Annotated in this window: 97 protein-coding genes, 1 tRNA gene and 1 pseudogene; 50 read left to right on the forward strand and 49 right to left on the reverse strand. The window is 66.7% G+C overall.

The window, feature by feature from the left end; all coding sequences use genetic code 11:
• Positions 1-55: 55 nt before the first annotated feature.
• The 4 genes from AC1RCS_RS23575 to AC1RCS_RS23590 are packed head-to-tail and all read right to left on the reverse strand — an operon-like array spanning position 56 to position 2,113.
• Positions 56-334: a phage tail protein gene (locus AC1RCS_RS23575; protein ID WP_492246420.1), complete on the reverse strand. Its 279-nt coding sequence runs from the start codon at positions 332-334 to the stop codon at positions 56-58.
• Positions 331-1,173, reverse strand: a complete 843-nt coding sequence (locus AC1RCS_RS23580; RefSeq protein WP_492246419.1) for a baseplate assembly protein — start codon at positions 1,171-1,173, stop codon at positions 331-333. The genes AC1RCS_RS23575 and AC1RCS_RS23580 overlap by 4 nt, the downstream gene beginning before the upstream one ends.
• The gene (locus AC1RCS_RS23585) at positions 1,170-1,520 is read right to left on the reverse strand and encodes a GPW/gp25 family protein (RefSeq protein ID WP_492246418.1); all 351 of its coding nucleotides are present in this window, start codon (positions 1,518-1,520) and stop codon (positions 1,170-1,172) included. Before AC1RCS_RS23585 ends, AC1RCS_RS23580 begins: the two co-directional genes overlap by 4 nt.
• Positions 1,517-2,113, reverse strand: a complete 597-nt coding sequence (locus AC1RCS_RS23590; protein WP_492246417.1) for a phage baseplate assembly protein V — start codon at positions 2,111-2,113, stop codon at positions 1,517-1,519. The genes AC1RCS_RS23585 and AC1RCS_RS23590 overlap by 4 nt, the downstream gene beginning before the upstream one ends.
• Before the next feature lie 136 nt (positions 2,114-2,249).
• Here AC1RCS_RS23590 and AC1RCS_RS23595 point away from each other — a divergent pair, with 136 nt between their 5' ends.
• Positions 2,250-2,963 (forward strand): hypothetical protein, encoded by a 714-nt coding sequence (locus AC1RCS_RS23595; protein ID WP_492246416.1) that lies wholly within the window; start codon positions 2,250-2,252, stop codon positions 2,961-2,963.
• Here AC1RCS_RS23595 and AC1RCS_RS23600 read toward each other — a convergent pair.
• From AC1RCS_RS23600 to AC1RCS_RS23645, 10 genes and pseudogenes are all read right to left on the reverse strand, one after another.
• On the reverse strand, positions 2,937-3,407 hold the full coding sequence (locus AC1RCS_RS23600; protein ID WP_492246415.1) for a phage virion morphogenesis protein: 471 nt from the start codon (positions 3,405-3,407) through the stop codon (positions 2,937-2,939). The genes AC1RCS_RS23595 and AC1RCS_RS23600 overlap by 27 nt on opposite strands.
• Before the next feature lie 104 nt (positions 3,408-3,511).
• Positions 3,512-4,006, reverse strand: a complete 495-nt coding sequence (locus AC1RCS_RS23605) for a phage tail protein (RefSeq protein WP_492246414.1) — start codon at positions 4,004-4,006, stop codon at positions 3,512-3,514.
• On the reverse strand, positions 3,990-4,547 hold the full coding sequence (locus tag AC1RCS_RS23610; RefSeq protein ID WP_492246413.1) for a DUF2514 family protein: 558 nt from the start codon (positions 4,545-4,547) through the stop codon (positions 3,990-3,992). The genes AC1RCS_RS23605 and AC1RCS_RS23610 overlap by 17 nt, the downstream gene beginning before the upstream one ends.
• 117 nt (positions 4,548-4,664) lie before the next feature.
• Positions 4,665-5,225, reverse strand: a complete 561-nt coding sequence (locus tag AC1RCS_RS23615; RefSeq protein WP_492246412.1) for a glycoside hydrolase family protein — start codon at positions 5,223-5,225, stop codon at positions 4,665-4,667.
• Positions 5,222-5,452: a hypothetical protein gene (locus tag AC1RCS_RS23620; RefSeq protein ID WP_492246411.1), complete on the reverse strand. Its 231-nt coding sequence runs from the start codon at positions 5,450-5,452 to the stop codon at positions 5,222-5,224. The genes AC1RCS_RS23615 and AC1RCS_RS23620 overlap by 4 nt, the downstream gene beginning before the upstream one ends.
• A 6-nt stretch (positions 5,453-5,458) precedes the next feature.
• Entirely contained in the window at positions 5,459-5,659 is a 201-nt protein-coding gene (locus AC1RCS_RS23625; protein WP_492246410.1) for a tail protein X, read from the reverse strand.
• On the reverse strand, positions 5,659-6,123 hold the full coding sequence (locus tag AC1RCS_RS23630; RefSeq protein ID WP_492246409.1) for a head completion/stabilization protein: 465 nt from the start codon (positions 6,121-6,123) through the stop codon (positions 5,659-5,661). Before AC1RCS_RS23630 ends, AC1RCS_RS23625 begins: the two co-directional genes overlap by 1 nt.
• 107 nt (positions 6,124-6,230) lie before the next feature.
• Positions 6,231-6,935, reverse strand: a pseudogene (gene gpM, locus AC1RCS_RS23635) (phage terminase small subunit).
• A 17-nt stretch (positions 6,936-6,952) separates the two neighbouring features.
• On the reverse strand, positions 6,953-7,963 hold the full coding sequence (locus tag AC1RCS_RS23640; RefSeq protein ID WP_492246408.1) for a phage major capsid protein, P2 family: 1,011 nt from the start codon (positions 7,961-7,963) through the stop codon (positions 6,953-6,955).
• 63 nt (positions 7,964-8,026) lie between these two features.
• Positions 8,027-8,854 carry a GPO family capsid scaffolding protein gene (locus AC1RCS_RS23645; protein WP_492246407.1) on the reverse strand — a complete coding sequence of 276 codons (828 nt, stop codon included), beginning with the start codon at positions 8,852-8,854 and terminating at the stop codon, positions 8,027-8,029.
• A 157-nt stretch (positions 8,855-9,011) separates the two neighbouring features.
• On the opposite strand from AC1RCS_RS23645, the gene AC1RCS_RS23650 reads away from it, so the two are divergent.
• The 4 genes from AC1RCS_RS23650 (at position 9,012) to AC1RCS_RS23665 (ending at position 13,032) form a co-directional block, all read left to right on the forward strand.
• Positions 9,012-10,805: a terminase ATPase subunit family protein gene (locus AC1RCS_RS23650; RefSeq protein WP_492246422.1), complete on the forward strand. Its 1,794-nt coding sequence runs from the start codon at positions 9,012-9,014 to the stop codon at positions 10,803-10,805.
• Positions 10,805-11,893, forward strand: coding sequence for a phage portal protein (locus AC1RCS_RS23655; RefSeq protein ID WP_492246406.1), 1,089 nt, complete (start codon positions 10,805-10,807; stop codon positions 11,891-11,893). Before AC1RCS_RS23650 ends, AC1RCS_RS23655 begins: the two co-directional genes overlap by 1 nt.
• Before the next feature lie 181 nt (positions 11,894-12,074).
• Complete coding sequence (locus AC1RCS_RS23660; protein WP_492246421.1) at positions 12,075-12,350, forward strand: Com family DNA-binding transcriptional regulator; 276 nt, start codon at positions 12,075-12,077, stop codon at positions 12,348-12,350.
• Positions 12,232-13,032, forward strand: a complete 801-nt coding sequence (locus tag AC1RCS_RS23665; protein ID WP_492246405.1) for a DNA-methyltransferase — start codon at positions 12,232-12,234, stop codon at positions 13,030-13,032. Before AC1RCS_RS23660 ends, AC1RCS_RS23665 begins: the two co-directional genes overlap by 119 nt.
• Before the next feature lie 476 nt (positions 13,033-13,508).
• Here the strand turns inward: AC1RCS_RS23665 and AC1RCS_RS23670 are convergent.
• From AC1RCS_RS23670 to AC1RCS_RS23700, 7 genes are all read right to left on the reverse strand, one after another.
• Positions 13,509-13,583, reverse strand: a tRNA-Arg gene (locus AC1RCS_RS23670).
• 50 nt (positions 13,584-13,633) lie between these two features.
• A complete protein-coding gene (locus AC1RCS_RS23675) occupies positions 13,634-17,977 on the reverse strand; it encodes a translocation/assembly module TamB domain-containing protein (RefSeq protein ID WP_492246404.1) in 4,344 nt (1,447 codons plus the stop codon).
• An 11-nt stretch (positions 17,978-17,988) separates the two neighbouring features.
• On the reverse strand, positions 17,989-19,923 hold the full coding sequence (locus AC1RCS_RS23680; RefSeq protein ID WP_492246403.1) for an autotransporter assembly complex protein TamA: 1,935 nt from the start codon (positions 19,921-19,923) through the stop codon (positions 17,989-17,991).
• Between the two features lie 126 nt (positions 19,924-20,049).
• A complete protein-coding gene (locus AC1RCS_RS23685; RefSeq protein WP_218295980.1) occupies positions 20,050-21,237 on the reverse strand; it encodes a vWA domain-containing protein in 1,188 nt (395 codons plus the stop codon).
• Positions 21,238-21,255: 18 nt separating this feature from the next.
• The gene (locus AC1RCS_RS23690; protein WP_218295979.1) at positions 21,256-21,858 is read right to left on the reverse strand and encodes a GNAT family N-acetyltransferase; all 603 of its coding nucleotides are present in this window, start codon (positions 21,856-21,858) and stop codon (positions 21,256-21,258) included.
• A 16-nt stretch (positions 21,859-21,874) separates the two neighbouring features.
• Positions 21,875-22,111, reverse strand: coding sequence for a hypothetical protein (locus tag AC1RCS_RS23695; RefSeq protein ID WP_218339591.1), 237 nt, complete (start codon positions 22,109-22,111; stop codon positions 21,875-21,877).
• 10 nt (positions 22,112-22,121) lie between these two features.
• Positions 22,122-22,976 carry an AAA family ATPase gene (locus AC1RCS_RS23700; RefSeq protein ID WP_218339590.1) on the reverse strand — a complete coding sequence of 285 codons (855 nt, stop codon included), beginning with the start codon at positions 22,974-22,976 and terminating at the stop codon, positions 22,122-22,124.
• Between the two features lie 106 nt (positions 22,977-23,082).
• On the opposite strand from AC1RCS_RS23700, the gene AC1RCS_RS23705 reads away from it, so the two are divergent.
• The 3 genes from AC1RCS_RS23705 to AC1RCS_RS23715 all read left to right on the forward strand — a co-directional run bounded on the left by AC1RCS_RS23705 (position 23,083) and on the right by AC1RCS_RS23715 (position 27,411).
• On the forward strand, positions 23,083-23,745 hold the full coding sequence (locus AC1RCS_RS23705) for a c-type cytochrome (protein WP_218339589.1): 663 nt from the start codon (positions 23,083-23,085) through the stop codon (positions 23,743-23,745).
• A 144-nt stretch (positions 23,746-23,889) separates the two neighbouring features.
• Positions 23,890-24,615: a helix-turn-helix transcriptional regulator gene (locus AC1RCS_RS23710; protein ID WP_218339588.1), complete on the forward strand. Its 726-nt coding sequence runs from the start codon at positions 23,890-23,892 to the stop codon at positions 24,613-24,615.
• Positions 24,616-24,642: 27 nt separating this feature from the next.
• Positions 24,643-27,411: an Ig-like domain repeat protein gene (locus AC1RCS_RS23715; RefSeq protein WP_492246402.1), complete on the forward strand. Its 2,769-nt coding sequence runs from the start codon at positions 24,643-24,645 to the stop codon at positions 27,409-27,411.
• A gap of 125 nt (positions 27,412-27,536) precedes the next feature.
• Here AC1RCS_RS23715 and AC1RCS_RS23720 read toward each other — a convergent pair whose 3' ends face one another.
• Positions 27,537-27,971, reverse strand: coding sequence for a DUF1841 family protein (locus tag AC1RCS_RS23720; protein WP_218295973.1), 435 nt, complete (start codon positions 27,969-27,971; stop codon positions 27,537-27,539).
• A gap of 219 nt (positions 27,972-28,190) precedes the next feature.
• Between AC1RCS_RS23720 and AC1RCS_RS23725 the strand changes: the two genes are divergently transcribed.
• Positions 28,191-28,412 carry a hypothetical protein gene (locus AC1RCS_RS23725; RefSeq protein WP_029413244.1) on the forward strand — a complete coding sequence of 74 codons (222 nt, stop codon included), beginning with the start codon at positions 28,191-28,193 and terminating at the stop codon, positions 28,410-28,412.
• 102 nt (positions 28,413-28,514) lie between these two features.
• Here AC1RCS_RS23725 and AC1RCS_RS23730 read toward each other — a convergent pair whose 3' ends face one another.
• On the reverse strand, positions 28,515-29,324 hold the full coding sequence (locus AC1RCS_RS23730) for an IclR family transcriptional regulator domain-containing protein (RefSeq protein ID WP_218295972.1): 810 nt from the start codon (positions 29,322-29,324) through the stop codon (positions 28,515-28,517).
• Between the two features lie 91 nt (positions 29,325-29,415).
• Between AC1RCS_RS23730 and AC1RCS_RS23735 the strand changes: the two genes are divergently transcribed.
• The 5 genes from AC1RCS_RS23735 to AC1RCS_RS23755 all read left to right on the forward strand — a co-directional run bounded on the left by AC1RCS_RS23735 (position 29,416) and on the right by AC1RCS_RS23755 (position 33,981).
• The gene (locus AC1RCS_RS23735; protein ID WP_218295971.1) at positions 29,416-30,117 is read left to right on the forward strand and encodes a 3-oxoacid CoA-transferase subunit A; all 702 of its coding nucleotides are present in this window, start codon (positions 29,416-29,418) and stop codon (positions 30,115-30,117) included.
• Positions 30,118-30,146: 29 nt separating this feature from the next.
• On the forward strand, positions 30,147-30,797 hold the full coding sequence (locus tag AC1RCS_RS23740; protein WP_218339585.1) for a 3-oxoacid CoA-transferase subunit B: 651 nt from the start codon (positions 30,147-30,149) through the stop codon (positions 30,795-30,797).
• 72 nt (positions 30,798-30,869) lie between these two features.
• Positions 30,870-32,075: a 3-oxoadipyl-CoA thiolase gene (pcaF, locus tag AC1RCS_RS23745; RefSeq protein ID WP_492246401.1), complete on the forward strand. Its 1,206-nt coding sequence runs from the start codon at positions 30,870-30,872 to the stop codon at positions 32,073-32,075.
• Positions 32,076-32,089: 14 nt separating this feature from the next.
• On the forward strand, positions 32,090-32,821 hold the full coding sequence (locus AC1RCS_RS23750) for an SDR family NAD(P)-dependent oxidoreductase (RefSeq protein WP_492246400.1): 732 nt from the start codon (positions 32,090-32,092) through the stop codon (positions 32,819-32,821).
• A 146-nt stretch (positions 32,822-32,967) separates the two neighbouring features.
• Positions 32,968-33,981, forward strand: a complete 1,014-nt coding sequence (locus AC1RCS_RS23755) for a Bug family tripartite tricarboxylate transporter substrate binding protein (protein WP_492246399.1) — start codon at positions 32,968-32,970, stop codon at positions 33,979-33,981.
• A 114-nt stretch (positions 33,982-34,095) separates the two neighbouring features.
• On the opposite strand, the gene AC1RCS_RS23760 is transcribed toward AC1RCS_RS23755, so the two are convergent.
• Complete coding sequence (locus AC1RCS_RS23760) at positions 34,096-34,698, reverse strand: short chain dehydrogenase (protein WP_218339581.1); 603 nt, start codon at positions 34,696-34,698, stop codon at positions 34,096-34,098.
• Between the two features lie 127 nt (positions 34,699-34,825).
• Between AC1RCS_RS23760 and AC1RCS_RS23765 the strand changes: the two genes are divergently transcribed.
• Positions 34,826-35,737 (forward strand): LysR substrate-binding domain-containing protein, encoded by a 912-nt coding sequence (locus AC1RCS_RS23765; RefSeq protein ID WP_492246398.1) that lies wholly within the window; start codon positions 34,826-34,828, stop codon positions 35,735-35,737.
• A 152-nt stretch (positions 35,738-35,889) separates the two neighbouring features.
• On the opposite strand, the gene AC1RCS_RS23770 is transcribed toward AC1RCS_RS23765, so the two are convergent.
• The 8 genes from AC1RCS_RS23770 to kefC all read right to left on the reverse strand — a co-directional run bounded on the left by AC1RCS_RS23770 (position 35,890) and on the right by kefC (position 44,870).
• Positions 35,890-36,345, reverse strand: coding sequence for a PaaI family thioesterase (locus AC1RCS_RS23770; RefSeq protein ID WP_492246397.1), 456 nt, complete (start codon positions 36,343-36,345; stop codon positions 35,890-35,892).
• Positions 36,342-37,031 (reverse strand): transglutaminase-like domain-containing protein, encoded by a 690-nt coding sequence (locus AC1RCS_RS23775; protein ID WP_218295963.1) that lies wholly within the window; start codon positions 37,029-37,031, stop codon positions 36,342-36,344. Before AC1RCS_RS23775 ends, AC1RCS_RS23770 begins: the two co-directional genes overlap by 4 nt.
• 118 nt (positions 37,032-37,149) lie before the next feature.
• Positions 37,150-37,794: a trimeric intracellular cation channel family protein gene (locus AC1RCS_RS23780; protein WP_369643204.1), complete on the reverse strand. Its 645-nt coding sequence runs from the start codon at positions 37,792-37,794 to the stop codon at positions 37,150-37,152.
• A 170-nt stretch (positions 37,795-37,964) separates the two neighbouring features.
• Positions 37,965-38,348, reverse strand: a complete 384-nt coding sequence (locus AC1RCS_RS23785; RefSeq protein ID WP_369643203.1) for a hypothetical protein — start codon at positions 38,346-38,348, stop codon at positions 37,965-37,967.
• Positions 38,345-39,211 carry a hypothetical protein gene (locus tag AC1RCS_RS23790; protein ID WP_369643202.1) on the reverse strand — a complete coding sequence of 289 codons (867 nt, stop codon included), beginning with the start codon at positions 39,209-39,211 and terminating at the stop codon, positions 38,345-38,347. The genes AC1RCS_RS23785 and AC1RCS_RS23790 overlap by 4 nt, the downstream gene beginning before the upstream one ends.
• A 77-nt stretch (positions 39,212-39,288) precedes the next feature.
• A complete protein-coding gene (locus AC1RCS_RS23795) occupies positions 39,289-40,443 on the reverse strand; it encodes a PepSY-associated TM helix domain-containing protein (RefSeq protein WP_369643201.1) in 1,155 nt (384 codons plus the stop codon).
• 34 nt (positions 40,444-40,477) lie between these two features.
• Positions 40,478-42,670 carry a TonB-dependent siderophore receptor gene (locus AC1RCS_RS23800; RefSeq protein WP_492246396.1) on the reverse strand — a complete coding sequence of 731 codons (2,193 nt, stop codon included), beginning with the start codon at positions 42,668-42,670 and terminating at the stop codon, positions 40,478-40,480.
• Between the two features lie 292 nt (positions 42,671-42,962).
• Positions 42,963-44,870, reverse strand: coding sequence for a glutathione-regulated potassium-efflux system protein KefC (gene kefC / locus AC1RCS_RS23805; RefSeq protein WP_492246395.1), 1,908 nt, complete (start codon positions 44,868-44,870; stop codon positions 42,963-42,965).
• A gap of 255 nt (positions 44,871-45,125) precedes the next feature.
• Between kefC and AC1RCS_RS23810 the strand changes: the two genes are divergently transcribed.
• The 4 genes from AC1RCS_RS23810 (at position 45,126) to AC1RCS_RS23825 (ending at position 48,120) form a co-directional block, all read left to right on the forward strand.
• The gene (locus AC1RCS_RS23810; RefSeq protein ID WP_218339573.1) at positions 45,126-45,764 is read left to right on the forward strand and encodes a LysE family translocator; all 639 of its coding nucleotides are present in this window, start codon (positions 45,126-45,128) and stop codon (positions 45,762-45,764) included.
• A gap of 119 nt (positions 45,765-45,883) precedes the next feature.
• Positions 45,884-46,504, forward strand: a complete 621-nt coding sequence (locus AC1RCS_RS23815) for a nucleotide-binding protein (protein WP_218295956.1) — start codon at positions 45,884-45,886, stop codon at positions 46,502-46,504.
• A 177-nt stretch (positions 46,505-46,681) separates the two neighbouring features.
• The gene (locus tag AC1RCS_RS23820) at positions 46,682-47,146 is read left to right on the forward strand and encodes a MaoC family dehydratase (RefSeq protein ID WP_094291360.1); all 465 of its coding nucleotides are present in this window, start codon (positions 46,682-46,684) and stop codon (positions 47,144-47,146) included.
• A gap of 32 nt (positions 47,147-47,178) precedes the next feature.
• Complete coding sequence (locus tag AC1RCS_RS23825; RefSeq protein ID WP_218295955.1) at positions 47,179-48,120, forward strand: LysR family transcriptional regulator; 942 nt, start codon at positions 47,179-47,181, stop codon at positions 48,118-48,120.
• Between the two features lie 84 nt (positions 48,121-48,204).
• Here the strand turns inward: AC1RCS_RS23825 and AC1RCS_RS23830 are convergent, their stop codons facing one another.
• A complete protein-coding gene (locus AC1RCS_RS23830) occupies positions 48,205-48,732 on the reverse strand; it encodes a tRNA (cytidine(34)-2'-O)-methyltransferase (RefSeq protein WP_218295954.1) in 528 nt (175 codons plus the stop codon).
• 62 nt (positions 48,733-48,794) lie between these two features.
• Positions 48,795-49,517: a ComF family protein gene (locus tag AC1RCS_RS23835; protein WP_218295953.1), complete on the reverse strand. Its 723-nt coding sequence runs from the start codon at positions 49,515-49,517 to the stop codon at positions 48,795-48,797.
• Between the two features lie 26 nt (positions 49,518-49,543).
• Here AC1RCS_RS23835 and AC1RCS_RS23840 point away from each other — a divergent pair, with 26 nt between their 5' ends.
• The 8 genes from AC1RCS_RS23840 to AC1RCS_RS23875 all read left to right on the forward strand — a co-directional run bounded on the left by AC1RCS_RS23840 (position 49,544) and on the right by AC1RCS_RS23875 (position 55,912).
• Positions 49,544-50,446: a biotin synthase gene (locus AC1RCS_RS23840; protein ID WP_492246394.1), complete on the forward strand. Its 903-nt coding sequence runs from the start codon at positions 49,544-49,546 to the stop codon at positions 50,444-50,446.
• Positions 50,447-50,599: 153 nt separating this feature from the next.
• Positions 50,600-51,076: a DUF2244 domain-containing protein gene (locus AC1RCS_RS23845; protein WP_492246393.1), complete on the forward strand. Its 477-nt coding sequence runs from the start codon at positions 50,600-50,602 to the stop codon at positions 51,074-51,076.
• A gap of 59 nt (positions 51,077-51,135) precedes the next feature.
• Positions 51,136-52,305, forward strand: a complete 1,170-nt coding sequence (gene coxB, locus AC1RCS_RS23850) for a cytochrome c oxidase subunit II (protein ID WP_218295950.1) — start codon at positions 51,136-51,138, stop codon at positions 52,303-52,305.
• A gap of 30 nt (positions 52,306-52,335) precedes the next feature.
• Positions 52,336-53,970: a cytochrome c oxidase subunit I gene (gene ctaD / locus AC1RCS_RS23855; protein ID WP_218295949.1), complete on the forward strand. Its 1,635-nt coding sequence runs from the start codon at positions 52,336-52,338 to the stop codon at positions 53,968-53,970.
• An 11-nt stretch (positions 53,971-53,981) separates the two neighbouring features.
• The gene (locus AC1RCS_RS23860; RefSeq protein WP_218296306.1) at positions 53,982-54,092 is read left to right on the forward strand and encodes a cytochrome oxidase small assembly protein; all 111 of its coding nucleotides are present in this window, start codon (positions 53,982-53,984) and stop codon (positions 54,090-54,092) included.
• A gap of 13 nt (positions 54,093-54,105) precedes the next feature.
• On the forward strand, positions 54,106-54,741 hold the full coding sequence (locus AC1RCS_RS23865; protein ID WP_492246392.1) for a cytochrome c oxidase assembly protein: 636 nt from the start codon (positions 54,106-54,108) through the stop codon (positions 54,739-54,741).
• Entirely contained in the window at positions 54,738-54,962 is a 225-nt protein-coding gene (locus AC1RCS_RS23870; RefSeq protein WP_218339572.1) for a DUF2970 domain-containing protein, read from the forward strand. The genes AC1RCS_RS23865 and AC1RCS_RS23870 overlap by 4 nt, the downstream gene beginning before the upstream one ends.
• A gap of 68 nt (positions 54,963-55,030) precedes the next feature.
• Positions 55,031-55,912 (forward strand): cytochrome c oxidase subunit 3, encoded by an 882-nt coding sequence (locus tag AC1RCS_RS23875; protein WP_218339571.1) that lies wholly within the window; start codon positions 55,031-55,033, stop codon positions 55,910-55,912.
• A gap of 115 nt (positions 55,913-56,027) precedes the next feature.
• On the opposite strand, the gene AC1RCS_RS23880 is transcribed toward AC1RCS_RS23875, so the two are convergent.
• On the reverse strand, positions 56,028-56,249 hold the full coding sequence (locus AC1RCS_RS23880) for a twin transmembrane helix small protein (RefSeq protein ID WP_218295945.1): 222 nt from the start codon (positions 56,247-56,249) through the stop codon (positions 56,028-56,030).
• Positions 56,250-56,264: 15 nt separating this feature from the next.
• Here AC1RCS_RS23880 and AC1RCS_RS23885 point away from each other — a divergent pair, with 15 nt between their 5' ends.
• The 6 genes from AC1RCS_RS23885 (at position 56,265) to AC1RCS_RS23910 (ending at position 62,534) form a co-directional block, all read left to right on the forward strand.
• Positions 56,265-57,038, forward strand: coding sequence for an SURF1 family protein (locus AC1RCS_RS23885; RefSeq protein WP_492246391.1), 774 nt, complete (start codon positions 56,265-56,267; stop codon positions 57,036-57,038).
• Positions 56,980-57,723: a redox-active disulfide-containing membrane protein gene (locus tag AC1RCS_RS23890; RefSeq protein ID WP_492246390.1), complete on the forward strand. Its 744-nt coding sequence runs from the start codon at positions 56,980-56,982 to the stop codon at positions 57,721-57,723. Before AC1RCS_RS23885 ends, AC1RCS_RS23890 begins: the two co-directional genes overlap by 59 nt.
• Positions 57,723-58,901, forward strand: coding sequence for a COX15/CtaA family protein (locus tag AC1RCS_RS23895; RefSeq protein ID WP_492246389.1), 1,179 nt, complete (start codon positions 57,723-57,725; stop codon positions 58,899-58,901). Before AC1RCS_RS23890 ends, AC1RCS_RS23895 begins: the two co-directional genes overlap by 1 nt.
• Complete coding sequence (cyoE, locus tag AC1RCS_RS23900; protein WP_218295941.1) at positions 58,898-59,800, forward strand: heme o synthase; 903 nt, start codon at positions 58,898-58,900, stop codon at positions 59,798-59,800. The genes AC1RCS_RS23895 and cyoE overlap by 4 nt, the downstream gene beginning before the upstream one ends.
• 8 nt (positions 59,801-59,808) lie before the next feature.
• Positions 59,809-60,426, forward strand: a complete 618-nt coding sequence (locus tag AC1RCS_RS23905; RefSeq protein WP_492246388.1) for an SCO family protein — start codon at positions 59,809-59,811, stop codon at positions 60,424-60,426.
• A gap of 389 nt (positions 60,427-60,815) precedes the next feature.
• Positions 60,816-62,534 carry a putative bifunctional diguanylate cyclase/phosphodiesterase gene (locus tag AC1RCS_RS23910; protein ID WP_369643192.1) on the forward strand — a complete coding sequence of 573 codons (1,719 nt, stop codon included), beginning with the start codon at positions 60,816-60,818 and terminating at the stop codon, positions 62,532-62,534.
• A gap of 18 nt (positions 62,535-62,552) precedes the next feature.
• Here the strand turns inward: AC1RCS_RS23910 and AC1RCS_RS23915 are convergent, their stop codons facing one another.
• The 4 genes from AC1RCS_RS23915 to AC1RCS_RS23930 form a co-directional block, all read right to left on the reverse strand.
• Positions 62,553-63,281 (reverse strand): Crp/Fnr family transcriptional regulator, encoded by a 729-nt coding sequence (locus AC1RCS_RS23915; RefSeq protein ID WP_369643191.1) that lies wholly within the window; start codon positions 63,279-63,281, stop codon positions 62,553-62,555.
• A 125-nt stretch (positions 63,282-63,406) separates the two neighbouring features.
• Entirely contained in the window at positions 63,407-64,429 is a 1,023-nt protein-coding gene (locus tag AC1RCS_RS23920; RefSeq protein ID WP_218295937.1) for a Bug family tripartite tricarboxylate transporter substrate binding protein, read from the reverse strand.
• Positions 64,430-64,543: 114 nt separating this feature from the next.
• The gene (rpoH, locus tag AC1RCS_RS23925; protein ID WP_369643190.1) at positions 64,544-65,485 is read right to left on the reverse strand and encodes an RNA polymerase sigma factor RpoH; all 942 of its coding nucleotides are present in this window, start codon (positions 65,483-65,485) and stop codon (positions 64,544-64,546) included.
• 564 nt (positions 65,486-66,049) lie between these two features.
• A complete protein-coding gene (locus AC1RCS_RS23930; protein WP_492246387.1) occupies positions 66,050-67,549 on the reverse strand; it encodes an efflux transporter outer membrane subunit in 1,500 nt (499 codons plus the stop codon).
• Between the two features lie 92 nt (positions 67,550-67,641).
• Between AC1RCS_RS23930 and AC1RCS_RS23935 the strand changes: the two genes are divergently transcribed.
• The 6 genes from AC1RCS_RS23935 (at position 67,642) to AC1RCS_RS23960 (ending at position 74,834) form a co-directional block, all read left to right on the forward strand.
• Positions 67,642-68,259 (forward strand): TetR/AcrR family transcriptional regulator, encoded by a 618-nt coding sequence (locus tag AC1RCS_RS23935; RefSeq protein ID WP_492246386.1) that lies wholly within the window; start codon positions 67,642-67,644, stop codon positions 68,257-68,259.
• Between the two features lie 83 nt (positions 68,260-68,342).
• Complete coding sequence (locus AC1RCS_RS23940) at positions 68,343-69,461, forward strand: efflux RND transporter periplasmic adaptor subunit (RefSeq protein ID WP_492246385.1); 1,119 nt, start codon at positions 68,343-68,345, stop codon at positions 69,459-69,461.
• The gene (locus AC1RCS_RS23945; protein WP_492246384.1) at positions 69,458-72,544 is read left to right on the forward strand and encodes an efflux RND transporter permease subunit; all 3,087 of its coding nucleotides are present in this window, start codon (positions 69,458-69,460) and stop codon (positions 72,542-72,544) included. The genes AC1RCS_RS23940 and AC1RCS_RS23945 overlap by 4 nt, the downstream gene beginning before the upstream one ends.
• Before the next feature lie 39 nt (positions 72,545-72,583).
• Positions 72,584-73,390: an oxidoreductase gene (locus AC1RCS_RS23950; protein WP_492246383.1), complete on the forward strand. Its 807-nt coding sequence runs from the start codon at positions 72,584-72,586 to the stop codon at positions 73,388-73,390.
• Positions 73,391-73,484: 94 nt separating this feature from the next.
• On the forward strand, positions 73,485-74,033 hold the full coding sequence (locus tag AC1RCS_RS23955; protein WP_492246382.1) for a PaaI family thioesterase: 549 nt from the start codon (positions 73,485-73,487) through the stop codon (positions 74,031-74,033).
• Positions 74,034-74,129: 96 nt separating this feature from the next.
• Positions 74,130-74,834: a Crp/Fnr family transcriptional regulator gene (locus AC1RCS_RS23960; protein WP_492246381.1), complete on the forward strand. Its 705-nt coding sequence runs from the start codon at positions 74,130-74,132 to the stop codon at positions 74,832-74,834.
• 76 nt (positions 74,835-74,910) lie between these two features.
• Here the strand turns inward: AC1RCS_RS23960 and AC1RCS_RS23965 are convergent, their stop codons facing one another.
• Positions 74,911-75,195: a DUF4148 domain-containing protein gene (locus tag AC1RCS_RS23965; protein ID WP_492246380.1), complete on the reverse strand. Its 285-nt coding sequence runs from the start codon at positions 75,193-75,195 to the stop codon at positions 74,911-74,913.
• A gap of 463 nt (positions 75,196-75,658) precedes the next feature.
• A complete protein-coding gene (locus AC1RCS_RS23970) occupies positions 75,659-76,234 on the reverse strand; it encodes a TetR/AcrR family transcriptional regulator (protein WP_492246379.1) in 576 nt (191 codons plus the stop codon).
• A gap of 158 nt (positions 76,235-76,392) precedes the next feature.
• Between AC1RCS_RS23970 and AC1RCS_RS23975 the strand changes: the two genes are divergently transcribed.
• The gene (locus AC1RCS_RS23975; RefSeq protein WP_492246378.1) at positions 76,393-77,286 is read left to right on the forward strand and encodes an NAD(P)/FAD-dependent oxidoreductase; all 894 of its coding nucleotides are present in this window, start codon (positions 76,393-76,395) and stop codon (positions 77,284-77,286) included.
• A 149-nt stretch (positions 77,287-77,435) separates the two neighbouring features.
• Complete coding sequence (locus AC1RCS_RS23980) at positions 77,436-77,900, forward strand: methyltransferase family protein (protein ID WP_492246377.1); 465 nt, start codon at positions 77,436-77,438, stop codon at positions 77,898-77,900.
• Between the two features lie 261 nt (positions 77,901-78,161).
• On the opposite strand, the gene AC1RCS_RS23985 is transcribed toward AC1RCS_RS23980, so the two are convergent.
• The 4 genes from AC1RCS_RS23985 to AC1RCS_RS24000 all read right to left on the reverse strand — a co-directional run bounded on the left by AC1RCS_RS23985 (position 78,162) and on the right by AC1RCS_RS24000 (position 83,795).
• Entirely contained in the window at positions 78,162-78,344 is a 183-nt protein-coding gene (locus AC1RCS_RS23985; RefSeq protein ID WP_492246376.1) for a hypothetical protein, read from the reverse strand.
• A 315-nt stretch (positions 78,345-78,659) separates the two neighbouring features.
• The gene (locus AC1RCS_RS23990; RefSeq protein ID WP_492246375.1) at positions 78,660-79,490 is read right to left on the reverse strand and encodes a hypothetical protein; all 831 of its coding nucleotides are present in this window, start codon (positions 79,488-79,490) and stop codon (positions 78,660-78,662) included.
• A gap of 636 nt (positions 79,491-80,126) precedes the next feature.
• Entirely contained in the window at positions 80,127-82,160 is a 2,034-nt protein-coding gene (fusA, locus tag AC1RCS_RS23995; protein ID WP_492246374.1) for an elongation factor G, read from the reverse strand.
• A gap of 963 nt (positions 82,161-83,123) precedes the next feature.
• On the reverse strand, positions 83,124-83,795 hold the full coding sequence (locus AC1RCS_RS24000) for a helix-turn-helix transcriptional regulator (protein WP_492246373.1): 672 nt from the start codon (positions 83,793-83,795) through the stop codon (positions 83,124-83,126).
• A gap of 69 nt (positions 83,796-83,864) precedes the next feature.
• Here AC1RCS_RS24000 and AC1RCS_RS24005 point away from each other — a divergent pair, with 69 nt between their 5' ends.
• The 4 genes from AC1RCS_RS24005 (at position 83,865) to cutA (ending at position 87,959) form a co-directional block, all read left to right on the forward strand.
• Positions 83,865-85,316: an MFS transporter gene (locus AC1RCS_RS24005; RefSeq protein WP_492246372.1), complete on the forward strand. Its 1,452-nt coding sequence runs from the start codon at positions 83,865-83,867 to the stop codon at positions 85,314-85,316.
• Positions 85,316-85,801, forward strand: a complete 486-nt coding sequence (locus AC1RCS_RS24010) for a DUF2165 family protein (RefSeq protein WP_492246371.1) — start codon at positions 85,316-85,318, stop codon at positions 85,799-85,801. The genes AC1RCS_RS24005 and AC1RCS_RS24010 overlap by 1 nt, the downstream gene beginning before the upstream one ends.
• Before the next feature lie 240 nt (positions 85,802-86,041).
• Entirely contained in the window at positions 86,042-87,424 is a 1,383-nt protein-coding gene (locus AC1RCS_RS24015; protein WP_492246370.1) for a hypothetical protein, read from the forward strand.
• A 187-nt stretch (positions 87,425-87,611) separates the two neighbouring features.
• Positions 87,612-87,959, forward strand: a complete 348-nt coding sequence (gene cutA, locus AC1RCS_RS24020) for a divalent-cation tolerance protein CutA (RefSeq protein ID WP_218295928.1) — start codon at positions 87,612-87,614, stop codon at positions 87,957-87,959.
• A gap of 78 nt (positions 87,960-88,037) precedes the next feature.
• On the opposite strand, the gene AC1RCS_RS24025 is transcribed toward cutA, so the two are convergent.
• The 3 genes from AC1RCS_RS24025 to ftsY form a co-directional block, all read right to left on the reverse strand.
• Complete coding sequence (locus AC1RCS_RS24025) at positions 88,038-89,096, reverse strand: SPM autocatalytic domain-containing protein (protein WP_492246369.1); 1,059 nt, start codon at positions 89,094-89,096, stop codon at positions 88,038-88,040.
• 117 nt (positions 89,097-89,213) lie between these two features.
• A complete protein-coding gene (locus AC1RCS_RS24030) occupies positions 89,214-91,883 on the reverse strand; it encodes an EAL domain-containing protein (RefSeq protein ID WP_492246368.1) in 2,670 nt (889 codons plus the stop codon).
• A 108-nt stretch (positions 91,884-91,991) separates the two neighbouring features.
• Positions 91,992-93,323, reverse strand: a complete 1,332-nt coding sequence (gene ftsY, locus AC1RCS_RS24035) for a signal recognition particle-docking protein FtsY (RefSeq protein WP_492246367.1) — start codon at positions 93,321-93,323, stop codon at positions 91,992-91,994.
• 27 nt (positions 93,324-93,350) lie between these two features.
• On the opposite strand from ftsY, the gene AC1RCS_RS24040 reads away from it, so the two are divergent.
• The 4 genes from AC1RCS_RS24040 (at position 93,351) to coaD (ending at position 97,574) form a co-directional block, all read left to right on the forward strand.
• A complete protein-coding gene (locus tag AC1RCS_RS24040) occupies positions 93,351-94,796 on the forward strand; it encodes a M16 family metallopeptidase (protein WP_369643186.1) in 1,446 nt (481 codons plus the stop codon).
• Positions 94,797-94,818: 22 nt separating this feature from the next.
• On the forward strand, positions 94,819-96,165 hold the full coding sequence (locus AC1RCS_RS24045; protein WP_218295923.1) for a M16 family metallopeptidase: 1,347 nt from the start codon (positions 94,819-94,821) through the stop codon (positions 96,163-96,165).
• The gene (rsmD, locus tag AC1RCS_RS24050) at positions 96,162-96,857 is read left to right on the forward strand and encodes a 16S rRNA (guanine(966)-N(2))-methyltransferase RsmD (RefSeq protein ID WP_492246366.1); all 696 of its coding nucleotides are present in this window, start codon (positions 96,162-96,164) and stop codon (positions 96,855-96,857) included. The genes AC1RCS_RS24045 and rsmD overlap by 4 nt, the downstream gene beginning before the upstream one ends.
• 216 nt (positions 96,858-97,073) lie before the next feature.
• Positions 97,074-97,574 (forward strand): pantetheine-phosphate adenylyltransferase, encoded by a 501-nt coding sequence (coaD, locus tag AC1RCS_RS24055; protein WP_218295921.1) that lies wholly within the window; start codon positions 97,074-97,076, stop codon positions 97,572-97,574.
• A gap of 90 nt (positions 97,575-97,664) precedes the next feature.
• Here coaD and AC1RCS_RS24060 read toward each other — a convergent pair whose 3' ends face one another.
• Entirely contained in the window at positions 97,665-98,615 is a 951-nt protein-coding gene (locus tag AC1RCS_RS24060) for a LysR family transcriptional regulator (RefSeq protein ID WP_218339560.1), read from the reverse strand.
• 110 nt (positions 98,616-98,725) lie between these two features.
• Here AC1RCS_RS24060 and lysA point away from each other — a divergent pair, with 110 nt between their 5' ends.
• Positions 98,726-99,988 carry a diaminopimelate decarboxylase gene (gene lysA / locus AC1RCS_RS24065; protein WP_492246365.1) on the forward strand — a complete coding sequence of 421 codons (1,263 nt, stop codon included), beginning with the start codon at positions 98,726-98,728 and terminating at the stop codon, positions 99,986-99,988.
• The last annotated feature ends 284 nt before the right edge of the window (positions 99,989-100,272 follow it).

The following is a 100,272-nucleotide window of genomic DNA, read 5'->3' on the forward strand; positions in this document are numbered from 1 at the left end:
TTGAGTGGCTTGGCCTGGTAACCACAGCTTCCCAAATCCGAGACGGATGAACAACCTATTGAGACATCACAGCTAGCAGCACGGCCGCAGCGGTGCCGCGCACCAGCAGCCAGGCTCCACCGGCGGCCAGCAGCTCGTCCGTGGTGGCGAAGTAGCGCGCGAAGGGTGCCAGCTGCAGCTCGGCGGCCAGCCAGGGTTTCACCGCTTCGGGCGTGCCTTGGCGTGGCAGTGGGAAGGCCTGGGCCGTCGCGTCCCAGTGGGGCGCGATCTGGTCCACCGCCTTTTCCAAGGCCGTGGCGTTCGGTGGCAGCAGGTGGCGGCGCGGCGCTGTCACTTCGTCACGTCCTCGATGTGCACCACGCCCAGCGTGGGGTATTCGTCGTCATCCAGGGGCGTGGACTCTGCAGGCGCTGCGGGGTCGGGGAACCGCACGGCCGCCACCTGGGCGGTGTGCAGGCGCGCGGTTATCCACGAACGCGGCACATCGCGGCCCAGGCGGGCGTATGCGGCCAGGGCGTCCGCGAGCGTGACCACCAGGCGCTGCGCCAGGTCGGCCGGCGCGCCGGCCTCGCGCTCGATGGCGGCGGTGATGTTGATGGCGCGGGGGCGTGCCAGTGCCACCGTGACAGGCACGCCCAGGGGGCGGCCGTCATCGGCATTGATGGCGGCCACCACCGTGGCCAGGGTGGCCTCGGCCTGGGCGGCATCGTGGCACCACAGCAGCAGGTGCACGCGGCCGGGGAATGGCTGGGTGGCGCGGGCGTCGCGCACGTTCTGGCTGGCCGTCATGGCCGTGAGTTCGTAGGCCTCGCGGGTTCCATTGCCCGCCAGTGACTTGATGCGCAGCTGCACGCGTGCGCGCAGGCGCTCGTCGCTTTCGCCGGCCAGGCGGGTCAGTCCATAGAACGCGGCTTTGTGGTCGAGGTCCGCGCCGGTGGCGAAGGCCAGCAGGTGGGCGCGGGCGGCCTCGTTCACGCGCTGGCGGTACAGCAGCTCGCGGTAGGCGTGGGCCTGCAACAGCTTGTTCAGTGGCTCGCTTTCGAGGTCAATCACTGCAGCGGCTGCGGGGTAGCGCTCCAGCAGGTCGGCGCGGTGCACCTGCAGGATGGTCTCGTAGTCGAGGGTTTCGACCACTTGGGGTGGCGGTAGTTGGGTGAGGTCGGGCGCGTTCATGCGTTCCTCGCTGTAACCGACACGTGCAGGGAAAGCGGGGCAGGGCGTCGGCCTTCGTGGTAGGAGCCGTGCAGCTCGATCAGGGTATAGCCGGGGCGCTCGGCATCACGCTGCACGCCCACGCGGGTTAGCCGAAAGCGGGGTTCCCAGCGCAACAGGGCGCTGGCCACCGCAGAGAACAGCCGCACCTGGCTGGTGTTGTTGTCGGGGTGGTCGATCAGCTCGGACACCAGGGAGCCGTACTCGCGGCGCATAACGCGCGAGCCGATGGGCGTGGACAGAATGTCCCCCACGCTCTGGCGCAGGTGTTCCAGGCCGGTCAGGCTTGTGCCGGTGGTGCGGTTCATTGGGGGCGTTCCGTTCTGGCCACGCCATGCTCCACGCCACCGTGGACGTGGTTCACCAGGCTGATGGAACCCGACACAACGTCAGGCGTTGCTGTCCAGCCGCTGCCGGTTAGCGATGCGGCGCCGCCGTCCGCTGCCAGCGTGATGGCGTCGGGCGTAATGACCAGCGTGGCGCCCTGCACGCGCAGCTCGATGCCCTCGCGGCAGTTGATGACCAGGCGGCCCGTGGCGCTGTCGTGTTCCATGAAGTCGGTGGCGCTCCAGTCGGTGCGGCAGGCCGTGCCGCTTTCGCTGCCCTGGGCGTTGGCATCGCTGTAAACACCGGGTATGGCCACCGCGTTCAGCAGGTCGCCACCGGGGGAGACGAGCAGGCACTGCTCGCCCACCACAGGGGGCCACCACTGGCGGCCACCGTTGCCACCGGCGCGGCCGGCGTGCCAGGGAATCCAGTTGGTGGTGATTTCACCGGAGCGAACGCGGCACCGCGCGGGCTTGCCCAGGCGCACGGCGGCGATGGTTCCAGCCCGCACGATGTTCTCCAGCCGGCGGAAGATTTCGAGGGGCGATTCGGTCTGGTCAATGGGGCGGTCCATGCAAACGATGGTGCCCGCGCGTGCGTGAGAAAGCACGCGCATTGCCTTGTGTGCGGGGGGCACACATTCAGTTCGTGCGTGCCAGCTAGACTTTCACTGCCGCCTCGTTTCTGCCCCGTATCGTTTGGAGAATTTCTTGAATGCTGCCGCCTTCCTGCGTTCTGTTCCAAAGCCCTTGAACAGGATCGCTTTTTTGTCCTTGAGCATCCTCGCAATCAAGGTTCTTTATCTCAACAATATCCCCGCGCCCGTTCGCTTTTTCTATGACTTGGGTGTTCTTACTGATGCCTTGGCCGGCTCTGTCGTCGCAAGCTACATTTTCTATTTGGTGCAGGTGCACATTCGAGAGCTTGAAAACCGGAAGCTGATAGAGCCGCTTATCGCTGCACAGGTGGAGCAAATTGTTCGCTCTTGCTCCGATCAGATCGTTGCTTTGTCGAATGCCAGCTCCTCGTCCTTGCGCTTTGATTCATTGGATTCCGCCGCATTGCGCGCCGCGCTCGCGAAAATTGAGACGAAGTCGGCTGCTCCAGGGATACTGATGCCACAAGCAGTGAAACCCGATTGGCTCCAATACTTCGGTGTAGAAATACGCCGGTCTTTGGAGTTCATTTCTAAGGCGCTCGAACATCGAAGCCATCTAGACCAACGCTTGGTGGTTTTGCTCTCTCAGATAAAGAATTGTGGCCACTTCACGGGAATTCCTCAGCAACTCGCAATGGGAATTTCTGGCCCCAAGCTCGATGTTCAGGCTCATGAGTTCTACGAGTATTGCGATTTCTGCCGCTCACTGGATCGCGTGGCGAGTGATGCCCTTTCTGGCTCATACAGCGCTTATCAGACGCGCTAGCAAATTGTCTTTCATGCGCTCTGTGAAGGCGTCGGTTATTCCAATCAGAGCACGCGTCGGGTAGTCGTAGTCCGGCCCACCAGGCTGCACGGAATCGCGCAGGCCGAAGTGATGCACGGCCGCGATGCGCGCCGCGCGGCCCATGAATTCCACAGTGGCTTCGCGCCCCTGTGCCTTGGCCTTGAGGTAGCGGGCGCCGCGTAGCTTGGTGAACATATCCTGGGCGCGGCGGCCCTTGCGCAGCTGGCCTTTTTGGTCGCGCAGCCCGCGCTTGCGTGGTGCCCATGCTTCGCCGTCCGGGCTCTGCTGGGCGCGCATGGTAGCCACGTTCTCGCGGCGCAGGTCGCGCGCCACGTCCAGGGCGAGTTTGCGGCGCTCGGCGTCTGACAGGGCCGCAATCAGCGGCTCCAGCCAGGTTTCGAGCTGTGCCAGGTCTTCGGCCATGGGTCAGCGCTTGCGGAACAGGAATGGCCGCCACTGACGGCGCCAGCGGCCACGCAGCCGCAGGTAGGCCTCCCACACCAGAAAGCAGAGGGTGAACAGGTATTTCATCGCGGCGCGTAGTCCCATTGGGCCAGCTTCTCGTCCCGCAGCCACACTTCCCAGCGCTCGGCCTGCAGGATGGTCAGCGGCCTGGGTTGTTCTTCCTTGTGGATCAGGTTCAGCGCGCCGGGTGGGCCGTTCGGCCTGGCGCGTGATAGCACCGCCTCGGTCAGCTGCAAATCAATCTGCAGGTCCACGGCGCCGCTGTTCAGGAATTCGGCCTCGAACCTGATGGCCTTTTCTCGGGTGTCGGTGTTGTCGAACACCTCGGGCTGGTGTGTCTTCATCCACATCACCAGCGGCGCCATCACCGCGTCGGCGTGGCCCGTGAAGTCGGTCAGCAGCACGCGCAGGGAATAGCGGTATTCCCAGGACAGCGCATCGGTCCCGCTGTGCACCACCCGGCCGCCCACCACAAAGATGGCGAGTTTTTCCGGGTTCTGCGCAAGATCCGGTATCGCCTTTGTCAGCGTGTCGCGTAGCTTACTGGGCTTGTCCATGGCCGGCGGCCTCCATCATGGCGCTGGCTTCGTCGTAGGCGCGCTCGCAGGCGGCGCCACGGGTTCGGGCTTCGTCAGCAGCTGCCGCGAGTTCTCCCGCTCGCTGGTCAGCGCGTCGGTGCAGGTCGGCAAGCAAATCAAGGGGGGCGGGGTCTGGCGCGCACTGGCCGGCAGCGGCGCGAGCCTGGGCGGCGGCACGGTGCTGGGTGAGGTAGTCGGCAAGTTCGCGCTGCAGCCGGTTGCGAGCCACATCAGCGCGAGCGCGGCCAGCAGCAGAAGCAGCAAGGGCGGCCTGTGCATCGGTGTCGATCTTGGCGATTTGGTCACGGTGTTTGCCTTCCAGGGTGCGGTAGCGTTCGGATGTGGTGAGCGCCGCCCGCGCGGCGGCTGTGCGCTCGGTCTGCAGGGTGGCCACGGTGTGGGCGGCTTCGAGCTGGGCTTCGGCCAGCCGCAGGGTCTTCATCAGCAGGGCAAAGCCCAGGCCCAGCGTGGCGGCGATGGCTGCGTACTTCCAGGCATTTGCGCGAAGGGTGGACAGCATGTCAGCAAATCCCGTGCGGGTGGCCACCGCAAAAGGTGAAGTAAGCGGCGGCGACTGCGGCCACCGCCAGCAGGACCAGCACCAGGGCAGCTATGGCCAGGGCTTTGATGGCGCGCTTCATTGCATCGCCATGCAGTCCGCATGCCTCTTTTGTTGCCGGGTCCACACGCCCTTGCAGCCCTTTGGCCCCCAGTTCTGCGGCAGGCGGCAGTCCCGGCCGGCCTGAAACCGCCATGCCGGCAGGGCCTGGCAGGCGCGCACGTATTCACCGGCCAGCAGGTGGCGGCGCATTGAACTGGCGCGCCAGTTGCCAATGCCATATTGGCCCACGAAGTCCATGTACAGGTCGAACTCGCCGGGGTACAGGTACACACCGGGCAGGCTGGCCTTAAACCGCGCTTCTTCCTCGGTGTGCAGGTTGCGGGCGAGCTGTTCGGCGCGCTGGCGTGTGATGGGTGGGTCCGTCATGCGCACCGGCGTGCCGTCCTCGTAGCGGGTGGACCCGTGGCCGATGGTGGGCACGTCGCCCTGGGTGGGCACGTAGGGCAGGTGCACCACCACCCCATCGGGCTGCACTTTGGTGGGGCCGTCGCCTTCGTTCGTCTTCCATGTGGCAAAGCCTGCGGCCGACAGCGAAAGCAGCGCCACGGCGATGCGCTGGCGTGTGTTGGTGGTCATTTCGGCACCTCGCACGCGTCGCGCTTGGCCTTGCGGTCTTCGCGTTCGTTGTGCCACTTCCAGGCCAAGTACGCGATTTGCAGCGCGAGATAGATGCAGGTCAGGGTGGTGATAGGGCTCAGGGTGAAGAAGCCGCCGTCTTGTTTCGCCGCTACGGCAACGGGTGGCGATGCCTTCATGGCCTCCACGCCCACGGCCTTGGCGATGTTGCTCGGGGTGTCGCTCATGGTGGATCAGTCCCACAGATTGATGGTGTTACGTGTTTTTGTGATTGCGGGTTCAACGATCTGCACCACCGTTCCGGCGGCCAGGTGCGTGCGCTCTGCAATGCCTGGGTTTGCTGTCAGCGTGGCCTCCACCACGCCGGCGGTGCGGCCCGTGATGCGCATGCACAGCTCGTCCAGGGTTTCAAGGTCTTGGGCTGTGGCCTGCATCAAATCAGCTCCACGGTGGTGCGCTGGCGGCCCAGCAGGTCGGCAATGGCCCACCGCAGGTTGCGGCGGTGTTCGTCCACCTTCACTTCGTACCGCTCGCGCATGCGCTCGGCTTTGCTGTCGTTGTGCGGGGTGGTGTCGATGTCGCGGTAAACCTCGGCCAGCTCGGCCTGCACGTGGGCATAGATGGCGCGCAGGTAGCGGCCGGCCTGTCGGCCGTCACCAGCTGCGGCCAGGTTGGCAGCGCCGGCCGCAACCTGCTCGGCCTTGTAGGCCTGCAGCTCGCGGTTCACGCTGTCCATGGCGTTGCCGATGGCTTCGCCCAGGCGTGCCGGCGTCACCGTGCCATCCAGGCGGCACACATCCCGCACCCGTGCAGCGGGCACAGCCGGAAACCACGGGTCGTTATCGACCTGGGCGTCGTCTGCGGCAATGGGCGGGTTTGCTGTGGCTACGAATGTCACGGTGGGGCCTTCGGGCTGGTGTCAAGTTGGCGGTGGTCCGGGTGCGTTGGCCGATGGGCTTGCGCCCTTGGTCGCGGCACCCGGAGCCGCCAGGGTGCGGGGTCCGCTCAGTCGGTGCCGGTGTCGGCTGCTTTCAGCCGGCGCTCCAGGCGTTCCATGTCTTTTTTCACGCCCACCTGCGCGAACAGTTCGTGGGCGCGCTGCAGCTTCTCCATAGCCAGGCGTGCTTTGGTTTCGTCCAGCGTGGTGAAGTCGGGCTCATGGGTCGGGGTCTTGCCGATCAGGGCGTAGCCGATGGCCTTGTAGAGCTTGGCGCGGGCTTGGTCTGGCGCGTCTTGCGCGGCGGTGAGCTGGTCCACCTCGGCCAGCACGCGCAGCGCTTCGTCGCCCACCAGCTGGCCTTTGGCTGCTGCGGTGGCGGTTTCGTCAATCAGCAGCGTGGGCAGGGTGCGGTTGTACTGGTCGGGCAGCACCAGGCCATGGGCGAGCGCATAGGCTGCAATTTCCAGCCCGCGCGCCCAGTTGCCCGTGTCGAGGTGTCACACCAGCACGGTGGTCAGCACCATGTCGTGGCCACCCTGGCCACCTTCCAGCGCGCCGGTCACGTAGTCCTCGAAGTCGGGCAGCATTTTGCGCTTGGCTTCGATCTTGCATTCGGTGCTTTGGATGGTTTTCAGGGTGCGCTTGTGCTCGGCCAGCTGCGCGAGCATCAGCTCGTAGGCGCTGCCCCGCACTTCGTCGCCGTGGCCGGCGGCCTTCGCCGCCAGCTCGGCCAGCACACGCATCTTGTGACGCTTTGCCGGTGTGGTCATGGTCTTGGGTTCCAGGCTCAAGCCACCAGCTCGATGTTTTCCACCAGCGCGGCGCGGTCGTTGTCTTCCACCACGTAGGCGTCGTTCGAGCTTTCGTAGTTCTCCACGCGGTCGCGCTTGGGGTTTTCTTCCATGCGGCGGCGGCGGGCGCCTTCTTGCCAGTACAGCGACAGGTTGTCGAAAGTCGTCACCAGCATGGCGTTGGGCGGGAAGTACGGCACGGTGGCCGCTTGCAGGCCGCCCACGCGCTTCTGGCTGATGACGATATCGGCCGCCAGGGTTTCGCTGGGCGCTTGGTTGACGTTGACCATGGGGAAATACTTGTCGGCCAACAGCTCGCGGCCCAGGATGACCACCAAATCAGGGTCTTGCTGATACCAGGGGGCCAGCAGGCTGATGGCGTCGTACACGGCCGCGTCGAGGTTCTTGTAGTCGTTGCCGGCGCCGGCGCCGATCTTGAGAACGCCAGGGGTCGCGCCCCCATTCATCACGTTCTCGGGTGCGTCTTCACGCAGGTGCTGCAGCCAGCCCTTGTTCACGTCCTGCAGCAGCGGGTTGGCGGCCAGGTCGGTGGTGGCGGCAATGCTGGTGCCGTTGAAGCCGATCATGATGCGGTCCAGCGCCTGGCGGCGCAGGATGGCCATAGCCACCAGGGTTTGGAAGTTCTTGAACTTCGCCCAGGCGTCCAGCTTTTGATACTTGATGTGCGTGTCGAAGTTGGTCTGCACGCACTGGTAGCCCTTGCTGTCCATGGTGGACACGTCGCGCGTTTGGCGGTCGGCGTTGTCGGTGTTGGTGCGGCTTGCCACCGGGCCAGACATACCCAGGCCCAACTTTGCGCCCTGGGATTCAACCACCGGCGTTACGTTGATCTTGCTCAGGAAGTCGCTGGACTCCTGCATTTTGGTTTCCAGCACTTGCTGGATGGATGGGGCCACGTTGAATTGCTTGGCCACATCGGCCACGCCGTTCAGGCGGGCGATTTGGGACAGCAGGGCGTTGAACACATTGCGGGTTTCGTTGCGCATTTTTTGGTTTCCTGATGGTGGATTGATTGCGGTGATTCGGGCTTGCTTTGAGCGTGGGCGGGGTTAGAACTGGGTCAGCTCCACACCGTTGCCGCCGACTGCTGGCGGGCGTTGGGTGTGGTTTCCGCTGGGCGTGTTCTCCAGGGTCTTGGCCAGCTCGTCGTGCTTGGTCTGCAGGGCTGCAAAGTCTTTGGCCAGCTTGGCGTGGTCCTTGGCCAGTGCGTCGTGGGCTGCGCTCTGGTTTTCCGCCAGCTGTGCGAACTGCTCGAAGCCGGCCAGCACTTCTTCAAAGCGCGCGTCGTCGGTCTGGCCCTTCTTCTTGAACTTGCCCAGCAGGCCTTTCAGCGCCTCGGAGAACTTGCCGGCGCTGTTGTCGGCGTCGTCGCTGTCCTCGAATTTCAGCTCGGCCTCCACCGCTTCGCTGAACAGGATGGCGGCGTTTTCCTTGCGGCCGGCAAACGGGCTGGCCTGGGGGTTCTGCGCCGCGAAGTTCAGCACCTCGGTGCCCAGGCTTGCAGGGCTGTCGGTCACAGCCAGGCCGGTCATGTACGCCTCGCCCGTGTCGGCAAAGCTGGGGTTCACCTCGATGGAGGTGTAAATCTTTTGCTTGGCCTTGGTCATGGCCACCAGCTCGGGCAGTGGTTCGATTTGCGCGAACAGTGCCAGCTTGCCGCCTTCCACCTCGCGGGCTTCGAGGGCCTTCACATCGCCGTAGGCTTTGAACAGGCCATCGGGTGCGATGCCCCGGTAGTGTTCCAGCCAGACACGGGCGCCGTACTTCGTGGGGTCGAAGTTCTTGGCCATCTGCTGAATCCACTTCTTCTCGATGGCGCGGCCATCAGTGGTTGCGCCTTCGGTAGCGACACGGAAAAAACGGGATTTGGTTGCCATGGGTTGCGGTTCCTTGAACGGTGGTGGTCGAAGTAGCCGCCATCGTCCCGCCGTCGCGCGTGCCCAGCAATCAATGCCTCCTGTGTACGGAAACAGCACATTTGAAAGGGCCTCAAAGCGTGTAGTGCTTCACAGACTGGCGGCTGAAACTCGCTCCATGTCTTCCCCAACGCTCGCGCCCGCGCTTCCTTTTTCCACCGTGCCCGCCGATGGCCTGGCCGCTGACAAGCGCCGCGCGGCGCGGCATCTGTACTGGCAAGGGTGGCGCATTTCCAGCATTTCCGAGTACATCGGGGAGCCGCGCAGCACGGTGCAGGGCTGGAAGGATGCCGAAGACTGGGACAAGGCGCAACCGGCCCAGCGCGTGGAAGCCGCGCTCGAAACCCGGCTGGTGCAGCTGGTAATGAAGGACAACAAAACCGGCGGCGACTTTAAGGAAATCGACTTGCTGGGCCGTCAGATTGAGCGCCTGGCCCGCGTGCAGAAGTACGGGGAAACGGGCAAGGAGTCGGACCTGAACCCGGCCATCAAGGCGCGCAACGACAAACCCAAGCGCCGCCAGGAGCGCAACCACTTCACGGAGGAACAGCACGAAAAGCTGCTGGATGCGTTCCGAGATTCGTTGTTCGATTATCAGAAAGTGTGGTTTCGCAATAGCGAGCTGCGCACGCGCTTCATTCTCAAGTCGCGGCAGATTGGTGCAACGTGGTACTTCGCCCGCGAAGCCCTGGCCGATGCCATCGCCACCGGCCGCAATCAGATTTTTCTCAGCGCGTCGAAGGCACAGGCGCACATTTTCAAACAGTACATCGTGGCCTTTGCAAAGGAGGCCTGCGACTTGGAACTGTCGGGCGATCCTATTGTTTTGAGCAACGGCGCCACGCTGTATTTCCTGGGCACCAACGCACTGACGGCCCAGGGCTATCACGGCAATTTCTATTTTGACGAGTGCTTTTGGACGCGCAAATTCACGGAGCTGAACAAGGTGGCCAGCGGCATGGCCATGCACAAGCACTGGCGCAAAACCTACTTTTCCACGCCGTCCAGCATCCAGCATGAAGCCTTCGCGCTGTGGTCCGGTGATCGCTTCAACAAGAAGCGGCCGAAGGACGAACGCATTGCGCTGGACCTGTCGCACGACAGGCTGGCCGGTGGCTTCACCGGTGAAGACAAGATTTGGCGGCAAATCGTCACCATCGTGGACGCCATGCGCGGCGGCTGCAACCTGTTCGACATTGACGAGCTGCGGCTGGAGTACAGCGCGGAGGAATTCGAGAACCTGCTGATGTGCGGTTTTCTCGATGACAGCTACAGCGTGTTTCCGCTGGCAGAGCTGCAGCGCTGCATGGTGGACAGCTGGGAGGCCTGGGCCGATGTGAAGCCGCTCGGCATGCGCCCGTTCGGCTGGCGCCCGGTGTGGGTCGGCTATGACCCCAGCCACACGGGCGACAGTGCCGGCTTGGTGGTGCTGGCCCCACCGGCAGAGCCTGGCGGGAAGTTCCGCGTTTTGGAGCGCCACCAGTTCCGTGGGCTTGACTTCGAGGCCCAGGCCGATGCCATCAAGAAGGTGACGGAGCGCTTCAACGTGCAGCACATCGGCATCGACACCACGGGCATCGGCCAGGGTGTCTTTCAGCTGGTGAAGCAGTTTTTCCCCGCCGCGCGGGCCTACCAGTACAGCGTGGACGTGAAAACCCGGCTGGTGCTGAAAGCAAAAAGCGTCATCAGCAAAGGCCGGCTGGAGTTTGACGCGGGCGCGGTTGATCTTGCCCAGGCCTTCATGGCTATCAAAAAGGTGCTTACCACCAGCGGTCGCCAGGCCACCTACGACGCCGGCCGCAACAACGAAACGGGCCACGCCGACTTGGCGTGGGCCTGCATGCACGCCATGGACTTCGAGCCGCTGGAAGGCGCGAGCGAAGCCACCACCTCTGTTCTGGAGTTCTCCTGATGCCCAAGCGCACACCACGCCGCGCAGATGCGCCGGCCTTTTCCAACACCGTGCCCGCGCCAGCTGCGGCCACCGGTTCGGCTCTTTCCAGTGTCTCGCAGGCCAGCGCCCAGGCGTTCACCTTTGGTGACCCGGTGCCGGTGCTGGACGGCCGCGAGATTCTGGACTACTGCGAGGCCTGGCTGAATGGCAAGTGGTACGAACCGCCCATCAGCTGGGAAGGCTTGGCGCGGTCGTTTCGGGCGGCCACGCACCACGCGAGCGCGCTCTATTTCAAGCGCAACGTGCTGGCGTCCACCTTCGTGCCCCACCGCCTTTTGAGCCGTGACACCTTCGGCAAATTCGCGCTGGACTTTCTCACGTTCGGCAATGCCTATCTGGAGCGCACGCCCAACATGCTGGGCCGTGACCTGGGCTTGCGCCACAGCCTGGCCAAGTACATGCGCAGGGGCCAGGCGCTGGACACCTACTACTTTGTGCAGGGCTTTGGAAAGGAACACGAATTCAAGCCGGGGAGCGTGTTCCACCTGATTGAACCGGACATCAATCAGGAGGTGTACGGGTTGCCCGAATACCTCTCCACCCTGCAGGCGGCCTGGCTGAACGAATCGGCCACACTGTTTCGGCGCAAGTATTACAACAACGGGAGCCACGCCGGCTTCATCCTCTACATGACTGACCCGGCCCAGGCCCAGGGCGATGTTGACGCGCTGCGCGAAGCCATGCGCAACGCAAAGGGGCCGGGGAATTTCCGCAACCTGTTCATGTACTCGCCCAACGGCAAGAAGGACGGGATTCAGGTTTTGCCCATCAGTGAAGTGGCCGCAAAGGACGACTTCACCAGCATCAAAAACGTGAGCCGTGACGATGTGCTGGCGGCCCACCGCGTGCCGCCCCAGCTGATGGGCATCGTTCCAGGCAATACCGGCGGCTTCGGTGCCGTGAAGCCAGCTGCCGAAGTGTTCGCGCGCAACGAACTGGAGCCGCTGCAGGCGCGCTTCAAGGCCTTGAACGATTGGTTCGGGGAAGAACTGGTGCGCTTTGTCCCCTATGTCATCGAAGGCGGGGAGGATAGCGCTACGAAATAAATAGCTGCTTGCGCTTGTTGTTCAAGCGCTGGGAGTGAATTTCACTCAAAAAAGACAGGGCGAATGTGAAGGGTGCGGGAACACCCAACACAAACCCCTCCGCCGTGATTGCCCACGGCATTGGCCAAGCGGCCCCGTCACCTGTGCACAGGCGGGACGCATCTTCGGCGATGCCGACACCATGGAAGAAATACGTTGTGGCCACTGCGGCCGAAAACTCGCAGAGGCCGTGTTTGAACAAATCTCGATCAAGTGCCCGCGCTGCGGGACCATGAACCACCTGCGGGCCTTGAGCCCCTCACGCGAGCGCCTGGGAGCGCCTTCACCTATGACAAACCATGAAGACTCCCAAAACCTCGAAAGCAACCAACACCCCCCAGTGCCTCACCATCGGCAACGCCACCATTTACCGGGGCGACAGCGTGCAGCTGCTGCAGCAGCTCGGCCTGCAGGTTGACGCGCTTGTGACCGATCCGCCGTACAGCAGCGGCGGCATGGTGCGCGGTGACCGCATGCAAACCACCGCTGCCAAGTACGTGCAGAGCGGGCACGCTCTCACGGCCGCCCACAACCTGAACTTTTCCGGCGACAACCGCGACGGCCGCAGCTGGGCCTTTTGGGTCAGCTGCTGGGTATCACTGGTGCGCCAGGCACTGCGCCCTGGCGGGTATGCCATGGTGTTCACTGACTGGCGCCAGCTGCCCGCGTTGACCGATGCTTTCCAGGCCGGCGGTCTGGTGTGGCGTGGCCTCATTCCCTGGGACAAAACCGAAGCATCACGCGCCCCGCACAAAGGCTACTTTCGCCACCAGGCGGAATATGTGGTGTGGGGTTCCAACGGCCCCCTGGCCATCGCAGAGCATGGCGGCCCGTGGCCAGGTGTGGTGCGTGAGCGCGTGGACCACCGGGCAAAGTTCCACATGACTGGCAAGCCGGTGGACCTGATGAAGCAGCTGTGCCAGGCCGTACCGCCTGGCGGTGTCATCCTTGACCCGTTCATGGGCTCGGGCTCCACTGGCGTGGCAGCGCTCGAGCTGGGCTATCGGTTCATCGGCATCGAACAGGACCAGCACTACTTCGACATAGCGGCCACGCGCCTGGCCAGCGTGGCCACCGAACCACAAGGCCGCGCAGCCTAACACCCATCCCCTGTCACAAAGGCCACCCATGCGGTGGCCTTTTTTGCGCCCGTATAGCGCCCCACGCCCTGGCACGTACCCACCCACACGCCAGCGCCGCGCAGCCCCTCCACGGCCGCGCCGTGGCCCCTCCCGCAGCCATCCCGCCCCCTATCGCCCCCCGGCCGAAGGGCACCCCCAGGGCGCGGCGCGCAGTCGAGACCCCGCCTCGCCCCCGGTCTAAATGGGCCTGTTTTGACGGCACCGCCGGCCCTGGGTATCGCCAGGCCTGGCGCGGCCTGGCGGCCTATTTTTGGTGCTTCCCGGATGACGAAAAATGACGGCTTTTTACAACAGTGCAGGCGCGCCGGCGGAACTGTGGACAGAAGGTGGCCGCAGGTGCCGACTTTTGGCCACTTGAAGAAGGGCTGTGAAGGGCTGTTTTGTCCCGGTCTTGTCCCGTTTTTTAAGAAATTCTTTTGAAATCAACGGGTTACTGGTCCCCTCGACAGGAATCGAACCTGTATCTAGCGCTTAGGAGGCACTCGTTCTATCCATTGAACTACGAGGAGGCAGCCGCGCATTGTAGTGGGGCCGCGCGTGCCTTCCCGGAGGTGGGGTCTCAGTCGTACTTCACCGTGTAGATGATGTCCACCGCGCTCTTCTCGCCGGTCTGCCCGCGCAGCGTGAGGCGGCGCGAGAGGTCGTAGAAGATGTACAGCGTGCCCAGCGTGCCCGACAGGCTGCGTTCGTAGGTCACGTACAGGTCCTTGGACAGGCGCTTGCCGAAGGTGAGGGCGGCGGCGCTGGCGTCTTCGCCGGAGCCGGGGCCCTTGAAGCCGATCTCGTCCAGGCCGACCCGGCTGGCCATGTTGGCCGCCGTGTTGTTGTTGCCGCCCCTCCCCAGCAGCGCCAGCGCGGCCTGCTGCAGCACGGCGGCCTCGGCGCCGCCCGCGGCTGCGTTGCGGCCCAGCACCACCCACGAGAGTTTTTCCGCGTCGGGCAGTTCGGGGTCGGAATACAGGCGCACGCGGGGGGCCTGGGCGCTGCCCGTGACCTGCACGCCCGCGCGCACGCTGATGTTGGGGCGCAGCGCGAGGATGTCCAGCGACGGGTTGTTGTACGGGCCGTTGAAGCGGATGAGCCCGGTCTCCACGTCCAGCATCTGTCCCCAGGCTCGGTAGCGGCCTTCCTCGGTGCGCACCTCGCCCGTCACGCGGGGTGGGGCGCCGGGCACGGCGCTGCTGCGGATGTCCACCTCGCCCGTCAGCCGGGTGGTGATGCCATGGCCGCTCAGCGCGAAGTCGCGGCCCAGGTTGAGGGTGACCGCGATGTCGGGCGGCTTGGCGGTTTCTGCCTGCGCCGCCACCTGGCTGGCCTTCGCGGCGGCCTGCGCCCTGGCCTGGTCCTCGCGGTCCTTGGCGGCCGAGCGCACGACGACGTCCGAGCCCAGGCTGGGGGCGTTTTCGTCGGGCAGGATGATGGTGGCCCGGTCGGTGGTGAGCTTGCCGCGCAGGCTGATCTGGCCCTGCTGCAGCTGGGCCTGCAGCTGGCCCGACACGCTGATCTGCCGGTCTGCGCGCACGAGCACCTGCAGGGCCTTGGCCTCCGCCTGAAAACCCATGGCAATGCCCGAGAGGCCGTTGGCGGCATCGCCCCAGGTGATGCGGCCGGTGCCGGTGAGGGTGCCGCCGTCCTGCGGCGCGGCCGTGCGGTTGCCGCTGAAGCCCGCGATGCGCGCGCCGCTGCCGCGCCCGCCCTGCAGGCGGAACTCGGTGATGTCGAGCTGGTTGCCTTGCAGCGTGGCACGCAGGCGGCCGCCCTGCAGGTCCACGCCGTCCACGGCGGACCGCACCGCCAGGTCGTCCGCGCCCAGGGTTCCCGACCAGCGCGGCGCGTTGCGGGTGCCCGACAGGGTGGCGCTCGCGTCCAGCGTGCCGCGCACGCGCCAGCCGGGCGGGGCCAGGGCCGACCACACGCCCACGTCGGGCAGGCGCGCGCGCAGCGTGCCAGCCAGTGGCGCATCCGGTGCCCAGGCAAGGCTTGCGGTGCCGGTGCGCTGTGGTGCGTCTGCCGCGCCCGGCCGAGCGGGTGCGGGGGGCGAGGCGGCCGCGGGCCCCGCGAGTGACAGGCGGGTGTTCACGCTGGCGTCGATCTCTCCGGCGCGCTCGCTCATCCACCGCACACGCGCCCGCAGGGCTTCGCCGTCCAGATCGAGGGTGGCCTCGGCCTCGCGCACACCCGCTGCCGTGCCCGCTCCCGCCGGTGCTGCCGAGGCCTCGGTGGCGATCGCGGTGGCGGCGCCCGCGCCCTTGCCCTGGCCGCTGCTCTGCACGGCCGTCACGGCGGTGGGGTCTCCGGCCAGGATGCGCAGGTCGCCGCTGGCCCTGCGCAGGCTGGCGCTGGCGCGCGGGTTGGCTGTGGTGGTGTCCACGTTCCACTGGCCGTCCAGCACGATGCTGCTGGCCAGGCCCATGCGGGCCAGCAGGGGCTGGGCCGGGCGGCCCGCGGCGGCAGAGTTATCTCCCGCGCCCAGCGCGTCGACCCAGGCCATGGGCAGGCCCTGCAGCGTGCCCTGGGTCTGCACCCGCAGCGCGGGCCCGGAGGCCACGCGCACGGGCTGCCAGCGCAGGACCACGGTGCCCGGCAGCGGGCCGTTCAGGCGGGCCTGGCCTGCGGAGGTTTCCACCGACAACGGGGCGGTGCCCGGGGTTCGCGCGGTGATGTGCAGTGGTTCGGACAGCTGCAGGGTCCATGGCCCGGGGCGCTGTGTGTCCTGCGCCTGCAGGCGCATCTCGCCGACCTGTACCTGCCACTGCGCGGGGGCGGCCAGCCCGCCGGTCAGGCGGGTCTGCAGCGCAAGGCGGTGGGCCTGTGCGCCCTGGGGCGCATCCATGCGGGCCTCTCCTTGCAGCGACAGCGCGGCTTGTGCGAGGGTGCCGGAAAGCTCGGCCTTCACGGCGTGCAGCTGTACCGCGGTGGCGCCCCGGCCGGTACCTGGCGCGGGCGGCAGCGACAGTTCCATGTGCGCGGTGCCAAGGGTGGCCTGCAGCTCGAAGGTGTCCTTGCCCGCTGGCGGCGCACTGCCGCCGCCGGCCGCCTGCAGCTGGCGCACCAGCGTCTGCCAGCCACCTTTCCAGCGGGCGGTGAGCTGCCCCGCGCCCTTGGCGGAGATGCCCTGCATGGCGCCTTGCAGCGTGCCGCCCGCCAGCGGCAGGCTGGCCAGCCAGCGCTGGGTGGTGTCGATGTCGCTCCACTGCACCTGCAGGTCGCCGCCACCGGCGAGCGGCGCGGCATGGCCCTGGGCACGGGCGGTGGCGCCGGGCACTGTCAGCACCATCTGGCCCTGCACGGAAGGCGGCCCGCCGAGCGCGATGCGCAGGTCGGTGGCCTCGGCGCGCGCCTGCAGGGCGTCGAGCAGCAGGCGTTCGAGCCGCAACGTGCCGCCAGTGCCGGCCTGCGGGGGCGGGGCGGGCTGCCAGTGGCCTTGCGCGGTGAAGGTGTTGATGCGCAGGGCGGAAGCCCGGCCGCCCGCCGCCCGGCTGCCCGCCGCAGCGGCGCGGATGTCCGCCGTGAAGCGCACGGTGTCGCCCTGCGCCGTCTGCGCGCTGAGGCGGCCTGCCAAAGGGGCGGCCGCGAAGGCGGTGTGCAGTGCATCGGGGCGCAGGTTGCGCACCTGGGCCTCGCCTTCCATCGCGTGGGTGGCCGGGGTGTAGTGGCCCTGCAGCGTCACCGTGCCATCGCCGGCCGAGGCCGTGGCGGCAGGCACGGTCCAGCGGGTGCCGTCATAGCGGGCGTCGGCCCGCAGGGCCGTCAGGGGCAGGCGTGCCTGGTCCCAGGGGCCTGGGAGCTCGTTGTGCAGCTGCGCTTGCACCGACCAGTGGGTGCCGCCGCCTGCCGGTCCTGGCCCCGCCTGCACGGTGCCGTGCAACTGGGTCGCCGGCGCCTGCGGCCAGAGCGCCGCGAGGTCGATGGCGTGCAGCGTGGCGCTGGCCGCCTGCAGGGGCTGGGTCGCCCAGGGCGCGAGCGTGGCCTGCACATCGGCCTGCATGGGTTGCGCTGGGGCGGGGGCGGGCGCCTTGGTGGGCGACGCTGGAGCCCGGGGTCCCCGCGTGCCCGGGGCTGGCGTGGGCGTGGAGGTGCCGGGGGAGGGGCTTACACGCGCTTGCAATTGCAAGCGCGCCGAAGCGGTGGCCAATGTGCCCTGCAGCGTGGCGTGCGCCTGCACCTGCATGGCGGGTTCGCCGCCAGGCACGGCGGTGTGCACGGTGCCATCCACGCTGGCATCCAGTGCCATGGGGGCCTGTGCGCCCAGGGTGGCCCGCGCGCTGTAGCGGCCCTGGGCCAGCTCCACGCTGTCGATGTTCAGGCGGTGCTCGCGGCCGTCAAACCGGTAGTCGCCCGCCAGGCCCAGCGCTTGCACGGCGGGCGATCCGGCCCATTGCAGCTGGTCGACACGAAACGGCACGCCGATGTGCAGCGGCAGCACAAGCTGCGTGAGGGGTGTGGCGGGTTCGGCATCGGGCGGGCTGCCCTGCGGCGTGATCTGCACGCGCGCGGCATGCACTTCGCCCAGTTCCAGCCGCCGCTGCAGCAGGGGGGCCAGCTGCCAGCCCAGGCGGATGTCGGTGACCTCGACGGCCAGGGCCGGGCTGCTCCAGCGCAGCCAGCCGATGCGCCCGCCCTGGCGCAGCGATCCGGTGACCTCGCGGCTTTCCAGCTGCTGGCCGGCAGGCAGGTAGCGGGCCGCCCGCGCGAGCGCCGTGGCCAGCGAGGTGCCGCTGCCCGTCCACCACCACACCGCCGCCACGGCGGCGATCATCAACGCCACCAGGGCCACCAGAAGCCAGCCCGCGGCCCGCGCGGCGCGGCGCGCGCGCCGGGCTGGCGGGCGCGGCCCGGAAGACGACGCCCCGGCGCTGAAGTCCGAGGAGCGGGCGTGGGGCTTGGGGGTGTCGGGGTGCATCCGCCCGGCCATCAGAAGCTGAAACCCAGCCGCAGGTGCAGCCGCAGTTCCTTGGTTTTCACGCCGTAGGCCAGATCGGCCTGCAAGGGGCCCACGGGGCTGCGCCAGCGCACGCCGGCACCCACGCCCACGCGTGGGTCCAGGTCCCCCATGCGGTCCGCCACGGCGCCCGCGTCCACGAACAGGGTGCTTTCCCAGTCGGTCATGGCGCCGCCGTAGACGATGGGCCGCTGCCATTCGACGCTGCCCACGGCCAGGTAGCGGCCTCCATAGAGCTGGCCGTTGTCCGTGCGCGCACCGATGCTGCGGTACCCGTAGCCGCGCACGGTGGTGTCGCCACCGGTCAGGAAAAGCTGGGTGACGGGAATCTGCGCGCCATCGCGCGCCACCACGGCGCCGGCTTCCGCCCGCAGCGCCACACGGGCGCTGCGGGCCACGCCCGCCGCGTCCTGCACGCGCCCCGCCGGGAGGAACGATTGCCACCGCACCAGCGTGCGCACGAACGGGTCGCGCTCGGGCCGCAGCGTGGTGCCCAGTCCCAGTTCCACGGCAATCCCGTGGCCCCGCGTGGGGGCCGTGGGGTTGTTGAAGTAGCGGCCTGTCCACCCGTAGTTCACGCTGACGGCCGTGCCCGATGGCGGGGCGTTCAGGCCCTGGCTGTTGGCGTAGTCGTACTGCAGGAAGTAGTTGCGGTCGATGTGCTTCGTGCTCTTGCTGCGCCCCGAGCGCAGGCGCCCGCTGTTGACTTCGTAGTCGCCCGTCGATTCACGCTGCAGCTGGCCGCCCGCGAACCAGCGCCAGCCCCGGTTGTCTGGCAGGTCGGTCCATTCGGTGCCCGCGAGCTTGGTCTCCCGGTCCAGCGACAGCTTGCTCACGGCGCGCCATCCCAAGCCGGGCAACTGGTTGTGGATGTGCTCCAGGGACAGGCGTGCGCCGCTGTCGGTGGAGAAGCCGGGCCCGAACACGAGCTTTTGCAGCGGGGCTTCGCGCACCTGGGCAACGATGGGCGCGGCCTGGGGGTCGGTGCCCTCGGTGTCGAGCGTGAGGAACACCGCGTCGTAGTAGCCGCTGCTGGCCAGGCGCAGCTGGGCGTCCAGCAGTTCGGCCTCGTCGTAGACCGCGCCCGTGGGCAGCCGCGCCAGGCGCTGGGCGCCGTCAGGGTCGTAGCGCTGGCTGCCATCGACCCGCAGTGGGCCGAAGCGGTAGACCGGCCCGGGGTCGTAGGTCACGCTCAGCCTGGCTTCGTGCTTGTCGGCATCCACCTGCGCGCGGCTGCTGGCAATGCGCGCGGTGGGGTGGCGGCGAGCCTGAAGCTGGCGCAGGCCGTCGGTCTTCGCCGAATCCCAGGCCGATTGGGTGAATGGCTGGCCGGGCGAGAGGGACCAGTCGCGCTGCACGCGCTGCTGCTGGCGCAGGCTGGCCTTCGTGTCGGCAGCGTCGTTTTCCTGCGCCTGCGTGCCGGCGATGGCGGGGCTGGCGGCGCCCGCGAAGTCGATGTCCGCGCTGGCGATGCGGGTCTGGGGCCCCGGCTCCACGGTCACCGTCACTGTGCGCGGCGCGGTCTTGCTGTCGGGGGTGTCGGTCAGCTCCACCGTGATGGTCGGGGCGAAGTAGCCCATGGTGCCCAGCAGTTCGCGCGCATTGGCGTCGGCCGCGCCCAGCAGGCGCTGCAGCTCGTTGGCGTGCAGGTCGGGCAGATTGCGAAAGCGCTGCAGCTCCAGGTGGCGCTCCAGCGTCTCGCGCACGCTGTCCGGGGCCTTGACCTGCACGTTGAACGACGGCGCATCCGATGCGGCGATGACCGGCGCGGGCGCCGAGGCGTCGCGTTCCTCCGCGCGGGGCAGCAGGCTGCAGCCCTGCAGGGCCAGCGCTCCGAAAAGCAGCAACGCCGGCCACGGGGCCGGCGTTGGAGATGTGGCGGTAGGGCGCGGGATGCTGAAATGCACGACAGGACGGTATATGGAGTGGAACGTGGCCCGCAGGCCTTGCCCCGCCACTATGCACCGAAAATAAGACCGCCTGTGTCAGACAGTTACGCGCGATGGACCGGTGCGCGCCGCGGGCGCCCCTGCCTACTTGGACAGCAGCCGCATCGTCTCTTCGAGCCCCTTGAGCGACAGCGGGTGCATGCGGTTGCCGACGAGCTGCTGGATGATGCTGATGCTCTGCCGGTATTGCCACACGCCCTGGGGCTCGGGGTTGATCCACGCGTGCTTGGGGAAGGCGTGCGTGAGGCGCTGGATCCACTCCGCCCCCGCCTCCTCGTTGTTGTATTCCACGCTGCCGCCGGGCTGCAGGATCTCGTAGGGGCTCATGGTCGCGTCGCCCACGAAGATCAGCTTGTAGTCCTTGTTGTACTTGCGGATGATGTCCCAGGTGGGAAACTTCTCCGCGAAGCGGCGGCGGTTGTTCTTCCACATGAAGTCGTACACGCAGTTGTGGAAGTAGTAGAACTCCAGGTGCTTGAACTCCGTCTTCACGGCGGAAAAGAGTTCCTCCACGCGCTGGATGTGCTCGTCCATGGTGCCGCCCACGTCCATCAGCAGCAGCACCTTCACGTTGTTGTGGCGCTCGGGCACCATCTTGATGTCGAGGTAGCCCGCGTTGGCGGCCGTGCTGCGGATGGTGTCGGGCAGGTCCAGCTCCAGCTCGTGCCCCTCGCGCGCGAACTTGCGCAGGCGGCGCAGGGCCACCTTGATGTTGCGCGTGCCCAGCTCCTGCTGGTCGTCGTAGTCCTTGTAGGCGCGCTGCTCCCACACCTTCACGGCGCTCTTGTTCTTGCCCGCGCCGCCAATGCGCACGCCCTGCGGGTTGTAGCCGCCGTGGCCAAACGGGCTGGTGCCGCCCGTGCCGATCCACTTGCTGCCGCCCTCGTGGCGTTCCTTCTGCTCTTCGAGCCGCTTCTTGAGCGTCTCCATGAGTTCGTCCCAGCCCATCTTCTCGATGGCTGCTTTCTGTTCAGGCGTGAGCTCGTTCTCCAGGATCTTGCGCAGCCAGTCGGCCGGGATCTCCTTGGTGAAGTCGGCCACCATCTCCACGCCCTTGAAGTAGGCGCCGAAGGCCCGGTCGAACTTGTCGTAGTGCTTCTCGTCCTTCACGAGCGTGAGGCGCGAGAGGTTGTAGAAGTCGTCCAGGCTCCAGGCATCGTCGGACTTGGGGCCCACCACGCCAGCCTGCAGGGCTTCGAGCAGGGTGAGGTATTCCTTGACCGATACCGGCAGCTTGGCCGAGCGCAGGGTGTAGAAGAAGTCGATGAGCATGGTTCTGGCCTCCAGCGGTTACTGGGAAAGCGTGTGGCGCTCTAAAAGGTATAGCAGCTGCGCCTTGGCTTCGGGCCATTCGCCCGAGCGCATGCTGTACATCACCGTGTCGCGGACGGTGCCGTCGCGGCGCAGGGCGTGGCCGCGGATCACTCCGTCCTTCCTGGCGCCCAGGCGCTCGATGGCTTTTTGCGAGGCGAAGTTGTAGTTGTCGGTGCGCCAGCCCACCACATGGCTGCCCAGCGTGTCGAAGGCGTGGCCCATCATCATCAGCTTGCACGTGGTGTTGACGTGGGTGCGCTGCACGCTCTGGCGGTACCAGGTGTAGCCGATCTCCACGCGCTTCACCGCGGGCAGGATGTCGTGGTAGCTCGTGGAGCCCAGGACCTTGCCGCTGGCATCCTCCACCACGGCGAACGCGAAGCGGTTGCCGTCCTCGCGCATCCTGAGCGCCGTCTCGATGTAGGCACGCGTGTCCTGGGGCTCGGGCACCGAGGTGACGCGCAGCTTCCACAGTTCGCCATCGGCGGCGGCGGCGGCCAGGCCGTGTTCGTGGGACAGCGCCAGGGGTTCCAGGCGGATGCCGCGGTCGCGCAGGGTGACGGGTTCTACAAAGGCCATGTGTCGTTGCCCTTCATCAGTCCTTGGAAGGCTTGTTGCGCCGGTGCGTCTGCCAGCGCCGTGCCGCATGCAGGCCCAGGCCGCCGCCCAGGCCCACGAGGGCAATGCCCCCCAGCGCCTTGTTGCCGTAGCCCGGCGCGAAGATGTCCAGGCCCAGCCACTGGCCCAGCCAGAAACCGGCGAGGGCGCCGCCGACAAAGCCGATGGCGTCGGCGATGCCGTCCATGAGGGAGGGGGTGGTGGGTGCGGCCATGGCGGGGGGACTACCGGTTCCGCTGGTTCATGAACACCAGCTTTTCGAAAAGGCTCACGTCCTGCTCGTTCTTGAGCAGCGCGCCCACCAGCGGCGGCACGGCCACCTTGTTGTCGGCGCTTTGCAGCGCGGTCAGCGGAATGTCTTCGGCCACCAGCAGCTTGAGCCAGTCGAGCAGTTCGCTGGTCGAGGGCTTCTTCTTCAGGCCGGGCAGGTTGCGCACGTCGTAGAACGTCTTCATCGCCACGCCCAGCAGCTCGCTCTTGAGCGTGGGGAAGTGCACGTTGACGATCTGGCGCATCGTTTCGGCTTCGGGGAACTTGATGAAGTGGAAGAAGCAGCGGCGCAGGAACGCGTCGGGCAGCTCCTTCTCGTTGTTGGAGGTGATGAACACCAGCGGGCGGTGCTTGGCCTTGATGAGCTCGCGCGTCTCGTAGCAGTAGAACTCCATGCGGTCGATCTCGCGCAGCAGGTCGTTCGGGAATTCGATGTCGGCCTTGTCGATCTCGTCGATCAGCAGCGCCACGGGGCGGTCGGCCGTGAAGGCCTGCCACAGCACGCCCTGGATGATGTAGTTGCGGATGTCCTTGACGCGCTCGGCGCTGTCGCCATCGCCCAGCTGGCTGTCCCGCAGGCGACTGACCGCGTCATACTCATACAGGCCCTGCTGCGCCTTCGTGGTGGACTTGATGTGCCATTGCAGCAGCGGCATGTCGAGCGCCTGGGCCACTTCCTCGGCCAGCATCGTCTTGCCGGTGCCCGGCTCCCCCTTGATGAGCAGCGGGCGTTGCAGGGTGATGGCCGCATTCACGGCGAGCATCAGGTCTTGGGTGGCGACGTAGTTCTGGGAGCCTTGGAATTTCATGGGGGCGAATCACCGGATCGTTGATGAATGGGCTTGACAGGCGCTGGCTATAATCGGCGGTTGATCAGAGCCCAGAGCTGAACTTCCACGAGATTGTGCGCGCAAAATGAACAAAACGCTGACCATGCTATTTGCCCTGGCTGTCGCTTCCGTGACCGCCCTGTCCCATGCCCAGGAAGCCAAAGGCGACGTGGAAGCCGGCAAGCAGAAGATTGCCATGTGCATTGGCTGCCACGGCATTCCGGGCTACCAGGCCAGCTTTCCCGAAGTGCACAAGGTGCCCATGATCTCGGGCCAGAGCGCCAAGTACATTGCCTCGGCGCTCGTCGCCTACCAGAAGGGCGAGCGCAAGCACCCCACCATGCGCGGCATCGCGGATTCGCTGAGCGAAAAGGACATCGCCGACGTGGCCGCCTACTATGAGCAGCATGGCAAGACGGGGGCCGAACTGCCCGCCAAGCCCGGCCGCGAACCCAGCGTGCAGGTGGCCGAGCTTCTGAAGAAGGGCGCCTGCGTTTCGTGCCACGGCGACAACTTCGCCAAGCCCATCGACCCTTCGTACCCCAAGATCGCGGGCCAGCACGCGGACTACCTCTTCGTGGCCCTCAAGTCCTACAAGGCCGAGAAGAACCCCAACGTGGGCCGCAGCAACGCCATCATGGGCGGCGTGGCCAAGCAGTTCACCAATGCGGAGCTGAAGGCGCTGTCGGGCTACATCAGCGGCATCGACGGCGACCTGCACGTGGTGCCGCAATCGCGTTTCCGCTGAGCCGCTGCGGTGTGCCACCAAGAAGACGCCCCTCCTGCGAGGGGCGTTTTTGTTGGTGGCGGGGCATGACGGGCGGCTGAGGGTCAGCTTCGGCACGGGACGCTGGTATTTTTGAACGGTTGCATCGATCCAGGCGGAGACACGATGGGCTATCTCGACTCGCATTCTCTGCACCGGCTGAGCCACGCGACGCTGCTGGTGCATTCGACACGGGACCCGAACGACCTGTCGAACAACCTGCTCCAGGCGCTGCGCAGCGTGGTGGGCGGAGACATCTTCGTTGTCGACTGGCGCAACTGCACGCCGACGCTGCGCACCCTGTATGCGCCGGAGCGCGCCGTGTCGCGCGAAATCAACGAGGCCGTCCATCAGCACCTTGGCGACAATCCCGGCTACGGCAAGCGCCGCGTGCCGATGAGCATTTCCGACCAACTCTCGCCGACGGCGTGGAGCCGGTGTGCGCTGAACGCGGAGGCCTATGGCCGCGTCGGCCAGAAGGATGGGCTGGGCCTGGACATCGACCTTGGCGAAGGGCGCATGCTCACGCTCAATGTCACGCGCGCAACGCGCGGCTTCGGCGACCCCGAGCGCACGTCGCTCGCGCTGCTGGAAGGCCACATCCGCCAGACGCTGGGCCGCCTGCAGGCCCGCAGCAGGCGCCGCCACATCGCGCACCGGCTGCACGATCGCGCCTTGAGCGAGCGCCAGCGCGAAGTGCTCGTGGCGGTGGCCCATGGCGCGACCAACGCCGAAGTCGCGGCAAGGCTCGGCATTCGCCCGGGTACCGTCAAGCGCCATCTCGAAGACATCTACGTCAAGACAGGCGTCGGCAGCCGGCACCAGCTCGCCGGTTGGCTGGCTGACGAATAGGCGCGCGCGGTCGTGTGCCGTCGGCACATGACCTGTGAATTTTCCTCCCCTACGATCCATCGCGATGCTGCGGCGGGCCGTGATCCGCTGCCAAAACCGAAGACAGGGGATGAGATGGGCAGGAGTGTCTGGCACCTGAAGGGCGCGTTGTGCCTGTTCGCCGCCGTGTGCGCAACGCTGGTCCTGGGGGGCTGTGCCATCGTCGTGCAGACGCAATGGATCGAGGCGCCGCTGGTCGCGGACGCGAGTCTGCAGGGATCGGATTACGCACCGAGCAATCCCGATGGCCTGCGGATCAATGAACATCAGCAGGCGGTCGTCCGCTTCTCGCTCGATACGCTTCCCAACGGCAACATGGTCCTGGTGTCGCGGGCGGGCTCCGGTCAGCCGCTCCAGGTGGGGCCGTCCGCCTATGCGCTGACCGCGGACAAGATCGCCAGGGCCAGGATCGTCGTCTATGTCCAGAACGTCCGGGTGGCCGGCAGCGTTGCGTTGGTTCCCCTCGAAGGCAATGGCTGCTGGCCGCAGGAAAGCGTGGCGCCTGCATGCGTGGAGGGCCCGCCGACGCCTGGCGTCGACCCGGACTACCAGGCCGGAAGCAGCGTGCGCAAGCCGGTGGCCATTCGCCAACCGGGCTTTCGGAGCTTCGACGCCACCGACATCGTCAAGTCGTGGGTGGACGGCAGCCGTGCCAACAACGGCATCAAGATCGTCAGCGTCCCAGGTGCCGATGCGTCCCATGCCGACTTCGATGTCGCGGCGAAGGAATCGAGCCCGGGCAAGACGCTGGTGCCGCATTCCGTCCAGTTGTTGATCACGCTGTCGGATTTGACGGGGGTGTCATCGAATGCCGCATCGTCGTCCCAGATCCAGGAGAACGCTCCCGGTGCGGCGGATGCGGGCAGTGCCGATCTGCGGCTGAGCGGCACGGCCGGAAGCCGCGGCGTCGCGCTGCTCAAGACGCCGGAGCTTCCTTTTGTGGTCCGCAGCATCATGCAGTATTCCTCCACGCCGCTGCAGGCCAGCCTCGTGACCTATGCCAGCAGCGTTTCGCAACCGGCCACGCTGCGGCTCTCCCCGGCCGAGGACTTCGACGCGGGCACCGTCTCCTGGAACACCCAGCCCGCGTGGGACGGCGCCCGGGCGGCGACGGCGCCTGTGGCGGGACCGGGCGCGGTCAGCGTGTTCGATTTCAGCCGCAACTACGCGGAGCTGCTGGCGGACGAACAGAATGCGAACCCCGGCGCGACGGATTCCGCGCTGCCAGGCTATGCGGCCGCACTCGAGCCGGACGCCGGCGCTCTCGCCACCGTCGATGGTGTGCCGAACAGCACCACTGCGCGCGCGCCGCGGGCAACACTGGTGTACAAGACGCCCGAGGCGCTCCAGGGTCCGCTGGCTATTTTTCAGGGCGTGAGACTCTTCGATCCCGGCGACGCGGGCCCCTGGGGCTGGGAGACCGCCTACATGCCGGCCTCGCAGTCGTTCAGCATGCGCATCGGCCAGCCCTCCTCTCCGTTTGGAGTGCGGCCGCAAACGGTGTGGAGCGACACCCATGCCATCGGCTTTCTTTCTGTGCCCGTCAACGTTGCAGCGCCCGGCACGGGCGCGAGCGCGACCTTCCCTTCCGGGAGGAATACCTTCGAGACGATGGGCTCCGACAACTGGACCCCCGTCGTGCCCACGGCCAATCGTGTCGTCGGAAGCTACCTCGTGCACATCACGATGCCGGGGCACAACGCGCGCTTTGATCTGCAGTTTCACAACCTGCCGCTTCCGGTGCCCGCATTGCAAGGGCCGTCCACCGTGCTGCTGCCCGCGGGACAAACGGCGGTTTCGCTGCCTGCGACGGCCCCGGCCGATCCTGCCGCAGGATTCGTATTGGCGGTGGACGATGCCGTCGTCAACGCCCATATCGACAACACGACGAAATGGAGGATCACGAGCTCGGTGGCGGGCGACGTCCTGCCTGGCGTGATCGCGCAGAGCGATGGCAGCGTGGGCTGGCCCATCGGCTTTGCCTCGGCCGGGCCGCGGACGCTGACCGTGACGAGCCAGGGCGATGCCTCGGTCCGGGCATCGATGCAGACGACGGTGCAACAGCAGTCGAGCGTGCGCCTGGCTCAGCCGCTGGCCGGAGCCACGTTCGTCTACGGCCAGGCGATCACGCTCCTGGCCGAAGTGACGGGGGGAGCGGGGCCGCCGGCCGGCAGCGTGCACTTTTCCGATGGCGCGGCGACGGACCTTGGCGATGAGGGGCTTGATGCCTCCGCCAGGGCGGCTCTCGCGCGCCAGTTGCCCGTTGGACGGCACGACGTCCAGGCGGCCTATGCAGGCGACATCGCCAGCTTCACGCTGCCTTCGGTGTCCAATCCGGTGGCCATCGAGGTCCTGCCAGCTTCGACGGGTATCGCCCTGGGGGCGGTGGGGCCGGTCGGTCTGGGCGGTTCGGTGACGGTGTGGGCGACGCTGGCGGTGGCCGCGCCGGGGGGCGGCACGCCGACGGGAACGATCACGATCACGAACACCACCGACGGCCTGAGCTGCAGCTACGCGGCGGCCGCGGCGGCGCCAGGCTGCTCACTGCGGCCGAAGGGCTCTGGCACGAAGGCGCTGACCGCGAGCTACTCCGGCGACGGCAATTTCCTGGCAAGCAGCGCGGCGGGGACCCTGGTCGTGAGCGCATCGCCCACCCCTGTGCCGGTGCCCCTGTTCTCGCGGGAAGGGCTCGGGCTGCTGGTGCTGCTGCTGGCCGGCACCGCGCTGGCGCACAAGGCGCGCAAGCCCGGGCGCTGAGCGGGGAGGGTTCAGCGCCGCATGCGAATTTGCATGCAGCCGGGCAACCAGGCGGGAAGCCCAGGACAGGGCTGCAGCATGGCGAGGTGAACCAACGACGTCATGCGGTTGGAGGCCAATCCGTCTCAGTCCCGCGTGGCCCGCCGCTGCACGCAGGCGATGTAGGCCTCGCCGTCCGGCGGGCGGCCGGCGCGCTGGCTTTCCCACAGCATCTCGCCCAGGCAGTCCATGGCGGCGTGGTGCGCATCGTGCAGCGAGTCGAGCCGCGCGGTCAGCAGCTCCACCGCCTGGCGGATGCCGCGCGGCTGGTCGATGCTGCACTGCTCGCTGATCGACAGGTGCATGGACAGGTGCAGGAAGGGGTTGGTCTGGCCCGGCGTCTCGTCGTAGTTGCGCGCCACGGCGGCATCGGCGTCGGACAGGTCGGTGTGGTACTCGGGGTGCTCGGCGATCCACAGGCTGGCCAGCGTCTCGATGGCTTCCATGGGCGCGCCGGCCTGGGTCTTGGCGTGCACCCCGCAGAGAAAGCGGCGCACGTCGGCTTGGGAGGGGCTGAACATGGGGCGTGAGCGTAGCACGCAGCCCTGGCGCACAGGGCGTGCAGGGTTGCACGCGGCGCCGGAGTGCGGCTGGCGCGCCGGGGCGGGTGCGCGACGCGCGGCAGCGGCGGTGTCCTACGCGGGCGCGGCGGGAGCTGCCCTACATTGGCGATGCGCAGGGACAGGGAGCCGGGCCCGCTCTGCCGCAGTCCCTGAATACCCGGTGTTGGGAGATCTGTCATGAATGCAATGCGAATCGTTGGTGTGCTTTTGTTGGTGCTGGGCTTGGCAGGTTTTCTGACGGGGGGCTTCAGCTTCACCAAGGACACCACGCAGGCCAAGCTGGGCCCGCTGGAACTGACGGTCAAGGAAAAAGAGTCCGTCAACATTCCCCAGTGGATGAGCCTGGGGGCGATGGTGCTGGGCGGCGTGGTGCTGGTGCTGGGCTTTCGCAAGAACTGAGCCTTCACCACCCCAGCGTGGGCGCCCTGTGCGCGCAATGCCCGTGCCGGTGCCGGGCTGGCACCGGCGTGAAGCCGCCCGGCGGCCGCCGGGCCCCGGGCTTCACTCGCCCCGGCCGCGCGGCGCACCCATCATGCGCGAGATGGTCTTCGCGGCGCGCAGCAGCGCGGGCAGCAGGCTCTCCTGCATCATGGCCGCGCTGGTGCGGTTGGCCTGCCCGCTGATGTTGAGCGCCGCCACCGTCCGCCCCGTGCGGTCGGCCAGTGGCGCGGCGATCGAGATCAATCCTTCCTCCAGCTCCTGGTTCACCAGGCACCAGCCCTGCTGGCGTGCCTCGCGGATGCGCGACAGCAGCGCGGGCAGCTCGGTGGTGGTGTGCGCGGTGAAGCGCTCCAGCGGATGCTGCGCCAGGCGGGCCTCCAGCTCCTCATCGGGCAGCCCGGCCAGCAGCACGCGGCCCATCGAGGTCCAGGGCGCGGGCAGGCGCGAGCCCACGCCCAGGTTCGTGCGCATGATCTTGTGCGTGGGCACGCGCAGCACGTAGACGATGTCGAGGCCGTCGAGCACGGCGGCCGAGGACGACTCGCGCACTTCTTCCACCAGGTCCTCCATCACCGGCTCGGCCAGGTTCCAGATCGGCAGCGATGAAAGGTACGCAAATCCCAGGTCCAGGATGCGCGGGCTCAGCCGAAAGAGCTTGCCGTCCGTCTCCACATAGCCCAGCGTCTGCAGCGTGAGCAGGATGCGGCGCGCACCCGCGCGCGTGAGGCCCGCACGGGCCGCCACTTCGCTCAGCGTCTGCTGCGGCGTGGCCGCGCTGAACGAGCGGATCACCTCCAGCCCGCGCGCGAACGACTGCACATAGCTGTCGCTGGGCTTGGGGTCTTTGGCGTCAGGGGTTTGGATATTCATACGTGCGCCTACTATAATTCTTTATGCGAACATTTGTTCTATAAGCGAACAAATTGAAACCGAAGATCAAGCAAATCACGAAAGCGTTTCGATGATCAACAAACTGGCGGACTCGGTGGCCCAGGCCCTGCAAGGGGTGAAGGATGGTGCCACGGTGTTGATAGGCGGATTTGGCACGGCGGGCATTCCGGGTGAGCTCATCGACGGGCTCATCGCCCAGGGCGCCCGGGACCTGACGGTGGTGAACAACAACGCCGGCAATGCCGACCAGGGCCTGGCCGCGCTGCTCAAGGCGGGGCAGGTGCGCAAGATCATCTGCAGCTTTCCGCGCCAGGTCGACAGCTATGTGTTCGACGACCTGTACCGCAGCGGCAAGCTGGAGCTCGAGCTCGTGCCCCAGGGCAACCTGGCCGAGCGCCTGCGGGCGGCGGGGGCGGGCATCGGCGCCTTCTTCTGCCCTACGGCTTACGGCACCGAGTTGGCCGCCGGCAAGGAAACGCGCGAGATCAACGGCAGGCACTACGTGCTCGAATTCCCCATCCACGGCGACGTGGCGCTGATCAAGGCCGAGCAGGGCGACCGCTGGGGGAACCTCACCTACCGCATGTCGGCCCGCAACTTCGGGCCGGTGATGGCCACCGCCGCCAAGACCACCATCGCCACCGTGCACGAGGTGGTGGAGCTGGGCGCGCTGGACCCCGAGGCCATCGTCACCCCCGGCATCTACGTGAGCCATGTGGTCAAGATCGACCGCACGGCCACGCAGGCGGGCGGTTTCAAGAAATCGGCATGAAATCGGCCCCTACCGCACAAGGATAAAGCGTGAGCAGCTATCAAAAGCGTAGTAAAGAAGAACTGGCAAAACGCGTGGCGCAAGACATCCACGACGGCGCCTACGTCAACCTGGGCATCGGCCAGCCCACCCTGGTGGCCAACCACATTCCCGCGGGCCGCGAGGTCATCCTGCAAAGCGAGAACGGCATCCTGGGCATGGGCCCAGCACCCGCCGCAGGCCTGGAGGACTACGACCTCATCAACGCCGGCAAGCAGCCGGTGACGCTGCTGCCCGGTGGCGCGTACTTCCACCACGCCGACAGCTTCGCGATGATGCGCGGCGGGCACCTCGATATCTGCGTGCTGGGCGCCTTCCAGGTCAGCGCCACGGGCGACCTGGCCAACTGGAGCACCGGCGAGCCCGGCGCCATCCCGGCCGTGGGCGGCGCGATGGACCTGGCCATCGGCGCCAAGCAGACCTGGGTGATGATGGACCTGCTGACCAAGCAGGGCGCGAGCAAGATCGTCGAGCGCTGCAGCTACCCGCTCACCGGTGTCGCGTGCGTGAAGCGCATCTACACCGATCTGTGCACACTGGCCTGCACGCCCACGGGGCTGCAGCTCATCGACACCGTGCCGGGCCTTTCCCACGCCGAACTCGAAAGCCTGGTGGGCCAGCCCATCCGTCCGGCGGCCTGAGCACCCGCGGGCGCCCCGAATCCCTTCCCTTTTCAACGAGCCGATCCACCGAGATCCGAGGAGACAAAAAACATGACCACCCAAGCCTTCATCTGCGACGCCATCCGCACCCCCTTCGGCCGCTACGGCGGCGCATTGAGCAGCGTGCGCACCGACGACCTGGGCGCCATCCCCATCAAGGCGCTGATGGACCGCAACCCCGGCGTGGACTGGGCCGCGGTGACCGACGTGCTCTACGGCTGCGCCAACCAGGCCGGCGAGGACAACCGCAACGTGGCCCACATGAGCAGCCTGCTGGCGGGCCTGCCCATCGACGTGCCCGGCGCCACCATCAACCGCCTGTGCGGCTCGGGGCTGGACGCCGTGGGCACCGCCGCGCGCGCCATCAAGGCGGGCGAGGCGGGCCTGATGATCGCGGGCGGCGTGGAGAGCATGAGCCGCGCGCCCTTCGTCATGCCCAAGGCAGAAAGCGCCTTCAGCCGCAACAACGCGGTGTACGACACCACCATCGGCTGGCGCTTCATCAACAAGCTGATGAAGGAAAAGTACGGCGTGGACTCCATGCCCGAAACCGCCGAGAACGTGGCCACCGACTTCGGCATCGAGCGCGAGGCGCAGGACCGCATGGCGCTGCGCAGCCAGCTCAACGCCGTGGCGGCCATCAAGGACGGCCACCTGGCGCGCGAGATCGTGCCGGTGCATATCCCGCAAAAGAAGGGCGACGCCATCGTCGTCAGCCAGGACGAACACCCCCGCGAGACCAGCCTGGAAGCGCTGGCCAGGCTCAAGGGCGTGGTGCGGCCCGATGGCACGGTGACAGCGGGCAACGCGTCGGGCGTGAACGACGGCGCCTGCGCGCTGCTGCTGGCCGATGAAGCCCATGCCGCCAAGTACGGCCTCAAGCCCCGCGCCCGCGTGGTGGGCATGGCCGTGGCCGGTGTGGCGCCGCGCATCATGGGCTTTGGCCCCACGCCCGCCACGCAGAAGGTGCTGGCGCAGACGGGCCTGACCATCGACCACATGGACGTGATCGAACTCAACGAAGCCTTTGCCGCGCAGGGCCTGGCCGTGCTGCGCGCCCTGGGCCTCAAGGACGACGACGCGCGGGTGAACGCCTGGGGCGGCGCGATTGCGCTGGGCCACCCGCTGGGTGCCAGCGGCGCGCGGCTGGTCACCACCGCCGTGAACCGCCTGCACGAGCATGCGGGCCAGTACGCGCTGTGCACCATGTGCATCGGCGTGGGCCAGGGCATCGCCATCATCCTGGAGCGCGTGTGACCGTGGCCTCTGCAGTGACTTCCTCCACCCCCGTCACCGTCGTCACCGGTGCCAGCAACGGCATCGGCCGCGCCATTGCCGAAGCCGTGCTCGCCCAGGGCCGCGCCGTGGTCAATCTGGACTACGCGCTGCCCACGTGGAGCCACCCGCTGCTCACCTCGTACCAGGGCGACCTGACCGACGAGGCATCGACCCGCGAGCGCGCGGCAGAGATCGCCGCCAGGCACAACGTGACCGCCCTGGTGAACAACGCGGGCGCGACGCGCCCCGGCACCATCGACACCGCCACCACCGCGCAGCTGGACGACGTGGTGGGCCTGCACCTGCGCGCGCCCATGCTGCTGGTGCAGGCCTTTCTGTCCACGCTGCGGGCCTGCGGCCAGGGCCGCATCGTCAACATGTCGTCGCGCGCCGCGCTGGGCAAGGGCGACCGCGTCGTCTACTCGGCCACCAAGGCCGGGATGATCGGCATGACGCGCACGCTGGCCATTGAGCTGGGGCGTGACGGCATCACCGTCAACGCCATCGGCCCCGGGCCGATTGCCACCGAACTCTTCCGCCAGAGCAACCCCGACGGCGCGCCGCAGACGCAGCGCATCCTGAACAGCATTGCCGTGGGCCGCATGGGCACGCCCGACGACGTGGCCCGCGCGGCGCTGTTCTTCCTCTCGCCCGACAACGGTTTCGTGACCGGGCAGGTGTTGTACGTGTGCGGTGGTACCACGCTCGGCGTGGCACCTGTCTAGCCACCTGAACGCATTTTCACTGCAGCCCTGAAAGGGGCGCACTCCCTGTTCTCGCCCGGAGGCCTTGGCGCCCGGTTGAGGCCACGGCGCGGCGGATTCCGCGCTCGTGACACCCATTTCATCCACCTTTCTGAAGGAGACAAACCATGACCCGTCCCATCCACACCACCCGCCGCTTCGCGCTGTCGGCCGCTGCCTGCGCGGGCATCGCCGCTATCGCCGGTGCAGGCCTGCTGGGCAGCAGCGCAGCAATGGCCCAGGCCTATCCCACCAAGCCTGTCACCATCGTCGTGCCCTTTGCCGCAGGCGGCACCACCGACATCCTGGCCCGCATCATCGGCCAGGCGCTGACCACCGAACTCGGCCAGTCGGTCATCGTGGACAACCGCGCCGGTGCGGGCGGCAACATCGGTGGCGCGCTGGCGGCCAAGTCGCCGGCCGATGGCTACACGCTCTTCATGGGCACGGTGGGCACGCACGCCATCAACGCCGCGCTGTACAAGAAGATGCCGTTCGATCCCATCAAGGATTTCGCGCCGCTCTCGCGCGTGGCCAACGTGCCCAACCTGCTGGTGGCCAATCCGGCACAGCCCTATAAGAGCGTGAAGGAGCTGATCGCCTACGCCAAGGCCAACCCCGGCAAGGTGAACTTCGGCTCGTCGGGCAACGGCAGCTCCATCCACCTGTCGGGCGAGCTGTTCAAGAGCCTGGCCAAGGTGGACATGGTGCATGTGCCCTACAAGGGCAGCGCACCGGCCGTCACGGACCTGCTGGGCAACCAGATCGGCATCATGTTCGACAACATGCCCTCGGCCATCCAGCATGTGCGCAGCGGCAAGCTCGTGCCCATTGCCGTGACCACGGCCAAGCGCTCGCCCGAGCTGCCCAACGTGCCCACCATCGCCGAAGCCGGCGTGCCAGGGTATGAAGCCACGTCGTGGTTCGGCATGTTCGCGCCCACCGGCACGCCCGCACCGGTGCTGGCCAAGCTGAACACCGCGCTGGTCAAGGTGCTGAACCAGGCCGAGGTGAAGAAGAAGATCAACGAGCAGGGCGCCGAGACGTACAGCGAGACGCCCGAGCAGTTTGCCGCCTTCATCCAGGCCGAGTCCGTGAAGTGGGGCAAGGTGGTCAAGGAGTCGGGCGCCAGCTTGGACTGATCTGCGCCTTCGGTCATCGAAGCTACTAAAATGATAGCTGCTGACGCTTGATAGACAAGCGGCAGCAGCTATTTTCTTTTCATGCCCAGACGGGTAGGGTGCAGGTGGCCGTGATCATTGCACGCGGTACACCCGCCCCGTCTGCGCGCCTTCCACGCTGCGCTGGTAGCCGCGCGCGGCGCGCTCGGCAGACACCGTGTCGAAGCCGGGGAAGAACGGCCCGTACACGCCCACCGATTCGGTGAGGATGGTGGGGCTCACGGCGTTGATGCGCAGGCCGCGCGGCAGCTCGATGGCGGCGGCGGCCACGAAGCCCTCGATGGCGGCGTTCACCGCCGTGGCGCTGGCGCCGTTGCGGATGGGCTCGATGGACAGGATGCCTGCGGTCAGCGTGATGGAGCCGCCATCGGCCAGGTACTTCTGGCCGATCAAAGCCAATTGCACCTGGCCCAACAGCTTGTCCTGCAGCCCCAGGTTGAACTGCTCGGGCGTCATGTCGGCCAGCGGGCCGAAGTGCAGGTTGCCGGCGGTGCTGATGATGGCATCGACCTGGCCCACCGCCTCGAACAGCCTGGCGACCGAGCCCGGCTGGGAAAAGTCTGCGCGGTGCGTGCCGCTGCTGCGGCCCACGGTGATCACGTCGTGGCGCGCGCCCAGGTTGGCCAGCACGGCCTGGCCGATGGTGCCGCTCGCGCCGATGAGAAGAATCTTGGACATGGTGTTTTCCTTTGCTTGAAAAAGAACGGGTGGAGGAACAGACAGGCCCCGATTCTTTTGCGAATCAATCAATGCATAAAGTACATTGAAGTTCTTCTTGTGCTAACCATTGATTAGGAATCAGCCCATGGACAAACTGCGCAACATGGAAGTCATGGTGGCCGTGGTCGAAGCCGGCAGCTTCGCCGCCGCCGCGCGCCAGCTGCAGGTGTCGGCCGTGATGGTGGGCAAGCACATCCAGCAGCTCGAAACCCACCTGGGCGCACGCCTGTTCCAGCGCAGCACGCGCCAGAACAGCCTGACCGAGGTGGGCGCCGCGTTCTACGAAGACAGCAAGCGCGTGCTGGAGCAGGTGCGCTGGGCCGAGTCCGCCGTGGAGCGCAGCCGCGCCGTGCCGCAGGGCCTGCTGCGCGTGAGCGCGCCGTTCACGCTGGGCAACCACGTCATCGCGCCGCTGGTGGCCGACTTCCTGCAGCGCTATGACCAGGTGCGCGTGGACCTGCAGCTCACCGACAGCGTGGTGGACCTCACGGGCGAGGGCTTCGACGTGGCCGTGCGCATCGGCCAGGTGGTGGATGAGGGCCTGGTGGCGCGCCCGCTGCGCCCCTACCGCATGGTGATCGCGGCCGCGCCGGCCTACCTGCAGCGCCATGGCACGCCCGGGCGCGCCGACGATCTGGCCCGCCACCAGTGCCTGAGCCATTCGGTATGGCAGCGCCGTGTGGAATGGACGCTGAGCGATGGCGACGCGGAGTTCTTCTGGCCCGAGAACGCGCGTTTTGTGTGCAACCAGGGCGACGGCCTGCGCCAGGCCGCGCTGCGCGGCCTGGGCCTGATCATGCAGCCCGAGGTGCTGCTGGCCGACGACCTGGCCAGTGGCGCCCTGGTGCCGGTGATGCAGCACTGCCTGCCGGTGGCCCGCGCCGTGCATCTGGTCTATGCGCCGGACCGGCGGCAGCTGCCCAAGCTCGCGCGGTTCGTGGAGCATGTGGTGGGAGTGATGGGCATCGCGGGCGATGCTGCCGCGCCGCGGGCGTAGCCCTTCCCCATGCCATGGGCGGCTACCCGGCGTGGTCTGGCGATGCGGCCATGGCGAGGCGCCCGTGTTCGCCGCGCGCCGCCGGGGCCGAGGGCCTGCGCACCTGCAGGCCGTGACAGCGGCCACCACGGCGGCCCTGGCCGCCGGGCGGGCTAGGCAGGGCCCGTGGGGCCTATCTTGAACACCCCGCTCACCCGCGCGCAGGGCACGCCATCGGCCGTCACCAGGCCCTGCGCGAACACCAGCGAGCGGGTGATGCGCAGCGGCTCGGCCTCGCCCTCCACCCAGGCGCCCAGCGGCGCGGGGGCTAGGTAGTCGATCTGCAGGCTGATGGTGGGCAGGAAACGGCCGGCCACCTCGGTGCTCTTGCGGTGCACCGACAACGGCAGCAGCATGTCGCAGAAGCTGGCCATCATGCCGCCGTGCAGGTTGTTCATGGGGTTCACATGGCGGTGCTCCACGCGAAAGCCGAATTTCACCACCGCACCTTCGTGCCGCAGGTACAGCGGGCCGTTGTGCTCGATGAACGGGCCGCCCGAGGGCAGGGCCGCGAAGCCATCAGGGACCTGGGGCGCGGTGCCCGGTGCCGCCAGCGGGGCCTGCGTCATCGCGCCGCCTCCTGCTCCACGTCGCTCGCAAAGCTCGCGCCGTGCAGCGCGCTCGTGGTGCCGCCACCGAGCCAGCCGCCGTACACGGCCTGGAAGTCGGCCACGATCCGCGCCAGCGGCATGTCGTCGAAAGCGCCGCGCTGCAGCACGTATTCCATGTGGCGCTGGCCGGTCTTGTCGAACGGGTGGTAGATCGAATCGTTTTCGCCATCGAACTCCAGCGGCAGCAGGCCAAAGCGGTCGCACAGCTCGATGTTGAAGGCGGGCGTCGCCTTGCGCCACTGGCCGTCGAGCCAGATGTCGGTGTAGCCGTGCCAGATGAAGAGGTCGGTCTTCATGGTCTCGCGCATGCGCTCGGTGCTGAGGTGGTTGCGCACATCGGCAAAACCCATGCGCGCGGGAATGCCCGCCGCGCGGCATGCGGCGGTGAGCAGCGCGGCCTTGGGCACGCACCAGCCATGGCCCTGGGCCAGCACGGTGCTGGCCGCCATGCCGTGCGGCGACAGGTCGATGCGGTACGGGTCATAGCGAAAGCCGTCGCGCACGGCCAGGTACAGGGCGACGGCGCGCCCGCGGTCGGTGGCGCCGCGCGCATGCGCGGCCGCGAAGGCCTGGATGGCGGGGGCGTCGCTGTCGATGAGCGCGGTGGCGCGCAGGGCGGCGGGGGTGGGGTGGTCCGGGGTCATGGTCTCGATACTCCTCGCGGCCCAGTGTGCAGGCCGCGCCGGTGCAGGGCTGTCACGGTGGTGCCACGCGGCACAGTGTGCCGGATCGGCGGCCGGGATGGCGGCCTCTGGTTTCTTGTCACACCCGCCAGGCGGGCAACTGCCAGTTGCGCCACAGCGCCAGCCCGCGCAGCCCGGCCGTGAGCAGCACGCAGGCCACGAGCGGAGCCCAGTCCGGCGCCTGCACCTGGCGCAGCGCCACGTCGGCCCAGCCGCCCGCGAAGGCGCACAGCGCGTAGGGGCGGTGGTCGCTGAAGGCCTGGGGCACCTCGTTGCACAGCACATCGCGCAGCACGCCGCCAAACACGCCCGTGGTCACGCCCATCATCACGCTGATGATGGGCGGCATGCCGATGGCGGTGGCGATGTCCACGCCCACCGCCGCGAACAGGCCCAGGCCAATCGCGTCGGGCAGCAGCATGGCGCGCTCGGTGGGCTGAAAGTGGCGCTGGCGCATGAACAGCATCGCGCCCACGCACAGGGCCAGGATGCCCCAGACAAAACCGGTGTGGCGTATCCAGAAGAAGGGCCGCTGGTCCAGTAGCAGGTCGCGCAGCGTGCCCCCGCCGAAGGCCGCGACGAACGCCACCACACACACGCCCACGGCGTCGAGCCGCTTGCGCGCGGCGGCGATCACGCCCGAGAGGGCAAACGCGATGGTGGCGGCCACTTCCAGGAAGAAGCGCAGGGTGTGCACCCAGGGGGCGTCGAGCAACTGGTCCATGGGCGCGATTGTGCCGTGGGGCAGCGGGTGCGGGCACCGGCGCATGGCAGTGCCGTCTAGATATTACGCTATAAAATATATAGCTACAAGTGCTTATGTATCAAGCGCTGGGTCCCATTTCAACCCAAAATCTGGCGCCTTGCCCACCTGGCGGAGGTGGCACGCGTCCATCAGCCTGCCCAGCCCCCTGCACGCACCAGCTCCCACGCCAGCGCCAGCACACACCCCGCCCCGCCCAGCGCACCCAGCCGCTGGGCCCACGGCAGGCTGGCGGCGGGCCACTGGTTCATTGCCAGCACCAGCAGCCAGCCGAGCACCATCCATGATGCGGCCACCAGCGCCAGTCCGGCGGCCAGCCCGGTCGCGGCGGTGGCTGCCAAGCCCTGCAGCAACAGCGTGCCGATGGCCACAGCCCAGGCGCGCAGCGGTGCAGGTGGCGCCTGGCCGGTGCTGCCGACGCCGTGGCCCCAGGCGCGGGTGGGCACGGTGCGCGCCCAGCGGGTCAGCGCGATCAGCGAGGCCAGTGCGGTGCAGGCGGCGATGAGTTCGTTCATGCGGCCTCCGGCGGGTGGCGGTCAGAAGCATGGACCTGTGCGGTGGGTGTGATGCGCTCCGTCTGCCGCGTGCGCAGCCTCCGCCGTGCGCGCAGCAGCAACGGGGCACCCGCGGCCAGCGCGCACAGGGCTGCGGCGACGGCCCACTGATCCAGCCCCGCCTTGGCTGCCAAGCCGCCGTAGGCCAGCGTTGCCAGAACCCACAGCAGCAGGGCGGTTCGGGGCGCCCAGTGGCGCAACGCGGCGGCGGGCAGCGCGACAAAGAAAGCCAGCAGCAGGCCCAGCATGCCCGACGAGCGCGCTGGCTCTGTCGCCACGATGTGGGCGAGCCGAAACGATTCCACCGCCAGTGCACCGGCCAGCCAAAACGGCAGGTGTGCAGGGATGCCAAAGCGGGCCAAAACGCGCGCGGGCCAGCGGCGGCGTTTGGTGGTGTGGTGCGTGCCAGGATGGCCAGCGCGGCCCGGCGTGGCCGCAGCCTGGTGGCGCACCGCTTTGCGCCGTGGCGCCTGCACGCGCTGCGGCCCGATAAAGGTCGCAATGCCCACGCAGGCAGCGCCCACCAACGCGAGACTGGCCAGCATGCCGGACGCCAGCGCGCTCCCCAGCACCAGGCCCACCGCACCGGCCAGCGCCAGCAACGCCCCCGCGCCACCCAGCGACACGCGCCACAGCGCCAGCGTGCGCAGCGCCCACGCGGCCAGCGCCGACAGCAGCAGCCATGTGCCGATGAGCAACCACACGGCCCACACCGGCCGCTGCGCCAGCGAAGGCAAGCCGGGCGGCCCCCACAGGTGCACGAACACGGCCACGATCAGCGCCGCGGGCGTGGTGGCGTGCAGGGCCAGAAAGAAGCGTTGCATGGGTTGGTGGGGCGGGCAGAAATCGACAATAAATAGCGGTGCGGAGAGGCGGATGAGCGTGTGCAGTGGATGGGACCTCAACCTGCCGCCGCCATGCCCCCGGCCGACGCCTGCGCGGCCTCGGCCTCACGCCGCCGCTGCTGGCGCGCATCGAGCCAAATCAGCGTGCCCGAGATCGACAGGAACGCGGGCGTCATGCCCAGCAAGAAATACAGCCACTTGAGCGCCAGCCCGCCGAAGTCGCCAAAGTGCAGCGGCTCCATGAGACCGTTGACCAGCGACCAGAATCCCGCCGTGCGCGGGTCGTGCACCTTCCTGGGCACGCCGGTGGCGGCGTGGATGTCCACCCGCGCGGTGCTGGCCAGGTGGCCGCTCAGGTTGCCGGTGAAGCTGGCCTCGGCGGTGTCGGTGCCCCAGCGGCGCATCGACACGTAGCGCGCCTCCAGCCCCGGCACGGCCTGCTGCGCGGTGGCGTACAGGGCATCCAGCGACTGCATGCGCACGGGCTCGGCGGCATCGCCAGCGGCCTTGCGCGCGGGCTTGGCGGTGGCTGCGACTTCGGTGCTGCTGGTGGTCACGTATTTGTAGCCCTGCTCGAACAGCGGCGCCAGGCCCATCCAGGCCCCCGTGGTGGCGATCAGGATGTGAAAGCCCAGGCCCCAGATGCCCGCGGACTTGTGCAGGTCGGACATCACCACGCGAAAGCTGCGGCCCCAGCGCTGGGTGAACAGCTCGGCCAGGATCTTGCGGTGGATGACGATGCCCGTGACGATGAGCACCAGCATCGCGGCGCCCAGAAAGCCCACGATCCAGCGCGGCCCGAAGAACAGGAACACGTGCAGCATGCGCAGGTACTGGCCGAGCTGGCTGTCCACCGGGCCCACCACCGTGCCCGTGTCCGAGCGCAGGGCCACCTTGGTGCGCGTGCTGGCCGGCGCGCCGCGCTCGCGCACGAAGGCGAAGTAGCTCGGGTTGACCGCGTCGGGCAGCGCGATGGTCTCCACCGTGGCGCCGGGGTAGCGGGTGTGCAGCTGCGTCAGCACCGCATCGAGCGACGCGGGCGTCGCAGAGCGCGGCAGCTGCGCCAGCGACGGGTTGGCCCACAGGTCGATCTCGTTCTTGAACACCACCACCGCGCCCGAGAAGCACACGATGAACATCAGCAGCCCCGTGACGATGCCCGCCCAGGAGTGCAGGACGAAAAGGCGGTTCAGGGTGCGCTGGCTGGTCATGGTCGGCTCGCGGTGGCGGGGCGATGGCGCTGCGTCAGAAGAAGTACGTCACGCCCAGGTTGAAGCTGCGCGGCAACGCGGGCGAGACCACGTTGGCGTTGATCGCGCCGTCGTAGTACGCCTTGTTGAACACGTTCTTCACCCCCGCCGTCACGCGGTAGTTGTCGCCCGCGTAGCTGATGGACGCATCGGCCACCACATACGACGGCAGCGTGAAGGGATACGAGCCGATCTGCTCGCTGACGTAGCGCCCGCCCATGCCCAGCGTGATGCGCTGGTGCTGCGGCAGCTTGTAGGTGGCCCAGGCCGTGAGCGTGTGGCGCGGCGTGAGGTTCAGCGGCAGGCCCACGATGGCGGCGTTGTTGTCGCGCGTGACCTTGGTCTGTGTGTAGGTGTAGGCGCTGGTCAGCTTCCAGCCGTTCTTGAGGTCGGCGCCCAGCTCCAGCTCCAGGCCGCGCGCGCGCTGCTGGCCGGTCTGCACGCTGAAGCCGGTGTTCACGGGGTCGGCGGTGGTGACGTTCTCGCGCACCAGGTCGAACACGGCGAGCGCGCCGGTGAGCTGGCCATTGGGCGACTCATACTTCACGCCGGCCTCCCACTGCTTGCCGGTCTCGGGCACGAAGTTCGATCCCGCAAAGGTCAGGCCCGATTGGGGCAGGAACGATTCGCCGTAGCTGCCGTACGCGGCCCAGCCGGGCTTGAACTCGTACACCAGGCCGGCGGACAGCGTGGTGGCGCTGTCCTTCTGGCGTGTCTGCGTGTTGGCCACGCGGTTGTTCGTGTCGTTGGTGGACCAGTCGCGGCGCAGGCCCACCAGGGCCGTCCAGCCCTGGCCGAACTTGATCTGGTCCTGCGCATACAGCCCGGCCACGGTGAGCTTGGCGGGCGCGTCGCTGGTCAGCGCCGTGGGGCAGGTGGCCTGCATGCCGTAGACGGGCGCGAACAAGTCCAGCGCGCCGATGCGGCAGGTGCGGCTGGCCAGCAGGCTGTGGCCGCTGCGCACGTCCAGGCCCGTGACGAGCTGGTGCTTGGCGCCCAGCGCCTCGAAGCGCGTGAGCATCGAGGTGTCGGTGGCCAGCAGGTCATAGTCCATATACTGGCGCGACGCCTGGCGGTTCTGCAGCCGCTGGTTGGCCTGCAGCGCCTGGTTGGAGACGAAGTTGCCCGTGCCCTTCTCGGTCTCGTAGCGCACGTTCTGGCGGAACGTCATCGCGTCGGACACCTTGTGCTCCAGCGCATAGCCCAGCGTGGTGCTCTCCACGTCGTACACGCCAAAGGCAGGATCGCCCGTGAACAGCGTGCGCGACAGGGTGCCGTTGCGGTTGGGCAGCAGCGTGCCGTAGGGCGTGATGCCCTGCTGGCGCATCCACTCGCTGCGGCTGTAGGTGGCGAACAGCACCAGGTCGGTCTGCGCGCCCAGGTCGATGGACAGCGACGGGGCGAACCACCGGTCCTTGCGGTAGACGAACTGCGTGGGGTCGTCGGCGTTGGACACCTGGGCATTGATGCGCAGCGCCGTCTTGCCCGATTCGGACAGCGGCTTGTTCACGTCGGCCTGCAGCGTGCGCTGGCCGAAGCTGCCCACCTCGACGCCCACTTCGTTCAGCGCATCCTTCTTGGGCCGCTTGCTCACCGCGTTGACGATGCCGCCGGGCTGCACCTGGCCGTAGAGCACCGACGCCGAGCCCTTGAGCACCTCGAAGCGCTCGTAGCCGTAGGGCTGCAGCTTGGCCCACATGCCGGGGCTTTGCACCAGGCCATCGACCAGGATGGATTCGGTGGAGCGAAAGCCCCGGATGTTGATGTCGTCAAAACCCCGACGCCCGAAGTTGACGGGGCTCACGCCCGCCACGGTCTGCAGCGCCTGCTGCACGTTGGTGATCTGGCGCGACTCCATCTGCTCGCGCGTGACCACGCTCACGGACTGCGGGGTCTCCAGCCGGCGCATGGGCGCCTTGCCGGCGGTCTGGGCCTCGACGGGCGCAAAGCCCATGTCCTTCTCGGTGCTGGCATTGATGCGCACTTCCTGGAGCTGCGGCGCGGCCACCTGGGCGGCGGCCGCCGGTGCATCGGCGTCCTGCTGTGCCACGGCGGCCTGGGCGAGGCACAGGGCCAGCGGGGTCAAGGCAAACACCCCGGCCTTGCGGGCCCAGGGGTACGGGGAGGAAGAGGGGGCGAGCGAAGAGCGCGGCGAGAAACGGGCCGCGCGCGAGGGCTGAAAAGACATGGGAGTCCCGATGGAGAGAAAGCCGAGGGCGGACAAACGCTGAAGGCGCTGGCTCGCGTGGCTTTTCGGGACGCTGGCTGGCAGGAGTGGGTATTCTAATGCGAATAGTTATCGTTTGAGAGGTGGCCATGCAAGCGGCGCCGCAGTGCGCGTTGCGCGGTTCCGCCGGACGGCCAGGCACCGCCGCAAAGACCGACCGCTTGCGGGCGCGCATGACCGTGCTCCCTCCCGCGCGGCAATCGTCGGTCTTTTGCTATTGAATAGATAGCATCTGGCGCTTTGTAGATCAGCGTCAAGGCCTGTTTTTGTCCACATCCTGGGCGCTGTCCGCCCCGTCGGCGCTCTGCGGGCTCCCGGGCTCGCCATACCCGGGGTACGCGCCCCTCGCCGCCCCCAGCGCCGCGCTCTCCTGCCGCTCCTTGGCCATCTGCTCGGCGAACTGGTTGCGCCCCTCGCGCGCCACCGCGATGAACTTGGCGCGGTCCTTGTAGTGCGGGTACATGCGGTCGGCCAGGGCGATGTTGTGGGTGCGAAAGCGCCGGGTGATGGCCGTGGCCTCGGCGGGCGCCAGGCCCATCAGTTCCAGCACCGTGTGCGCGCTTTGCAGGCTGGACTCGAACAGTTCGCGCTGCACCAGCGTCACACCCAGGTCGCGCAGCTTGTTCCAGTGCGTGACGTCGCGCGCGCGGGCCACCACCTGCAGCTGGGGGAAGTGTTCGCGGGCAAGCTTGGCGATCTTGAGGGACTGCTCGGCATCGTCCACGGCGATGACCAGGATGCGGGCGTGTTCGGCGCCCGCGATGCGCAGCAGGTCGAGCCGCGTCGCATCGCCATAGAACACGCGGTAGCCGAAGGTGCGCGCCACTTCCAGCATCTCCACGCTGTGGTCCAGCACGGTGGTGCGCAGGCCCTGGGCCAGCAGCACGCGCGAGACGATCTGCCCGTAGCGGCCGAAGCCCGCGATGATGATGGGCGCCTCCTGGGGCTCGGAGATTTCCTCGGCCCGGGGCTCGGACTTGAGCTGGGCGTAGCGGCGCAGCAGCACGCGGTCCAGCAGCACCAGCAGCAGCGGGCTGATCAGCATCGACAGCGCCACCGCGCCGATGAGCAGCGAGGCCGTCTCGGCCGGGAACACGCTGGCACCGGCGGCGGCCTGGAACACCACGAAAGCGAATTCGCCGCCCTGGGCCAGCAGCAGCGTGAACACCGGGCGCTCCTGGTACGGGATGTTGACCAGCTTGGCCAGCGTGTAGATCACGATGGCCTTGGCCGCGAGGAAGCCGACCAGGATGGCGGCCATGAGGCCCGGCGAGCGCAGGATCACGCCGAAGTCGATGCTCATGCCCACGGCGATGAAGAACAGGCCGAGCAGCAGGCCCTTGAAGGGCTCGATGTCGGCCTCCAGCTCGCGCCGGTACTCGCTGTCGGCCAGCAGCACGCCGGCCAGGAAGGCGCCCAGCGCCATCGACAGGCCCACCATCACCATCAGGTAGGCGATGCCCACCACCAGCAGCAGCGCGGCGGCGGTGAAGATCTCGGGCGTGTTGCTCTTGGCGATCCAGCGCAGCACGGGGCGCAGCAGCAGGCGCCCGCCCAGGATGATGGCGGCGATCACGCCCACGATCTTGAGCACCTCGAGCGCCATCTCGCCCGGCGTGTGGCCCGCGCCGTCGCCCGCAGCGGCGCCCAGCACCGGCAGCAGGGCCAGGATGGGGATGGCCGCCACGTCCTGGAACAGCAAAATCGAAAAGCCCGCCTGCCCGCTCTGGGTGCGCATGAGGTTGCGCTCGGCCAGCGACTGCAGCGCGATCGCCGTGGAGGACAGCGCCAGGCCCAAAGCGCCCACCAGGCTCACGCGCCACGGCAGGCCGGCGAGGGCGCCCAGCGCGAACAGCACGGCCGCGCAGCCCAGCACCTGCGCGGTGCCGGTGCCGAAGATGGGGCGGCGCAGCGCCCACAGGCGGCTCGGTTGCAGCTCCAGCCCCACGAGGAACAGCATCAGCACCACGCCGAATTCGGCGAAATGCAGGATGTCCTGCACATTGCTCACCAGCCCCAGGCCCCACGGCCCGATGGCGATGCCCGCCGCCAGGTAGCCGATGATGGCCCCGAGGCCCAGCGCCTTGGCAATGGGCACGGCCAGCACCGCCGCGGTGAGGTACAGGAAGCCGTAGGTGAGCCAGGTGGGGGCGTGTTCCATAGAGGGGGATGCGGGCGATGGCGTGGGGGAAGGGGCGTCGCGGGGATGCGGGCGTGGGCGTGGGCGTGTCAGGATTCTGGCACCGTCCCGGCGATGTGGAGAGGCTGGCGAGGCATGTTGTTGCGGCGCTTCACTTTTAATAGCATCTGGCGGTGGTGGGGCAAGTGCTGGAGGCGCTCTTCATGCATGCCATGGCGGCGGCGCGGGCGCGTTGTTAAGATGCGTGCCCTTCTCGGATTACAGGCGCGGTGTTTCATGGACTTGCAGACTTGGCTGGCTTTTTTCGCGGCGTCGTGCCTGATCGCGGTGTCGCCGGGCTCGGGGGCCGTGCTGTCGATGAGCCATGGCCTGTCGTTCGGCGTGCGCAAGACGGGCGCCACCATCTTCGGCCTGCAGCTGGGCCTGCTGCTGATCCTGCTGATTGCCGGGGCGGGCGTGGGGTCGCTGCTGCTGGCGTCCGAGGTGGCCTTCAGCGTCGTCAAGGTGCTGGGCGCGTGCTACCTGATCTATGTGGGCTTCAACCAGTGGCGCGCGGGCGACGCATCGCCCGTGCAGGGCGATGAGGAAGCACCGGCGGGCACCTGGCAAAAGCGCTGCCTCACGGGCTTCCTGACCAACGCCACCAACCCCAAGGGCATCATCTTCATGGTGGCCGTGCTGCCCCAGTTCATGACCGACACGCGCCCGCTGTGGACGCAGCTCCTGGTGATGGCCGCCACCACGGTGACGGTGGACGTGGTGGTGATGCACGGCTACGCTTTCGGGGCCAGCGCCCTGCGCCGCCTGATGCGCAGCGCGCGTGCGGTGCGCGCGCAGAACCGCGTGTTTGGCGGCCTGCTGATGGCGGTGGGCGCGGGGCTGTTCTTCGTCAAGCGTGGCGGCCAGCACGCCTGAGGTGGCCCCAGCGTGTTGCTGATGCTTTGATTTTGATAGCTGCTGGCGCTTGTCCATCAAGCGCCAGGGGCTGATTTGGCTTGTATTTTCATGGATGCGCGGATTCCAAGGAGGTTGTCATGCCAGTAGTTGTTGTCGCCAACCCGAAGGGCGGCGTGGGCAAGTCCACGCTGTCCACCAACATCGCGGGCTACTTTGCGAGCCAGGGGCATCCCGTGATCCTGGGCGACACCGACCGGCAGGAGTCCGCCAGGCTCTGGCTGGGCCTGCGCCCGCCGGCCGCGCGCCCCATCGGCGCCTGGGACGGCCTCAGCTCGGACGTGATCAGCCGCCCGCCCAAGGGCACCACGCATGCTGTGCTTGATACGCCCGCCGGCCTGCACGGCTGGCGCCTGAACGACGTGCTCAAGCTGGCCGACAAGATCATCGTGCCGCTGCAGCCCAGCGTGTTCGACATCTTCGCCACGCGCAGCTTCCTGGACCAGCTGGCCGAGCACCGCCACGCGGCGGGCGTGCCCGTGGGCATCGTGGGCATGCGCGTGGACGCGCGCACCAAGGCCGCCGAGCAGCTGCACCACTTCGTGGACAACCTGGGGTTTCCGGTGCTGGGCTACCTGCGCGACACGCAGAACTACATCCACCTGGCGGCGCATGGCCTCACGCTGTTCGACGTGGCGCCGGGCCGTGTGGCGCGCGACCTGGAGCAATGGCAAGGAATCTGTACGTGGCTAGACACATGAACCCCCCTGAGGCGCTGCGCGCCTTCCCCCGAGAGGGACGCCACCCCTGGACTGGCAAAGCCAGATCCACGGTGGCACTGGCCTGGGGAGTGCCAGTTGCTGGCGTTGTGTGCCAGATGGGCGCACGGTGTCCCGTGCCAGACAAGGCGCGCACGGCTGCGGCGCTACATTGGGGTGATGAAAATCTTTCGCTCCTACTCCGAAGTCAGCGCCTGCGTGGGCCAGGAGGTCGCCGTGACCGACTGGATCACCATCACGCAGGAACAGGTCAACCTGTTCGCCCAGGCCACGGGCGACCACCAGTGGATCCACGTGGACCCCGAGCGTGCGAAAGCGGGGCCGTTTGGCGCGCCCATTGCCCACGGGTTTCTCACGCTGTCGCTGATCCCGCAGTTCTTCGAGGCGGGCCTGACCATCGAGGGTGCGCGCATGGGCGTGAACTACGGGCTCAACAAGGTGCGCTTCACCGCGCCGGTGCCGGTGGGCAGCCGCCTGCGCGCGCGCCTCACGCTGCAGGCGGCCGAGCCGGTGGCGCCCGATGGCATGCAGATGACGTGGCTGGTGACCGTGGAACGCGAGGGCAGCGACAAACCCGTGTGCGTGGCCGAATCGCTTGCGAGAAATTTCGGGGCACCCGCCTGAGCCTGGCCCCTCGCGGGCAGGAGGTCTGACCCATGGACCGCCTGCAAGCCATGAAGGTGTTCGAGCGCGTGGTGGAGGAGGGCGGCTTTGCCGCCGCCGCCCGGGCCATGGACATGTCGCCCCCCGTGGTCACCCGCATGGTGGCCGAACTGGAGCAGCACCTGGGCACGCGCCTGCTGCAGCGCACCACCCGCAAGCTGGCCCTCACCGATGCGGGCGATGCCTACCTGCAGCGTGTGCGCACCATCCTGCACGAGATCGACGACGCCGAGGCGGCCGCCGCTGCCAACACGCGCGACCTGCGCGGCACCATCCGCATCGTCGCGGCCCCGGTGCTGGCCACCAACTTCCTGGCGCCCATGGTGGCGCTGTGGCATGCGGAGTTCCCCAAGCTGCTGCTCGACATCGACCTGGACGCCTATGCCTCGGCGCGGGTGGACGAATACGACGTGACCATCATGGTGGCGGGCGAGGACTTCGACGCCAACATCGTGGCGCGCCCGCTGCTGAAGGGCGAGGCCATCGTGGTGGCGTCGCCCGACTACCTGGAGCGCAAGGGTATTCCGCGCGAGCCGCAGGACCTGCTGCAGCACGACTACCTGCGCGACTCGGGCATGGCCGCCCGTTCCCAGACGGGGCCTGGCCGCAAGCTGCGCCTGCAATCCCTCTCCGGCAATCTGCCGGCCCAGGAAATCGACATGCCGGCGGTGCTGCAGTCCGTCAGCACCGAGCTGCTGCTGCGCGCGGCGGTGGACGGCGCGGGGGTGGCGGTCACGTCGCGCCTGCTGGCCGAAGAACACCTGGCCCGCGGAGAGCTGGTGCACATCCTGCCCGCGTGGATCTTTTCGCGCTACACCATCTATGCCGCGCTGCCCTCGGGCCGCATGCTGCCCGCGCGCACCAAGGTGTTCCTGGACTTCCTGAGCGAGCAGGTGCCCCTGGCCATGGCCGAACAGCGCGGGCAGGCAGGCTAGCGGGCTGGCTGGGGCGGCGGTTTCCGCTCTGGTGGCCGGGCCATGTTCCCCCGGCCGGCCGCAGGCGGCGATGAACGGCCTGCGTCAGCCCAGCTGGGCGAATCCGCTGATGATGGTGCCTTCTGGCTCGACGGTGATCTCGCCATCGGGCATCGCAAAACTGTTCTGGCGCCAGGCCTCGAACACCGTCACCGCCACGGCGTTGGACAGGTTCAGGCTGCGCTGGCCCGCCACCATCGGCAGCCGCAGGCGCTGCGCGGGTGGGAAGCTGTCGCGCAGCTCGGGTGGAAGCCCCCGCGTCTCGGCGCCAAACACCAGCCAGTCGCCCGGCAGGAAACAGGTGGAGTGCACCGGCTGGGAGCCGTGGGTCGTCATGGCGAACATGCGGGAGGGGTCGGGCTGGGCATCGCGCAGGAAGGCGGTCCAGCCGGGGTGGATCTGCACCTGGGCGTACTCGTGGTAGTCGAGCCCCGCACGCCGCATCTGCCTGTCCTCCATCGTGAACCCCAGGGGCTCGACCAGGTGCAGGGTGCATCCGGTGTTGGCCGCCAGGCGAATCACATTCCCGGTGTTGGGCGGGATCTCGGGTTCGACGAGGACGATATGGAACATGCTGGCTATTGTCATCGCCCGGCGTGTGAGTTGAGCAACCGCTCGTAATCAAAAGTATCCCGCTAGTCCAGCCCCGTGCGCGCGAGGACTGCGCAGGTGACATGCGCGACGCCCGCCTCGCGCAGTGCCAGCGTGGCGGCCTGCATCGTGGCGCCCGTGGTCATCACATCGTCGACCAGCACCACGCGCTGGCCCCGCAGGGCCGCCGCATGCGCGGGCTCGATGGCAAACGCACCCCGCAGGTTGCGCAGGCGCTGCGCCCGCGGCAGTCCGCTCTGTGCCTCGCTGGCGTGCAGGCGCAGCAGGGTCCGGGTGTCGCTCCTGGGGCCTGCCAGATGCCTTGCAAGGAGCGCGGACTGGTTGAATCCCCGCTCGCGCAGGCGCTCGGCCGACAGCGGTATCGGCAGCACGCGGTCCGCCGCGTCCAGGGCCGGTTCCATCCAGGGCGTGCTGCGCATCAGCGTGGCCAGGGCCCTGGCCCACCCGGGGTCACCCCGGAACTTGAAGTGCGCGAGCGCGTCGGCCCATGGGTAGGCGTAGTCCACGGCGGCCACGCAGGCATCGAAGCTGGGCGGGCTGTGCACGCAGGCGCCGCAGACGGCGACCCCCGGGGGGACCCGCAGGGCGCAGCGCTGGCAGCGTGTGGCGGGCTGGGCAAAGCGCGCCGCGCAGGCATTGCAGATCCGCTGCGACGGCCATGCATGGCAGACGGCGCACTGGCTGGGCACCTTGTCCGCCCAGGTGCGAAGAGGGCGCGAAATCCCTAGCAAGCCCGTGAAAAGCATGAATCAATATACTCGCCCGTCCTGCCATGCCCTCCGAGCGTCCCCCCACCATTGATCCCGTTGCTGCGGCCCGCTGGCATGCGGCGGCCCCTGCGTTGTCCCCCTGGCTCCATGAGGAGGTGGCGCGCCGCATGGAGGACCGCCTGCAGTGGATCCGCCAGGCTCCCGAATCGTGGTGCCATTGGGATGCGGTGCGCGGAGGGCTGCACGCACATACGCTGGTGAGCGCACGCTTTCCCAAGGCACGCTGCCAGATCTACGAGACGGCCGCGCATTGCCAGGAGGTGGCGCGGCAGGCCCTGGCCAGGCCCTGGTGGAGTCCCGCCCGCTGGGGCGCCGGCAACCCGCGGCTGGGTGCGCCGGCGGATGCGAGCGTGCAGATGCTCTGGGCCAACATGGCGCTGCACACGGCAGCGGACCCGCAGGCGCTGATCGCGCAATGGCACCGTGCCCTGGCCGTGGATGGCTACCTGATGTTCTCGTGCCTGGGCCCCGACACGCTGCGCGAGCTGCATGCGGTGTACGCCGAGCTGGGCTGGCCTCCTGCCGGGCATGCGTTCACGGACATGCACGACTGGGGGGACATGCTGGTGCACGCGGGCTTTGCCGAGCCTGTGATGGACATGGAGCGCATCACGCTGACCTTCGCCACCCCGCAGCGGCTGGTGCGGGAGTTGCAGGAACTGGGCTGCAACCTGCACCCCGCGCGTTTTGGCGCGCTGCGCGGGCGGAGCTGGCGCGAGCGGCTGTACGAAGCGCTGGCGCACCGGCTGGCGGACCCCGGCAACGCAGGGCAACTGGCGCTGACCTTCGAGATCATCTACGGGCACGCGTTCAAGCCCGCGCCGCGCGTGCGCGTGAGCCCCAGCAGCGCCGTGTCGCTGCAGGACATGCGCGCCATGCTGCGACAGGGCGGCAAGGAGAGCTAGTCTGTAACTCCGTGTCAATGACATGGAACAAGGCACGCTACAATTCCGGGTTATTGAGATTTCGGGCATCTTCCCGCGCAACCTTGCAGGCTGCGCCTGTCGCGGCAACGCATGGCAGGCACCTTTCAGCCGGCAGTCTTGTGAGCACTTCTGGTGACGGGCTTGGTTTTTCGTTTTGCCACGGTGTCGGGTCAGCGCATCGACTGGCGTCTCGTTCGCAATTGCTCGGTCACGCCGGCGCAACTGGGTTGGACGTACCTGTCGCTGTGCCTGGTGTCGCTGGGTATCGCGGCTTTCTTCTGGATGCTCGGTGCCCGTCTGGTCATGCCCTTCGCATGGCTCGAAATCGTGGCTGTAGGAATTGCATTCGCCATGTACGGTCGCCATGCGGCGGATGGCGAGAGGATTTCACTGCAGGGCTCGCGCCTCGTGGTGGAACTGGAGACAGCAGGCAAGCTGGAGCGTGCCGAGTTTGACCGGAGCCGGGTTCGCGTAGAACCCAAGACCGGAGACCGTTCGCTGATCATGCTGTCTGCGCAGGGCCGTTCGGTCGAAGTGGGGCGCTACGTGCGCCCCGAGCTTCGGCCGGTCCTGGCATCGGAGATCCGCATGGCCTTGTGCGCCGCCTGACCCCACGCAGGCGCGCGAAAGGGATTGGTTAAATTGAGGCTTAGAAGTAAGTGAGAACTATGAAGAGCATTTCCAACAAGCTGGCTTCTCTGCTGCTGATTGCCGGTGCATGGGTGGGTTCCGCAGCCCATGCCGTTCAGGACCTGCCTGGCGGCCCCGCAGTCAACCAGCTGAACCTGGCGCCGCCCGTCACCAAGATTGCAGAAGAGCAGCATTTTCTGCACTGGATGATGCTGATCATCTGCACGGTGATCTTTGTTGCAGTGTTCTCCGTGATGTTCTACTCGATCTGGAAGCACCGCCGTTCCAAGGGCGCCAAATCGGCCAATTTCCATGAGTCCGTGACGGTGGAAGTGGTGTGGACCATTGTTCCGTTCATCATCGTGATCCTGATGGCCCTGCCCGCCACGAAGGTGCTGGTGGCCCAGAAGGACACGACCAATGCCGACCTCACCATCAAGACCACGGGCTACCAGTGGAAGTGGGGCTACGACTACATCACCGGCGAAGGCGAGGGCCTGGCCTTCATCTCGACGCTGGACAGCAGCCACCGCGTGATGTCCGACAGCGGCAACGTCAAGGACGCCCCTGCCAACTACCTGCTGAAGGTGGACAATCCGATGGTGGTGCCCGTGGGCAAGAAGGTCCGCATCATCACCACCGCCAACGACGTGATCCATGCCTTCATGGTGCCCGCCTTCGGCATCAAGCAGGACGCGATCCCCGGCTTCGTGCGCGACACCTGGTTCCGCGCCGAGAAGATCGGTGACTACTATGGCCAGTGCGCCGAACTGTGCGGCAAGGAACACGCCTACATGCCCATCCACGTGAAGGTCGTGTCCGCCGAGGACTACACCGCCTGGGTGGGCGAGCAAAAGAAGAAGGCCGCGGCCAAGCTGGACGACCCCACCAAGGTGTGGACCCTGGACGACATCATGAAGCGCGGCGAGAAGGTGTATGCGGCCAACTGCGCGGCCTGCCACCAGGCCAACGGCAAGGGCGCCGGTCCCATCAAGCCGCTGGACGGCTCGGCCATCGTGCTGGATGCGGACCATGCCAAGCAGATCCAGGTCGTGCTCAAGGGCGCGGCCAATGGCGCGATGCCTGCATGGGCTCAGCTGAGCGATACCGACATCGCCGCAGTGGTGAGCTACACGAAGAACTCCTGGTCCAACAAGACCGGCCAGCTGGTGCAGCCTGCTGAAATCGTGGCCCAGCGTGGCAAGTAATCATCGCCCTATCGTATTGAGGAATCCAAAATGAGCGCAGTTCTCGACAATCACGGGCACGCGGGCGATCACGCACACGACGGCCACGACCACCACCACGGCCCCACCGGCTGGCGCCGCTGGGTGTTCGCCACCAACCACAAGGACATCGGCACCCTGTACCTGCTGTTCGCCTTCGCCATGCTGATGGTCGGCGGCGTCCTGGCACTGCTGATCCGCGCCGAGCTGTTCCAGCCCGGCCTGCAGCTGGTGAACCCCGAGCTGTTCAACCAGCTCACCACCATGCACGGCCTCATCATGGTGTTCGGCGCCATCATGCCGGCCTTCGTGGGCTTCGCGAACTGGATGATCCCGCTGCAGATCGGCGCATCCGACATGGCCTTCGCGCGCATGAACAACTTCAGCTTCTGGCTGATGATCCCCGCGGCCATCATGCTGGTGAGCTCGTTCTTCATGCCCGGTGGCGCACCCGCCGCCGGCTGGACGCTGTACGCGCCGCTGACGCTGCAGATGGGCCCCTCCATGGACGCCGGCATCTTCGCGATGCACATCCTGGGTGCCTCGTCCATCATGGGCTCGATCAACATCATCGTGACCATCCTGAACATGCGCGCGCCCGGCATGACGCTGATGAAGATGCCCATGTTCGCCTGGACCTGGCTGATCACCGCCTACCTGCTGATCGCCGTGATGCCCGTGCTGGCTGGCGCCATCACCATGACGCTGACGGACCGCCACTTCGGCACCAGCTTCTTCAACCCCGCCGGCGGCGGTGACCCGGTGATGTACCAGCACATCTTCTGGTTCTTCGGCCACCCCGAGGTGTACATCATGATCTTGCCGGCCTTCGGCATCATCAGCCAGATCGTGCCCGCGTTCGCACGCAAGAAGCTCTTCGGCTACGCCTCCATGGTGTACGCGACCTCCTCCATCGCCATCCTGTCGTTCATCGTGTGGGCACACCACATGTTCACGACCGGCATGCCCGTGACGGGCCAGCTGTTCTTCATGTACGCCACCATGCTGATCTCCGTGCCCACGGCCGTGAAGATCTTCAACTGGATCGCCACCATGTGGCGCGGCTCCATGACGTTCGAGACCCCCATGCTGTTCGCCGTGGGCTTCATCTTCGTGTTCACCATGGGTGGTTTCACCGGCCTGATCCTGGCCATGGCGCCCATCGACATCCAGCTGCAGGACACCTACTACGTGGTGGCCCACTTCCACTACGTGCTGGTGGCCGGCTCGCTGTTCTCGATGTTCGCGGGCGTGTACTACTGGCTGCCCAAGTGGACCGGCGTGATGTACTCCGAAACGCGCGGCCAGATCCACTTCTGGTCCTCGCTGATCTTCTTCAACATCACCTTCTTCCCGATGCACTTCCTGGGCCTGGCCGGCATGCCACGCCGTTATGCCGACTACCCGATGCAGTTCGCCGACTTCAACGCCATCGCTTCGGTGGGCGCGCTGGGCTTCGGTCTCGCGCAGGTGTACTTCTTCGTGGCGGTGATCATCCCCGCCATGCGCGGCAAGGGCGAGAAGGCTGCGGCCAAGCCCTGGGACGGCGCTGAAGGCCTGGAATGGGAAGTCCCGTCGCCAGCACCTTTCCATACGTTCGAGAATCCCCCCAAGCTGGACGCCACGGCCACCCGCGTGATCGGCTGAACACCATGCCCATGACACCCGAACAGAAAAAGAGCAACCTGCGGATGGCGCTGATCCTGGCGTCCGTCGCGGTGGTGTTCTTCGTCGGGTTCATGGTCAAGGTCGTTCTGCTGTCCCGCTGAGCCCGTACCTGCCATGAGCCTGCACCGCGAAAACGCCAAGATGGTCGGCAAGCTGGTCGTGATCGCGGCCGGCATGTTCGCCTTCGGCTATGTGCTGATCCCTATCTACAAGCACATCTGCGAGATGACGGGCATCAACATCCTGTCGCTGTCCGAGCGGCAGGTGCCGGGCAACGGCGTGGCCGGCAAGGATGTCAAGGTACCGGGCAACACGCAGGTGGACAAGACCCGCACGATCACGGTGGAGTTCGACGCCAACGCGCGCGGCCCGTGGGATTTCAAGCCCGCCCAGCGTTCGGTGCAGGTGCACCCCGGCGAGCTGACGACCGTGATGTACGAGTTCCAGAACGTGCAGAACCGCCGCATGGCTGCGCAAGCCATACCGAGCTATGCACCGCGCCAGGCCGCGGCGCACTTCAACAAGCTGGAGTGCTTTTGCTTCAACCAGTACACGCTGGAGCCTGGAGAAAAAAAGGAATGGCCCGTGGCATTTGTGATTGACCCGCGTATTTCCAAGGACGTGACGACCATCACGCTGTCCTACACGTTCTTCGAGGTGGGTGGCAAGACGCCGGCAGCACCGCAGTCCACTGCCGCCGTGGGCCTGTCCGCGCCCCTGGCCTCTCCAGCGGCGGGAGCGGGTTCATGAATACGCCAGTGGAGCAGCCGGTGGTGAAGCCCCACGAGCGCAAGGGATCGCTGCTGCGCACGGTGCGGGCGGTGGCCTGGTCGCTGATAGGTCTGCGCAAGGGCAGCGAATACCAGCAGGATGTCGAAAAGCTCAACCCGCTGCATATCATCGTGGTGGGGCTGGTGGCCGTCTTTCTGCTGGTGATCGGCCTGATCGCGTTGGTGAACTGGGTCGTGTGAATGGGTTGCTGGAACCGTATCCGCAACAACAAAGCCGAAAACAAAGATTTTGAGAGTCAGGAGCTGAAATGAGTGCATCAACCCACGGCGGAACCCCGTACTACTATGTACCCGCAGAGTCGCGTCATCCGGTGATGGCGGCAACCGGTCTGTTCTTCGTCATTCTGGGCGCGGGCCAGTGGATCAATGGCCACGACTGGGGCAAGTATTCCCTGGCACTGGGCCTGGTGTGGTGGCTGTTCACGCTGTACCAGTGGTTCGGCGATGCGGTGCGCGAGAGCGAAGGCGGCCTGTACGGCCACAAGATCGACCTGTCGTACCGCTGGAGCATGAGCTGGTTCATCTTCTCGGAAGTGATGTTCTTCGGCGCGTTCTTCACGGCACTGTGGTGGGCGCGTTCGCACTCGGTGCCCGCCCTGGGTAGCCTGGACAACGCGCTGCTGTGGCCCGATTTCAAGGCGGTCTGGCCCAGCCTTGCCGCCGGTGCCACCGCCTCGCCGGCCGGCATCGTCGAACCCTTCCAGACCGTGGGCCCCTTCTGGCTGCCCACCATCAACACGGCGCTGCTGCTGACGTCGGGCGTGACGCTGACCATTGCCCACCATGCATTGCGCGAAAACCACCGTGGCAAGACCATCGGCTTCATGTGGGCCACGGTGCTGCTGGGCTTCGTGTTCCTGCTGGTGCAAGGCTACGAGTACTTCCATCTCTACACCGACCTGAACCTCAAGCTCAGCTCCGGCGTGTTCGGCTCCACGTTCTTCATGCTCACGGGTTTCCACGGTTTTCACGTGTTTCTGGGCATGCTGATGCTGCTGGTGATCACGCTGCGCCTGCAGAAGGGACATTTCACCGCGGACAAGCACTTCGGCTTCGAAGGCGCTGCGTGGTACTGGCACTTCGTGGACGTGGTGTGGCTGGGCCTGTACGTGCTGGTCTACTGGATGTAACCAGGCACGCTGCCAACAAAAAAGCGCCTCGCGGCGCTTTTTTTGTTGGCAGGGCCAGGGCGGGATGAGAAGGGGGTATGCGGGGGCTTGGGCCACTGCCGCTTCATGGCCCCGGTCAACGGGAGGCCGGCAGGCCGGTGGGCTGGATGTAGCCCAGCTTCCACGCCACCAGGATGCACAGGAAGAGCACGATGGAGAGCCCCACGCGCACCGCGAGTGCCTTGGCCATGTGGCTGCCCTTGGCCTTGTCGTTGCGGCCATTGCGCATCATGAAGAACAGGGCGGAGGCCAGGCTGGCCAGAATGGCGATGAACGCCACCACTACGAGGTATTTCATGGAGAACATTATCCTGTGACAGTGTCACGTCGTCCCCTGGGCCTGCGTTTCTGGCTGATCACCCTTGCTGCGGTGGCCGGCATGCTGGCCACGGCCTCGCTCGGCCGCTGGCAGCTGTCGCGCGCCGCGGAGAAGGAGGCCCTGCAAGCCATGCTGGAGGAACGTGGCCGCATGCCCGCCGTCGACGCCCGAACGCTGCTCGCAGCCGCGGCGCAGCCGGATGCGGCAGCGCTCGTGCACCGTGCCGTGGTGCTGGAAGGCCGGTGGCTGCCGGAGCACACCGTGTACCTTGACAACCGCCAGATGCACGGCCGCCCCGGGTTTTTCGTGCTGACACCGCTGCAGCTGGCCGAAGGCAGCGGCGCGGTGGTGCTGGTGCAGCGTGGCTGGGCCGCTCGCAACTTCCAGGACCGCACGCAGCTGCCGCGGGTGCAGACCGTGCAGGACCAGGTGGTGCGCGTGCAGGGCCGCGTGGCGCTCCCGCCTTCGCGCCTGTATGACTTCCAGGGGGCCGATAGCGCACAGGGGTCTTCCCGCATCCGGCAAAATCTCGACCTGGCAGCGTTCCGCACCGAAACCGGTCTTGCGCTCGCCAACCTCACGGTGTTGCAGACGGGCGAAGCAGGCGAGGGGCTGCAACGCGACTGGCCCGTGGTCGGCGCGGGCGTCGACAAGCATTACGGTTACGCATTTCAATGGTTCGGGCTCTGCGGCCTGATTGCACTTCTCTATGTCTGGTTCCAAATCGTCCGACGCTTCATTCGCCCGCGCAGCCAGCCTGCCGCCTGAGGCCCATGGGGACCACCCTCTGGGCCTTACCGTGCACACGCTGCCCCCGGCGGACGGCGCCGTGGCCACGGCCCAGCGTGCCCGCCATGGGCGATGGAAGATGTTCGGCGTCCTGCTCATCTGCGCGGCCCCGGTCATCGCCTCGTATTTCACCTACTACGTGGTTCGCCCCGAAGGCCGCCGCAACTATGGCGAACTGATCGACCCCCAGCGCACCATGCCGCAGGTCGACGCCACGTCGCTGGACGGCAATGCTGTTTCGCTGGCGTCTCTGAAGGGGCAGTGGCTCCTGGTCAGCGTGGCGGGCGGTGCCTGCGACGCGGACTGCCAGAAGCACCTGTACCTGCAGCGCCAGCTGCGCGAAAGCCTGGGCAAGGAAAAAGACCGGGTGGACTGGGTCTGGCTGGTGAATGATGCCGCCAGCGTGCCCGCCGAGCTCGCGCCCGCCCTGCAGAAGGCGACGGTGCTGCGGGTGGACGGCGCCGCGCTGGGCGCCTGGCTGGCCCCCGCCGAAGGCCATCGGCCCGCCGAGCACCTGTATGTCGTGGACCCGATGGGCAATTGGATGATGCGGTTTCCTGCGGCGATGGACACGGCCGGCGCGGCCAAGGCCAAGCGGGATCTTGAACGCCTGTTGCGCGCGTCGTCTTCCTGGGATGAAGCCGGACGCCCCGGAAAGCCGTGATGGACGCCCAGCCGCTCTACGATCTGGCGCCCATCGCCCGGCTCATGCTGCTGGGCGTGCTGATAGCGCTCGGCCCCCTGGCCTGGGTCGGCCTGCGCAACCGTGGCAGCTCTCCCATGCGGCGCCTGCAGGCGCTGACCGTGCTCACCCTGTTCCTGACCTTTGACCTGGTGCTGTTCGGCGCCTTCACGCGCCTGACCGATTCGGGCCTGGGCTGTCCTGACTGGCCCGGCTGCTACGGCAGCGCCAGCCCCGTGGGCGCGCACACCGAGATCTCCGCTGCCCAGCAGGCCATGCCCACCGGCCCCGTGACCCATGGCAAGGCCTGGGTCGAGATGATCCACCGCTACCTGGCCACCGGTGTGGGCGTGCTCATCATCGTGCTCACCGTGTCGGCCTGGGTGCAGCACCGCAAGGCCCGCCGCGACGGGGGCGAGGGGCCTCCCGTCAGCCCGTGGTGGCCCACCTTCACGCTGTTCTGGGTCTGCCTGCAGGGGGCCTTTGGCGCCTTGACGGTGACGATGAAGCTGTTTCCAGCCATCGTCACGCTGCACCTCATCGGGGGGCTGGTGCTGCTGGCGCTGCTGTGCGTGCAGGCGGCTCGCCATACCCACCGCGCCCAGGGCCGCACGCCCGTGCGCCTCTCGACGGGGCTGCGCTGGGGCCTGGTCGCCACCAGCTTGCTCGTGGCCCTGCAAGTGGTGCTGGGCGGATGGGTCAGCACCAACTACGCGGTGCTGGCGTGCACCACCTTTCCCACCTGCCAGGGGAGCTGGTGGCCCGAGATGGACTTTGGCCAGGGTTTCCAGGTCTGGCGCGCGCTGGGCATGCTGCAGGATGGCAGCCACATCAGCTTCGCCGGTCTCACGGCCATCCACTATGCGCACCGGTTGATGGCCTATGCAGTGCTCGCAGCGTTGGGCATCGTGTGGTGGGGCCTTCGGCGGGCGCATGTGTTGCCCGCCCAGTGCCGCTGGCTGGCGGGGCTTGCGCTGCTGCAGCTGGCCACGGGCCTGTCCAACGTGGTTCTGGACTGGCCGCTGGTGGCCGCCGTGCTGCACACCGGCGGCGCCGCGGCGCTGGTGGTGGTATTGACCTGGGCCCTGGTGTCCAGCCGCGCGGCATCCGCGCCCCAAGAGTTTTCCGCGCCATCGGGCGCATCGAGAGTGTCCGCATGAGTGCTGCTGCCCCCGCCGTTGTTTCCCCGCCCTCGCGCCTGTCGCAGTTCTATGCGCTGACCAAGCCCCGTGTGGTCCAGCTCATCGTCTTTTGTGCGCTCATCGGCATGGTTCTGGCCGTGCCTGGGCTTCCTTCCGCACCGCAGCTGGGGCTGATGGCCCTGGCCTGCGCGGGCGTGTGGCTGGTGGCCGGCGCGGCAGCCGCTTTCAACTGCATCGTGGAGCAGGGTATCGACGCCAAGATGAAGCGCACCGCCTGGCGCCCCACGGCCAAGGGAGAACTGTCCAACGCGCAGACGCTGCTGTTCTCGGCCGTGCTGTGCGCGGCGGGGTCCGCGCTGCTGTATTTCTGGGTGAACCCGCTCACGATGTGGCTCACGTTCGCCACCTTCGTGGGCTATGCGGTCGTCTACACGGTGATCCTCAAGCCCCTCACGCCGCAGAACATCGTGATTGGCGGCGCGTCCGGCGCCATGCCCCCCGTGCTGGGCTGGGCGGCCATGACGAACGATGTGGGACCGGAAGCGCTCATCCTGTTCCTCATCATCTTCCTGTGGACGCCTCCCCACTTCTGGGCGCTGGCCCTGTACCGGGTGGAGGACTACCGCAAGTCCGGCCTGCCCATGCTGCCGGTGACGCATGGCAACGAGTTCACCCGCCTGCAGGTATTCCTGTACACCCTGATCCTGTTCGCGGGCTGCCTGATGCCCTTCGTCTACGGCATGAGTTCATGGATCTACCTGGCCGCCGCCGTGGTGCTGAGCGCAGGCTTTTGCGGCTACGGCTTCGCGCTGTGGCGCAACTACTCGGATGCGCTGGCGCGCAAGACCTTCCGCTTTTCCCTCATTCACCTGAGCGCTCTGTTTGCAGCCCTCCTGGTGGACCATTACGTGCTGTGAACCCGACCATGCCCATGCTCAAAAGAAGTGCTCTTAAAATGATAGCTGTTGCCGCTTTGTCCATAAGCGCTGCGGGCATTTTCAGTGCCTGTTCCGAGAAAAAGGCAGAGTTTCGCGGCGTGGACATCACCGGCGCGGACTATGCCCGCGACATCCCCTTGACCGACCACAACGGCCAGGCGCGCCACATCAAGGACTTCGCGGGCAAGGTGGTGGTGGTCTTCTTCGGCTTCACGCAATGTCCCGACGTGTGTCCCACTTCCATGCAGGAGCTGGCCGAGGTCAAGAAGATGCTGGGCAAGGACGGCGACCGCCTGCAGGGCATCTTCGTGACGGTGGACCCCGAGCGCGACACGCCGGAGGTGCTCAAGGCCTACATGGCCAACTTCGACCCCAGCTTCCTGGCGCTGTACGGCTCGCCCGAGCAGCTGGCAGCCGTCGCCAAGGACTTCAAGATCTACTACAAGAAGGTCGACGGCAAGACACCCACCAGCTACACCATGGACCATTCGGCGGGCAGCTATGTCTATGACCCGGCAGGGCGCTTGCGCGTCTACAACCGCTATGGCAGCGGAGCGCAGGCCCTGGCGTCCGACGTGAAGGCGCTGCTGGCGGAAGCTGGCTGACCGGATGTGCCGCCGGGCGCTGCTGGCGCCTGCTCCGGCTTTTTGTCGTGGATTTGCCTCACGTCCGGGGGCAGGAACGCGACATACGTCACATTCGCGGCAAGTTGCAGGCCCTGGTTGGGGCCATCTGGATGCCAATGCCCGCGTGATTCTCTAGAGTGGCCCCAGGGCCTGTGCCGCCGCTGGCGGATGGCTCCATGCGATGCGCCTTGCCCCCGTGCGCGGCAAGGTGCTCTGGTGACATCCATTTTTCAAAGGAATCTGGCATCGATGCGCTTGTACGTAGACGCCACCCGGCGCAACCGCCTGCCATTGTGGCGGGGCGGCGGGGACGGGCCTGGCCGGGCCCGACGCGATGAAGGATGAAGAATGAAGAAGGACCTGGGGTGATGGCTGCGGCACCCCTTTCACCGGCCGACGAGGGCGCGCTGATCCTGGCCGCCACGAACGCGGCCCCCGACGGCATCCTGCTGGTGGACCGCGGCGGCCGCATCGTCATGGCCAACGCGGCCATGGAGTCCATCTCCGGCTATGCGGCCGATGAGTTGTGCGGCAGCCCCGTCAGCCTCCTGCTGCAGCCCGCCTTGCGGGAAGCGCATGGACGCCATCTGGACAGCTACTTCCAGTCGCCGTCGCGCCGGCCCATGGGGATGGGGCGGGATCTGTGGATCGCCCGCAAGGACGGCCGGTCCGTGCCGGTGGATATCGCCCTGGGCTACACCGACGCGCAGGGCGGCACGGCCGTGGCCTTCGTGCGCGACATCTCGGAGGTGCGCAGGCTGCAGGCCCAGATGCACTTCCAGGCCACGCACGACACCCTGACCGGCCTGGTCAATCGCTGGCAGTTCGGCCAGCGGCTGGAGCAGGCCATTGCCGAAGCGGCGCTTGGCGGCCATTCCTTTGCGCTGCTGGTGCTGGACCTGGACGACTTCAAGGCCGTCAACGACGGCTATGGACACGCCGCGGGGGACCGGGTGCTTGTGGAAGTGGCGCGCAGGCTCAAGAGTGTCCTGCGCGGCGGCGATACGCTGGCACGGCTGGGCGGGGATGAATTCACCGTGCTGCTGCCGCAGATCGCGCAGGTCCGCGACGTGGAACAGGTGGCCGCCCAGGTCCTCGCGGCGCTGTGCCAGCCCTTTCAGATGCATGGCTTTGAACTCGATTTCGGCGCGAGCCTGGGAATTGCCGTGTACCCGCGGGACGCGCAGGATGCGCCCACTCTCATGCGCTATGCCGACATGGCGATGTACCACGCCAAGGAGTCCGGCCGCGCGAACTACGCGTTCTACGAGCCGCCGCTGGGCGCCCGCATGGCGGAGAAGCTGCAACTGCACGAGCGCCTCAAGCTGGCCCTGGCCTACGGCGGGCTCCATCTGCACTACCAGCCGCAGGTGGAGGTGGGCAGCGGCCGCATCCAGGCGGTGGAGGCGTTGCTGCGGTGGACCGATCCCCAGCTGGGCGAGGTTCCCCCGGCCCGTTTCATTCCCGTGGCGGAGGCGACGGGCCTGATCCTTGCCGTGGGTGCGTGGGTGATCGGCACGGCGTGCCAGCAGATCGCCGAATGGGACCGGGCGGGCCTGCCGCTGCGCGTGGCGATCAACCTGTCCGCGCAGCAGCTGCGCCAGACCGACCTGGTGGAGCAGATCGAACGCAGCCTGGCCCTTCATGGCGCGCGGCCCGACCTGCTGGAGATCGAGGTGACCGAATCCGAGGCCATGGCGGACCCCGCGCAGGCCCGCGATGTGCTGTGCCGCCTGCAGGCGCTGGGCGTGTGCATCGCCCTGGACGACTTCGGCACGGGCCATTCATCCCTGGCGTACCTGAAGCACTTGCCGGTCTCCCGGATCAAGATCGATCGCGAGTTCATCCACCCTCTGCTGCACAGCAACGGCGATGCGGTCCTCGTGCAGGCCATCATCGTGCTGGCCAAGACACTGGGCTTGCACGTCGTGGCCGAAGGGGTCGAAACTGCGGAACAGCTGGGCCTGCTGGCGCAGTACGGTTGCGATGCCTACCAGGGGTGGCTGTACTCCCGGGCGGTGGCGCCAGCCCACGTCGCGCAGCTTCTGCTGGCGCAACGGGCGAGCGAGGATTCCGCCGTTCTGTAAGGGCTGCGCGCGCGGAGGCTAGGTGCCGGCTTGTTGCGCCGGGCCGCCCGCCAGCCCGATGAGGACATCGCGCTGGATTTCACAATGCCAGCGGTCGCGGCGCACCAGCCCATGGCGCAGCGCGAGCTGGCGCAGCGTGCGCGCAATGGTTTCCCGGGTGGTGGAGAGAAGATCGGCCAGCACCTGGTGGCTGGGCAGCCGCACCAGGGAGCTGCGCTGCAGGTTGGCCAACTGGAGCAGGGTGGCCGCCAGCTGCCCCGTCACCCCACGGATGCGGGCGATGCGTGCCCAGTCGGCCAGGCGGGCGTTCGTGTGGGCGTAGCTTTGCGCAAGCCCCCGCAGCAACTCGGAATCCAGCAGCCCCTGCTGGAGGACCGCCTCCACGGGCACCTCGCAGATGCGCCCCGCGGTCAGCGCCCGGCAGGACACGGCGGCCGGTTCCTGCACGAGCGCCGTCGAGCCCAGGGGCTGCCCGGCGCCGAACAGGCCGATCGGCCGCTCCACGCCGTCCTCGCCGCTGCACAGCACCACGACGATGCCGGTCTTGACGATCTTGAACGTCTTCTGCCCCGATTGCCCCTGCCGCAACAGCAACTCGCCCTTGCGCACCGGGCGCTCCACCAGAAGGGGCTTCCAGCCAGCGCGCCGTTTTTCGTCTTGCCGGCCCAGCAGGCACTGCTGCTGTCCTGCGCACAGGCAGCACCCGCCACCGGAAGGCAGGGATGGGGTGGTACGGCAATGGGGCATGCGGGCGTGGGATTCCGGGGCGGCAGGGCCCGGAACAAAAAACCCGGGCAGGATCCATGGACCTTACCCGGGTTCATGGCGCGCTGCAACAAAATGTATGCCGCCCGCCGATGGCCTGTGGGACTCTACTCCGCCTTGATCCCGCGCATCGCAATCACGCCGCCCAGCAGGCTGGTGTCGGCCTTGATGCGGTTGGCCAGCCCCTCGGGCGAGGTGCCTGCCACCTGCCATCCCTGCTGAAAGAGCTTGTTCCGCATGTCTTCGCTGCGGGCGATCTCGCTGATCACGGCGGCCAGCTTGGCCTGCAGTGGCTTGGGCATCGTGGCCGGCGCGGCAAACGCATTCCAGATTTCCAGGTTGAAGCCCCGGATACCGGCTTCCGACAGGCTCGGGATGTCGGGTGCCAGCGGGCTGCGGCCCGCCGAGGTGACGCCGATGGCGCGCAGCTTGCCGGCGCGCACCTGGGCCTGGGCGAGCGCCGGGGGCAGCAGCGCCATCTGCAGCTGGCCGCCCAGCATGGCATTGGCGACTTGCGGATAGCCCGGATACGGGACGTGCACGGGGTTGATATTGCTGCGCGACTTCAGCAGCTCGGTGCCGATGTGGCCCACGGTGCCCACGCCCGGTGTGCCATAGCTCCATTTGTCGCCGCCGTTGCGCGCCGCCACGAAGAAATCGCGCGCGTCGCTGTTGGCGGGTACGCCCGGCTGCGTGACGGGCGCGGTCAGCACCAGGGGCGACGTGCCGATGAGGCTGAGCGGCGCCAGGTCCTTGAGCGGATCGTAGGGCACGGCAGGGTTGATCATCTTGGCGATGGTCATGTTGCCGTTGATCATCAGGCCGATGGTGTGGTCATCGCGCGCCTTGGCCACCGCGTCGGCGCCGATGTTGCCGCCTGCCCCCACTTTGTTTTCCACGATCACCGGCTGGCCCAGGGCCTTGGACAGGGGTTCCGAGAAAGCGCGCGCGGTGAGGTCGGGCGAGGTGCCGGCCGGAAAGCCCACGATGATCTTCAGCGGCTTGTTCGGCCAGGCCTGCGCGGCCGCGGCGGGGGCCGAAGGCCTGGCGGTGTTCTGGGCGAGTGCCCAGGGGGATGCGGCGGCCAGGGCGATCAGCAGCGATGCGCGGCGGGAAACGGGGCGTGACATGGGGTGGGTCTCCTCCAAAAAAAGTTCGGGGCCATAACGACAAGGGGCCCCAGAACTGGGGCCCCTCGAGGCAACTTCTGCACAAGCGGGATATTAACGCGCCCCCGCGGGCATTCAGGCGTAGTCGGCCAGCGCCTTCTTCATCTTCTTCATGGCGGCCACCTCGATCTGGCGGATGCGCTCGGCGCTCACGCCATAGACCGCGGCCAGTTCATGCAGCGTCATGCCGCCCGTGCCGTCGTCGTTGACCTTGAGCCAGCGCTCTTCCACGATGCGGCGGCTGCGCGCGTCCAGGCTGTCCAGCGCCGTGGCGATGCCGTCGGTGGCGAGCGCATCGCGCTGGCGCGACTCGATCATGGCAGTGGGCTCATGCGAGGCATCGGCCAGGAATGCAATGGGGCCAAACGCCTGTTCGCCATCGTCCGAAGGTGCAGGGTCGAGCAGCACGTCGCCACCGGACATGCGGGTTTCCATCTCGATGACTTCTTCACGCTTCACGTTGAGCTGCGCGGCCACGGTGTCGATTTCCTGCTCGGACAGCGTGTCCCGGTGCGTCGCGGCATCCGCGGCGGAAGCATCGGCCTTGAAACCCTGCTTCATCGAGCGCAGGTTGAAGAACAGCTTGCGCTGGGCCTTGGTCGTCGCGACCTTGACCATGCGCCAGTTCTTTAGGATGTATTCGTGGATCTCGGCCTTGATCCAGTGCATGGCATAGCTCACGAGGCGCACGCCCTGGTCGGGGTCGAAACGCTTCACGGCCTTCATCAGGCCGACGTTGCCTTCCTGGATCAGGTCGCCATGCGGCAGGCCGTAGCCCAGGTACTGGCGCGCAATCGACACCACGAGGCGCAGGTGCGACATCACCAGCCGTCCGGCGGCGTCCAGGTCGTTGTGGTCCTTGAGCTGGCGTGCGTACGTCTGCTCTTCTTCGTGGGTGAGCAGCGGCAGGCGGTTGACAGCGGAAATGTAGGCATCCAGATTGCCCAGCGGGGGCACCAGCGCCCAGGGGTTGGCGGGCGCCAAAGTCGTCGTCGCGGTTCCAGATTGAATGTTCATTCCGGGAATCCTTTCCTCTAAGCCATGATGTTAGCACTCTCTATGAGTGAGTGCTAAACCCGGAGTTCCCCTCCGGTTGTTCGGGGCGTCGGCCTCTGCGCGCGCCGTGGGATTCTTTCTCGCTGCCTGTTGATTCCACTTAAGTTTTGTATTTTTCAGGTGCGGCAAAGTTGCGTAACAATTTGATTTATAGGAATAAATTTACTCCTGATGAGGTTTCATCTGCTCTTGCTTTTCAAGTGGATTTTTCAAGAATCTGGCCCCACCATTTAGAGTTGCGTACCGTGCTTTGATGGCTTCGCATTGCGGCTTAGTCAGCAGTTGAAAGGGCATTGTTTTGTAAGTGCTTGCTCACTTTTCCGGCTGATCAATAGGGAAGTTGCTGAGAATTCGCTCTTATCGTTCCGAACCCAAGAGCTGGGACGCAGCGGCGGCCTTACCCATTTCCTCTGAATTGTCAGTTCGGACGGAAATGAAGTGCAGGTGAGTGCAAGTGGACGAGCCGCGACCGGTTGAATCCGCCGCTGCTTGCAGCCGTTCGCAACAGGCGCTACGAACGGCTGTTCACGGCTGGACTTTGACGCTGGAATAGGGGTGCACATTGAAGGTGAGAGCCTTTTCTGAAGATAGATTGGCGTCCCATCCGCCCCCCACTGCCTTGAAGATGGCCACGGCCGAGCGAGCGGATTCCGTCTGAGCCTGCACGCGCGCCTCGGTTGCCTGCAGCAAGGTCTCGTCGGCGTGCAGGACTTCGATAAAGCTGACAACACCCTTTTGGTAGGCAGAGAACGATGCTGCGCGCGCGCGCCCCAGCGAATCGACCCCGCTGGACAAAACCGTCACCTGCTCCTGCCGCCGGGCAAAGGAAGACAGCGCGTTCTCCACGTCCTCCGTGGCCTTGAGGGCTGCCAGCCGGTAGGCGGCCAGCATTTCTGCCTCTTGCCCCTTGGCTTGTTCAATCTGCGCGTTGATACGGGCAAAGTCGAAAAGGCGCCACCGCAGCCCGAGCACGCCCGTGGCCTGGCTGGCGCCGCCCGAGAACAGGTTGCCGCTGGAGACAGAGGTTGCACTCCCCACCAGCCCGCTGGGGGAGAGCTTGGGGTAGTACTCCGAGATGGCAGCGCCAATGCGCGCATTGGATGCCGCCAGGCGGCGCTCGGCAACGATGAGGTCTGGCCTGCGCCTGAGCAGGTCGCTGGGCGAGCCCGTCGCGATGCCTTGGGGCGTGGTGGGGATGTTGCCTGGTGCGATGAGTTCTGCGCGGTGGGTGCCGGGAGGCGTTCCCAGGATCACATCCATGGCATTCATCGCTGTGTCCAGGGACGCATCCAGCACGGGGATGGCCGCTTGCGCCTGCGAGAGCGCACCTTCCGCCTGCCGCACCTGCAGTTCTGCCGCGAGGCCTTTGCCGTGCAGCAGCCGGATGTTGGCCAGCAGATCTTGCTGGATCTGCACCTGCTGGCGGGCCACGTCCCGGCGGGCCTGCAGGCCACGCACGGTGATGTAGATGTCTGCCGTCTGCGCCGCCACGGCCAGCCGGGTGGCCATCGCGCCCGCTTCCGAGGACTGGTACTCGGCCGTGGCCGCCTCCCGCCCCCGGCGCAGGCCGCCAAACACATCCAACTCCCAACTGGCGCCTAGGTTGGCCTCGTAGGCGCTGCCATACCGGTCAAAGCCCGGCATCGAACTCAGGACCTGCCCCAAAGGCGTTTGCGTGGACTGGTAGGCCCGTGCTGCCTGGCCCGATACGGCGGCAGACGGCAGCAGTGCGGCGTCGGCAGCGCCCAGCCCCGCACGCGCCTGGGCCACACGGGCAGCGGCTTGCGCCAGGTCCAGGTTCTGCTGCTGCGCCAGCGACACGAATTGCGTCAGTTGCGGGTCGCCAAAGCTGGACCACCAGTGGGCCAGATTTGGGGGCGCCTTCTCCAGCGGTTGCTCTCGGAGAGTGCGCTCCTGGAACTGTTCAGGCAGGGCGACACGGGGGCGGACATAGTCCGGCCCCACGGCACAGCCAGCGGACAGGCTGGCCACAAGAAGGGCGGCGAGGGTGCGTTTGGGCAGCATGGTGTTTTCCGATCGTCAGGGCATTGAGTTGTGACCATAATACCAAATGGTCACTGGTTGTCTAGTGAGCGAGACTCTCGTAAGCTGCACCCATGACCAAAACCAGCCATCCCACCGCCGCAGGCCGGGGCCCTGCGGACCACGAGGTGCGAAACCAGATCGTGACGGCCGCCACCGAGCACTTCAGCCGTTACGGCTACGAAAAAACCACCGTGTCCGATCTGGCCAAGGAAATCGGTTTTTCCAAGGCCTACATCTACAAGTTCTTCGAGTCCAAGCAGGCCATTGGCGAGAGGATTTGCACCAACTGCCTGAGCGATATCGAGAGCGAGGTCCGGGCTGCCGTGGCCCAAGCCGATCGGCCGCCCGAGAAGCTGCGGCGCATGTTCAAAGCCATTGTCGAGTCGAGCTTGCGGCTCTTTTTTCAGGACAGAAAGCTCTACGAGATCGCCACCTCGGCAGCGACTGAGCGCTGGCAGTCCACCATCGTTTATGAGGAGCGCCTGCAGGCGCTGCTGCGGGATGTTTTGCAGGAAGGGCGGCAAACCGGCGACTTCGAGCGCAAGACGCCGCTGGACGAAACCACCGCCGCCATCCATCTGGTGATGCGCCCCTACCTCAATCCCCTGATCCTGCAACACAGCCTGGACTACGCCAACGACGCGCCCGCCCAGTTGTCCAGCTTGGTTCTGCGCAGCCTGTCGCCCTGATCCGAGTTGGATTTGTGACTATTGACTAAATTGGTCACAAGAACCAAAATGAAAGTCCCGATTCATTCGCACAAGGGACTTTCATGCTTCGGCCTCGCCTTGCCACCCTGTTTCTCGTTTCTGCCTTGCCGTTGGCGCTGGTCGCTTGCGGCGAAAAGGCTTCTTCCGACCCCCGCACCCAGGCGCCGCTGGTGCGCGCCGCCGTTGTCCAGGAGGCGGCTGCTTCCACCCGGGCGTTCACGGGCACCGTAGCGGCGCGGGTGCAGAGCGACCTGGGCTTTCGCGTCCCGGGCAAGGTGCTGGAACGGCTGGTGGATGCGGGGCAGACCGTCAAACGCGGCCAGCCGCTCATGCGCATCGATGCGGTGGACTTGAAGCTGGCCGCCCATGCGCAGCAAGAGGCCGTGGCCGCTGCACGCGCCCGTGCACGCCAAACGGCGGACGATGAAGCGCGCTACCGCGATTTGCGCGGCACTGGTGCCATTTCTGCCACGGCCTACGACCAGGCGAAGGCAGCGGCAGACGCCGCCCAGGCGCAGCTCAGCGCCGCCGAAGCCCAGGCCGATGTCTCCCGCAATGCCAGCCGCTATGCCGAGCTGGTGGCCGACGGCGACGGCGTTGTCGTGGAAACGCTGGCCGAGCCCGGCCAGGTGGTGAGTGCCGGGCAACCCATGATCCGCCTTGCCCACGCAGGCCGCCGCGAGGCGCTCATCCAGTTGCCCGAGACCTTGCGCCCCGTCATGGGTTCGCAGGCGCAAGCCACCTTGTTTGGCAAAGAGGGCCTCGCCGTCCCGGCCAAGCTGCGGCAGCTGTCCAGCGCGGCAGACCGGGTGACGCGCACCTTCGAGGCCCGTTATGTGCTGGAAGGCGACTTGGCCAACGCGCCCCTGGGCACCACGGTGGTGGTGCGCATCGCAGACGACAAAACCTCTGTGGCAGCGGGCCTGCAAGTGCCCATCGGCGCCTTGTTCGACGCTGGCAAAGGCCCGGGCGTGTGGGTGATTCGCGGTGAACCAGCCAAAGTGGCCTGGCAGCCGGTGGCCGTCCAGCGCCTGGACGATGCGGGGGCCTATGTGACGGGCCAGATCAGGCCTGGGGAGCGCGTCGTTGCACTGGGTGCGCACCTGCTGCGTGAAGGTGATTCGGTCCGGTTGGCCGATATGGCGGCTGCAGCCGCTGTGACCGAAGGAGCACGTCCGTGAGCCAAGGCCGTTTCAACCTGTCGGCGCTGGCCGTGCGCGAGCGCGCCATCACCCTGTTCCTGATTTTCCTGATCTCTGCGGCGGGCATTCTGGCGTTCGCCAAGCTCGGGCGCGCGGAAGACCCGCCTTTCACGATCAAGCAGATGACGATCATCACGGCCTGGCCTGGAGCCACCGCGCAGGAGATGCAGGACCAAGTCGCGGAACCCCTGGAAAAGCGCATGCAGGAACTGCGCTGGTACGACCGCTCGGAAACCTTCACCCGCCCCGGCTTGGCGTTCACCATGGTGTCGCTGCTCGACAGCGCACCGCCGTCGCAGGTGCAGGAAGAGTTCTACCAGGCCCGCAAGAAGATCAGCGACGAGGCCCGAAGGCTGCCTGCGGGCGTCATCGGCCCCATGGTCAATGACGAATATGCCGATGTGACCTTTGCGCTGTTCGCCCTCAAGGCCAAGGGTGAACCCCAAAGGCAACTGGTGCGCGATGCCGAGGTGCTGCGCCAGCAACTGCTGCACGTGGCGGGCGTCAAGAAGGTCAACATCATCGGGGAGCAGTCCGAGCGGATCTTCGTCTCGTTCTCTCACGACCGGCTGGCCACGCTGGGCGTGTCACCGCAGGACATTTTTGCTGCTCTCAACAGCCAGAACGTGTTGACCCCTGCAGGCTCCATCGAAACCCTGGGGCCGCAGGTCTTCCTGCGTGTGGACGGTGCGCTCAACACGCTGGAGAAGATCCGGCAGACCCCCATCGTCGCGCAGGGGCGGACGCTGAAATTGTCGGATGTGGCGACCGTCGAGCGCGGCTACGAAGACCCCGCTACTTTCCTGGTGCGCAATGGTGGCGAGCCAGCGCTGCTGCTGGGCGTGGTGATGCGTGACGACTGGAACGGGCTCGATCTGGGCAAGGCGCTGGAGGCCGAGGTCACCCACATCAACTCTCAACTGCCCATGGGCATGACGCTGACCAAGGTGACCGACCAGGCTGTCAACATCGCCTCTGCGGTGGACGAGTTCATGGTCAAGTTTTTTGTCGCCTTACTCGTCGTGATGTTGGTCTGCTTTGTCAGCATGGGCTGGCGTGTGGGCATTGTGGTGGCAGCCGCTGTGCCGCTGACGCTGGCGGCGGTGTTCGTGGTCATGGCTGCTTCCGGCAAGAACTTTGACCGCATCACGCTGGGCTCACTCATTCTGGCCCTGGGCCTGCTGGTGGATGACGCCATCATCGCTATCGAAATGATGGTGGTGAAGATGGAAGAGGGTTACGACCGTGTGGCCGCCTCGGCCTATGCCTGGAGCCATACGGCAGCGCCCATGCTTTCGGGCACGCTGGTCACGGCCATTGGCTTCATGCCCAATGGCTTTGCGCGCTCCACCGCGGGCGAATACACCAGCAACATGTTCTGGATCGTCGGCATTGCGTTGATTGCATCGTGGGTGGTGGCCGTGGTGTTCACGCCGTACCTGGGCGTCAAGCTGCTGCCCAACCTCAAAAAGGTGGAGGGCGGGCACGACGCCATCTACGACACGCCGCGCTACAACCGGTTTCGCCAGCTGCTCGGCCGTGTCATTGCCCGCAAGTGGATCGTGGCGGCCTCCGTCGTCATTCTCTTTGTGGTGTCGGTGTTGGGCATGGCCGTGGTCAAGAAGCAGTTCTTCCCTACATCCGACCGGCCGGAAGTGCTGGTCGAGGTGCAGATGCCCTATGGCACGTCCATCGAACAAACCAGCGCCGCCACAGCCAAGGTCGAGGCCTGGCTGGCGAAGCAGGACGAGGCCAAGGTGGTGACTGCCTACATCGGCCAGGGCGCCCCGCGCTTCTTCCTGGCCATGTCGCCCGAGCTGCCGGACCCATCGTTCGCCAAGATCGTGGTGCTCACGGGCAACGACAAGGAGCGGGAGGCCCTCAAGTTCACGCTGCGCCATGCCGTGGCCGATGGCCTGGCGCCGGAGGCACAGGTGCGCGTCACGCAAATCGTGTTCGGGCCGCCTTCGCCCTTCCCGGTGGCTTACCGGGTCATGGGGCCCAACCCCGACAAGCTGCGCGCAATTGCTGCCGAGGTTGAGGCTGTGTTGCAGGCCAGCCCGATGATGCGCACCGTCAACACGGACTGGGGCCCGCGCGTCCCGACCCTGCACTTCACACTCGACCAGGACCGCCTGACGGCCGTGGGGCTCAGCTCCAGCGCCGTGGCCCAACAGCTGCAGTTCTTGCTGAGCGGCGCACCGCTGACAGAGGTGCGCGAAGACATCCGCTCGGTGCAGGTCGTGGGCCGGGCCGCTGGCGATGTCCGCCTGGACCCCGCGAAAATTTCGGGCCTGTCGCTGGTGGGATCGGGCGGGCAGCGCATCCCGCTGTCGCAGGTGGGCAAGGTCGATGTGCGCATGGAAGACCCCATCCTGCGCCGGCGCGACCGCACGCCGACGATCACGGTGCGCGGCGACATTGCCGAAGGTCTGCAGCCGCCGGACGTGTCCACCGCCATCACCCAGCAGCTCCAGCCCATCATGGACAAGTTGCCGGGCGGCTACCGTATCGTCGAAGCTGGCTCCATTGAAGAAGCGGGCAAGGCCACCGTCGCCATGCTGCCGATCTTCCCCATCATGCTGGCGGCGACCCTGCTCATCATCATCCTGCAGGTCCGCTCCATTTCCGGGATGGTCATGGTCTTCCTGACCAGCCCACTGGGCCTGATCGGCGTGGTGCCCACGCTGCTCCTGTTCCAGCAGCCTTTCGGTATCAATGCGCTGGTGGGTTTGATTGCGCTGTCGGGCATCTTGATGCGCAACACGCTGATCCTGATCGGGCAGATCCGCGAGAACGAGGAGGCCGGGCTGGACCCCTTCCGCGCCGTGGTCGAAGCCACGGTACAACGTGCCCGCCCAGTGATCCTCACCGCCCTGGCCGCGATCCTGGCGTTCATCCCGCTCACGCACTCCGTGTTCTGGGGAACGCTGGCCTACACCTTGATCGGCGGCACGCTGGCCGGCACCGTGCTCACGCTCGTTTTCCTGCCTGCGATGTATTCGATCTGGTTCGGTATCCGGCCCACTCGTGCTTCCGCCGCATCTCATGCATCCGCCTGATTCCCCCACTGCACATCCCTCTTACCCAAAGGAACTGCCATGTCGAAATCCAAAGTTGTCGTTGTCACCGGCGTGTCCTCGGGCATCGGTCGTGCTGCGGCCATACAGTTTGCCCAGCAGGGCTGCCGGGTCTTTGGCACCGTGCGCAACACCGCCAAAGCACACGCCATTCCCAACGTAACCCTCGTTGAGATGGACATCCGCGACGAAGTGTCGGTGGAGCGCGGCATCCAGTCCATCGTGGCGCAAGCCCAGAGCATCGACGTGCTGATCAACAGTGCGGGCGTGACCCTGCTGGGTGCGGCCGAAGAAACCTCTGTGGAGGAGGCTCAGACGCTGTTTGACACCAACCTCTTTGGCGTCTTGCGCATGACCAAGGCGGTATTGCCCCACATGCGCGCGCAGCGCTCCGGCCGCATCGTCAATGTGAGTTCGGTGCTCGGCTTTCTGCCCGCGCCCTACATGGCGCTCTATTCGGCGTCCAAGCATGCGGTTGAAGGGCTGGCCGAGACGCTGGACCACGAGGTGCGCCAGTTCGGCATTCGCGTCTCGCTGGTTGAGCCCTCCTTCACCAAGACCAACCTGGATCTGAATGCGCCCCAAACGGTGGCCCGGATCGCTGACTACAGCCAGGAGCTGGAGATCGTTTCGAAGGCGATCCAGGGCAATGTGCAGAAGGCGCCCCCACCCCAGGGCGTGGCCGACACCATCGTCCGTGCCGCACTCGGGGCCTGGAAGATGCGCCACACGCCCAAGGGCGAGGCATCGCTGCTGGCCAAACTGCGCCGTTTCATGCCCGCAGGCCCGGTTGGCAAGGGCCTGCGCAAATCGTTCGGGCTGGCGTAACGGCTGGCAACGATCCTCTGCGCAGCCGCTGGCGGCAAGCCCACTATGGCCTGCGGCAAGTGCACTGCCTTTTGACTCCACTGGAGAGCATGTGATGGAAGAAAACAACCCCACAGACTGGGCCACGCAGCAGTCAGACGCCTTACACCGCATGCGCGATGGCGGTGGCTTGCCGGGCTTGGCCCGCGCAGAGCAGATCGCAGGAAAGAGCGGCCGCCAGATCCTCGAAGCCATGGTGTCTGGCGAGCTGCCCTACCCGCCCATGAACGACACCATGAACCTCGCATTGCTGGAGGTGGGCGATGGCCGTGCCGTTTTCCAGGGCATCCCGCTGCTGGCCCACTACAACCCGCTGGGCGGCGTGCACGGGGGCTGGTTTGCGTCGCTCCTGGACTCTGCACTGGGCTGTGCGATTCAGTCTGCGCTGCCTGCGGGGCGGTCCTACACCACGGCCGAACTCAGCATCAAGATCGTGCGGTCTGCGTCCCACAAAACCGGCCCGCTGCGGGCCACGGGCAGACTGATTCATGGCGGTGATCGGCTCGCGACTGCCGAGGCCCGCGTTGAGGATGAGCATGGCAAGCTGTATGCCCACGCCACCACGACATGCCTGGTCTTCGACTTGCCGAAGCGCGATGCTTAGCGCAGTTTGCATTCGGTCGCTTCGCCCGCGGTCACGTTCGTGCCCGAATCGCTCCACGCGCGAAGCCAGAGTTTGCGCGGCAGCCAAGAGACCGCCATGCTATTCGTGAAGGACAGTCCGTCGGAGGTGGCAGTACGCAGGCTCAAGGTGTGCCGCCTCTTCGCCGGAATGGATGAATCGAAGCTCTCCGAGGTAGCTCGCCAGTGCAGTTGGCAACAACTACACGCAGGGCACATTGCGACAGGCAGATCCCAAGACACCTTCTTTATCGTCTGCCAAGGCAAGATGCGCGTGTCAGCCTTGTCTCCGAATGGGCGCGAGCTACTCATTGCGGATTTTGACCAAGGCGGGCATTTCGGGGTCATCGGCGTGCTGGGGGCGAGTGCCGCCTCCTTGCAGGCGCATGCCCTGGAGCCATCGTTACTGGCCTGCCTGCAACGCGCCGATTTCATGCGGCTGGTTCAGGAGAATGTCCCTCTGGCTGGACGGGTGCGCGAATCGCTCCAGATCGCGGCAGAACAATTGATGAGCCGCTTGGTCGAGCTGGGCGTTCTGAACATTGCAGGACGACTCTACAGTTGCTTGCTGGAAATGGCGCGACAAGCCGGCATTGCGGACAACCGTGCCGTCATCACGCCAGCGCCACTTCACTCAGAGTTGGCGACACGGATCGCTGCTTCACGCGAAGAAGTCAGTCGGGAACTAGCACGGTTGCGCAAGCTGGGGATCATCACTTCTACACGCCAAAGAATCGTGCTGAACGATGTAGCGGCACTGGAGCTGCGACTTCAGGACCTTTGAATCGAACTGACGGTGTACAGGCTCACCCGAGCGACGATTTTGAGAGGCGGTCCAAAGCCCGCCTCTCGTGGCCCCGTCAAAGTTCGCCGGACGAAATCTGGCCCTTGCGCAGAGCCTCAGCGGCGGCAGCGCTGACTGTCGTGCGATCAGCCTTTGATTGATATGCCAAAGCCTGCGAGCCCGCAGGATGCACACTGCGCGTCTTGACCGCAGTAGCGGCTTCGGCAGCCACTTCCGCGCGCGTGCGTTGGGTCTCGAATTTCAGTGCGTGCTGAGAAGCGTCTGCTTCGTCAGCCTGAGCACCGAAGGAAAAAAATACCGCAATGGCAGAGATAGAAAGAATGCGAAAAGTCGTGTTCATGATGGTTCCTCATTGAATGTGCGCTTCGAAAGCATCCCGCTTCCCACAAGCAGGTCCATCGCGTCACGCGCATGGCCTGTCTTGGTGCGTTGTCTACTTCCTGGCGCTGAGAAAATTCTCAATCTTTGAACTGATGGGGTCTGTGTGTTTTCTCACGTAGATCGCAATATCGCCTGGGCCATGAGTAGCGCTCACCCGATCATTTTCGGTCGCCTAGAACACTCAGCAGGTATCACTCGGGATAGCGCTCCTAATGAGCGATCGCTCTTTTGCGAGTCAATGAAGTCGCACGATCAGCATCCGCCATAGCGAATTTCATACTGATGGCAAGCTGTCTCAGGTTGGGACTTGGCAGCGGCGACAGATCAATCGATTGTTCGCCAATACCCCAGGTGCATCCGCTGCGAGTGCGGCTTCGAAAATTTAGAGCTTGTTGTTTTGCGCGCTCCTAAGAGGCGGCTGACTACGATCTGTAAGCCGCCATGAAGACCCGTACGGCCTCGCGCAGAAGAGCCTTGTTTTCCCGGGTATCCGGCATCTCGAGCTTCAGCAGTCCGCGAATGTGCCCGGAGCCCATGAACATCGACAGGAACAGGTCTGCCGCCTGAACTGGGTTTCGCACCTTCAGCGTGCCCGCCGAGTGGGCGCGGCGCAGGTATGCAGCCAGTTCACCGTTCACACGCTCCGGGCCTTCCTCGTACAACGCGCGGCAGACTTCCGGCTGAGCACCCGCCACGCCGTAGACAGTGCGCAACGCGCCCAGGGCATCCCCACGCACCAGCGCGAGAAACCGGGTGCCGATCACCAGCAGCGCCTTCTCCGGCTGGTCCGGGTCCAGTGACCCGGCGCCCGGGAACCCAGCCACCACCGTCGCCGACCTGTCGCGCACGACCGCCTGGAACAACCCTTCCTTAGAGCCGAAGTTGTTGTACACGGTCATCTTGGACACCCCGGCATCCGCTGCGATGGCATCGACGCTGGCACGCTCAAGGCCATGCTCATTGAAGTGTTTTTGCGCCGCCTCCAGGATGCGCCGCACGCGCTCAGGATCGCGTGGTCGGCCACGTTGGGACTTGGGCGAGGGCGATGGGGAGGGTGGCATGGTTTATATAGTGGACTTGACGGTCCATTATATAAATCCTACATTACTGTACTTGTAAGTCCAATAATCAATCAGCCTACATGGAGCCCATCACCATGGATGACGTCATCATCATCGGCGGCAGCTTTGCTGGCCTCGCCGCCGCCCTGCAACTCGGCCGTGCCCGCCGCAAAGTCACTGTTCTCGATACTGGTCGGCCGCGCAATCGCTTCGGCCACCACTCACATGGCGTGCTTGGCCACGATCACAAGCCACCGCTGGACATCCTGGCTGAGGCGCGGCAGCAGCTGGCGCGTTATCCCGCGATCAGGTTGGTCAATGCCCGGGCCGAGAGCGTGTCTGGCGCCATCGACGATTTCTGCGTCGTCACTGACGACAACGAAAGCCTCAGGGCACGTCGCCTGATCCTGAGCTATGGCGTTGCCGACCAGATGCCCAATGTTCCAGGCTTCGCCGAAAGCTGGGGCAGGTCCATCGTGCCTTGCCCCTATTGCGACGGCTTTGAAGTCGCCGACCAGCATTGGGGCGTCCTCTGGTCGGGCCCACAGTCGCACCAGTCCGTCAGGCTGTTCCGCGATTGGACTGACAAGCTGACGGTCTTTGCCGATGGCCATGACATTGCGCAAGATGTCCTGGCCGATCTGGCGCGCCGCAACATCCCAGTTGCCGATGGCCGAATCGTCGAGATCGCCCACCAGCAGGGCCACATCGCCACCGTCAATCTCGATACCGGCCGCAACGTCGCGGTCGATATCCTGTTTGCCCAGCCGCGCAACAAGCCATCCGCAAGCCTGCATACATCACTGGGCCTCGCCACGGTCGATACGCCCACCGGCATCGTCCTCAAGGTTGATGAGCGCCGCCAAACCAGCGTGCCCGGCATCTACGCAGCTGGCGACCTCGCGACGCCCTTCTTGCCCTCGGTCACCCAGTCAACATGGCAGGGCGCGATGGCGGGCATCTTTGCCCAGCAGTCAATGGTGATTTGAGTACGCCGACTACCCTTCTTTGGGTTGTTGTGGGCTATTGCGAGAAACACGGTCGTGGCGACGAAGCGAGCCGCAACACTTGCCGCCGATCCGGTGAGTGTGTGGCTGTGCATGCCGGGCACGACCTCGTCATGGAGTGATACGGTGATATGAGATTGCTTGAACTGAAGGTTCCGCCCCCGGTCGTTGCGCTTGTCCTGGCGCTTCTCATGTGGATGACGACACCATCCGCTGGAGGCCTCTTGCAGTTGCCCCATCCGGTCAGTGTGCTCTTTGCGGTGGTCTTGGTGTGCGTTGGCATGAGCATCAGCTTTGCCGGCGTCTTTGCGTTTCGGCGCGTCAAGACCACAGTGAGTCCGATCAAGGCAAGCTCGGCGTCTTCTTTGGTTGTCCAAGGCGTCTACCGGTACACGCGCAATCCCATGTACGTTGGGTTCTTGCTAACCCTTTTGGCGTGGGCAGTGTTTTTGGAAAATCCGCTTGCTGCCCTATGGGCTCTGGTGTTCGTGCTTTACATCACCCGATTCCAAATCATCCCGGAAGAGCGCGTGTTAGCTGCTCTATTTGGGGCGGAGTACGAGGCTTACAAAGGAAGAGTGCGCAGATGGATGTGAGGCTTGGTGGAGCTTCTGAAGAACTTGATCCTCTTGTCGTCCGTCATCAGCTGGCGGGCCTCTCGCATGCACTCCTGCATTGCGTCCGCCGCATTGATCTCAAAGTCCGTCCACGGACTGCAGCCCAGAAACCGAAATCCTCCGGGGTCCACACTCTCGCGCTCCATAAGTGGATACCCAACTGCGCGGTCAGGGTTGCGCAGATCGTAGAGGTTTTTTTGTCTACCCCGGGAATAGAACTCGTGATTGCTCCACATGGAATCACCGGCTGGCCCGCAAACGCCAGCGCAGCCAACGCAGTCTTTTGAGGCCCTCATGAATGTCGCCGGCGAGCACGACCACATCTGCGCCCGTGTGAATGCGGCGTCCGCCGGCGGCCACCAGCGGCACCGTATGGTGGTCGAGATGCAGATCAGGCAGAACAAGGAGACTGAGCCGAGACATCAAGGACTTCGGTCGATTGAGCACTGTTGCTCAGTTCGAAGCCGGACTGTCCAATGGGGGGCTGCCGCTAGAACGAGCAAGTGCATGCGCACCTGTAGAAGTGGGTGTTCGTTGGGATGGCCCGGCCGTGCGCGCAATCTAGGTGCCATGGTGCGAAGCTACCGGGAGTGCAAGGTTGTGTCGAAGGGGGGGAGCCGTGCGCAACGAATGCAGCCCCAAGTTTCCGGACAGAAGCTTGGGGCGCCAGAAGGTTTTGCCGACTGCGCTGGCCGGCGCGTCGAAGGCTCCTAGTCCGTACTAAACAGTCCGAGGTGCTTAAAAGAAATCAAACGCATAGTAGGCAACCACAGGTTCACTCGGTGACCCGGGCGTCCTTGCCACGGTCGAGTAAATGGGTTCTGCGCCTTGCAAGGGGAACGGAGACCCCTCCCCTGACAAGGGGAACCCAAACGACCCAGTTTGTTTGAGGACCGGCGTCGAGCCTGGGGTTGCCGTGTCCTCGAACAGTTCTGCGACAAGCGTTCCGTGCCCCGTAGACGTGTTGGCCGAAATTTGTGTACGGACCCAGTAGTGGTAGCCGTACCGCAGCTGAAAGGCCGACGACGTGATGTATCCGCCTGGCGCAGGGGTTGGAGAAAGGCACATGACACCGTTCTCACCGTTCGGCCCTGGTGTCGGAATGCTTCCCGCCACCGATTGCGCACAACGACCATGGGTTTGATACCAAACAAAGGCATCTTGGGTAGCTAAGTCGATGTTGGGCTGTGCATTGGTATGGCGGAACCAGAGCTCCATGGCCAAGCCAGTCTGACCGACAAAGGCGCCAATCCCGTGACTGAAAAAGTTCAGCCCTTGTACGTTCATTGCGGTGTTCTTTGCGCCGATTTGTGTGAAGGCCACGATGGCATGCTGCCCGGTCGCAATGGGTACCCCGTGGGGGCCTTGCCATGTCAGGCGGGCCTGCAACTTGATGGGGATCCCGGCCATGAAAGTACCATAGTTGTGGCTCTGGTTCAGACCGGTGAGATAGCGAACGTCAAAGTCACCCAATACCGGATCTCTGACGAGATTCCCGGGTGCTTCGCCTGCAGAAGCAAACGAGCACAGTGTGGCGATACAGGCACTAGCGATTAGTTTTCTGAGCATGGTTCCTCCCAAAAGGTGGTAACGCCTTTCGTTGGCCGCACAACGCACCCAACCAGGCCGAGGCAGTCTATGCAACGGACTTTGTTTGACGGTAACAAGAGGTTTCTTGGGAGCGGCACGCTCGCAGCAATGCGGGGGGTCTGCGACGTCCTGAAGCCCCGGCAGCTATCGCTGTAGTGGCGGCGCCGTGCGATGGTCTCAGATGGTTGATCCAAAGGCAGACTAGTCTCGGCGCAACACCCCAGCCCACGTTCACAAAGGGCGTGGTTTCGGTGGCAGCCTGCACATCCCGATGCAGACGCCTGTGATAGTTCACTTGGCGACCGAGGCTATGCTCCACGGTTGCTGGATAGTGGTTCACGAAGATGCTCTGTCCCAGCGCATCCTGCCAGGCAGGAAAGGCACCACAGTGTCAAGCAGTAGGCGCTGTCCATCCAGTGATTTCTCTGCCAGGTACAGGCACTCACCCTTCCTGGCGAGATCGTGGTTGCCAACGACCAGAACTTTGTGTCCCGGAATCCGCCTGACCCATCTACGCTCCCATCGCAGACAAAAAAAGGGGCGCAGACATCCGTCCACGCCCCTCCCGTCTTGCGCTGCCAGGCCATCGATTCCGGCCTATCGCGCTGATTCAATTCACGGCACCAACGCAGCCATCTCCCCCGCAGGCACCACCCCATAGTGGTCCAGCTGCATCGAGTACTGCGCGCGGCCCGAAGACAAGGCGCGCAGGCTGCCGATGTAGCCGAACATCTCTTTCAGCGGTACCTCGGCCTCGACCGTGGCGGCGTTGCCGCGCTGGCCCTGGCCGCGCACGATGCCGCGGCGGCGGTTCAGGTCGCCAATGCTGTCGCCCAGGTACTCGGCGGGCGTGATGACCTCGACGGCCATCACGGGTTCGAGCACCTGGGGCCCGGCCTTGGCAAAGGCTTCGCGGAAGGCGGCCATGGCCGCCAGCTCGAAGGCCAGCGTGGACGAGTCACGCTCGTGGAAGCTGCCGTCCACCAGCGTGGCCGCGAAGTCCACGGCAGGGAAGCCCGCCACCACGCCCGTGAGGGCGGCGCGGCGGATGCCGGCCTCCACCGCGGGGATGAACTCGCGCGGCACGGCGCCGCCGACGATGCGGCTTTCAAAGCGGATGCCTTCGCCCCTTGGCAGGGGTTCGAGCAGCAACCTCACCTCGGCGAACTGGCCGGGGCCGCCCGATTGCTTCTTGTGCACATGGTGTACCTCCACACTCTTCGAAATGGTTTCACGGTAGGCCACCTGGGGACGGCCGACCGACACGTTGACGCCGTGGCGTGCGCGCAGCTTCTCGATCGAGACCTCGAGCTGCAGCTCGCCCATGCCGGACAGAATGGTCTGGCCGGATTCGGCATCGTGCTGCAGGCGCAGGCTCGGGTCTTCGCGCAGCAGGGACTGCAGGGCCTTGGACAGGCCTGGCTGGTCCGCGCTCGCCTTGGGCTCGATGGCCACGTGGATCACCGGCTCGGGCACGCTGATCTGCTCCAGCACCACGGGGTGGGCCGGGTCGCTCAGCGTGTGCCCCGTCAGCGTGTCCTTGAGGCCCACGACGGCGGCGATGTCGCCCGCCACCAGCTCGTCGCGCTCGATGTGCTTGTCGGCATGCACTTCGTACAGGCGCGACACGCGCTCGGTCTTGCCCGTGCTGGTGTTGAGCACCACGTCGCCCCGGCCCAGACGGCCGCTGTACACGCGCACGAACACCTTGGCGCCGTGGTCGTCGGTGACGACCTTGAACGCCAGGGCCTTGAACGGGTCCGCAGCGGTCTCGCCGCCTTCGCGCACGATGTCGTCCGGCGAGGGCAAGTAGTCCACCACGGCGTCGAGCAAAGGCTCCACGCCGCGGTTCTTGAAGGCCGAGCCGGCCAGCGCGGGCACGAAGGTGCCTGCCAGCACGCCCTTGCGGAGGGCGGCATGCAGCACGTCCACAGCGACCTCTTCGCCGTTCACGTAGGCCTGCAGCGCGGCTTCGTCCTGCTCCACGGCGGCCTCTACCAGGCGGGCGCGTGCGCGCACGGCTTGCTCGAGCAGCTCGGCGGGCACGTCGGCTTCGCGGTAGGGCGCACTCGCGTCGTCCTTGTCCCAGATGCGGGCGCGCAGGCTCAGCAAGTCCACCACGCCGCGGAAGTCGCCTTCCGCACCGATGGGGATCTGCAGCGGCACCACGCGCACGCCCAGGCGCTCTTCCATCATGGCCACCACGCGGTGGAAGTCGGCGCCCACGCGGTCGAGCTTGTTGATGAAGGCGATGCGCGGCACGTGGTACTTGTCGGCCAGTCGCCAGTTGGTCTCGGTCTGCGGCTCCACACCGGCCACGCCGTCGAACACGACGACCGCGCCGTCGAGCACGCGCAGCGAGCGGTTCACCTCGATGTTGAAATCGATGTGGCCGGGCGTGTCGATCAGGTTGAGCTGCGTGCCCTTCCAGTGCACGGTGACGGCCGCGCTGTTGATGGTGATGCCGCGCTGTTGCTCCTGCGGATCGAAGTCCATGTGCGCCGTGCCGTCGTGCACTTCGCCGATACGATGGCTTTCGCCCGTGTAGAACAGGATGCGTTCGGTGGTCGTGGTCTTGCCCGCGTCGACGTGGGCGATGACACCGAGGTTGCGCAGATGGGCATTGCTGGTGTTGCGTGAATTTCTCATGGCGAATCTTTCAATCTCTTGCGGCTGCGCCCGGCTCTGCGAGCAGCTGCCGCCTGGTTGGCTATCTGCCAGCCCAGGCGAGATGGATTCGCCTTCAGGCTAGCGTTGAATGGGTGTTGTGCTGTCGCCGAAGCCCGGGCGCACGGAACTCAAGCTCCGGCGGCCGGGAATCGTGGCAATCAACTTGTCGTAGGTACGCATAGGTTGGGTGGTGAGAAAGTCTGAAAAAACAAAAAACCCCGGAGGTGGAGCCTGCCGGGGTTTTATGGACCGGAAGGCGCACAGCCCTCCGACACGCGATCGAGGGGCGCAACTAGGGGGCGAACGATGCCTTGATCACGTTGGTGAGAATTTTCATAAGAGCGAATTATCCTCCTCGCACAGAAAGCTTGCAAGCGACCTGGCTGCCTGCCTGCGCCTGCCGCCTCCGGCTCGGGCAAAGAACTGGCTGTTGCCTGGCCGCGCTGCGCAAGCGATGCGTTCGCATCGATAAGTACGAAATTCCCCAAAATCACTGCGGCGGGGGGTCTATGTGTCGAGACATCAAAGGCAAGAACAGGTAGCAAACCGTCTACGCTCTGCAGCAACCTCAAGCGTATCCAGTCCAGCCCCAGCTGTGCGCAAATGACAGTGTCTGCGCAAGCCGAGCTTGGTGGTGGTTGAGAACCGCTCGGTGGTCGGGGGCCTGGGTGAGGCTGTGACCAGCCCCCATTGCGGAAGGGCGTACAGCCCACGCGGTTCCACTGGTGAGCCTGCTGAACGTGTATCTCGACGCGGGTGCCTTACCCGCACGGCATGACCGCTATGGAATCCGGACCGACGCTTTGTCGGCTCGCGTGAAAGCTTGGCTGCATTCGGCAGATGCGGGTTTGTTGCTTCCAAGGCTTGCCATAAAAAACACATCTGCCTGCTTTCCTGCGTGGCGCATGACACTTGGCACGGGCCCGTAGTGCAACCCGATGGCTAGGATGACTGGCGATTGATGGCAACGATGCGGTACACGCAACGCGTCGCGCCCGCCAACAGATGTTGCTCACGACTGACTCGGGCATCCGCACCAGCGACTTCCTGGAATAGCTGCAGTTCCGAACGGCAAAAACCCTGGCAGGTGCGCGCGGCGATGCAGATCGGGCAGTGGTCCTCGATCAACAGCCAGCCGCTCCGGTCACGTTCGACACGCGCCATGTAGCCTTCTTCGGTACGAACGGTGGCGAGCTGTTCAAGCCGCTCCTTCAGGGTCCGGCCTTTGCAGACCTGCAGATACGTGGCCCGCGCCTCGGCTTCGCGCTGCGCGATCAGACGGTCCATCCCTTCTTCGCCAAACAACGCGCGCACCGACCCGATCATCTGTACGGCCAACTGCGCATGCGTGTCCGGGAACCGGCCGTTGCCGGCCTCGGTCAGCACCCAGTTCTGGCGCGGGCGCCCCACGCCAGGCAGCGCTTCCTGCCGCCCCTCGATCCATCCAGACGCCACCAGTTTCTGGACTTGCTGCCGGGCCGCTTCCGGCGTCAGGTCCATCGCCGTCGCAAGCATGGCAGTGGATGCGGCGCCCTTGGACTTGATGAAAAAAAGGATGCGATCCGCCGTCGGCAGATCTGCCTTATTTTCAAAGTTTTTACTTGTATAAAGCATGGCACCCACTTAATATGCAAGGAATGACTTGGATTTTAAGCCATCCCGTTTTCCCCTCTCCGTGAATCCATGAGCTCTCCTGTGTCCCCTTCCCTTTCTCCTTCTGTTTCAACGGCCACCTGGAGCGACTTGTTCACCGGCACGAATGGCTGGCTCGCCCTGGCCCTCACCGGTGGCGTGGCGCTGCATGCGGTCAACGTGCACATCGTGACCACTGTATTGCCGTCGGTGGTCCGGGACATCGGAGGGCTGGACTGGTACGCCTGGAGCACCACGCTCTTTGTGGTGGCCTCCATCCTGGGGGCCGTGCTGTCGGTTCGGCTGCTCGGTGTAGCGGGGCCCCGCGACGCCTGCATGGCGGCGTTGGCGGTGTTCGCGCTCGGCTCGGCCATCTGCGCCGGTGCGCCGTCCATGCCGTGGATGCTGGCCGGGCGCAGCGTGCAGGGCCTGGGAGGCGGCACACTGGCCGCGTTGAGCTATGCGCTGATACGGATCGTTTTCGCGCCTGCGCTGTGGCCGCGCGCGGTGGCCCTGGTGTCCGGCATGTGGGGCGTGGCCACCCTGTGCGGGCCGGCCGTGGGCGGCCTGTTCGCGCAGGCAGGACATTGGCGATGGGCGTTCTGGACCCTGTTACCCGTGGCGCTGCTACAGGCGCTGCTGGCCGCCCTGAAGCTGCGTCCTGCACGCACCCAGGCCGCGGCCGTCCCTGCGCAGGCGGGCATCCCTTTGGCCCAGGTCGTGTTGCTGATGGCATCGGTGATGGTAGTCGCCGTGGGCGGCCTCTCGTCGGCACTGATGGTGCAGGGGGCGGGTGTCGCAGCGGGGCTGGCGTTGGGCGCCGCGGCGATTGCATGGGATCGCCGGGCATCCATGCGCTTGCTGCCTTCGGGCGCCACGCGGCTGCGCTCACCTTTGGGAGCGGTCTATGCGAGCATCGCCTTGCTGCTTATCGGCACCACCACCGAGATCTTCGTGCCCTACTTTCTGCAGGTGCTGCAGGGCCTGACGCCACTGGCCGCGGGCTACCTCACCGCCGCCATGGCAGCCGGCTGGAGTGTGAGCTCGCTGGTGTCTTCGGGATGTACCGGAGCCCGCGCCGAGCGCCTGCTGCGCGCGGGACCGATGCTGTGCGCGGCTGCCCTGCTGGCCCTGGCGGTGCTGGTGCCTGCCGGCGCCGGTCTGCCGGCGAGCGCAGGAATGGCGCTTTGCGGTGTGGCGTTGGCAGGCGTCGGCGCCGGCGTGGGCATGGGCTGGCCGCACCTGGTCACCCGCCTGCTGACACTCGCTCCGCCCGGTGAAACCGACACGGCGTCGGCCGCCATCACGACGGTGCAGCTCTATGGCATGGCGATCGGGGCGGCCATGGCAGGGCTTGTGGCCAATGCAGCGGGGCTCACCCGCCCAGGAGGCGCGGCGGGCGCACAGTCTGCCGCGCTGTGGCTGTTCGCCACCTTCGCGCTGCCGCCCGCAGTGGCCATACTGCTGGCGCGCCGGATCACCCGTCGGCAAGGAATTTCGTGATGGGGGCCGGTATGTCACAGGAGCTGTTCCTGGCGGTCCATGCCTTGGGCCTGGCGATCTGGCTGTCCATCAGCGTCATCAACAACTGCCACGCGCTTGGCGGCTCTACAGCTGCCATCGGCGCAACGATGTCGATGGCGCCGCTGAAGCAGCAGCCCGCGATCGACACGCCACTCCTTTCACGGGCCATCGATTCGCCCGCCGTTCACCGACTCGCGCTGCTGTGGGTGCTGGCGCTGCAGACCGTGGCGGCAGCCGCGTGCTGGGCGGGCTGCTGGCAACTGCTCGCCGTGGGCGACCTGGTCACCGCCCGGCCCTGGCTGAACCTGGCCTTGAGCACCTTCGCTGCGTTCTTGTTGTCCATGCATCTCGGGGGGCTGTGGTTCGGCTATTGGATCCGGCAACAGAGCCTGCAACTGACCCACATCGCCCTGCTGGTCTGGGTGGCTGCTGCCTTTGTTGTCTTCAATATGGCGTGGGCATAGGCGGGGCAGTACCAAGTGCTCCGCCCATCGGTGCTAGAAGCCACTGATAAAGCTTGCAATTGCGCCCAGGCAAGCGATTTATCGGGATTCGCAGATACGATTTGTAGAAATTATTTGCCCAGGGTTACATGTGAAACGTGCAATTACACGCAGCGTACAGGGCGCTCAGTAGGATGAAAGGAGCCCATGGGATGCACGGGCTGTCTGAAATCCAGTTTCCTAATCGAAAGTGAGGATCCATTGAACGATCGTCGTGAATTTCTCAAATCCGCCAGCGCGGGCATAGCTGCCACGGCAGGAGCCAGCATGCTGCCGCGTTGGGCCAGTGCTCAGTTCGCCCCCAATGTTTCCCTGTCCTTCAGCGGGCCTATCAATATCTACGACTACAACGCGGAGCCGCACTACAAGATCTTTGTGGGCAGTGGAAAGCCTTACGGCAGTTGGGCGGACGGTCCATTGAATCCCTATCGCCGCAGCTCGGCGGATGTCATGCGCGCAGTTGTTCCGCACAGCGAGAACAGGACGATGTACATGGTGCCGGGTTCAATGGCCTCGCCCAGCCTGTCGCCAGTCAACCCCATGACCATGAATTCGGTGCGCAATCCGCAGATTGCCAGCATGGACATGCGGCATTGGCTTTTCTCGGTGTTCAACGTGAATGAGGGCCAGGCCTTCGCCATTGCCCATTCAGAAAACTACACCGAGCTCGAGGCCGATGCTGGAACCTATTGGCCTCTTCAAGCAAGCAGTACGTTCCAGTGGTTCAACAGTCTTTCACTGTTCAAGACGGAGCCCCGAACCGGCAACCACGATCAGTTCACGTATGCGTTCAATCCCATTCCATTCATGGGTACGACCACGCATAGCGATCAGCACATGATCGTGCACCCGGCACCGCCAAACTATGGCAGGCCGGGCAAGGTTGCGCACTATGGATTCCTGCATCCTTCGAATTTCATCGAGGACAGCGGCTACGTGTATGTGTTCGCGCAGCACATCCCCGCTACGCAGAATCCTACGATGACGGACCCGTATGGCGCACCGAGCTCCCCTGCGGGGAAAGCGGGCCCCGTGCTGCTTCGCTGCGCCACCTCATTGATGGGCCAGACAGGCAATCCGAACAACCGGAATGGCCATTTCTGGGAGATATTCAACAGCGCAGGTGTCTGGCAATTCATCACGCGATGGGAATGGGCGGATGCCAGCGTACCTGAGGCACCCATCAAGCCCTATGTCTTCTATCGCAGCAATCTGCCGGGGCAGTGGATGGCCAATATGGCCATGGCGCAGGCAGTCCGGAAGGTGGGGAGCAAGTTTGTGGTGCTCGGCGTGGCGTATCCCGGCGCATTGCATTTTTCTTATTGCACTACGCTCGCCAACCCACTCGATTTGGAAAATCACCTGCAGCCGTTTGGGCAAGGGCATCCGTTTGGCGAGGTATTCAACCTGCAGTCCGGAGCGTATATGTCGGTCTTTGATCCGACAGATGCAGACTTGAACTACCGCAATATCGGGCAAAACAACAATCAGGTGGTGCTGGCAGTGCGAGATACGCAGTCGCAGGTACCCAATGACAACTATGGGCGGTACATGCGCTACACCCTTTCGTTCTCGGGATTCTGATTCCAGCCGATCTCAGCCCACGGCGCGGGATCTTCCTTTGGCGGCGCGCTGGCGATGGCCAACTCACCCCGCGCCAGCCGCCGCCATTTCCATGAGCGCCGCCCGCACGGACGCATGGGATTTTCCACCGGCTGGCGCTTCCCAGGGCGCTATGGCAGACTGCAGCGCCCAACTTCGGGAGACGCGCATGACCGAGCCGACCGCCCTTTGCGACATTCTCGTTGTCACCACCACGGTGGCCACCGAAGCGGAAGCCCGGCGGCTGGCGCAGCTGGTCTTGCAGGCGCGGCTGGCGGCCTGTGTGCAGGTGGAGCCGATCACGGCCTACTTCCGCTGGCAGGGCGCCTCGCAGGAGGACCGTGAGCTCCGACTGGTCTGCAAGACCGTGGCGCGCGCGCTGCACCCGCTGTTGGCGCTTTTGCGGGCGCAACATCCTTATGCGCTGCCGCAACTGGTGGTCCAGGCACTGCAGGGGTCCGCAGAATATGCCGGCTGGGTGGATGCGCAGGTGGCCCATGCCACGGTGCTGGCCTGACTGCGGGGCATCCGCGGTTTTTTTCAGCCTCCCGGGCGGCAGGGGCGGGTTCCTGCCTGGCCCCTGTGGCTGGGCTGGCTACACGCTCAGGTCGATCTGCTGCACCGTGCCCGCGCTGCCGTCGTCTCGCAGGTAGACGCTGGTGGAGCGCACGGCGCCCAGGCTGCCGTTGTCGGCGCTGCGCAGGGCAAAGGGCGTTGCCTGGGCGCTGAGCTGCACCGCGCGCACGCCCAGCTCCTGCAGGGTTTGCAGGCGGCCCGTGCCATCCGCATCCGGGGTCCACACGCGCAGTTGCTGGAAGACGGGGTCGGCCTCGTCGATCCAGCCGTTGCCGTCGCTGTCATGCCGGGCCAGCTCCGAAAAGCCGTTCCCCGTGCCCGGGCCGAAGAGTTCCAGGCCGTTGTCGATGCGTGCGTTCTGGTTGTTGTCCAGCGCCAGGTAGCCCCGGTTCCCGGCCAGCAGGGGCACCTGTTCGGTCTGCCCGTCGCCGTCCAGGTCGAAGGCGAAGCGCAGGTCCTGTAGCTGCGCGGCGGTGCCGTCGAAGTTGATGACCAGGGGGTCCACCGCCACGGCATCGCCCAGCCGCAGGCTGACGGAGGATTCCTCGCGGTAGCTGCGCTGCATGTCCAGCTGCAGCGTGAACTGGATCTCCCGGCCATCGGCGGTGCGCACGGTGCCCGCCGCCGCGAACTGGGTGCGTTCGGTTTCCTCCAGCACCTCGCGCTGTTCGTAGATCACGCCAAAGCCCGCGCGCTGGCGGGGGGCCTCCGTGGTGCCGCCCCCGGCTGGGGGCGCAGCGGGCACGGGCTCGGCGGGCGCCTCGGCGGCCTTGGGCCCGGCATACACGCGAACCAGCACGCCGGTCATGCGTTCGATGAGGTCGCGGATCATCGCGAGCTGGGGTGTCAGGCCTTCGTCGGGGTCGCGCGTGGGGCGCGGCTCGACGGAGGCCGAGGCCGCGTGGGCGGCCTGGGCCAGGCGGGCCGCGCTGGAGATCTGGGGCGGCGGGGCCTGGCGGGCGGCGGGCGTGCCCGGAGGGCGCTCGCCCACCCACATTTCCAGGCGGCTTGTCTGGCTGTGCATGCGCGTGGCGGCATGCCGGGCCTGCATCTGCAGGGTGGACGACTCGATTTTCATGGGGCACCTCCATGGTTTCCACGGAGGCGCGGCGCGGGGCCGACTGTCGTGGCCTTTGGTTATCGGCATTTGCGTGCGGCAACTTGAATGCCATCGCGGCGCCGGTCTGGCGCGAGGTCAGCCGGGGGCCTTTGCGGGGCCCAGTGCCTCCAGCGCCGCCCGTTCAAAGTCTTCCAGTGCCAGCGGCCTGCCAAACAGGTAGCCCTGAAACGCCTTGCAGCCGTGCGCGAGCAGGAACTGGTGGTGTGCCGCCGTTTCCACCCCCTCGGCGATCACGTCCAGGCCCAGGCTGCCCGCCAGGGCGATGATCGAGCGGGCGATGGCCGCGTCGCTCGGGTCCAGCAGCACGCCGCGCACGAAGCCCTGGTCGATCTTGATCTGGTCCAGCGGCAGGCGCTTGAGGTAGCTCAAGGACGAGTAGCCCGTGCCAAAGTCGTCGAGCGAAAAGCCCAGCCCATGGGCCTTGAGCGCGCGCATCGTCGCGATCACGTTGTCCACGTTGTCGAGCAGCAGGCTTTCGGTCAGCTCCAGCTTGATCCGTGCCGGATCGGCCCCCGTCCGCTGCAGCAGCGCAAGCACCTGGGCCACGAAATCGTCCTGCAGGAACTGGCGCGCGCTCACGTTGATGGCGACGTTCAGGTGGGCAAACGGCGGGTGCTGGCGCCACCGGGCCTGCTGGCGCAGGGCGGTTTCCATCACCCAGTGGCCCAGGGGCAGGATCAGGCCGGATTCTTCCGCCAGGGGGATGAACTCGGACGGCGGGACCATGCCCTGCACCGGGTGCCGCCAGCGCACCAGTGCCTCTGCGCCGGTCACCCGCCCCTGGTCGTCCACCTGGGGCTGGTACAGCAGCAGGAACTGCGACTGCCGCAGTCCGGTGTGCAGCTCCGCCTCCAGCAGCGCACGGCGGTTGACGGCCTGTTGCATGTCGGGGTCGAAAAAGCGCAGGGTGTTGCGGCCCGCGTCCTTGGCGCGGTACATGGCCATGTCCGCCTGCTTGAGGACTTCGTCCACGGAGTCGCGGTGGTCGCGCAGGAGCGTGACGCCGATGCTGGCCGTGAAATGGTGTTCGTGCCCCGCCAGCTGGTAGGGCTGGCGCAGCTGGGCCAGGATGAGTTCTCCCAGCGTGCGCGCCTGCGCCGCGGCTTCCGGCGGGTCGCTGCTGAGGTTCTGCAGCACCACCACGAATTCGTCGCCTCCCAGGCGGGCCACGGTGTCCTGTTCCCGCACGCAGCCGGGCAGGCGCAGGGCGACTTCCTTGAGGAGCAGGTCCCCCACTTCATGCCCCCGGGTGTCGTTGAGCGTCTTGAAGTTGTCCAGGTCCACGAACAGCACGGCGGTGGTCAGGCCCGAGCGCGCGCCGTTGGCCAGCACCTGCTGCAGCCGGTCCACCAGCAGGCGCCGGTTCGGCAGCTGCGTGAGCGCGTCGTAGAACGCCAGGTAGCGGGCCTCGTCCTCCGCGGCCTTGCGCCCCGAGATGTCGATGTCGATGCAGAACATCTCGGGCGGATGCCCGGGCACCTGGATGTAGGCGTGGCTGGAGAACACGTCCACGGGCGAGCCGTCCTTGCGCCGCAGCTGCAGCTCGCCCGCCGGGATGACCTCGCCCGTGGCGAACATGTGGCGCATGTGCCCGCGCACGGTGTCGGCCATGGCCGGCGGGATGATGAGGTCCAGCAGGTTGCTGCCCAGTGCTTCCTCGGCGGTGTAGCCGTAGAGCTGCTCGGAAGCCCGGTTCCAGTAGCTGGTGGTGCCGTCCTCCAGATAGCCCTGCACGGAGATGGACGGAATGTTGCGCAGCAGCGAGCGAAAGCGCAGCTCCGATTCGCGCAGCGCGCCCTCGGCGAGCTTGCGCTTGGTGATGTCGCGCGCCAGGAAGACCACGGCCGCCTGGCCGCCCACCTGAACGCCCAGGGGCTGGGCGCGCCCTTCGAAATGCCGTGGGCCCGAGAGCGTCTGCATCTCGTACTCCATGCTGTGCGTCTGGCCCGACTGCAGGGTATTGCGGATCAGCTCCAGGAAGCTGTCGGCCTGTGGCGCGGGCAGCACGTCATGCAGCCGCTTGCCAATCAGCTGAGGCGGGCTGGCCGCCAGGGGTGCGTCGTCGGGCGAGAGCACCTCCACATACCGCCCACGGGCGTCCAGCACGAGCAGCACGTCGGGGATCGCCTGGGCGATGGCGCGCAGGCGCGCCGCCGTGCCATGCAGCGCGCGCTCGGTGGCCAGGCGTTCTTCCACATCGCGCAGCAGCAGGCCCAGCACCACCGTGGCGGGCGTGAAGGTCAGCAGGAAAGGCACGGCCAGGGTCTGGTTGATGCGCTGGACGGCCTCAGCGGGAAGCAGCTGGAACAGGGCGACGACTGCGGTGTGCAGCAGCAACCCGAACAGGGCCAGCGGAACGGGCTCCACCCCCAGGCGCCCGCGCGCGCGGCCTTCGCGGTAGACCAGGCCCAGCGTGGTGCACAGCGCAATCACCAGCAGGCCCACCTCGGCGCCGGCGCCCCCCAGCCAGAGGCGGCCCGTGGCGGCCATGGCGGCGGCGATGCAGGCCACCAGCGGGCCCCCGAACAGGCCCGCCATGCTGAGCACGACCGAGCGCGCATCGAAGATCACGCCCGGCATCAGCACCACGGGGGTGAGCATGCCCACCACGCAGATGGAGCCAAAGAGGATGCCGGAGAAAACCTGCCCGGTGCGCGGGTGCCGGCGCCAGACGCGGATGTTGAACCCATGCAGGAAGCACAGCGCCAGCAGCAAGGCAACACCTTTGACCAGCTCAATGAACATGGGCGTCCGCGCCTTTCCTGGGGAAAGCCCATCATGGGGGAATTGCTGCCGTTCGTAAACGTGAAAATGGCCCCGAGGGGGCCATGGATCGCGGTTGCGGGCGGGTTTTCAGGTCAGCAGCGCCTGCGCGAATTCGCGCGCGTTGAAGGTCTCCAGGTCTTCGAGCTTCTCGCCCACGCCGATGAAATACACCGGAATGGGGCGTTCCTGCGCGATGGCCGCCAGCACGCCGCCCTTGGCCGTGCCATCGAGCTTGGTCACGATGAGGCCCGTGAGCTGCAGCGCATCGTCGAACGCACGCACCTGGGCCAGGGCGTTCTGGCCGGTGTTGCCGTCGATCACCAGCAGCACCTCGTGCGGCGCCGTGGCATCGGCCTTGGTGACCACGCGGCGGATCTTTTTCAGCTCTTCCATCAGGTGCAGCTGCGTGGGCAGGCGCCCGGCGGTGTCCACCAGCACCACGTCCTTGCCGCGCGCCTTGCCGGCCGTGACCGCGTCAAAGCTCACGGCGGCCGGGTCGCCGCCTTCCTGGCTCACGATCTCGACCGTGTTGCGGTCGGCCCAGACGCCCAGTTGCTCGCGCGCGGCGGCGCGGAAGGTATCGGCGGCCGCCAGAAGCACGGCCGCACCTTCGCCGGCCAGGTGTTTGGTGAGCTTGCCGATGGAGGTGGTCTTGCCCGCGCCGTTGACGCCCGCCACCATGATCACGGTGGGGGTGTGCTCGCCAATGACCAGCGCTTTTTCGAGCGGGCGCAGCAGGTCGGCGAGGGAGTCGGCCAGCAGGCCCTTGACGGCGGCGGGGTCGGTGGTCTTGCTGTCCTTCACCCGGCGCTTGAGGTCGGCCAGCAGGTGCATGGTGGCCTTCACGCCGGTATCGGCCATGAGCAGGGCCTCTTCCAGCTCTTCATACAGCGCATCGTCGATCTGCGTGCCGGTGAACACCGTGGTGATGCTGCTGCCCGTCTTGCGCAGCCCGGCCTTGAGGCGGTCGAGCCAGCCCTTGCGTTCCACGGGGGCGGCCGGCGCAGGTGCCGGTGCGGCGACGGGGGGGGCTGCCACTGCCACGGGCGCCGGCGGCAGGGCCTGCACCGGCGCTGCCACGGCCACGGGGGCCAGCGGCGGAACCGCGGCCGGTGCGGGCACGGGCGTGGGGGCCGCCTCGGGCGCCTTGGGGGCGAACGGGTTGCGCAGCCAGCCAAAAGCGGCCGGCGCCGCGGCGGGAGCTTCTGCGGGCGCTGTCGCGGGCGTGGTCACCTGCGCGGGGGCAGGCGAAGGCCCTGGCGGCGGCTGATGCACCGCCGGAACTGCCGTGGCCGGCAGGATGGAAGTGGGGGGGGCGGCAGGTGCTGGAGCGCCGGACGACATGGCCGGGGAGGGCGCATCGGACGGTGCGGGCGTCGATGGCGGAGCGGTGGGCTTTTTCTTGAAAAAACTGAACATTGGTGGGTTCTTAGAATCATCCATTCTATGAAACGTGCTTTCACCCTACTGGGCCTGCTGGCCTGCCTCTCGTCCGGGGCTGCCTTCGCGGCAACCACCCCGGTATCCCAACCCTCCGATGCGCCTTCTTCCACGCCGTCCACCACGGCCTCTGGCGCGCAGCAGTTCACCCTGAGGAACGGCATGCAGCTCATCGTGCAGCCCGACCGGCGCGCCCCCACGGCGGTGCACATGGTCTGGGTGCGCGTGGGCTCCATGGACGAAGTGGACGGCACCACGGGCGTGGCGCACGTGCTCGAGCACATGCTGTTCAAGGGCACCAAGACGTTGCCGCCGGGCGAGTTCTCGCGCCGCGTGGCCGCCCTGGGCGGGCGGGAGAACGCGTTCACCAGCCGCGACTACACGGGCTACTACCAGCAGATCCCGTCCAGCCGACTCGAAGACGTGATGAAGCTCGAATCCGACCGGTTCGCCCACAACCACTGGCCGGATGAAGAGTTCAAGAAGGAGCTGGAGGTGGTGAAGGAAGAGCGCCGCCTGCGCACCGAGGACCAGCCCCGCGCCATGCTGGCCGAGCAGCTGTTTGCCGCCACCTTCACCGCGTCGCCCTACCGTCGCCCCATCGTGGGCTGGATGAGCGACCTCGATGCCATGACGCCGAACGACGCGCGCGCCTTCTACCGCCAGTGGTACACGCCCACCAATGCCGTGGTGGTGGTGGCGGGCGACGTGGACCCCGTGCAGGTGCGGGCCCTGGCCGAAAAATACTACGGCGGCATCCCCGCCCATGCGCTGCCCGAGCGCAAGCCGCGCGCCGAGCCCGCGCAGCAGGGCCTGCGCCGCATCGCCGTCAAGGCGCCGGCCGAGCAGGCGTATGTGGCGCTGGCCTTTCGCACCCCCAGCCTTGACCGCGTGGAAAACCTCACCGACACCGACCGCGACGCCCTCGCGCTGATGGTGCTGTCGGCGGTGTTCAGCGGCTACGACGGCGCGCGGCTCGACCGTGCGCTCACCCAGGGCGAGAACCGCGTGGCCGACAGCGCCAACAGCAGCGCCATGGTCACGGGGCGCGGCCCCAGCCTGTTCATGCTCAGCGGCGTGCCCGCCGCGGGCAAGACGGCCCAGCAGGTCGAAGACGCCCTGCGCGCCGAGGTGGCCCGCGTGGCCCAGGGTGGCGTGAGCGAGGCCGAACTCGCGCGCGTCAAGACGCAGTGGATCGCCTCCACCGTGTACGAGCGCGACTCGGTGATGAACCAGGCGCAGGAGCTGGGCGGCAACTGGGTGCAGGGTTTTCCGCTCGACGCCAACGAGCGCCTGCTGGAGCTGCTGCGCACCGTGACGCCCGCCCAGGTGCAGGCCGTGGCCGCCAGGTATTTTGGCGACGACCAGCTCACCGTGGCCACCTTGCTGCCACAGCCCCTGGATGCCCCCCGCGCCCGCCCCACGCTGCCGCCCGGCGCCGTGATCCGTTGAACCCGCCCTGGGTCCCTTGCACATGATTACTATCAAAAATATAGCTGCTCGCGCTTTGTTGATAAGCGCTGGAGTGGTTTTTTATTCAAACTCTGCCTGGGCGTTGCTGCCCATCCAGCACTGGACGGAGCCCAGCGGCGCCAAGGTCTACCTGGTCGAAAGCCCCGTCATCCCCATGGTGGACGTGCAGATCGACTTTGACGCCGGCAGCCGCCGCGACCCGGCGGGGCAGGCGGGCCTGGCCAGTGCCATGGCCGCCATGGCCAGCAAGGGCGTGAAGGCCCTGGGCAACGAGCCCGCGCTGGACGAGAACGGCCTGGGCGAGGCCTGGGCCGACCTGGGCGCGAACTTCGAGGCCGGCGCCGAGAACGATGCGCTGCACTACTCGCTGCGATCGCTCACCGACCCGCCGCTGCTCGACAAGGCCGCCCGCCTGGCCGCGCGCCAGATCGGCGAGCCCAGCTGGCCCGCCGACGTGTGGCCGCGCGACCGCGCCCGCTGGATCGCCAGCCTGAAGGAGGCCAACACACGCCCCGCCACCGTGGCGGGGTATGCATTCGCCTCGGCGGTGTACGGCAGCCACCCGTATGGCGTGCGCACCACCGAAGACACGCTGATGCGCATCAACGTGGCAGACATGCAGGCGTTCCATGCCCAGCACATCGCTGCCTGCCGCGCCAAGGTGAGCATCGTGGGCGCCGTGTCGCGCGCGCAGGCCCAGGCGCTGGTCGCCACGCTGCTGTCGCGCCTGCCCGCCGCGTCGGGCTGCGCGCCGCTGCCGCCCGTGGGCGAGATCAGCGCGCTGGCCGCGCCGGTGGAGCAGAACGTCCCCTTCACCTCGGCCCAGGCCCATGTGCTCATCGGCCAGCCGGGCTTCCAGCGCCGCGACCCGGACTTCCTCGCGCTGCTGGTGGGCAACCACATCCTGGGCGGCGGCGGTTTTGTCTCGCGCCTGACCAGCGAGGTGCGTGAAAAGCGCGGCCTCAGCTACAGCGTCTACAGCTACTTCGCCGCCGGCATGCATGCGGGTGCCTTCACCGTGGGCCTGCAGACCCGCCCCGACCAGGCGGCCCAGGCCGTGAAGGTCTCGCGCGACGTGATCGCGCGCTTCGTGGCCGAAGGCCCCACCGAGGCCGAACTGCGTGCGGCCAAGGACAACCTCATCGGCGGCTTCGCGCTGCGCATCGACAGCAACAAGAAACTCCTGGGCAACGTGGCCAACATCGCCTGGAACGAACTGCCGCTGGACTACCTGGACCAGTGGTCCAGGAAGGTGGAGGCCCTGACCGTGGCCGACGTGCGCGCCGCCATGGCCAGGAAGCTGCAACCCGAGCGCATGGTGACCGTGGTGGTGGGGGGCAAGCCATGAGCCGCTCGACCCTGAAAACCACCGCCATCAACGCCGAGATCCGCAAGGCACAGGCCGCTGCGGCCACCCCCCCGGCGGCCGCCACCGGCAAAAAGGGCGCGCCCAAGGACAAGGCGGCCCCGGCCGCTGCGCCCAAGGGCGCGGGCGAAATCCGCATCATCGGCGGGCTGTGGAAGCGCACCCGCCTGCCCGTGGCCCAGCGCCCCGGCCTGCGCCCCACGCCTGACCGCGTGCGCGAGACCCTGTTCAACTGGCTCGGCCAGGACCTGGCGGGCTGGCGCTGCCTGGACGCCTTCGCGGGCACCGGCGCCCTGGGGCTGGAGGCCGCATCACGCGGTGCCAGCGCCGTGCAGCTGGTGGAAAGCGACGCCGCCCTGGTGGCCCAGCTGAACACCCTGCAGCAGCGCCTGCAGGCCACCGCCGTGCGCGTGCAGCGTGGCGACGGCATCGCCGCCCTCAAGCAGGCCGCGCCCGCCAGCATCGACCTGGTGCTGCTGGACCCGCCGTTCGACAGCGACCTGTTCGGCGCCGCCCTGCAGGCCGCCGCCAAGGCGGTGGCCGCCGATGGGTTTGTGTACCTCGAAGCACCCCGCGTTTGGGCCGATGAAGAGCTGGCCCCGTGGGGACTGGCTGTGCACCGCCATCTCAAGGCGGGTGCGGTGCACGCCCACCTGCTGCGGCGCAGCGCCTGAAGCCTCCCCCTGGCGCGCACCCCTCGCGCCAGGGGGGCGGCCCCGCCAGGCCTTTCAGTCCGGAGCCCAGGCCGCACACCCGCGCGCCGCCGGGCGCCGCCACGCCCGCCGGGGACAGGGGCGCGAACGTCCATGTTGCAGTGCACTGCATAATGCGCCCACGCGGCCCGCCAGGTGGGGCCAACGACCCTTCCGCCAGACAGGAGACAACCAGCCATGGCCCAGAACGTGCTCGCCGTATACCCCGGAACCTTCGACCCCATCACGCTGGGCCATGAAGACGTGGTACGCAGGGCCACCCAGTTGTTCGAACGCGTGATCGTGGCCGTGGCGGCGGGCCACCACAAGAAGACCCTGTTCACCCTGGAAGAGCGGATCGACATGGTCCGCGAGGCGGTCAAGGGCTACCCCCAGGTGCAGGTCGAGGCCTTCTCGGGCCTGCTGCGCGACTTCGTGGTGGAGCGCGGCGGCAAGGCCATGGTGCGCGGCCTGCGCGCCGTGACCGACTTCGACTACGAGTTCCAGCTCGCGGGCATGAACCGCAGCCTGATGCCGCAGGTGGAAACCGTGTTCCTCACCCCCAGCGACAAGTACCAGTTCATCAGCAGCACCTTCGTGCGCGAGATCGCCGTGCTGGGTGGCGAAGTGCACAAGTTCGTGTCGCCCTCGGTGCAGGAGCGGCTGGCCGAGAAGGTGCGCACCCTCACGCCACCGTGATCGCTCTGGGCCCATCAGGCCCTGGCGCTTGATGGACAAGCGCTGAGTGCTATTGATTGAATAGCACTATGTTCTGGCTGCGCCGCCCGTTCATGGCAGCGCCCGGAACTGGCGGGCCACATCCACCGCCTCGGCCTGGAGCGCCTCCAGCATGGGCGCCACCTCGGGCAGGGGCGGGCGGTACAGCGGCAGCACGCACGCCACGCTGAACGGGATCGAAAACGCCAGCCGCCGCACCACCAGCCGGCCGCCGGAGCCGGCCGCCGCCAGGGCGGTCAGCGGGTTGACGATGGCCAGTCCCAGGCCGTGTTCCACCATCGCGCACACGGCGGCGGCGCTGTGGGTTTCCATGCGCAGGGTGCGCGGCACGGCGGCTTGCGCAAAACGCGCGTCGATGAGGCGGCGGTAGGGGTCGTCGGCCGACAGGCTCACGAAGGGCTGGTCCGCAAAATCCTCCAGATGCAGCACGGGCCGGCGCGCCAGGAGGTGGTCCGCCGGCACCACGGCCACTTCATCCAGGGTCAGCAGCACCTCGGCGCGCGTGCCAGGCGGGGCGGCGGCCTGCTCGCACAGGCCCAGGTCAAAGCGCTGGGCGCTCATCCATTCCTCCAGCAGCGGGGACTCCTGCGGCGTGACCGACAGGCGTGCGTGCGGGTGTGCCTGCAACAGCCGCGCCGCCGCGCCCGGCAGCAGGGCGTGCGCCAGCGCGGGCAGGCACAGCACCGACAGCTGCACGGCATCGGGGCGGCCCAGCGCCACGGCGCGGTCCACCACGCGCTCCAGGCCCTGCCAGGAGCGCTGCACCTCGTCCCACAGCGCGAGCGCGCGCGCGTTGGCCCGCAGCCGCCCTTGCACGCGCTCGAACAGCGCATAGCCCAGCAGCGATTCCAGGCGCGCGAGTTCGCGGCTCACGGTGGGCTGCGAACTGTGCAGCAGGCTGGCCGCGCCGGTCGCGCTGCCCGCGGCCATCACGGCGCGGAACACTTCGATGTGCCTGTGGGTGATGCGGCGGGCCAGGGGGGAGATGGCGGCATCGGTCATGGGTAGAGCATATCCAGAATGAATGGATGCTGTAAATCAAGGCATTCGACCAAATGGCGGGAAGGGGGCATCATCCAGCCTTCACACCGCATCCTGCCTTGGGAATCCGCATGTCCAACCCTTTCTCCCCCGCCCAGCTCTGGGCCCTGGCCGACCAGTTCGGCACCCCGCTGTGGGTGTACGACGCGGCCACCATCCGCCAGCGCATCGCGCAGGTGTCCAATTTCGAGACCGTCCGCTTCGCGCAGAAGGCCTGTTCCAACATCCACATCCTGAAGCTCATGCGCGAGCAGGGCGTGAAGGTGGACGCCGTCTCGCGCGGCGAGATCCTGCGCGCGCTGGCGGCGGGCTATGTGGCCGGCGGAGAGCCGTCGGAGATCGTCTTCACCGCCGACCTGTTCGACGCCGCCACGCTCGACTGCGTGGTGGAGCACGGCGTGCCGGTCAACGCGGGCTCCATCGACATGCTGCACCAGCTGGGCGCGCGTTCGCCCGGCCATGGCGTGTGGCTGCGCATCAACCCCGGCTTCGGCCACGGCCACAGCAACAAGACCAACACGGGTGGCGAGCACAGCAAGCACGGCATCTGGCACACCGACCTGCCCGCGGCGCTGGCCGCCATCGCGCAGCACGGCCTCCAGCTCGTGGGCCTGCACATGCACATCGGCTCGGGCGTGGACTACAGCCACCTGGCGGAAGTCTGCGGCGCCATGGTGGGCCTGGTGCGCACCACCCACGCGGCCGGGCACGACCTGCATGCCATCTCGGCCGGCGGCGGCCTGTCCATTCCCTACCGCAGCGGGGACCCGGTGGTCGACACGCAGCACTACCACGGCCTGTGGGACGCCGCGCGCCAGCAGGCCGAGGCGGTGGTGGGCCACAAGCTGGGCCTGGAGATCGAACCGGGCCGCTACCTAGTGGCCGAATCCGGCGTGCTGCTGGGCGAGGTGCGGGCCGCCAAGAACGCGGGCAACAACCGCTTCGTGCTGGTCGATACGGGGTTCAATGAGTTGATGCGCCCCTCGATGTACGGCAGCTTCCACGCGATGGAGCTGCTGCGCCGCGATGGCACCACCGCCGCCGCCCAGCCCACCGTCGTGGCCGGGCCGCTGTGCGAATCGGGCGACGTGTTCACGCAGGGCGATGGCGGCGTGGTGCTGCCGCGCGACCTGCCGGCCGCGCAGGTCGGCGACCTGCTGGTGATCCACGACACGGGCGCGTATGGCGCCTCGATGTCCTCCAACTACAACACGCGCCCGCTGATCGCGGAGGTGCTGGTGGACGGCGGCCAGGCGCGCCTGATCCGCCGCCGCCAGACGGTGGACGAGCTGCTGGCGCTGGAGCTGGAGCTGGAGCTGGAGCTGGGACTGTAGCCAGCGCGAGGCCCCCAGGACAACCCTGGATGACTCGGCTCCACTGCCTATGCCGCACACTACGGACGCGCATGGGGGCGGCGGATAGTTGAGCGGCACTGCGAGACCGGCGTAGTGCGAAGGCGGGTGGGTTGGGTTCGTTCTGGACCGAGGTGCTGGAGTTTACGCACGAGCTGTAGCGCTTCCTGCTGAGCGCAGCGCGTGCGCCTAGGTGTGATGTCTCAATAGGTTGTTCATCCGTCTCGGATTTGGGAAGCTGTGGTTACCAGGCCAAGCCACTCAAG

It is taken from the genome of Acidovorax sp. GW823-FHT01C06, from assembly GCF_058798375.1.

What these genes read in the sequence shown, in the direction of transcription:
- AC1RCS_RS23580 (WP_492246419.1), bottom strand. Translation starts at nt 1,173, where the DNA reads ATGAACGCGCCCGACCTCACCCAACTACCGCCACCCCAAGTGGTCGAA.
- AC1RCS_RS23585 (WP_492246418.1), bottom strand. Translation starts at nt 1,520, where the DNA reads ATGAACCGCACCACCGGCACAAGCCTGACCGGCCTGGAACACCTGCGC.
- AC1RCS_RS23590 (WP_492246417.1), bottom strand. Translation starts at nt 2,113, where the DNA reads ATGGACCGCCCCATTGACCAGACCGAATCGCCCCTCGAAATCTTCCGC.
- AC1RCS_RS23600 (WP_492246415.1), bottom strand. Translation starts at nt 3,407, where the DNA reads ATGGCCGAAGACCTGGCACAGCTCGAAACCTGGCTGGAGCCGCTGATT.
- AC1RCS_RS23605 (WP_492246414.1), bottom strand. Translation starts at nt 4,006, where the DNA reads ATGGACAAGCCCAGTAAGCTACGCGACACGCTGACAAAGGCGATACCG.
- AC1RCS_RS23610 (WP_492246413.1), bottom strand. Translation starts at nt 4,547, where the DNA reads ATGCTGTCCACCCTTCGCGCAAATGCCTGGAAGTACGCAGCCATCGCC.
- AC1RCS_RS23615 (WP_492246412.1), bottom strand. Translation starts at nt 5,225, where the DNA reads ATGACCACCAACACACGCCAGCGCATCGCCGTGGCGCTGCTTTCGCTG.
- AC1RCS_RS23620 (WP_492246411.1), bottom strand. Translation starts at nt 5,452, where the DNA reads ATGAGCGACACCCCGAGCAACATCGCCAAGGCCGTGGGCGTGGAGGCC.
- AC1RCS_RS23625 (WP_492246410.1), bottom strand. Translation starts at nt 5,659, where the DNA reads ATGCAGGCCACAGCCCAAGACCTTGAAACCCTGGACGAGCTGTGCATG.
- AC1RCS_RS23640 (WP_492246408.1), bottom strand. Translation starts at nt 7,963, where the DNA reads ATGCGCAACGAAACCCGCAATGTGTTCAACGCCCTGCTGTCCCAAATC.
- AC1RCS_RS23645 (WP_492246407.1), bottom strand. Translation starts at nt 8,854, where the DNA reads ATGGCAACCAAATCCCGTTTTTTCCGTGTCGCTACCGAAGGCGCAACC.
- AC1RCS_RS23650 (WP_492246422.1), top strand. Translation starts at nt 9,012, where the DNA reads ATGTCTTCCCCAACGCTCGCGCCCGCGCTTCCTTTTTCCACCGTGCCC.
- AC1RCS_RS23655 (WP_492246406.1), top strand. Translation starts at nt 10,805, where the DNA reads ATGCCCAAGCGCACACCACGCCGCGCAGATGCGCCGGCCTTTTCCAAC.
- AC1RCS_RS23660 (WP_492246421.1), top strand. Translation starts at nt 12,075, where the DNA reads ATGGAAGAAATACGTTGTGGCCACTGCGGCCGAAAACTCGCAGAGGCC.
- AC1RCS_RS23665 (WP_492246405.1), top strand. Translation starts at nt 12,232, where the DNA reads ATGAAGACTCCCAAAACCTCGAAAGCAACCAACACCCCCCAGTGCCTC.
- AC1RCS_RS23675 (WP_492246404.1), bottom strand. Translation starts at nt 17,977, where the DNA reads ATGCACCCCGACACCCCCAAGCCCCACGCCCGCTCCTCGGACTTCAGC.
- AC1RCS_RS23685 (WP_218295980.1), bottom strand. Translation starts at nt 21,237, where the DNA reads ATGCTCATCGACTTCTTCTACACCCTGCGCTCGGCCAAGCTGCCGGTA.
- AC1RCS_RS23690 (WP_218295979.1), bottom strand. Translation starts at nt 21,858, where the DNA reads ATGGCCTTTGTAGAACCCGTCACCCTGCGCGACCGCGGCATCCGCCTG.
- AC1RCS_RS23695 (WP_218339591.1), bottom strand. Translation starts at nt 22,111, where the DNA reads ATGGCCGCACCCACCACCCCCTCCCTCATGGACGGCATCGCCGACGCC.
- AC1RCS_RS23700 (WP_218339590.1), bottom strand. Translation starts at nt 22,976, where the DNA reads ATGAAATTCCAAGGCTCCCAGAACTACGTCGCCACCCAAGACCTGATG.
- AC1RCS_RS23705 (WP_218339589.1), top strand. Translation starts at nt 23,083, where the DNA reads ATGAACAAAACGCTGACCATGCTATTTGCCCTGGCTGTCGCTTCCGTG.
- AC1RCS_RS23710 (WP_218339588.1), top strand. Translation starts at nt 23,890, where the DNA reads ATGGGCTATCTCGACTCGCATTCTCTGCACCGGCTGAGCCACGCGACG.
- AC1RCS_RS23715 (WP_492246402.1), top strand. Translation starts at nt 24,643, where the DNA reads ATGACCTGTGAATTTTCCTCCCCTACGATCCATCGCGATGCTGCGGCG.
- AC1RCS_RS23720 (WP_218295973.1), bottom strand. Translation starts at nt 27,971, where the DNA reads ATGTTCAGCCCCTCCCAAGCCGACGTGCGCCGCTTTCTCTGCGGGGTG.
- AC1RCS_RS23725 (WP_029413244.1), top strand. Translation starts at nt 28,191, where the DNA reads ATGAATGCAATGCGAATCGTTGGTGTGCTTTTGTTGGTGCTGGGCTTG.
- AC1RCS_RS23730 (WP_218295972.1), bottom strand. Translation starts at nt 29,324, where the DNA reads ATGAATATCCAAACCCCTGACGCCAAAGACCCCAAGCCCAGCGACAGC.
- AC1RCS_RS23735 (WP_218295971.1), top strand. Translation starts at nt 29,416, where the DNA reads ATGATCAACAAACTGGCGGACTCGGTGGCCCAGGCCCTGCAAGGGGTG.
- pcaF (WP_492246401.1), top strand. Translation starts at nt 30,870, where the DNA reads ATGACCACCCAAGCCTTCATCTGCGACGCCATCCGCACCCCCTTCGGC.
- AC1RCS_RS23755 (WP_492246399.1), top strand. Translation starts at nt 32,968, where the DNA reads ATGACCCGTCCCATCCACACCACCCGCCGCTTCGCGCTGTCGGCCGCT.
- AC1RCS_RS23760 (WP_218339581.1), bottom strand. Translation starts at nt 34,698, where the DNA reads ATGTCCAAGATTCTTCTCATCGGCGCGAGCGGCACCATCGGCCAGGCC.
- AC1RCS_RS23765 (WP_492246398.1), top strand. Translation starts at nt 34,826, where the DNA reads ATGGACAAACTGCGCAACATGGAAGTCATGGTGGCCGTGGTCGAAGCC.
- AC1RCS_RS23770 (WP_492246397.1), bottom strand. Translation starts at nt 36,345, where the DNA reads ATGACGCAGGCCCCGCTGGCGGCACCGGGCACCGCGCCCCAGGTCCCT.
- AC1RCS_RS23775 (WP_218295963.1), bottom strand. Translation starts at nt 37,031, where the DNA reads ATGACCCCGGACCACCCCACCCCCGCCGCCCTGCGCGCCACCGCGCTC.
- AC1RCS_RS23780 (WP_369643204.1), bottom strand. Translation starts at nt 37,794, where the DNA reads ATGGACCAGTTGCTCGACGCCCCCTGGGTGCACACCCTGCGCTTCTTC.
- AC1RCS_RS23785 (WP_369643203.1), bottom strand. Translation starts at nt 38,348, where the DNA reads ATGAACGAACTCATCGCCGCCTGCACCGCACTGGCCTCGCTGATCGCG.
- AC1RCS_RS23790 (WP_369643202.1), bottom strand. Translation starts at nt 39,211, where the DNA reads ATGCAACGCTTCTTTCTGGCCCTGCACGCCACCACGCCCGCGGCGCTG.
- AC1RCS_RS23795 (WP_369643201.1), bottom strand. Translation starts at nt 40,443, where the DNA reads ATGACCAGCCAGCGCACCCTGAACCGCCTTTTCGTCCTGCACTCCTGG.
- AC1RCS_RS23800 (WP_492246396.1), bottom strand. Translation starts at nt 42,670, where the DNA reads ATGTCTTTTCAGCCCTCGCGCGCGGCCCGTTTCTCGCCGCGCTCTTCG.
- kefC (WP_492246395.1), bottom strand. Translation starts at nt 44,870, where the DNA reads ATGGAACACGCCCCCACCTGGCTCACCTACGGCTTCCTGTACCTCACC.
- AC1RCS_RS23810 (WP_218339573.1), top strand. Translation starts at nt 45,126, where the DNA reads ATGGACTTGCAGACTTGGCTGGCTTTTTTCGCGGCGTCGTGCCTGATC.
- AC1RCS_RS23815 (WP_218295956.1), top strand. Translation starts at nt 45,884, where the DNA reads ATGCCAGTAGTTGTTGTCGCCAACCCGAAGGGCGGCGTGGGCAAGTCC.
- AC1RCS_RS23820 (WP_094291360.1), top strand. Translation starts at nt 46,682, where the DNA reads ATGAAAATCTTTCGCTCCTACTCCGAAGTCAGCGCCTGCGTGGGCCAG.
- AC1RCS_RS23825 (WP_218295955.1), top strand. Translation starts at nt 47,179, where the DNA reads ATGGACCGCCTGCAAGCCATGAAGGTGTTCGAGCGCGTGGTGGAGGAG.
- AC1RCS_RS23830 (WP_218295954.1), bottom strand. Translation starts at nt 48,732, where the DNA reads ATGTTCCATATCGTCCTCGTCGAACCCGAGATCCCGCCCAACACCGGG.
- AC1RCS_RS23835 (WP_218295953.1), bottom strand. Translation starts at nt 49,517, where the DNA reads ATGCTTTTCACGGGCTTGCTAGGGATTTCGCGCCCTCTTCGCACCTGG.
- AC1RCS_RS23840 (WP_492246394.1), top strand. Translation starts at nt 49,544, where the DNA reads ATGCCCTCCGAGCGTCCCCCCACCATTGATCCCGTTGCTGCGGCCCGC.
- coxB (WP_218295950.1), top strand. Translation starts at nt 51,136, where the DNA reads ATGAAGAGCATTTCCAACAAGCTGGCTTCTCTGCTGCTGATTGCCGGT.
- ctaD (WP_218295949.1), top strand. Translation starts at nt 52,336, where the DNA reads ATGAGCGCAGTTCTCGACAATCACGGGCACGCGGGCGATCACGCACAC.
- AC1RCS_RS23860 (WP_218296306.1), top strand. Translation starts at nt 53,982, where the DNA reads ATGACACCCGAACAGAAAAAGAGCAACCTGCGGATGGCGCTGATCCTG.
- AC1RCS_RS23865 (WP_492246392.1), top strand. Translation starts at nt 54,106, where the DNA reads ATGAGCCTGCACCGCGAAAACGCCAAGATGGTCGGCAAGCTGGTCGTG.
- AC1RCS_RS23870 (WP_218339572.1), top strand. Translation starts at nt 54,738, where the DNA reads ATGAATACGCCAGTGGAGCAGCCGGTGGTGAAGCCCCACGAGCGCAAG.
- AC1RCS_RS23875 (WP_218339571.1), top strand. Translation starts at nt 55,031, where the DNA reads ATGAGTGCATCAACCCACGGCGGAACCCCGTACTACTATGTACCCGCA.
- AC1RCS_RS23880 (WP_218295945.1), bottom strand. Translation starts at nt 56,249, where the DNA reads ATGAAATACCTCGTAGTGGTGGCGTTCATCGCCATTCTGGCCAGCCTG.
- AC1RCS_RS23890 (WP_492246390.1), top strand. Translation starts at nt 56,980, where the DNA reads ATGTCTGGTTCCAAATCGTCCGACGCTTCATTCGCCCGCGCAGCCAGC.
- AC1RCS_RS23895 (WP_492246389.1), top strand. Translation starts at nt 57,723, where the DNA reads ATGGACGCCCAGCCGCTCTACGATCTGGCGCCCATCGCCCGGCTCATG.
- cyoE (WP_218295941.1), top strand. Translation starts at nt 58,898, where the DNA reads ATGAGTGCTGCTGCCCCCGCCGTTGTTTCCCCGCCCTCGCGCCTGTCG.
- AC1RCS_RS23905 (WP_492246388.1), top strand. Translation starts at nt 59,809, where the DNA reads ATGCCCATGCTCAAAAGAAGTGCTCTTAAAATGATAGCTGTTGCCGCT.
- AC1RCS_RS23910 (WP_369643192.1), top strand. Translation starts at nt 60,816, where the DNA reads ATGGCTGCGGCACCCCTTTCACCGGCCGACGAGGGCGCGCTGATCCTG.
- AC1RCS_RS23915 (WP_369643191.1), bottom strand. Translation starts at nt 63,281, where the DNA reads ATGCCCCATTGCCGTACCACCCCATCCCTGCCTTCCGGTGGCGGGTGC.
- AC1RCS_RS23920 (WP_218295937.1), bottom strand. Translation starts at nt 64,429, where the DNA reads ATGTCACGCCCCGTTTCCCGCCGCGCATCGCTGCTGATCGCCCTGGCC.
- rpoH (WP_369643190.1), bottom strand. Translation starts at nt 65,485, where the DNA reads ATGAACATTCAATCTGGAACCGCGACGACGACTTTGGCGCCCGCCAAC.
- AC1RCS_RS23930 (WP_492246387.1), bottom strand. Translation starts at nt 67,549, where the DNA reads ATGCTGCCCAAACGCACCCTCGCCGCCCTTCTTGTGGCCAGCCTGTCC.
- AC1RCS_RS23935 (WP_492246386.1), top strand. Translation starts at nt 67,642, where the DNA reads ATGACCAAAACCAGCCATCCCACCGCCGCAGGCCGGGGCCCTGCGGAC.
- AC1RCS_RS23940 (WP_492246385.1), top strand. Translation starts at nt 68,343, where the DNA reads ATGCTTCGGCCTCGCCTTGCCACCCTGTTTCTCGTTTCTGCCTTGCCG.
- AC1RCS_RS23950 (WP_492246383.1), top strand. Translation starts at nt 72,584, where the DNA reads ATGTCGAAATCCAAAGTTGTCGTTGTCACCGGCGTGTCCTCGGGCATC.
- AC1RCS_RS23955 (WP_492246382.1), top strand. Translation starts at nt 73,485, where the DNA reads ATGGAAGAAAACAACCCCACAGACTGGGCCACGCAGCAGTCAGACGCC.
- AC1RCS_RS23960 (WP_492246381.1), top strand. Translation starts at nt 74,130, where the DNA reads ATGCTATTCGTGAAGGACAGTCCGTCGGAGGTGGCAGTACGCAGGCTC.
- AC1RCS_RS23965 (WP_492246380.1), bottom strand. Translation starts at nt 75,195, where the DNA reads ATGAACACGACTTTTCGCATTCTTTCTATCTCTGCCATTGCGGTATTT.
- AC1RCS_RS23975 (WP_492246378.1), top strand. Translation starts at nt 76,393, where the DNA reads ATGGATGACGTCATCATCATCGGCGGCAGCTTTGCTGGCCTCGCCGCC.
- AC1RCS_RS23980 (WP_492246377.1), top strand. Translation starts at nt 77,436, where the DNA reads ATGAGATTGCTTGAACTGAAGGTTCCGCCCCCGGTCGTTGCGCTTGTC.
- AC1RCS_RS23985 (WP_492246376.1), bottom strand. Translation starts at nt 78,344, where the DNA reads ATGTCTCGGCTCAGTCTCCTTGTTCTGCCTGATCTGCATCTCGACCAC.
- AC1RCS_RS23990 (WP_492246375.1), bottom strand. Translation starts at nt 79,490, where the DNA reads ATGCTCAGAAAACTAATCGCTAGTGCCTGTATCGCCACACTGTGCTCG.
- fusA (WP_492246374.1), bottom strand. Translation starts at nt 82,160, where the DNA reads ATGAGAAATTCACGCAACACCAGCAATGCCCATCTGCGCAACCTCGGT.
- AC1RCS_RS24000 (WP_492246373.1), bottom strand. Translation starts at nt 83,795, where the DNA reads ATGCTTTATACAAGTAAAAACTTTGAAAATAAGGCAGATCTGCCGACG.
- AC1RCS_RS24005 (WP_492246372.1), top strand. Translation starts at nt 83,865, where the DNA reads ATGAGCTCTCCTGTGTCCCCTTCCCTTTCTCCTTCTGTTTCAACGGCC.
- AC1RCS_RS24010 (WP_492246371.1), top strand. Translation starts at nt 85,316, where the DNA reads ATGGGGGCCGGTATGTCACAGGAGCTGTTCCTGGCGGTCCATGCCTTG.
- cutA (WP_218295928.1), top strand. Translation starts at nt 87,612, where the DNA reads ATGACCGAGCCGACCGCCCTTTGCGACATTCTCGTTGTCACCACCACG.
- AC1RCS_RS24025 (WP_492246369.1), bottom strand. Translation starts at nt 89,096, where the DNA reads ATGAAAATCGAGTCGTCCACCCTGCAGATGCAGGCCCGGCATGCCGCC.
- AC1RCS_RS24030 (WP_492246368.1), bottom strand. Translation starts at nt 91,883, where the DNA reads ATGTTCATTGAGCTGGTCAAAGGTGTTGCCTTGCTGCTGGCGCTGTGC.
- ftsY (WP_492246367.1), bottom strand. Translation starts at nt 93,323, where the DNA reads ATGTTCAGTTTTTTCAAGAAAAAGCCCACCGCTCCGCCATCGACGCCC.
- AC1RCS_RS24040 (WP_369643186.1), top strand. Translation starts at nt 93,351, where the DNA reads ATGAAACGTGCTTTCACCCTACTGGGCCTGCTGGCCTGCCTCTCGTCC.
- AC1RCS_RS24045 (WP_218295923.1), top strand. Translation starts at nt 94,819, where the DNA reads ATGATTACTATCAAAAATATAGCTGCTCGCGCTTTGTTGATAAGCGCT.
- rsmD (WP_492246366.1), top strand. Translation starts at nt 96,162, where the DNA reads ATGAGCCGCTCGACCCTGAAAACCACCGCCATCAACGCCGAGATCCGC.
- coaD (WP_218295921.1), top strand. Translation starts at nt 97,074, where the DNA reads ATGGCCCAGAACGTGCTCGCCGTATACCCCGGAACCTTCGACCCCATC.
- AC1RCS_RS24060 (WP_218339560.1), bottom strand. Translation starts at nt 98,615, where the DNA reads ATGACCGATGCCGCCATCTCCCCCCTGGCCCGCCGCATCACCCACAGG.
- lysA (WP_492246365.1), top strand. Translation starts at nt 98,726, where the DNA reads ATGTCCAACCCTTTCTCCCCCGCCCAGCTCTGGGCCCTGGCCGACCAG.